Here is a 115,343-nt window from a genome sequence, read left to right on the forward strand (position 1 = left end):
GATGCCCAGCGCGGCTGCAGCAACGGCCGGAACCGCAGGCTGGACCAGGTTGGAGCCCGGAACATAGATCACATCGGCCTTGCCGGCGAGCGAGCTGACCCGGATCGGAATGTCGTTGGTGTTGTCGAGACCGACCTCCACGAGTTCCAAGCCTTCAGCTTTGGCGGCTTCGGTGATGAGCTTCAGCACCGCGACATCATTGTCTTCGCCGGGATTGTAGAGATAGGCGAGACGCTTGGCGTCCGGAAGCAACTTTTTGATGAACTTGACCACCGAGCTGACGTCCTGCAGATCGGAAGCGCCGGTCATGCCGGTATCGCCCGCGTCCCACGAGGGTGTGAGCTTGGCCGCAACCGGATCGGTGACGGCGGCGAAGACCACCGGCGTGCCGGAATTACCGACGATCTGCCGTGCGCCCTGCGCAACCGGCGTCGTGATGGCGAGGATGAGCTTCGGATTGCTGGAAACCAGCTTGGTCACCATTTGCGGGACAAGCGTCGCGTCGAAATTCACCTGCAATTCGTCATAGACGGCATCAGTGACACCAAGCTTGGTCAATTCTGCCTTGAATGCGGTGACTGTTTCGTCGAGCTGCGGATGCTTGCCGAATTGGGCGATGCCGATTTTGGTTTCGGCCGAAGCGGCTCCAAGCCCAAGCCCCAGGCCAAGTGCTGCAGCCAGTGTTGTCCGCACCACATATTTTGCGCCGATCATTTTGTTATTCTCCCTTTTATGCCCCACTATCGAGCAGGGTCTGGTTATATTGACAAGTTCATACCAAAGTAAATTGTAGCCGTTAAGCGACTTGTGCAAAGCCGTGAATTGGCGCCACTACATGCATGATCAAGAAAGAAGAAATGGACGATACCACTATCAAGATCGATGCCCCACAAGCTGACCTGGCCGATCCGCTGCGCGCGTTCCGCGACAGATTCGAACTGCCGGAAGGCGTGATCTATCTCGACGGCAATTCGCTCGGCGCACTGCCGAAGTCGGTCAGACAGCGGGTGGCGAAGACAATCGCCGAGGAATGGGGTGAGCAGCTGATCCGCAGCTGGAACACCGCTGACTGGGTGCACCTGCCGCAGCGCGTCGGCGAGAAGATCGCCCGGCTGATCGGCGCTGGGGAGCGAACGGTCGTCGCAGCTGACAGCACCTCGATCAATCTGTTCAAGGTATTGTCGGCAGCCCTCGAGATCAATCCGGAACGTCGCAAGATCGTTTCGGAGCGCGATAATTTTCCGACCGATCTTTATATCGCAGAAGGCGTGGCCAAGCAGATCGGCAAGGGTCACCGGCTGGTTCTTGCCGATACCCCCCAGGATATCCCGGACATGCTGGACGAAGATGTGGCTGTGCTGATGCTGACCCATGTCAATTACCGCAACGGCTATCGCCACGACATGGCGGCGCTGACCAGGGCGGCGCATGACAAGGGCATCCTCGTCATCTGGGATCTCGCGCATACGGCAGGTGCAATGCCGGTCGACCTGACCGGAGCGCAGGCTGATTTCGCCATCGGTTGTGGCTATAAATACCTGAATGGCGGACCTGGCGCTCCGGCATTTCTTTATGTCAATCCACGCCATCAGGGCGGGTTCCGCCAGCCGCTTTCCGGCTGGTTCGGTCATCGCGCGCCATTTGATTTCGATTCCTTCTATTCGCCATCGGGCAGCATCGAACACTATCTGTGCGGGACACCGCCAGTGCTGGCGATGGTCGCCATGGACGAGGCCATGTCGCTGTGGGACGATGTCGACATGGAGTCTGTGCGCGCGAAATCCATCGGGCTTTGCGATTTCTTCATTCAGGAAGTGGGTGAATTTGCCGAGGGATTTGGGCTGACACTGGTGACGCCGCGAGACTCCGGCCAGCGCGGCAGCCAGGTGTCCTATTCTTGCGACAATGGCTATGCCATCATGCAGGCGTTGATTGCGCGTGGCGTGATCGGCGATTTCCGTGCGCCGGATATCATTCGCTTCGGCATGACGCCGCTTTACCTCAGCTTCGCGGAGGTGGCGCAGGCGGCGTCGATTCTCAAGGAAATCCTTGCGACGCGCGCTTGGGACCAACCTGAATATCAGGTCAGGGGAGCCGTCACGTGACACGTACACCCTACGATCCGGAAACTGACGGCGCGCAGATGGCTTTCGAGGGGCGCATGTCCTATGGCGATTATCTGCGGCTCGACAGGATACTGACGGCGCAGACGCCGCTTTCCGCGGCCCATGACGAGATGTTGTTCATCGTACAGCATCAGGCGTCCGAAATCTGGATGCGTCTCGTTATCCACGAGCTGACCTCGGTTTGCGAGCACATCGCAAGGGATGATCTCGCGCCCTCCTTCAAGATGCTGGCGCGGGTCTCGCGCATTCTCGACCAGTTGAACTCGGCATGGGATGTCTTGAGGACAATGACGCCGAGCGAATATACGACTTTCCGCGAAGCGCTCGGCATGTCTTCGGGGTTCCAGTCATTCCAGTACCGGGCGATCGAGTTCCTCGCCGGCAACAAGAATGCCGCGATGATGCGCACGCACGAGCACAAGCCGGATATCCATGCCTGGCTTGAGCAATTCCTGCATGCACCGAGCATCTACGACCAGTCGATCCGGCTTCTGGCACGCAAGGGCTTTGCTATCGACCGATCAGTGCTGGAGCGCGACTGCTCGCTGCCCTACCAGCCGAACAACAGCGTGCGCGACGCGTGGCTGGTGATCTACCGCGATCCGGAAGGCCACTGGCCGCTCTATGAACTGGCGGAAAAGCTGGTGGATTTCGAGGATTATTTCCGGCGCTGGCGCTTCAATCACGTGACGACAGTCGAGCGCATCATCGGCTTCAAGACCGGCACTGGCGGAACATCCGGCGTCAACTACTTGCGCAAGATGCTGGAAGTGGTGCTATTCCCGGAATTGTGGAGCGTAAGAACGGACCTTTAGGCCGCCCGCTTGTCGATAGCGACACAGTCCATCGCGGATTTGGCATGGATATGATTGCTATGGGCAAAACCGTGCCTGGCGATCGCGGCAAGATCATCATCGGGCTTGATGGGACGGGACCACCAATTGTCGTTGAGCGTCCAGCCTTGCGCCGTGGCGCTTTCCACCTCGGAACTGTCCGGACGCAGCACACATGATTCATGCACGATGCGCGCGTTGGGAGAGCGCTTGTTCATCATCTGGCGGCCGCGTGCCAGTGCGCTTGCCTCGTCATCGGCGATGACGAGCTGGTGAAACAAATGACGTGTCTGTTTATACTTTGTCAGATAAGCGAACTTGACTTGATAGGCTGGCACTAGATGCTCCTAACATCAAAGACTCGGTCGTTAACCATTTATTAATATTGTTGGCCAACCGGTCTTTTTCAAGGAGAGAGAAGTTTTGCACAGATAAATTTGCGGTTTTGCAAAAAAGTGCAATTCAGATATGTACTTGTTTTTACAACAAAATAGATGACTCGTTACGAAGGCGAAATAAAAGCCGTTCGCGCTTGAACCCGAACCGGCACAGTAATCCATAGACGCCTGGCGTCAGCCATAAACCAGCCTGTCCTGGCGGGCCCTGAGTTCAACGATCTTCGAGCCTTGCGCGGGGGCGGCATTGGCGCTGGTGATGAGTTCACCCTTGCTGATGGCTTTCGTGACACTGCCGCCCTGCAGAAGGCCGCAGGGGATGGCACCGGCGCTTCGTGCTTCTTCAGCGGTCATGATCCAGGCGCGGTAGCAATATTCGCCAATCGCATCGAGCCGGTCGCCGGGTTTCAGGTCCTTCTTGGCCACGGCACAGACCTCGGCAACCGGTTTGGCCAGCGACACCATGTCGGCCTTGCCGTAGAGCACGACGCGGGCGCAGGTCAGCGGCACCTCGAGCGAGGTCAGGTGATAGGGCCGATGGAACGTGAAATACGGACCCTTGCCCATCTTCAGGTCCTCCATGCGCTCCGAGATGCGCGGATGCGACATGTCGGCGACGACGAAGACGCCCGGCGCCACGCCCTTGCCGATCGAATAGTCGACGACGCCAACCCTTGAGAGCACGCCGCCGTCTTTTTCCGGCACCAGCACCTTCGACAGCTGGTCGAGCGTTGCCGCCGGACCATGCATGCCCGGCTTGTCGGGGACGAGCCCGGTGGCATTGGCGATCGCCGCCATCTCCACCATGGTCTTCGAGCCGTCGACGAACTCGACCAGCATGCGCACATTCATGTGGCGGCGCCTGGCTTCTTCCTCGTAATCGTCGGGTATGGCATCGATGTTGAGCGGGTTGTTCTTGCCCTTGCCGGCGGCGACGATCGGATGGCCCATGGCCGAGACGAATTCGATCAGTTCCATGCACGAGGACGGCTCATCGCCGGCACCCAGCGAATAGGTGACGCCGAGCCGGTCGGCCTCGCTCTTCAAATAGGCGCCGATGGTCACGTCCGCCTCGACATTCATCATGACGAGATGCTTGCCGTGCTCCATTGCCTTCAGGCCGATCTCGGCCCCGACCGCCGGCACCCCGGTCGCATCGATGACCACATCGATCAGATCGTTCGCAAGGATCAGACCGGCATCATCGGTGACGGCGATCTTGCCGGCCTCCATCGCTTCCGTCAGCGCCGACGCATTCGACACCTCGCGCGAATGGCCCTGTTCCTGGTAGGCGATGTCGACGGCCTTCAGGGCATTGGCCATGTTCAGTTCGGAAATCGCCCCGATCTCGATGCCGGGCATATGCGCCACACGCGTGACGATATCGGTGCCCATCTCGCCCGAACCGATCAGGCCGATGCGGATCGGACGGCCCGTTTCCGCCCGCGCCTGCATATCCCGCGCCAATCCCGTCAATGCAACATTCGTAGCCATCAATGCCTCCACTTTGCTGCAGACCGGCATATGACGGGAATTTGCGATTGGCAAGTTAGAGCGAATGTTCTCCGCTCTAAACGTTATGGAAACGGAATTCCGTGCGCTGGCGATAGATCTCGCCCGGGCGAAGGACGGTGCCAGGAAACTGCGGCTGGTTCGGACTGTCGGGGAAATGCTGTGCTTCCAGGCAGAGGCCGGCATGCGGGCCGTAATGTGTGCCGCCAAGACCGATGACGCTAGGTATCTTCGCTCCATCATAGAATTGTAGACCCGGCTCGCTCGTGTGGACCTGCATGACAAGGCCATTCCCCGCCACAAGCGAAGCTGCAAAACGCATACCATCGCTTATTGGCTCACTGAGGACAAAATTATGATCGTAGAGGGTTGATCCGCTCGTGCCGATGCGGCGCGGCAGGCGAAAATCATAGGCCGTTTCATCAATTCCGGTGATTTCGCCGGTGGGAATAAGGCTCTCGTCAACGGGCGTATAGGCATCGGCGAGGATCCGCAGCCGATGGTCGCGAATATCGCTGGAGCCATCGAGATTGAAATAGGAATGCTGGGCAAAATTGGCAACGGTTGGTGCATCGGTGACCGCTTCAACTTCGACGCAGAGCGTGAGGTCATCGAGGCTATAGGTGCAGCGCACATCCATGTTGCCGGGAAAGCCCTGATCGCCATCGGTCAGATTGATTGAAAGGGTGACCGAAGACTGGCTCCAGCCAGCAATGGTCCACAGGCGCTGCGAAACCCCGCCGCTGCCTCCATGCAATGTCTGGATGCCATGTTCATTGAGGTCGAGCTGAACAATCGTTCCATCGAGCAGGAAACGCCCCCCGGCTATACGGTTGGCGTAACGCCCGACAAGTGCACCGAAATACGGTGAAAGGGCCGGGTAGTCGTCAAAACCATCGAAACCCAGAACCACGCGCTGCAGGATTCCATCGCTCAAGGGGATCTGCAGGTCCCTGATGACGGCACCCCAGTTCAAAATTCTGGCAACGGCCCCGGCAGGCGAGCGTATCGTCACCTGGAATACCGGCTCGCCTTGAAACGTGCCGAACAGTTCTGGTTGCGCATCGTCACGCATCAATATTCCCTGACAGCGACGCTGCCGCGCGAGGAAAGTTTCGCCTGCAAGATCACGACGACCAGCAGGAACAGGCCACGTATGACCGATTGCCAGTAGGCGGAGAGCGATATCCAGCCCTTGCCGTTTTCGAAGTTCAAAACATTGAAGAGGATGCCAAGCAGCAGCACGCCCGCAAGCGTGGCCCCGACAGAACCGACCCCGCCGGTCAGCAGGGTTCCGCCGACGACGACTGCGGCTATGGCGAAGAGTTCCCAGCCGACACCCTCGATCGGCTGCCCCGCTCCAAACTGCGAAGCGAGGATGACACCGGCGAGCCCGGCAAGGCCGCCACTTGCAAGATAGACGAGAAACTTGATGCGGTCGGCGGGGAGGCCCATCAGTCGCGTTGCATCTTCGTTGCCGCCGACGGCGAGCACCCCGCGACCGGTACTGGTGAAATTCAGAACAATCCAGCCGACCACATAGGCCACGATCGCAATCCAGGCGGGGATGGGAAAGCCGAGGAAATTGTCCTGGCCGATCGACGTGAACCCGCTTTCATAGGATACCGACACGGACTGGTTGTCGGCGAGGAGAAGCGCGGTACCGCTTGCCGCCAGCATCATTGCAAGGGTCGCGACGAATGGCATGATTTTCAATCGTGTGACGAGAATTGCATTGATCAGGCCGACGCAGAGCCCGGCGCCGACCCCGGCTCCAAGGCCAGTCAAAGCGCCTTGCGGACTGGCAAGCGCCGCGACTACGCTGCCGAGTGCAGCGGTCGAGCCGACAGACAGATCAATACCGCCGGTCATGATGACGAAGCACATACCAAGAGCCACGAGTGCGAACATCGAATTGTAACGCAGAACGCTGGTGATGTTGAAAAAGCCGAGAAAATAATCGTAGCGCGCCCATCCGAAGAGGACGAGCAGCAGCAGCGCCAGAACGACGCCGTAGCTGCCAAGCATGGATATGAGTCTTTGCCTGGTCATGCGCGCCTGCCGTGTTGCTGTATCCATACGGCGAGCACGATGATGCCCGCCTTGACCACAAGGGCCGCAGCATCAGGAACACCATTGGCAAGGAGCGTATAGCGGACGAGCTGGATTGTCATGGCGCCGAGCAAGGTGCCGATAATGGTTGCCTTGCCGCCGCTCAACAGGGTGCCGCCAACAGCAACCGCCGCGATAGCATCGAGCTCCATGCCCATTCCGACAAGATTGGCGTCGCTGGAAGAATTGATGGCGATCACGACGAGACCGGCGATCCCGGCACAAAAACCGCTGATCGCATAAACGATAAGCTTCACTTTGGCGACTGCTATACCGGAAAGCTCTGCCGCGCGTTCGTTGCCGCCAATGGCGATGATCTGACGGCCGAAAACCGTACGTTTCAGCATCCATGCGGCGGCGATCACCAGGAGCACCATAAGCACGACTTGCACCGGAATGCCGAAGAGGCGGCCGAGACCGATCCACTGGAATTGCGGAATGCGGAACGTCTGGAGATTGCCATTGGTCAGTACCTGGGCAATGCCGCGTCCGGCAATGAACAGAACCAGCGTCGCCACGATCGGCTGGATGCGAAACCTGGCGATGAGCCAGCCATTGAACAGGCCAAACAGGCCGGCAACACCGACCGCGATGATCATGGCCGCAGCGACGGCAAGAGCAACATTGTCGATCGGAACAATCTTGCCAAGGAAAATCATCGGCGCAAGCGCGCCGGAGATCGCCATGAGTGATCCAACGGAAAGATCGATGCCGCCGGTCGCGATGACGAGCGTCATGCCAACGGCAACGATGACGATGGTGCAAACCTGCGTGAGATTGACGTTGAGCGTCTGCATCGTGGCGAAGTTGCGGGTGAAAGCAAAATTGAACAGGATGAGCAGGGCCAGTGCAATCAAGGTGCCATAGCGCGCCATGAAATCGAATGGGTCGAACGGTCGCGATATGCGCTGGTGCCGCGCGGTGTCGGTCATGGCGCGGCCTCCGCGATAGTCGGCGCGCTGCCGTGGGCCATGGCGGACATGACCGCGTCTTCGGTTGCGTCATCGCGATCGAATTCGGCAACGCTGATGCCTTCGCGCAAGACGAACACACGATCGGCGCCCTCGATCACCTCTTCGAGTTCTGAAGAGATCATCAGTACCGCGAGCCCCTGATCGGCCAGCGACTTGATAAGCGCCTGAATCTCCCCCTTGGCTCCGATATCGATGCCGCGCGTCGGCTCGTCGAGAATGAGAAGACGCGGGTTCATGGCCAGCCAGCGGCCGAGGAGGACCTTCTGCTGATTGCCACCGGAAAGCTCGCGCACCTTCTGGTCCGGTCCGGAGCATTTGATGCCGAGTTGCCTGACGAAACGCTCGACGATGTCGCGCTGCGCCTTCTCATCGATGACACCGGATTTGCTGAGTTTCGGCATCAACGCCAGCATCATGTTTTCCGCAACACTCATGTCGGGGACTATGCCTTCGCTCTTTCGATCTTCGGTACAAAATCCCATGCCAGCAGCGATGGCATCGGAGGGCTTGTGCGGATCGAAGTTGTGCCCATTGAATGTCATTGTACCCGCACGCGGCCGGTCTATGCCGAAAACAAGCCGGGCCGTCTCAGTACGTCCCGCACCGAGAAGCCCGGCAAAGCCGGCAATTTCGCCGCTGCGCACGTCAAACGATACGTCCTGAACGATCTGGCCGATCGCGAGACTTTCGGCCGACAGCAGCACTTCACCGATCTTCTTTTCGTCGCGATCACTGAATGCCGTGGCGTGGCCCTCGGCGCGATCAATGGCGCGCCCCAGCATGGATGACACAAGACCGATCTTGTCGATCTCGTTCATGGCCGCGGTCTTTACGGTCCGGCCATCGCGCATGATCGTGACGCGGTCGCAAACCTCATAAAGTTCATCCAGCTTGTGGCTGACGAAAACGACCGAAACGCCTTCCTGCTTCAGTTGCCGGATGACATTGAACAACACAGCGACTTCACGCTCATCGAGCGAGGAGGTGGGTTCGTCCATGATAACGAGCTTTGCCGAAAAACCTATGGCACGCGCAATCGCCACCATCTGCTGCGTGGCGGTATTGAACTCCATCAAAGGGCGACGCACATCGGCGCGCACTTTAAAGCGCCGCAGCAGCGCTTCAGCCTCCTGGTGCATGCGCTTCCAGTCGAGCAGGCCGTAGCGGCGGGCTTCGCGGCCAAGACATATATTCTCGGTGATGGAGCGATAGGGGACGAGGTTGATTTCCTGATAGATGGTGCTGATGCCGCTCGCCTGCGCCTGTTGCGGCGAGGAGACTTCGAATGGCTTGCCATCGAACACGACTTCACCGGCATCGCGCTTGTAATAGCCCGTCAGTACCTTGATCAGGGTCGATTTGCCCGCACCGTTCTGGCCGATCAGCGCATGAACTTCGCCGCGCCCGACAGCAAAGGAAGCGCCGGACAGAGCGGGGATACCGGCAAAGCGCTTGTCAATTCCGGTCATCGATAAAAGACTATCGGTGTTCATTGCAAAGCCAATTCTGAACGCATCGAAGGGCTCCGGCATAGCAAATGCCGAAAAAAAAGCCAGCGCCCTATAAGAGCGCTGGCAGAGCCACAAAATCAATAGGCGGTGCTCAGCAGGTCCTTCGCATTGCTGGCATCATAGAACTGATCGGGATTGATGATCTTGTCCGGAATCTTCTCGCCAGCCGCGTAGGCGACAGCCGTGTCGAATGCCTTGGGTCCAAAACGTGGGTTGCATTCGACAACAGCTGCAATCTTGCCATCGACCACCGCCTGTACGGCTTCCTTGCCACCGTCGATCGACAGGACGAGAATATCCTTGCCCGGCACCTTGCCAGCAGCCTCGATTGCGGAAATTGCACCCATCGCCATCTCGTCATTGTGAGCATAGACGACGTTGGCGTCGGGGTGCGCCTGCAACAGCGTTTCGGCAACCTGGCGTCCCTTGTCGCGGGCGAAATCGCCGGTCTGCGAGGCGACAATCTTGAAGTCCGGATTCTTGGCGATGACCTCGTCGAAGCCCTTCTTGCGATCGTTGGCCGGAGAGGAACCGGTCGTTCCCTCAAGCTCGATGATCGTTGTCTTGCCATTGGCGTTCTTGACCAGCCAATCGGCAACGCGCTGGCCTTCCTCGATGAAATTAGAGCCAATGAATGTTACATAATCCTCGCCAGGCTTGGCCAGCGAAGCGTCAACGTTGCGATCAAGCAGGATCACCGGAATACCGGCGTTCTTGGCCGCCTTGATTGCAGGAATCAGTGGCTTTTCCTCACGTGGTGCGAGGAAAATCAGGTCTACCCCCTGGGCGATCATCGAATTCACGTCGGCGACCTGCTTGGCGGCGGAGCTGGCGGCATCCGTATAGACGAGCTGCCATCCGCGCTTCTTGGCTTCTTCCTGCATGCTTGCAGTCTGGGCCAGGCGCCATGGATTGTTGCTTTCGGTCTGGGCAAAGCCGACCTTGTAAGTGTCTTTCTTCTTGAGCGGCGGCGCATCAGCCAATGCACTGCCAGCGACCATGGAGGCGGCCAGCCCAACGGCTGAAGTAAACAGCAGAGTCCGACGGGTGATATTCATTGAAAATTTCCTCCCAGAAATTACTCGTGGCGATCCCACTGCGGAGATCATCGCTGCTTATAAAAATTAGTCAATAATTATTTATGTTGATTAGTCGCGCAAACTGTTCGTAATATTCTCCGCAACTTCATCGATTCCGGCCAGTCTTCGGGCTGCCGGAAGAATCGTTCCGGGTGGGTGATACGGTGGATAATTCGACCACTGGGAAAGCTAAGAAGCCCTTGGCAGCGCGGCGCAAGCGCGTCAGCAAGCGTGTGACGATGACCGATATCGCCCGGGTTGCGGGGTGCTCGCAGGCCACAGTCTCCTTCGTGCTCAACAAGACGCCGGGCATAAAGCTTGCCGCCGAAACGCGCGAACGGGTGATTGAGGCGGCGCGTGCGCTCGGCTATGCCGCACCGAGCTTCGCCCATCTCGACACTGCGAATATCCTGACGCCGGCGATCGACGGCAAGATCGGCTTTGTCGTCGATCAGCTTGCGACCAGTCCGGAAGCGGTGGTGGCTATCGAAGGTGCGCGCCAGGCGTCGTGGAACGCGGGCAATATCATTCTTGTCGCCCAGACGCTCAACGATCCGGAGATGGAGCCCCGTACGATCCGCGCACTGCGCGAGCAGGGGATTTCGGCACTGATCTATATGGCCATCTTCACACGCGAGGTGGTCTTGCCGGCAGCGATTTACGAACTCGACATTCCAGTCATTCTCATCAACTGCTACACGGCAGACCATGCTTTTCCTGCCGTCGTGCCAAGCGAGATCGCGGGTGGTCAGCATTCGACGCGTCATCTGATCCAGCATGGTCATCGGCGCATCGGCACTATTACCGGCGAACCATGGATGGAGGCAGCGAAGGACCGGCTCAAGGGCTATCGGCGCGCTTTGGCGACAGCCGATATCCCTTTCGATCCGGAGCTGGTCATCGAGGGCGACTGGTCGGCGAGCGCGGGCTATGCGGCAACGAAAGAACTGCTGACGCTGGATGACCGCCCCACTGCCATTTTCTGTCAGAATGACCGTACCGCGATTGGTTGTTACGAAGCGCTGAAGGAGGCGGGGATGCGTATCCCCGAAGATATCTCCGTCATCGGCTATGACGACGAAGAAATCTCGCGCCATCTCCATCCGCAATTGACGACCTCGGTCCTGCCGCACCGGGCAATGGGACGCTGGGCAATCGAGCAACTGGACAGCTTTGCTCAGCCATCGGGCACGCGCTATCCGATCACCAAGCTCGAATGCCCGCTGGTGGAGCGATTATCGGTGGCAGAGTGCACCGCAAAGCTGGCGTACTTCGGCTAGTCCCCTAGCTTCTGTTTCGCATAGACGGCACGATCGATCCCATGCCGCTGCAACTTGTCGTAAAAGGTCTTGCGCGGGATCCCGAGGGTTTCGATAGTCGAACGCACATCGCCATGGTTTGCGCTCAGCGCATCACGGATCAGATTTGCCTCGTGCTGCTCCATCGCCTCGGGCAGGTTTATAATGTTGGTCGTCTGACTGAGCCGCTCGCCTTCCAGCTCGTCCAGTCCGAGTGCAACTCGTTCGGCAAAATGCGAAAGCTCGCGAACATTGCCCGGCCAGTCAAGTTCTATCAGGCGCGATCGCAACGCCCCGGTCATCTCCGGCGGCTCGCTCTTGAAGCGTGCCGCCGCTCGGTGCAGGAAATGCGTGAACAGGAGCGGAATATCCTCCCGGCGCTCGCGCAGGGGCGGGATCGAAATCGTGACGACGTTCAAGCGATAAAAAAGATCTTCGCGGAAATTCGCGCGCTGTTCCGGACTGCCGAGATCTACCTTTGCCGCTGCAACGACACGCAGATCGACGGGACGATGTTCATTGGTGCCGAGCGGCGTGATCTCGCGGGTTTCAAGCACGCGCAGCAATTTGACCTGCGTCGACAGCGGCATGCTTTCGATCTCGTCGAGAAACAGCGTGCCACCACTGGCATGCTCGATACGGCCTACGCGCTTTTTCTGTGCTCCGGTAAACGCACCAGCCTCATGACCGAACAGCTCGCTTTCGATCACGGTCTCCGGCAGTGCACCGCAATTGAGCGCGACGAAATTGCCCTGCTTGCGACGGCTCCATTCATGCAAGAGGCTTGCCGCCACTTCCTTGCCGGTACCGGTTTCGCCGGCAATCAGCACGTCGACATCTGCATTGGCCACGTGGCGCAATGTCTTGCGAAGGTTCTGCATGACAGGGGTCTGGCCAATGAGCGGCAGGTTGTCGTCGGACGTCTCAAGCGCGAGGCGCAGCTGGCGGTTTTCCATGACCAGCCGCCGCTTTTCAGCCGCTCGCAGGATGCTCTGGACAAGGCGATCCGCCGGATAGGGCTTGGCAATGAAATCATAGGCGCCTTCCTGTATCGCCTCGACCGCCATGTCGATGTCGCCGTGGCCGGTGATGAGGATGACGGGCAGATCGGCATCCAAGGCGTGCAGGCGGCGAAACAATTCCAGACCGTCGATATTCGGCATGCGCACATCAGTGACGACAATGCCGGCAAAATCCGGTGTCAAAGAGCGCAAGGCGCTCATTGCATCCGCAAAAGGCACCACCGTAAACCCTGCAAGCTCCAGGGTCTGGCGATTGGCATTGCGCAGATCATCATCATCGTCGACGAAAGCGACACTGGGTTGAAAATCCATAATCAGGCGACCCTTGGAAGATGAACGGTAAACTCTGTTCCCGCGCTGCTGCTTTTGACGTCGATGCGCCCGCCATAATCCGCGACGATGTCATGGCAGATGACGAGACCAAGTCCGAGGCCACGATCCTTGGACGTATTGAACGGCGTGAACAGCGCTTGCATGATTGCTTCGGGAATACCTGGCCCGTTGTCGGAAACGATCAGCTGGACCTCGCCGTCGGTCACCCGGGTTTCCACGCTGATCTTGCTGGCCGGACCACCTTCCGTTGCCTCCACTGCATTCTGCATGAGATTGATCAGCACCTGTTCGAGACGCATACGATTACCGTGCACCTTGATATCCGGCGGTGGTGTCTGTGTGATGATCTGACCGGCTCTCTGCCGGAACCGGGTGCCTAGCAGCAGCAACGCACCCTCGATCACATCGCCGACGCTGATGGGCCCCGCGTCGCCCGTTCCCTTGCGCGCGAAGGTGCGCAGTTCATCAGTGATGCCACCAATGCGCTCCGTCAGTCCGGCAATCGCTTTTAGATTGTCCTTGGCAGAATCGATCTGGTTTCGGCCAAGAAAAGTCTTGGCATTGTCCGCATAGGAGCGAATGGCCGCCACGGGCTGGTTGATCTCATGGGCGACACCGGCCGTGACTTGTCCGAGAATGGCAAGACGGTTCGCTTGTACCAGGTCCTGCTGCACCGTCTGCAGCTTGGCCTCCGTCTTCTGGCGCTCCTCGACCTGCATTACGAGTTCCGAGTGAGCGGTGCTGAGATCCGCCGTGCGCTCGGCGACACGCCGCTCAAGCTCAAGCCGTGCCGCTTCTTGCTCGCGGGCACGCCGCATGGCCAATCCGCGGCGGCGCAGGAAAAAAGCGGTCAACCCGAGTAAGGGGGCAAGAACGATCAGCGCCAGTAACTGTGCTGTCCGCGTTGCCTCGGCTACGGCGGACGCTGCGGGGGTCAGGAGTTGCAGGTTCCAGTTCGTGGTGGGAACCGGCGTCTGTACGCGCACGAATTCTTCCGCCTTCGCCGCGCCTGGCAAGCGTGCACGAACAATATCAGGCTGGCCCTGCGGCAAGGCAGGCGTGATGTCGAGCGGCGCGAGGGGCGCATCACCGAATTGCAGGCTCTCGCGGATCGGCCCCATCTGGTCCGGCACGATTGGCCCCTCGGTCATGAACCGCCATCCGGGCAGGCTTGTGATCAGCACAATACCGCGCTGATCAACAACCAGGGAAGGATCGCTGTTACGGCGCCAATCAGCCTCGAGTTCATCGAACTCGACCTTGACGACGATAACGCCAAGCGTGCCCGAGGGGCCGTCGATGCGTCTTGAAATATAAAGACCCGGACGTTTACTGACGGTACCGAACGCATAGTGTTCGGCGCTGCCAGCGGCGACAGCACGGGTATAGTAGGGTCGAAAGCTGTAATTGGTACCGACGAAGCTCGTAGGGTCACGCCAATTGCTGGAAGCCAGTGCCAGGCCGTCAGCGTTGAGAAGATAAATCACCGACGAGCGGGTACCGCTGATCAGGCTTTCAAGCTTGCGGTTGACCAGTTGCAACAGGCTGTCGCTGCGCGTCGTCAGTGCGCTGATGACATCGCGGTCCTGCGACAGGACGAACGGCAGCGACCGCTGTTTCTCAAGCACCGTCCGCAGCAGGACAGCATTGAGTTCGGCAGCGCTCTCCGCCCGGATGTGCAGCGATTCATAAGCACGCTTCCGGCCATAACCGTTGGCGATCAAAAGTGCGCCTGCAATGAGAAGTGCAGCGAGGAGACCATAAACAATCTTCACGAGCAGGCTTGTCATCCCCGCTTGCAGAATGCTTTCCGAGCGCATCGCCAACCGATTTTCCATTAAATTAGTGTGCAGGTATTCGCACAAATCTCAAGAGGTACGTGCGAATAACCGCACAACTTCAGTGATCAAGAATGCGGCCGTAAAATTTATATTCTTTGTTTTCAATTACTTGGACTTATATCACAAATTGGCACGGTGCTTGCAATGCTTCTCGCGAGGGACGGTCTATCCGCCCTGTAACGAGAGCCCAGGAGGCTGGCAGGCTTTATTGCGCCAGACGCGGCTCGCACCATGGAGGAAGTTATGAGTCCTGTGACGATAACCGCAGCACCGCAGCCACGCGGCAAAACGCCGATTTACGCCCATCTCTATTTTCAGGTGATTGTTGCCATCACCATCGGCATTCTGCTCGGCCACTACTATCCCGACATTGGCACGAGCATGAAGCCGCTCGGCGATGCTTTCATCAAACTGGTGAAGATGATCATTGCCCCGGTCATTTTCCTGACGGTCACCACCGGCATCGCCGGCATGAGTGATCTGAAAAAAGTCGGCCGCGTTGCCGGCAAGGCGATGCTTTATTTCCTGACGTTCTCGACGCTTGCCTTGATCGTCGGTCTGATCGTCGCCAATGTCGTTCAGCCAGGCGCCGGCATGAATATCGATCCCGCCTCGCTCGATCCCGCCGCTGTCGCGACCTATACACAACAGGCACATGAGCAGAGCATCGTCGGCTTCCTGACCAACATCATCCCGACAACAATCGTTGGCGCCTTTGCTTCGGGCGATATCCTGCAGGTCCTGTTTTTCTCGGTACTGTTCGGCCTTTCACTCGCCATGGTCGGCGAGAAGGCCGAACCGGTTACGAATTTCCTGCAGGTGCTTTCAGCGCCGGTTTTCAAGCTCGTCGCGATCCTGATGAAAGCCGCACCGATCGGGGCCTTCGGCGCCATGGCTTTCACTATCGGCAAATACGGCATCGGATCGGTTGCCAATCTGATCTTCCTCATCGGTACATTCTATCTGACGTCGCTGCTGTTCGTACTCGTCGTTCTCGGCGCCGTCGCCTGGTACAATGGCTTTTCCATCCTGGCGCTGATCCGCTACATCAAGGAAGAACTGTTGCTGGTACTTGGAACGAGTTCATCCGAAGCTGCCCTGCCGACATTGATGGCCAAGATGGAGAAGGCAGGCTGCAAGAAGTCCGTGGTCGGCCTCGTTATTCCAACCGGCTATTCGTTCAATCTCGACGGCACCAACATCTACATGACCCTGGCTGCACTGTTCATCGCGCAGGCGACGAATACGCATCTGACACTCACAGATCAGGTATTGCTGCTGCTCGTCGCCATGCTCAGTTCCAAGGGTGCTGCAGGCATCACCGGCGCTGGCTTCATCACGCTTGCTGCGACCCTCTCCGTCGTTCCGGCAGTTCCCGTCGCGGGCATGGCGCTGATCCTCGGCATCGATCGTTTCATGTCTGAATGCCGGGCGCTTACCAATCTCGTCGGCAATGCGGTAGCGACAATTGTTGTTGCCCGCTGGGAAGGCGAGCTTGATACCAGCAAGCTCGCGCAAGCGCTCAGCGGCGATTTCGCCGATGAGGAAGCACTGGCGCTCGCAAGCTAACGAATAAGGTGGTTCAAGTAAAAGGCGGGCCGGCCAGGTCCGCTTTTTTCATTTGCGCCGAAGGTTATCCCGCCAGTTCCGTGCATAAATATCGAAGGCTCCGCTCAACGGCGCGACATCGTCCGAGACTGCTTTCACCGGGCACCTGGCGCCGGCCAGGAGTGCGGCGCCAAGACTGGTACCCGTGGAGCCTGGAGAAGCGATGACTTCGCGTCCGGTCAACGACCGCAATGCAGACCGATAAGTTCGGTTGCGGGAAAACGGTCCTTCGACAATCGTCGGGCCGGCTGCACCAATCAGCTCAAGACAGGTATTGGTCATGAGTGCCGTATATAGCGAGGCAGCGGCGTTCAGCTCGGGCGCCGATCGCCACTCATCATTCAGCCGGACCGGTTCGTGCGCGGGGTAGGGGCCTGAACCCTGGACAATGCTCGGCAGGATCATGAACTGCTCGCTGATAACCTGGTCGAGCGTATCCGCATCGGGTTCGAGGTTACTGCCGCCGGTCAAGAGATCGAATTCGCGTCCGCCCATGAACCGTGCCGACGGCACCGCCTTCCCATAGGCTTCGACATTGGCGAGTGTATCCCGTGCCGGGTCGAGCTGATCCAGCCTTCCGCCGACCGCAAACGACACCACCCAGGTTCCGGTCGACACGACGGAGAAGGGTGAGGTACGGCTGATCAGATGCGGCAGCAGCGAGGCGTTGGAATCGTGGATACCGCAATGAACCGGAATTGTCTTGACCACACCGATCTGTCTGGAAAGCGGCTCACGCAGATCACCAATCCGGTCGAACGCAGTGCGTATCGGCGCCAGCAAAGGACGAAGCTCCAGCGTATCGACAAGACTGGAATATTCGCCCTCTTGCGGGTTCCACAGATCCGTATGGCAGCCAAGCGAGGTGACTTCGTTCACGGCAATGCCAGTCAGGCGCCAGACCCAGTATTGCGCATAGGTGACGATGGTCTTTGCCGTGGAAAACTGAGCTGGAAACTGCGTCTTCTGGTAGTGGATTTGCGCACCGACATTGAGGCCGCCGGAGAGAAGCGGCGAGCGGGTCTCGGCGAAATCCGGCCGCAAGGCAGCATAGGCCGCGCGCACCTCGTCAGGATAGACATGCTCGTAGTCGATGACCGGCATCGCCAGATCATTGCCGCCCAGCAATGCGGCTGCCGCGCCATGTGCGGTGACAGAAATTGCATCGAAGCCCGGCGATTGGGCAAAGATTGTCAGTGTATCGACAAAAAATCCCCACAGCGCCTCCACATCATAATGCGGATAGGGCCCATCCCGGGCGACGCGGTTCTGCGTGCTGCGCGAGGCGATTTCTGTTCCTGTCGCGGCGTCGACGATGACAACCTTGGCATTGGTCTTGCCAACATCCATGACCGCTATGCGGCGGCCGTCGCTCATGGCAGATGGAAAAGGCATACGAGGTCAGTCTGGACCGGCGAGCTGTCCGGATTGGTGACCATGATGTCTGCCATATGCGTCCACCATTTCTTCATCACCGGATGATCGGGCAGGCTTTGCATGGTGTGACCAACGGGGCGGGTCAACACGCCAAAGAGCATGTTTGTCGCGCGGTCGAGATGGATCGAATAGTCGGCAATACCCGCCGCGTGCAGGAGATCCACGAGTTCCGGCCAGATTTCGTCGTGACGGCGCCTGTATTCGGCCTCCATGCCGGGATTGAGCGTCATCGTGAAAGCATATTTTTCCATCGCGCTCATGCGGACTTCCTGTGACGGAACTGACGGATGACGACCGGCAGTGTAATGGTGACGATCAAAAGCAGGCCGATGCAGATCGACATGACAATGCCGGGAACGTTCAGCAGGCCAAGGCCGAAGGTGACCAGCCCCATGACGAAGGCAGCGATGACCACGCCGCCGATCGTTCCGGCACCGCCAAGGATCGAGACGCCGCCAAGGACGACCATGGTGACGATCTCGAGCTCCCAGCCCTGTGCGATCGACGGCCGGGTGGAGCCGAGGCGTGAGGTGAGGCAGACGGCCGCGATGCCGGACATCAGGCCGGTCAGGAGAAACAGCGTGAACTTGATGCGCTCGACACGAATACCGGAGAAGCGTGCGGCAAATTCATTATTGCCGATGGCATAGACCCGGCGGCCGAAATTCGTCGCATGCAACAGGACCGCAAAGAGGATCGCCAGCACGGCGAAAAGCACGAACTCGAAGGAGAACACCCACAAGACATAGCCTTGGCCAAAATAGGCAAAGGAAGCCGGATAGCCGCCATAGGCCTTGTCGCCAAGGACGATATAGGCAATGCCGCGGAACAGGCTCATCGTGCCGATCGTGACGACGATGGAAGGCAGACGAAGTCCTGCAACGAGGATGCCGTTTACCACGCCGCAACCGACACCAACGCCGATCCCGATGGCAACGAGGCCAGGCGTACCGATGCCCATCTGCGCTGCGGCGCCCATGGCGGTGGAAGCCAGCGCTATGATCGCAGCGACCGAGAGATCGATCTCCCCGGAGATGATCAGCAGCGCCATGGCAAACGCTACCATGGCCTTTTCAGTAAAATTGAACGTGGCATCGGAAAGATTCCACGCATTCAGGAAATAGGGCGAGGCGAGGGAATTGGCGATGAAGATCAGCACGGCAACAGCAAAAAGAAGTGCTTCCCAACTCCCAAACAGACGGGTTGCCGATGTGCCAAGCCGGTCCGGGATAAACCGCTTTTCCGGTATCGCGCTCATGCTGCCACCTCGATCTGTTCCGATGCGCCGCGATCACGCAGGATGATACGGCCACGCCGCCGTTCCTGACGGGCATTGAAGATCACCGCAGCAATGATGACTGAGCCGGAAATCGCCATTTGTGCAAAGGGCGAAATGTTGATGACCGGCAACGCGTTCTTGATGGCGCCAAGAAACAGCGCACCGAGGACGGCGCCGGCAACCGAACCAATGCCGCCAAGCGTCGAGATACCGCCAATGACGCAGGCGGCGACGGTATCGAGCTCGAAGCCTGCTGCGATATCAACATAGGCAACCGCGTAGCGCGACACCCAGAGATAGCCGCACAGACCCGCGAGGGTTCCGGAGATGACGAACGCGAAAAAGCGGGTACGTCCGACATCGATACCGGCATAGACCGCCGCTGTCGGGTTGCCGCCGGAGGCATAGATCGCCCGGCCAAGAAACGTGCGCGACATGACGAGATACATGACGGCTACGATCACGATGGCCGTCCAGCCAAGGATGGGCAGGCCAAGGAAGAGCTGGCGCGGCGTCTGCAGGAAGGGCGCTGTCATCTGGTGCGCATTCACCCAGGCTCCGCCGGACAGAACGAACGCCATGCCACGATATATGGTGAGTGTTCCAAGCGTGACGACAATGGAAGGAATGTTGAGCTTCCACACGAACATTCCGTTGATTGCGCCGAGAACGGCACCGATGCCGAGAGCGACAATGAGGATCAGCACGAGGGGCAGTTCCGGGTGGGCGGCATTCAACATACCAACCGCCATGCCGGTAAAGGCCACATTGGCTGCGACGGAAAGATCGATGGATTTCGTCAGGATCACCGTCATCTGGCCAAGTGCAAGAATGATCAGGATCGACGTGTCGTTGAAGATATTCGCAAGGTTGCCCGGCGTGGCAAAGCCCGGCGAACGGGCGGAAAACACGGCAAGCAGAATGGCGATGATGATCACCAGCAGCATTTCGCGAAATTTGAACAATTGCCTGATCATTTACAACCTTTACGCATTGCCTGTCGCGGCGCGGACCAGAGTTTCAGCATTGAGGTGCGAACGCTCGAAGATACCGGCCGACAAGCCTTCACGCATCACCAGCACGCGATCCGACATGCCGAGGATTTCCGGCAATTCCGACGAGACCATGATGATGCTGAGGCCTTCGCCGGCGAGTTCACTGATGAAGGCGTGGACCGCAGCCTTTGACCCGATGTCGATACCCTTGGTCGGTTCATCGAGGATGAGAATCTTCGGCTGCGTCGCCAGCCATTTGCCGATGACGACCTTTTGCTGATTACCCCCGGACAAGGTACCAACCGGGACGGAAAGAGCGGCAGCTCGCAGGTCGAAACGTTCGGCATATTTCCGTGCAAGGGCAAACTCCTCCGCCGCGCGCAAGAAGCCTGAACGAGAAGTTCGTGTCAGTGAGGGCAGCGAAATGTTCTGGTAGATCGGGAGCTGCAATACCGCGCCGTGGCGGCCACGTTCTTCCGGCACGTAGACGATACCCGCCTTGATGGCGTCGCTCGGGGAACTGATGACGATCTCCTTGCCGCCCAGCTTGAGAGTACCACCGGAGGGTTTTGTGACGCCAAAGAGCGACTGGCATATCTCCGAGCGGCCTGCGCCGACAAGACCGTAGATCCCGAAAATCTCGCCCTTCCTGAGGGCGAAGTTGATGTCGCGAAACTCGGTCGGATGCGTGTAGTTCTCGACCGAAAGCACCGTCTCGCCGAGCGGAATGTCGACTTTCGGGAAGGCATGCTCGATCGAACGGCCAACCATGAGCTTGACGATCTCGTCCTGTCCGACACCGGCAAGCGCGCCGCTGCCAACCGCCTTGCCATCGCGAAAGACCGCATAATGATCGGCGATCTCATAGACTTCATCGAATTTGTGGCTGATGAACAGGATGGCCTTGCCCTGGGCTTTCAGGCGCTTGACGATCTGGAACAAATCGTCGACCTCCTTGCGTGAGAGCGCGGCGGTGGGCTCATCCATGATGACAATGCGCGCATCGACGGAGAGCGCGCGGGCAATGGCCACGAGATGGCGCTGGGCAATAGAGAGATCCTTCAGACGCACACGCGGATCGATATTGCTCTCGAGGGAATGGAGCAGGGCCAGCGAGCGCGCATTGACGGCTTTCCAGTCGACCAAGCCGAGCCTGGTTCTCGGCGCATGGCCGAGAAAGATATTCTCGGCGACTGACAATTCGTCGAAAAGCACAGTCTCCTGATGGATTGCGGTGACACCGAAATCGATTGCGTCCTGCGCATTTGCAAAGGCTACCGGCTTGCCATCGACGTGAATTTCGCCCTCGTCGGATTCGTAAATGCCGGTGAGTATCTTGACGAGCGTCGACTTTCCCGCACCATTTTCGCCAATCAGCGCCGTCACCCGGCCCGGGAACAACGCGATGTTGACATCGTTCAACGCCTTCACGCCAGGAAACGACTTGGAGATGCCACGCATCTCCAAGAGAGGCGTTTCGGACACTGGTTCGGGCAGGGTAATCTTGTTCATCAAATATACCGGAAGGGAAAAAATGCCCGGCAGAAAATCTGCCGGGCCGACTACGATACGTGCGGATCAGAATATCTTGGAGAACTGATCGATATTCTTGGCGTCGTAAACGAATGGATCAGCCATGGCTGCTTCGCCATTGTCGCCGACCTTGATCTTGCCCATGCGTCCGGCTGCAATTTCGCTGCCGGGAGCACCGTCCGTCTCACCCTTGACGAGGCGATAGGCGATCTGGGTTGCCGAATAGCCAAGGTCGATCGGGTTCCAGATAGCGAATTCCTTGGTCGCACCGGACTTGATCGCGCCGGCCATTTCAGAAGGAAGGCCAAGACCCGTTACATAGACGTCGCCGATCTTCTTGGCATCGGCCACGGCCTGCGACGCGGCAAGGACGCCGACCGTCGTCGGTGCGACGATGACCTTCACATTCGGCTGCGAGGTCAGCAGGCCCTGTGCTTCACGGTAGCTCTTGTCGGAAAGGTCGTCACCATAGACGGTCGTCACGAGATTGAGGCCCGGGAAATTCGGCAGTTGCTTCTTCATCTCCTCGATCCAGGTATTCTGGTTGGTCGAGGTAGTCGTAGCGGAAAGAATGGCGAAATCACCCTTGCCGTCCTTCAGATGGTCGGCGGCGAGCTGCAGGCACATCTTGCCGATCAATTCGTTCGATGATGGATTGAGGTGCATGATGCGGCCATCCTTGGCGACGGCGGAATCCCACGAAATGACTTTGATCCCGCGCGCCATGGCCTTCTTCAGCGCCGGAATGACAGCGTCGGGGTCATTAGCGGAAATCGCGATTGCATTGACGTTCTGCGCGATCAGAGCGTTGATCACCTCGATCTGGCCTTCCGCCGTCGTCGATGTCGGGCCGGTATAGATGACCTCGACGTCGCCAAGCTCTTTCGCCGCTTCCTGCGCGCCCTTGTTGGCCGCTTCGAAAAAGCCGTTGCCAAGCGATTTGACGACGAGGCCGATCTTGACCGTATCGGCAGCGTGCGCCTGCGATGCGAGCATGGCAAAGGCGAATGCCGATCCCAGCGCGAGTTTCTTCAAAAGTTTCATTGTCTGTCCTCCCAGAGATTGAACCATATTGTTGGTCGACACCGCTTCCATCACGCGACGGAAACGGAATTCCTTGATTGATTGACGTTTGCGATGATCAGCCTGACGCCCGCATTCTCCACCATTTTCCGGTCCGCATCCGAAATGCCATCATCGGTGATAATGGTGGCAACGCGCTGCAACGGACAGAGGATGAGGCTCGAGCGGCGAGCGAACTTGGTCGAGATCAACGAGCAGGACAAGCTCATCGGCCTGATTGATCAGTTTCTGCTCGCCTTGGATAATGAGCGCGTCGGATTCCATGACTCCGAACGGGCCAACGCCCTGCGAGCCCATGAACATGCGCTTTCCATAGAAATTGCGCGTCACATCATTGTCGAAGGGCGAAAGAATGATGCTTTGCTCGCGGTAGATCGCCCCGCCAGGCACAGTGACCGAACTCTTGGAATTCTTCACCAGATGCTCGGCAATGGCGAACGAATTGGTCATCACCTGCAACCGCCGCGACACGAGGAAATGAACCATCTGGAATGTTGTCGTGCCGCCATTGATGATGATAGCATCGCCTTCTTCGCACAGCGCAACGGCCTCGCGGGCGATGGCGCGCTTTTTATCGGCGTTTTCCGATTCCGAAACATGAAAATGCCGGCCGGCAAGGGGCGTCAGTTGCGGTGGATGTACGGCTTCGGCACCCCCACGCACCCGGCGCAGCTTGCCTTTGACATGGAGCGAGGCAATGTCACGACGAATCGTTGCTTCCGACGCTTCCGTCAGTTCGGCAATGTCCTGAATGGTGATGACCGGCTTTTCCTGAACAGCGCTCAGAATGATGCGGTGGCGCTCACGCTCATGCATGCTTGTCCTCCTCTTGTCATAATCTATGGCGCAAAAACGGCGCTAGTGTCAATCAACTTCAGTCAAATAGTTTCATATTGCACTGCACAATCGTAAGTTTATGATTGAAATTGACCGTTTGTGATTGACAACAAAATGCGATCTGCTCCATAGCTAGGTGCAAATAGCAACGGCCGGACGATCTGTCCTGAGCTGGCAATTGACTTTTCGGGAGGCGAATATGGCAGACAAGGTCCAACTTCTGGATAATCGTTGGGACGATCAAAAGGCCTCTGGTCTGGATGAACCGGGCAAGCTGCTTTACCGCTCCAATCTGCTGGGTGCCGACAAGCGCATCACCAATTATGGTGGTGGCAATACTTCCGCGAAAGTAATCGAAACCGACCCTTTGACCGGCAAGCCGGTCGAGGTGCTGTGGGTCAAGGGGTCGGGCGGCGATGTCGGCACGATCAAGCTCGATGGTTTTGCCACGCTTTATATGGAAAAGCTGGAATCGCTGAAGTCCATCTACAAGGGCGTCGAGGACGAGGATCGCATGGTCGGCTTCCTGCCGCACTGCACCTTCAACCTCAATAGCCGCGCTGCCTCCATCGATACGCCGCTGCACGGATTTGTGCCGTTCAGACATGTCGATCACATGCATCCCGATGCGATCATCGCCATTGCCGCGTCGAAAAACTCCCGCGAATTGACGCAGGAAATCTTCGGCGACCAGATCGGCTGGTTGCCGTGGCGTCGTCCCGGTTTCCAGCTCGGTCTCGATCTTGGCGCCTATGTGGCTGACCATCCAAATTCAAAAGGTGTCGTGCTCGAAAGCCATGGTCTCTTCACGTGGGCCAATGATGCCAAGGAATGCTATGAACTGACGCTGGACATCATCAACAAGGCGATCATCTGGTTCGATCAGAAAACCGCCGGGAACGCGGCCTTTGGCGGGGAGGTCACCAAAAGTCTGGATGCCTCCGAACGGCGTGCTGTTGCGGCAAAATTGATGCCGGAAATTCGCGGAAAAATCGGTGTGTCGGAGCGTAAGCTTGGTCATTTCGACGATCAACCGGCCGTGCTCGAATTCGTCAATTCGAACGATCTGCGCCCGCTCGCGGCCTTGGGCACGAGCTGTCCGGACCATTTCCTGCGCACGAAAATTCGGCCGCTCGTACTCGACTTCAATCCGGCGAACCCGGACGTGGATGCGGTAGCCGCATCGCTCGAGGCCGCGCTGGAAGCATACCGCGCCGACTACACCCGCTATTACAATGACTGCAAGCACGACAATTCGCCGGCTATGCGCGATCCCAACCCAGTGATTTTCCTGATCCCCGGGGTTGGCATGCTGTCCTTCGCCAAGGACAAGGCGACCGCGCGCATCGCGGGCGAGTTTTACGTCAACGCGATCAACGTCATGCGCGGCGCTTCATCGGTCTCCGAGTATCAGGGCCTGCCCGAACAGGAAGCCTTCGACATCGAGTACTGGCTGCTCGAAGAAGCCAAGCTCCAGCGCATGCCGAAACCCAAGTCATTGGCAGGCCGGGTAGCTTTCGTCACCGGCGGCGCCGGCGGCATCGGCCGGGCGACGGCGGAACGGCTTTTGGGCGAGGGCGCCTGTGTGGTGCTTGCCGACATTGATGCTGAAGCATTGAAGACGGCGCATGACGATTTCGCCAGACGCTATACGGCGGATGCCGTACGCAGCGTTCAGTTGAACGTGACGGATGAGGCAGGGGTGATCGCCAGCTACGCCGAAGCTTCCGTGGAATTTGGCGGTGTCGATATTCTGGTTTCCAATGCCGGCATCGCATCCTCGGCGCCAATCGAGACGACCGAGCTTTCGATGTGGACGCGCAATATCGATATTCTTGCAACCGGCTATTTCCTCGTCGCGCGCGAGGCGTTCCGGCTGTTCCGCAGGCAGAAGATTGGCGGTAATGTCGTCTTCGTCGCGTCGAAGAACGGCCTTGCCGCGTCGCCAAATGCGAGCGCCTATTGCGCGGCCAAGGCTGCGGAAATCCATCTGGCCCGCTGTCTGGCACTGGAGGGCGCTGAAGGGGGCATTCGCGTCAATACGGTCAATCCCGATGCGGTACTGCGGGGCTCGAAAATCTGGAACGGCGAGTGGCGTGAGCAGCGCGCCGCCTCCTCCAATCTGCAGGTTGACGAGCTTGAGGAACACTATCGCAAGCGTTCACTGCTGAAGCTCAATGTGCTGCCGGAAGACATCGCCGAAGCAATATATTTTCTTGCCTCGGACGCATCCGCCAAATCGACTGGTAATATCATCAATGTCGATGCGGGCAACGCGCAGAGCTTTACGCGTTAGGACTGTCGGTCTTGGGAGGACATCATGGCTGAGCTACATATTTCCGGTGAACTGATAGCGACCGAAAACGACCGGCTGCTCGCTGCACACAAGAGCGACTATGAGGCGCTGGGCGCCCATCTCGCGCGACGCAACATCGATATCGATGCAATCACCAGCAAGGTCGCGGAATTTTTCGTCGCCATACCGTCGTGGGGTGTTGGCACGGGCGGCACGCGGTTTGCGCGCTTTCCCGGCATAGGCGAGCCGCGCGGCATTTTCGACAAGCTCGACGATTGTGCGGTGATCCAGCAATTGACACGCACAACGCCGAATGTGTCGTTGCATATCCCTTGGGACAAGGCGGATCCAAAACATCTGAAGGCTCATGCCGATGCACACGGCCTTGGTTTCGATGCAATGAATTCCAACACGTTCTCCGATGCACCCGATCAGGCGCATTCCTACAAATATGGATCACTCAGCCATGTGAATGCTTCGACGCGGACACAGGCGATCGAGCACAATATCGAATGTATCGAGATCGGTGCAGCGATTGGCTCGAAAGCCCTGACCGTGTGGGTTGGCGATGGCTCCAATTTTCCGGGGCAGAGCAATTTTGCCAAGGCCTTCGAGCGTTATCTCGGATCCATGTCGGAAATATATAAAGCGCTGCCGGATGATTGGCGCATCTTCTCCGAACACAAGATGTATGAGCCGGCTTTCTATTCGACCGTGGTACAGGATTGGGGGACAAACTATCTGATCGCGCGGACATTGGGGCCGAAAGCCTATTGCCTTGTCGATCTCGGCCACCATGCGCCGAATACCAATATCGAGATGATCGTTTCGCGGCTGATCCAGTTCAAGAAACTAGGCGGCTTCCATTTCAATGATTCCAAATATGGCGATGACGATCTCGATGCGGGTTCGATCGATCCCTATCGCCTGTTTCTCGTCTTCAATGAACTCGTCGACGCGGAAGATCGCGGCGTAGAGAACTTCCATCCCGCCCACATGATCGATCAGTCGCACAATGTCACTGATCCGATCGAAAGCCTGATCTCAAGCGCCAATGAAATTCGCCGGGCTTACGCTCAGGCTTTGCTGGTGGATCGAAAGGCATTGAGCGCTTACCAGGATGAGAACGATGCGCTGATGGCTTCCAATGCATTGAAGCGAGCCTACCGCACCGATGTCGAACCAATCCTCGCCGAGGCGCGCCGGCGATCAGCTGGAGCGATCGATCCTGTCGCCACCTATCGCAAGAGTGGTTACCGCGAATTGGTCGGCAGGGAACGACCAGTAAGCGTCGCTGGCGGCGGCGGAATAATTTAACCCATCTACTCCTATCAAAACATAAGGGCTGCGCTTCATCGCGCGGCCCTTTTGTTTTTTGAATTGACAGTCCCGTCAGCATTTGTTCTTATTCTACTATAAAACACTATAATCCATTATTGTGGAATAACTAAGGGAACCGTCATGAAATCACTGAAGCTCGCACTCCTTCTTGGTTCAGCGCTGATTGCTGTTAGCCCCTCCGCTTTCGCTCAGACAAAAGGCGGGGTCATCAACGTCGCCACGATCGGCGAGCCGCCGACACTCGATGCCATGGCCTCGACGGCGGATCTCGTCGGCATCGTCTCGCAGCACATTTTCGAAACCCTCTACACGTTCGACAAAAGCTGGAACGTCACACCACTTCTCGCTGCCAGTCTTCCCGAAGTTTCGCCTGACGGCAAAGTCTACACGATAAAGCTTCGCACCGGCGTCAAGTTCCATGACGGCACGGATATGGATTCCACCGACGTCGTCGCCTCGTTAAAACGCTGGACAGAAGTTGCCTCGCGCGGCAAGCAGACAGCCTCGATGATCGCTTCGATCGAAGCTGCCGATCCTGCGACTGTGAAAATCACTCTTAACGCACCTTATGCCCCGCTCGTTTCGCTGCTGGCTTTCAACAATGCCGCCGCGATCATCCTCCCGAGCGAGAAGCAGCAAAACCCGATGACCGATCCGGTTGGTACGGGCCCATATATGCTGAAGGAACGCAAGGCTGACCAATATATCCAGCTCGCGCGTTTCGACGGCTACAAATCACCCGAAGGCGACGAAAATGGCTATGGTGGTGCGCGGCATCAGTATCTCGATGAAATCCGCTTTGTTCCTGTGCCGGATGCCAATACGCGTGTCGAAGGTGCGGTTTCCGGCCAGTTCGACTACGTCGACAGCCTTCCGGTTGAAGCCTATGACCGGCTGAAGGACCAGAAAACGACTGAAGCCGTTTTGCTCAAGCCATTCGGCTGGCCGGTCTTCGTCATGAACACCAGTACTGGCATCACCAAGAACCAGGATATCAGATTGGCAATTCGCGATTCTGCTCAGCATGGAAGACATGATGGCCGCGGCCTTCGGCAGTACCGATTTCTATTCGCTCAATGCGTCGATGTACCCCGATGGATATAGCTGGAAGACCGATGCGGGCACCGAAGGCGCCTATAATGTCGCTGATCCGGAAAAGGCTGCCGAGCTGATGAAGAAGGCCGGCTACAATGGCGAACCGATCCGCATCCTGACCAGCCGTCAATATGAATTCCACTACAAGATGGCGCAGGTTGCCGCCGAGTATCTGAAGGCTGCGGGCTTCACGGTGGATATGCAGGTCGTGGACTGGGCAACGCTGACCCAGCGCCGCGCCGACCCGAAACTCTGGGACATTTATATCAGCCACAGTCCCTTCCTGCCGGAGCCCGCTTTGATTGGCGCCATGTCGACCAGCGCGCCCGGTAATTGGGATACGCCCGCCCGCAAGGCGGCCGTCGATGCCTTCAATTCTGAGGTCGATCCAAAGAAGCGCGTTGAACTTTGGGCCGAAGTACAGAAAGTGATCTATGCCGAAGTCCCGATCATCAAGATCGGCGATTTCAACGCGCTCTCGGCCAAGTCACCAAAGCTGGAAGGTTTCACGCCAGCGCCATGGCCCTATTTCTGGAACGTGTCGCTGAAGCAATAGCGCAAGTGCAACGGTCGCGGGCTGGGGCCTCCCAGCCTGCGACCATTCTTCAGTAAAACCGCAAGAGAGAACGATCCGGCCAGATGCTCCGCTACATACTCCAACGCTTTATCGGCATGATCATCGTTATGTTTCTGGTGGTGACGATAGTTTTCATCATCGTGCGCGTTACGCCGGGTGATCCCGCTGCCGTGATGCTTGGGCCGGAGGCGACTGCGGCGGATATTGCAGCGCTGCGTCAGCAACTCGGGCTCGATCAATCCATTCTGCTGCAATATATCTATTTCATCGGCAATCTGTTCAAGGGCGATCTCGGGCAGTCCATCTTTCTCAACCAGCCCGTACTGCAGGCGCTGGCCCAGCGCGCCGAACCGACCTTCTTTCTCACAATCTTCTCGCTGTTGATTGCCAGCGTCATCGCCATTCCGATCGGCATTTATGCTGCATACCGGCGCGGGTCATTCTTCGATCAGGCAGCAACGGCAGTAGCGATGCTGGCCGCAAGTATCCCAAGCTTCTGGCTGGGACTCATCCTGATGCAGATATTCGCCGTACGATTTGGCCTGTTTCCCGTATCCGGCTATGGCGGGCCGGGAACATCGCTGATGGAACGGCTTGGATATCTGGTGCTGCCGGCGTTCGCGCTCGGCATCGTCTCTTCCGCACTCATCATGCGTTTCACCCGCGCCTCAATGCTCGATGTACTTGGCGACGACTATATTCGCACGGCGCGTGCCAAGGGCGTGGATGAGCGGCGGGTCGTCCTAAAACATGCCTTCAAGAACGCGCTGATTCCGATCCTCACCGTCCTCGGTCTGACAGCTGCCGTGCTGATCTCGGGTGCTGTCGTCACAGAGACCGTGTTTGGTCTTCCCGGTGTCGGCAGTCTTGTGGTGTCAGCGGTATTGCGGCGGGACTACCCTGTCATCCAGGGCGCGCTGCTGATCATCGCAGCGCTCTACGTCCTCATCAACTTTGCCATCGATATGCTCTACCTCGTCGTCGATCCAAGGGTGCGCTACTGATGGCCGATATTGCAACCAACGTCCCTACAAGCGAGCGCTCGAAATTTTTCCGGATATTGATCCGGCGCAAGACCGTGCTGTTCGGGCTGATCGTTCTCGCCATCTTCGTGCTTCTTGCGGTCTTCGCACCTCTGATCACACCCTATTCGCCGAGCAAATTGTCCATCGTCAACCGCCTGAAGCCACCGGACATGAAGTGGCTCTTTGGCACGGACGAATTCGGCCGCGACGTATTCTCGCGGACGATCTTTTCGGCGCGGTTGTCGCTATTGGTCGGTTTCGCCGTGGTGGTGCTTGCATCATTGATCGGCGTGACCCTTGGCATCCTCGCTGGATTTTTCCAGAAGCTCGACGCGCCGATTACCCGCCTTATCGACGCGATGATGGCCTTTCCGGATATTCTGTTGGCGATTGCGCTCGTTGCAGCACTCGGGCCATCGCTGACCACAGTCATCGTCGCACTCAGTATCGTCTATGCACCGCGCCTTGCTCGTATCGTTCGCGCCTCGACATTGGTCATTCGCGAACTGCCCTATGTGGAGGCTGCGACCTCGCTTGGAATCTCGACGCCGCATATCATGACGCGGCATATCCTGCGCAATCTGCTATCGCCCATTCTCGTGCAAGGGACATTCCTCTTCGCCAATGCCATGCTCGCGGAAGCGGGACTCTCGTTCCTCGGGCTTGGCGTCAGCCCCGAAGTGCCAACCTGGGGCACGATGATCGCGTCCGGCCGTCAATATATCGGCAAGGCGGACTGGATGACGCTATTCCCCGGCATCGCCATCGTGCTTGCCGTTCTTTCCCTGCAGATGGTTGGCGACGGTTTCCGCGACCTTCTCGATCCCCGCCTCAGAAAGGATCTCTGATCATGCCTGCCTCTTCTGCAACCGCCAATTCTCCAATCGAAGGGCGCTTGCTGCTGACCAATGTCAAACCGGTTTCGTTCGGACCCAATACGCCTTCGTCCACCATGGACATCCTGATCGATGCTGACGGCAGGATTGCCGAGTTTGGGCCTTCGCTGAATGTCCATGGCGATGTGCGCCGTGTCGACGGCAAGGGCGCATGGATTTCTCCAGGCTGGGTCGATCTGCACACGCATATCTGGCACGGCGGCACGGATATTTCGGTGCGCCCGCAACTGTGCGGCGCCGAGCGGGGCGTCACCACTATCGTTGACGCGGGTTCGGCGGGTGAAGCCAATTTCCACGGATTTCGTGAATACATCATTGATCCGGCGCGTGAACGTATCAAGGCGTTTCTGAACCTGGGCTCCATCGGGCTCGTAGCCTGCAACCGGGTGAGCGAACTCAGCGACATCAAGTCGATCGATATCGATCGTACCGTTGCCTGCGTCAATGAAAACCGCGATCACATCGTCGGATTAAAGGTGCGTGCCAGCCATGTGATCACAGGCTCCTGGGGTGTTACTCCGGTTAAAGTCGGCAAGAAGCTGGCCAAGATACTGAAAATCCCGATGATGGTGCATGTTGGTGAACCGCCAGCGCTTTACGACGAAGTGCTGGAGATCCTCGGCCCGGGAGATATCATCACACACTGCTTCAACGGCAAGGTCGGTAGCAGCATCATCGAAGACGATGATCTTTTCGAACTGGCGGCACGTTGCGCGGGTGAGGGGATACGTCTCGACATCGGTCACGGCGGCGCATCGTTCTCGTTCCGCGTGGCGGAAGTCGCGATCCAGCGCGGACTTCTACCGTTTTCGATCTCGACCGATATTCATCTGCGCAGTTTGAACTTTGCAGTGTGGGACCTCGGCACCACGATGTCCAAACTCCTGAGCGTCGGCATGCCGTTCGACAAGGTGGTGGAGGCGGTGACGCTCTCCCCGGCATCGGCGATCAATCTGCCGACGGAGAACCTCTTGTCGGTCGGAACGCGTGCGGACTTCACCATATTCGAGCTCGCCGATTCCGATCTCACGGTCATCGACTCGATGGGGTACGAAGCAAGGCTCGACAAATTGTTCGAGCCACACTGGGCAGTGCTCGGCAATGAACCGATCGCCGCCAGCCGCTACCAACCTGTAAAGCCTGAAACATCCGGCGCCATTGCGCCCTATTCATACCGTTGAGGAATTCGCCTTGAGTGACCTGTCAAGTCCGGCAATCAATGCCGACGTTTCCCCCTACGATCGTCTCAAGGCGCTGGGCATAGTTCTTCCCCCGGCGCCGAGCCCGATCGCGAACTTCGTTACCCACATCCAGGAAGGCAATATGCTTTACCTGTCGGGGCAAGGACCGCGGGAAGAGGACGGGTACATGCACACCGGCAAGGTCGGAGGTTATGTGAGCGTCGAAGAAGCTTACAAGCATGCGCGTCTGACCGGCATCAACCTGCTGGCGGTCATGCATTCGGCGCTCGGAGATTTGCGGCGGGTGAAACGAGTAGTGAAGCTTCTCGGCATGGTCAACGCAGTACCGGACTTTGCCGATCATCCCTCGGTCATCAATGGGTGCTCTGACTTGCTGATCAACGTTTTTGGTGAAGCCGGCAACCATGCGCGTTCAGCCGTTGGCTTCAGCTCGTTGCCCGGCAATATCACCGTGGAAATCGAGGCAATTATTTCGTTGAAGGATTGAGATCAGGAATGACTGCGCCAGCCCATCACCGTTTCGATCCGCTCCGCCGAGGCCTTGACCTCGGCTGTGTAGCGATCGGGATTGTCGGTGATCTTCTGTTCGGGCAGAACGATGGAAATGGTGGCAATACAGGCGCCATTGTCATCGCAGATCGGCGAGGCGATACAGGCAACCGCATAGTCGGATTCGCCCGCCTGTATGGAGATGCGTGCCTGCAGGGCTTGTTTGGCCGACTCGGACAAAACGGACGGATCGATCACGGCGCGCCCAGTCGGAGAGGATTTTGCGCAATGCTCGAACAAGTCCAGCCGTTCCTGTTCCGGCAGATGACCAACCAGCAGGCGGCCGGATGCAGTCCAGTTGAGCGGCACGCGGGTGCCGACACGCGACGTCACCTGAAAATGCCCCGGGCCGTCAGCCATCGCCAGCACCATCATATGATCGCCATCGCGACCGCAGACCTGTACCGTTTCGCCCGAAACGCGACTGAGATTGTGCATCTCGTGATTGGCGACATTGAGAAAATCCAGCGAGCGCGCATAGGCAAGACCATAGTGGTAGAGCCGCGCGCCCAGCCAGACGGTGTTATCGCCATTGCGCGACAGGAGGTTCTTTTCAACGAGATCGTCGATGATCACGTAGACGGTGGAAAGGGGAGCGCCAATGGCCTTGGCGATCGCGTAGACGCCCGCCGGACTTCCCGTTTCGTACAGATAATCAAGAACCTGCAGGGCACGATCGATACCGCTGACACGCGAGCGGCGGGCAGTCGTTTCTTCACTGGAAACAGGTGCGTCCATGTCTGATGTCTTCGCGTCCACTCTTAGGCTCCTGGCACTATCGCTAAAGTTCTTCGGTCCGTTATTACATTATAACGGCATATATGCCAAGCAAACGGAATACGCTTCGAGGAGAATACCATGACCGACTCTCATATGCAGCCCGATATACGCCAGTCGCTGGGACTAAGACCCGTGATCAACGTTTCCGGGACGATGACATCGCTGGGGGCGTCAATCGTGGTGCCGGAGGCGGTCGCGGCAATGAGTGCCATACTCCCGCAATTCGTGGAAATCAACGACCTGCATAAGCGAGCGAGCCCGGTGATCGCACGTTTGACGGGCGGCGATGCGGGCTTTGTCACCGCATCCTGTTCGGCCGCAATCAGTCTCGCCGTGGCGGCGACAATGACCGGAAGCGATCTTGCTGCAATAGAGCGACTGCCGGACACCACCGGTCTGAAGGATGAAGTAATCATACAGACTGGCCATGTCGTCAGCTATGGCGCGCCGGTTGACCAAGGCATCAGGCTTGCGGGCGCGAAGGCGGTGCTTATCGGCCAGGCCACGTCCTGCTATCCGTACCATCTCGAGGGTGCCATCAACGAGCGTACGGCTGCCGCGGTCTTCGTGGTCTCGCATCACACAGTCCAGTATGGCCTGATCGCCCTGAAGAAGTTTGCCGAGCTTTGCCATGCGCGCGGTGTTCCGGTCATCGTCGACGCCGCTTCCGAATACGATCTGAAAATCTTCCTAGCGGAAGGTGCCGACATCGCGCTCTATTCGTCGCACAAGTTTCTCGGCGGACCAACGGGTGGTATTGTTGCCGGGCGCAAGGATCTGGTTCGCAATGCGTTCCTACAGAATATGGGCATTGGCCGCGGCATGAAGCTGGGCAAGGAAAGCATCCTTGGCACTGTCGCAGCACTCGAAGCATGGGAGAAGCGCGACCATGCCGGTATCCGCGAAAAGGAAACCGGCTATCTCAACTTGTGGAAGCAGACGCTAGCGGGAAGGCCCGGTGTCACCGCCGAGATCGAACCGGATCCAACCCACAATCCGCTCGACCGCTTGCGGGTGACCGTCAACCCGCAAGAAGCGCATATCACAGCGTGGGACCTTGCCGATACGCTGGCGCGAGGGGCGCACCCGGTCATCGTTCGCGATCATGAAGCAGAGCACGGATTTTTCTATATGGATCCATGCAACCTGCATCCTGGCGAGGAGAAAATCGTGGCGAGCCGTCTCGACGAGGAGCTCAGCAAGGCACGAGCCTCGAATGAAATCATCTCAACCCCGTTTGAAGAACGTTACGCCCGTCGTATCGCTGGCCTGATGCGCTGGCCAGATTGACCGGAGGATAGCTCATGGAAACGCCCACCGCCCCCGTTCTGTCGGTTTCGAACCTGACCACATCCTTCTTGGCCGATGGTCAGTGGCGACCGGTGGTGCGCAACGTCTCCTTCGATGTTGCGCCCGGCGAGACCGTGGCGATTGTGGGCGAATCCGGGTCCGGCAAGAGCGTCACGTCGCTTTCTGTCATGCGGCTTCTGCAAAAGGACAAGAGCCGTATCGAGGGGAAAATTATGCTGGGAGGAAAGGACATTCTTGCCCTGCCGGAGAGCCAGATGCGCGGCATCCGCGGCAATGACGTCGCGATGATTTTCCAGGAACCAATGACCAGCCTCAATCCGCTGTTCACGGTGGGCCAACAGATCAGCGAGGCACTACTTTGCCATCACAACATCTCGCGTGCCGAGGCCAAGGCAGAAACCATCCGGCTTCTCGAAAAGGTGCGGATACCTGCCGCGAAATCGCGATTCAATGAATATCCACATCGCTTCTCGGGCGGGATGCGCCAGCGCGTGATGATCGCGATGGCTCTGGCGAGCAAACCAAAACTGCTTATCGCCGATGAACCAACCACAGCTCTGGACGTGACCATTCAGGGCCAGATCCTCGATCTTATAAAATTGTTGCAGGACGAGGAGGGTGCCTCTGTTCTCTTTATCACCCACGATATGGGCGTAGTGGCGGAGATCGCCGACCGGACCGTGGTCATGTATAATGGCGAGGCGGTCGAAACCGGCAAGACCGAGGATATCTTCGCGCGGCCGCAGCATCCGTACACGCGTTCACTGCTGTCGGCAGTTCCGGTTCTGGGCTCGATGAAAGGCCGCGAGCGGCCTTTGCGATTTCCGGTGGTCGATCGCGCTACCGGCACATCCGATACGCCGGTCGAAGCGGCCGATACGGTGCAGGCGGGCGTCCGGCCGCTTCTGGATGTGCGCAATCTTACGACGCGTTTCAACATCCATTCCGGCATGTTTGGCCAGCTTGAGGGACGGGTGCATGCCGTTGAAAATCTTTCCTTCACATTGCAGCCCGGCGAAACCCTTTCGCTCGTTGGCGAATCCGGCTGCGGAAAATCAACCACGGGACGCTCGATCATGCGCCTCGTTCCAGCGCAGGCCGGCGAAGTCCTGCTCAATGGCCAGGATGTGCTGACCATGGATCCGAAGCAGCTGCGGGATATGCGCCGGACCATGCAGATGATATTCCAGGACCCGTTCGCCAGTTTAAATCCGCGCATGACCGTGGGGGCGGCTATTGCAGAGCCCTATCTCGAACACAAGCTTGGAACCCGTGCCGAAGCACGTGAGCGTGTGGCCGATCTGCTGGAGCGCGTGGGCCTAACCCCGGCAATGGCAAGTCGCTATCCGCATGAATTCTCCGGCGGCCAGCGTCAGCGTGTCTGCATTGCCCGCGCATTGGCGCTCGATCCGAAGATCATCGTTGCTGACGAATCCGTCTCTGCACTCGACGTTTCGATAAAGGCGCAGGTCATCAACCTTCTGCTCGACCTGCAGGCTAGCCTGAACCTCGCCTATCTGTTCATCTCGCACGATATCGCCGTGGTTGAACGGGTCAGCCACCGCATCGCGGTCATGTATCTTGGCGAAATCGTCGAAATCGGGCCCCGTGCGGCGATCTTCGAAAATCCGCAGCATCCCTATACGAGAAAGCTGATTTCTGCAGTACCCGTTCCAGATCCTTCACGGCGCGGTGTAAAGCGGCCTGTGTCCAATGACGAGATCAAAAGCCCCGTTCGGGCGCCGGATTTCGCAGTTCCGATCCGTCAATATGCCGAGGTTTCGTCGGGACATCTGGTTCAGCTCTAAAGCCGGGGCTTGAGACATTGGCCTGATCGTGAGATGACACTGCGAGAGTTGCCCCATCATCAGGCGCAGAGCAGGAAAAGCCATGTCCAAGCCTTTTATCGATCACCTGTCTTCCGAGCTCGAGGGGCTGAAACAGTCCGGGCTTTATAAGACCGAGCGCGTCATCACCTCCAAACAAGCCGGACAGATCGTTGTGGATTCGGGTGCAAAGGTGCTCAACTTCTGTGCCAACAATTACCTCGGGCTTGCTGACAACGAAGAACTTGCAGCAGCCGGCAAGGCAGCACTCGACCGCTACGGCTATGGCATGGCATCGGTACGCTTCATCTGCGGCACGCAGGAGGAACACAAGCAGCTTGAAGCCCGCATCTCCAGCTTCCTCGGTCTGGAAGACACGATCCTTTATTCCAGCTGTTTCGATGCCAATGGCGGTCTGTTCGAAACTCTGCTCGGCGAGGAAGACGCCATCATTTCCGATGCGCTCAACCACGCCTCGATCATCGACGGCGTACGCCTCTCCAAAGCCAAGCGCTTCCGTTACGCCAACAATGACATGGCGGCGCTGGAAGAAGAATTGAAGAAAGCTGAAGGCAGTCGCTTCAAGATGATTGCGACCGACGGCGTGTTTTCGATGGATGGCATCATCGCCAATCTGCAGGGTGTTTGCGACCTTGCCGAAAAATACGGTGCCATGGTCATGGTGGACGACAGCCATGCCGTGGGCTTTGTCGGAAAAAATGGTCGCGGCTCCGCCGAGCATTGCGGCGTCGAAGGCCGTGTCGATATCATTACCGGTACGCTGGGTAAGGCGCTGGGCGGGGCTTCGGGCGGCTATACATCCGGCAAGCGCGAAGTGGTCGACTGGCTGCGTCAGCGCTCCCGGCCCTATCTTTTTTCAAACACGCTGGCGCCTGTCATTGCGGCAGCATCGCTGAAAGTGTTCGATCTGATCGACCGGGGCGCGGACCTGCGCGCGCGCCTCAACGCCAATGCCGCGCATTTTCGCCGCGATATGACAAAGCTTGGCTTTAATCTGGCCGGCGCCGATCATCCCATCATTCCGGTGATGCTCGGCGACGCGACACTGGCGCAGGAAATGGCCTCGCGCATGCTGGACAAAGGCGTTTATGTCATCGGTTTCGCCTTTCCGGTGGTGCCGAAAGGCCAAGCTCGCATCCGCACGCAAATGTCGGCCGCCCACACCACGGAAGATGTCACTCGCGTGATCGAGATTTTTGCTGAAGTCGGGCGTGATCTCGGCATCATCGGAGCTAAATAGTATGTCGAACATGATGAAGGCACTGGTCAAGGCGAAGGCGGAACCCGGGATCTGGATGGAGCGCGTTCCGGTCCCGGAGCCTGGTGCTAACGACGTGCTGATCCGGGTCAAAAAGTCTGCCATTTGCGGCACTGACGTGCATATCTACAACTGGGACAAGTGGGCTGAAGCCACGATCCCGGTGCCGATGGTCGTGGGTCATGAGTTCAGTGGAGAGATTGCTGAAATCGGTTCGGCCGTGACCAAATACAAGGTCGGGCAGCGTGTCTCCGGCGAGGGCCATATCGTCTGTGGCATTTGCCGCAATTGCCGCGCAGGCAGGGGCCATCTTTGCCGTAACACGCTCGGCGTCGGCGTACACCGGCCGGGTTCCTTCGGCGAATATGTCTGCATTCCGGAAGACAATGTCGTGCCGATCCCCGACGATATTTCCGATGAAATCGCTGCGATCTTCGATCCCTTTGGCAACGCCGTGCATACGGCTTTGAGCTTCGATCTGGTTGGTGAAGATGTGCTGGTTACCGGCGCAGGCCCCATCGGCATCATGGGCGCCCTGGTTGCCAAGCGGTCAGGAGCCCGCAAGGTCGTCATCACCGATATCAATCCTGCGCGCCTGGCGCTCGCCCGCAAACTCGGGATAGATCATGTGGTCGATGCATCGACGCAAAATCTCGCCGACGTGATGAAGGACATCGGCATGACCGAGGGCTTTGATGTCGGGCTGGAAATGTCCGGCGCGGCACCGGCTTTTCGCGACATGATCGACAAGATGAACAATGGTGGCAAGATCGCCATTCTCGGCATTGCGCCGACAGGTTTCGAGATCGACTGGAACAAGGTGATCTTCAAGATGCTCAATCTCAAAGGTATCTATGGCCGCGAAATGTTCGAGACCTGGTACAAGATGATTGCCTTCGTGCAAGGAGGTCTCGATCTGTCGCCCATTATCACGCACAGGCTGCCGATCGATGATTTCCAGTCTGGCTTCGATGCGATGCGGTCTGGCAGTTCAGGCAAGGTGGTTTTGAGCTGGTAAGTAAGCGCGTCGTTCCGACAGGACGATGTTTCGGTGAAGTAGCCAACCCTGACCGAAAGGATCTTGAAGAGCCAACAATTCGGGTTTAACAAGCGGGGGCGGCGTGACGATACCCGGCGGCGAGGCGAGGGGCAGGTTGTTTTGGTCCTGGCAGCCCCCGGACAGCGCCGTCCCTCGTCAAATACACTGGCCCGGACAATGATCCGACCCACGCGCATCTTCAGCAACTGAAAGATAACGTCGAAAATTTACGTCATAGACGGGATTTCGTGCGCGCTTCGCGCCGCGGGGCCAGCGATGATGCTTGCTTTCTCCGGGAAAAAAGGGCGCTCCCCTCGAACGGGTCGAGCGTCCTTTTTGTAGCCCTATTCATTCGGGTCCTCAATTTCTTTGAACGCGCAGACGGTTTTCTAAAATGCAGGCGACCCAGGCGCTCTGCACTGGGGTGAGGTTGATATTACTGTTTTTAAGAAAGAGTAACATCAACTCATCTGATAGGAATTATCGGAATCGACACCGGAATGCCGCCACGTTGACAATTAAAAAAAACGTGTTGTTACTTTTTTTATAAAATAGGTACAACCTCCTCTGAGGACACCCGTGAGGCAGTTTAGTTCCATCGAGCAGCTAATGTTTTCTGATCTCCTGCAGAAATGCCTGGACGCAGAATTCGACGATACGTATCCCGAAAATGGATCGTTCTTGCTCCAAACTTCGGCGCGGCCGACAATATTGGTATTACAAGGGATTTTCCGCAGACCCTCAGGGAGGAGCAGGAAAGCAATATCTCAAATATGTGGGTCCAAAAGGCAATGAGGAGTTGGACAAACGTGTTCAACGTTTTGAGCGGGTAAAATCGGGATACCGGGAACGCAGGCAGCTCGCTACAAAACTCAGGCAAGCAGGGATGCCATCGCCCATCGCAATTGAAGGCCAAGTTGTTCAAGCGTTGTCGAAGGCGGGAATGTTTAGGCTTCGTTCGGTGTTGGTTGGTTCCGTGGCGTTCCAAACTTATGGAGGCCTTCTCGGAATCCGGTTGCCCGACCTTTCAATGCGCACAGATGACATTGATGTTGCCCAGTATTTCAGCATCTCCCAGCAAATCGACGACAAAATCGAAGACCTGCAGCAAGCGCTGAACTCGGTCGATGAAAGTTTCTCGCCCGTTTGCCATCCTAATGAACCCAAACTGGTTGCAAGTTTTAGAAACAAGACAGGCTTTAAGGTAGAGGTTTTGACGCCTAATCGAGGGGCCGAGGAATATGAGTATCAATGTGCTGAAATGCCCGCGTTAGGCCCCAACATTGGAGCCCAAGTTCTACGATTTCTCGATTATCTGATCCACGAACCGGTGTCATCGCTCATCCTGTACGACGCCGGGATTGTCGTGACCGTCCCAGCTCCTGAACGGTATGCCATTCACAAGCTTCTGGTCGCAATCTCGCGGCCTAATACAGAAACGACGAAGATAGCCAAGGATCGCAGGCAAGCCTCCGATCTAATCGAGGCTTTCCAGGAAATAGGCCGATTACATGATGTTGGGTTGGCCTGGATGGATGCTTGGCAACGCGGCAATGCCTGGAAAAGACGTCTTCGAGACTCGGCCCTGCGTTTAGAACAAGCCAGTAGGGAAATGCTGAAATCAGCAATCATCGAGGCCTGTCGAGTGGATCAAAAATCTCCGGATAACTACCTATTCGACAAAACAGCTTAGACTCCTAGCACCAGCACGGCCATGCGTGCTTCCCTTCTCCCAAAATATGCCATGTTCCATAATAGTTATTATGCGATCTTCTCATGTAGCCGCAAAGTTAAAATGTCCTGTTTCTGCAAAGTAGAAATGTCCGTGTGTCACCTTCTCGTTCATCGCAACGAGATATGGGATTCAGATTTTGGGATGGATTTTAATGAGCGAACGCGAACTGCATCGTATCGAGGTTTTATCGGAGGTTGTTGAAGGGCGCCGCGCGCTCGCGTCGGCCGCAATTGTGCTGTCGCTGAGTGTTCGCCAAGTGCAAAGGATCGTGCGGACATTCTGTCTCGAAGGCGCGCCGGCACTGCGTCATCAGAGCCGCGGCCGCCGGTCGAACAACCGGATCAACGATGGTGTGCGGGATCTGGCGCTGCAGCTGATCCGCGAGCGCTACGCTGACTTTGGTCCGACGCTGGCGGCCGAGAAGCTGGCCGAGCACGGCTTTTCGGTTTCGCGCGAGACGTTGCGCAAATGGATGGCTGATGCCGGCATCTGGCTGTCGCGCAAACAGCGCCGGACGTTTCGTCAGCCGCGGTTGAGGCGTGAGTGTTATGGCGAGCTGATCCAGATCGACGGCAGCGATCATCACTGGTTTGAAGATCGTGGCGATCGGTGCACGCTGCTGGTGTTCATCGATGATGCGACCGGCAAGCTGATGCAGCTTTTGTTTGTGCGCTCGGAAAGCGCCTTCACCTATTTCGACGCTTTGGAGCTCTACCTTAAGGTCCATGGCCGTCCAGTTGCGTTCTACTCCGACAAGCATTCGGTGTTCCGTGTGGCGAAGAAGGATGCCATGAACGGCCAGGGCATGACGCAGTTCGGCCGGGCGCTGGCGGAGCTGAGCATCGAGATTCTGTGCGCAAATTCGAGCCAGGCGAAAGGTCGTGTCGAGCGGGTCAACCGCACCTTGCAGGACCGTTTGGTCAAGGAACTGCGGCTGGCCGGGATCGACGATATGGCGGCTGGCAACGCCTTCCTGCCCAGCTTTATGGAGCGGTTCAACGAACAATTCGCTGTTACTGCGATCCGCCCGGAGAATTTGCACCGGCCGCTCAATGTCGTCCCGGACCGTTTGCGGGAGATTCTGTGCAAGCGGGAACAACGCTACGTTGGTGAGCAACTGACGTTTTCCTATGAGCGCAAGCGCATCATGCTGGAGGAGAATGAGATTACCCGTGGTCTGGTTGGCAAATATATCGACACCTATGCCTTTGCGGACGGGCGCCTGGAGATGCGCTGGAAAGGGATCGCCCTTCCCTACAAAATGTTCGATATGGACCAACGTGTGACCCACGCAGCTGTGACCGAGAACAAAAGACTGGGCGATGTGCTGTCGATGATCAAGGCGCAGCAGGATCCGTTGCCTGCGCCGAAGGTGAAGACCAACAGCGAGGTCATCGCCTATCAAAAACGTGAGCGCAAACCCTCACGGAAGAACGACTGGGTCGAGGAACGAAGGACACGCAGACTACTGGACAAGGCCGCTGGGGCCCCGCTGGATGTCACCGGTCCGGGCTGCGATATTGAGGTCTCCGCCCTGCCCGGCGACGCGCCTCGGCGTCTGTCGGGATGACATTTCTACTTTGCAGAATCGGCGACATTTCTAATTGGCTGCCACATCTGATGTAGCCGCAAAGTTAAAATGTCCTGTTTCTGCAAAGTAGAAATGTCCGTGTGTCACCTTCTCGTTCATCGCAACGTTTGTGCGCTCGGAAAGCGCCTTCACCTATTTCGACGCTTTGGAGCTCTACCTTAAGGTCCATGGCCGTCCAGTTGCGTTCTACTCCGACAAGCATTCGGTGTTCCGTGTGGCGAAGAAGGATGCCATGAACGGCCAGGGCATGACGCAGTTCGGCCGGGCGCTGGCGGAGCTGAGCATCGAGATTCTGTGCGCAAATTCGAGCCAGGCGAAAGGTCGTGTCGAGCGGGTCAACCGCACCTTGCAGGACCGTTTGGTCAAGGAACTGCGGCTGGCCGGGATCGACGATATGGCGGCTGGCAACGCCTTCCTGCCCAGCTTTATGGAGCGGTTCAACGAACAATTCGCTGTTACTGCGATCCGCCCGGAGAATTTGCACCGGCCGCTCAATGTCGTCCCGGACCGTTTGCGGGAGATTCTGTGCAAGCGGGAACAACGCTACGTTGGTGAGCAACTGACGTTTTCCTATGAGCGCAAGCGCATCATGCTGGAGGAGAATGAGATTACCCGTGGTCTGGTTGGCAAATATATCGACACCTATGCCTTTGCGGACGGGCGCCTGGAGATGCGCTGGAAAGGGATCGCCCTTCCCTACAAAATGTTCGATATGGACCAACGTGTGACCCACGCAGCTGTGACCGAGAACAAAAGACTGGGCGATGTGCTGTCGATGATCAAGGCGCAGCAGGATCCGTTGCCTGCGCCGAAGGTGAAGACCAACAGCGAGGTCATCGCCTATCAAAAACGTGAGCGCAAACCCTCACGGAAGAACGACTGGGTCGAGGAACGAAGGACACGCAGACTACTGGACAAGGCCGCTGGGGCCCCGCTGGATGTCACCGGTCCGGGCTGCGATATTGAGGTCTCCGCCCTGCCCGGCGACGCGCCTCGGCGTCTGTCGGGATGACATTTCTACTTTGTAGAATCGGCGACATTTCTAATTGGCTGCCACATTGGATTGTAGCCGGGCACATTCTATTTTCAATTGCGACACGTACAAAACCCTCTTTATTTTCAGGAGGATGGAATGCCCCGCAGTTTCACGCAATTGACGATGGATGAACGGCGTATCGTTTCGCAGATGCTGCAGGCCAAGGCACGCTTGGCCCAGTGTTCAGAGAGCAGCTTGTTGAAATTGTATCGCTGCCGGAATAGCCTGCCCCACTCCGCCGTTGCATTTGAAATAGAACCCACAAACGGGAGGGTTCAAGGATGAAGCGCGACTTGCAATAGATAACAATGGCTTATCACATGCAAGGACTCGTGTTTCTTTCGTCCCATTACTTGCCGACAGGCGCTCCACCCACCGTCCAGTAAAGGCCTAGGATTGTGCTTCGGCGTCCGAGCGACGGCCAACGGTTTGTCCTCATTCGCTTCACATAGAGAAAACGGCTCCATAATCCGACGTGGTATACACACGTATACCACTAATATACCTTGTGCTGATTTATTATTAATATTGCAGTATATTATAACATAGGAGGATTATCCGTGTACAATGCGGCGATCTATTCTACAAACCCATAACGTTGCCTGGGAGCAGCCTGCATTTTCGCTACCTTGGACGGAAAGAGCGACCGAAAGGACCAATATGTCGAGAAATATAATGACTTCCATGCTCGCCCTCAGCCTCGCCTTAAGTGCGTCTTCAATGGCGTATGCAGATATGGCGGCACCTGCCAGGGTAATAATGCACGGACAGACAAAGATCCTAACCGACGCCCGTGGTTGGTCGCTCTACACTTTCGACGAAGACCAGCCTGGGAAGTCTGAGTGCACTCTCCTTTGTGCTACCGCGTGGCCGCCATTTGAGGCCCCTGCGAGCGCACGGGCCTCTGGACATTGGAGCCTGATCCGGCGCTCAAGCGGTGTTCTTCAGTGGGCTTACAAGGGTTCTCCGCTTTACACATACCGCTTGGACTTTAAGCCCGGCGAAATTCGGGGGGATGGAGCTGAGGGTATCTGGCATCTTGCCAAGCCATAAAACCAGCGTAGAGCGGCAGTTACCGGCTGCCATGCCTTTCACATTCAACGCATCCAGATCATTGCTGCGGCGAGGTGCGTGAAGCTTAGAAAGTAGATGGCGCGTCTGTCGTCGTGTTGCGATGCGACGGGAGTCGCTTGAGCTTAATGAAGGCAACAGTCCATCCGATTTCTGGCTCTATAGGCTTTACCCAACTGCAGGATTGGCGGGTGCCCTCGACAGGAAAGCCAATTTGGCCCATCCGTCTGCGTACTGCGTTGCTTGCCGTGGCTACATTGGAACAGGAAGGGCAATATGTTGGAAACGCTTCAAGATCTCACCCTAGGGTAGATCGGAACCGATTTGGAGAACTCGCCGCTAGGATCCTCGGTCAATATCGAGCTGCGAAACGAATCTCACCGTGCAGGAAATTTGAGAATTATGGTGTCTCAGATACACTGACGAGGAGTGAACGTTCCACCCGGATACTGCCTCGCCTCGGTCGATCCCCCCAGTCACGCTCGCTGAAAGTCTCCTAATTCGGCGTTGTACAGATTTGGCAGACAGCTACAACTGCTCGTTTGAAAATGCCGGCAAGGGCAGGTTTTCGTCGACTTCGATTGCTGCCTTAGGGTCTACAATTCGTCTGCGACTCAGGAAAAACGGCGTCAACGATCGCCTTGAACGGAGCCGAACTCAGACCCACTCATTAAATCACCGCATTTACTGACGTGAGGATGCTTCCGAGCATCAGGAAGCGCGAATAGCATTGTAGAACCAAGACAGCTCATACTCCTGAGCGTCAACATCGCCAGAGCTGTTACTCAGTCCGGTGTCGCAAGCCTGATGCGGATGGGAATCGACTTGAACCCAGGGGTTCCCGAGCGGCGGTCGTAGTGCGACAATGCAATCAAGCCGTTCATTTCCGGGTAGTATCCGGCAGCGGACCCGCTTGGGATATCGTACTCGATCGCAGTGAGGCGGCGAACCAGCCGTGGGCGGTCATCAATCTCGGCAGAATTTCTGGCTGCTTCGACGTCAAGGATATCGCCGTCAGCCAACCCTCTGCTGGCGAGATCATCCCCGTTGAGAAAGATGACATCGCGTCTCCCGAACACGCCTCTGTAGCGATCATCCATGCCGTAGATCGTAGTGTTATACTGATCATGACTGCGAATAGTCGTCAATGTGAGAAGATCAGAATCCGAAAGCTCCGGATCTTCATCAAGGCTTTCGGCGACCAAAAACTGGGCTTTTTTAGCCGGGGTGTGCCAATCACGGTTAGAAGCTGGCACGCTCAGGCGAAACCCGCCGGGCTGCCTTATCCTCTCGTTGAAGTCATGGAAGTCGGGAAAGACGACCTCAATCTTGTCGCGTATCCTGTCGTAGTTTTCGATCATTGCATCCCACTCTATCCCGTGCCGGTTGCCAAGGGTGGCCTTGGCCATGCCGGCAATTACAGCCGGTTCCGAGCGCACCAGGTCGCTGGGCGGTTTCAAAAAACCTCGCGATGCATGGACCATCGACATTGAGTCTTCGACAGTGACTGATTGTGGACCCGTCGCTTGAATATCCACATCGGTGCGGCCCAGAACCGGTAGTATGATCAACGTTTTCGCCGTCAGCAGATGTGACCGGTTGAGCTTGGTCGTAAGGTGAACCGCCAGATCCAGCTTTCGCATGCCAGCGAAAGTGGCGTCAGGATCCGACATCGCCACTGCGAGATTTCCGCCGAGGCAGATGAGTGCTTTTGATCGCCCATCCTGGATAGCTTCGATCGCCTCCACAGCGCTGTGACCTTTTTCCGCGACCGGACGAAAGCCGAAGGCGCGTTCCATACCATCCAGCAACGCAGCGTTGGGCGCTTCGGTGATACCTACGGTGCGATCACCTTGAACATTCGAATGACCTCGTAACGGGCATATGCCGGCACCCTGACGCCCGATGTTCCCGCGCAACATTAGAAGATTGGCGATTTGCTGCACATTGGAGGTGCCATTCCTGTGCTGCGTGATCCCCATTCCGTAGCAGAGAATGACATTCCCAGCTTTTAAATAAACGTCGCCCGCACTTTCAATTGCTGTTTGTGTGAGACCGGAGATCGCCTCGATCTGATCCCAGGGTGTGCCATCGATGTCTGTTCGCAAGGCATCGATGCCATCCGTGTGCTCGGCGATAAAGCTGCGATCGAGCATACCGCTTCCGCCGTTCTCTATCTCCTCTCTGTCGCGCTGGAAAATTCGCTTCATCATTCCCTTCAGTACTGCAACATCGCCTCCCGGGCGCACCTGGTGATAGGCCGAGGCAATCTCCGTCGATGACAGAGTTGCCATCTCGACGGCACTTTGGGGAGAAGCAAATCGCTCAAGCGCCCGCTCCTTGAGGGGATTGAAGACGACTATCGGAACGCCGCGCTTTGCGGCTTCACGCAATGTCGTCATCATGCGTGGATGATTCGTACCGGGATTGTGCCCGAAACTGAAGATCGCATCGGCATGATCGAAGTCTTCGAGGGTGACCGTGCCTTTGCCGACGCCGATCGACAGAGGGAGCCCGACGCTGGTCGCTTCGTGGCACATATTGGAACAATCGGGAAAATTGTTTGTCCCGTAAGCACGTACGAAAAGTTGAAAAAGGAAAGCGGCTTCATTTGAGGCCCTGCCCGAGGTGTAAAATTCGGCCATGCTTGGCTCGGGAAGTGCATTCAGCGCCTCGGCGATCGTTTGGAAGGCGACGTCCCATTCGATTTCCACATACGTGTCCAAGGACGCGTCATAGATCAGCGGATGGGTTAGCCGCCCCTGATTTTCGAGGTCATGATCATGCCAATCCCACAATTCTGAAACAGTGTGAGATGCAAAGAACGAAGGCATCAAACGTTTGGCAGTTGATTCCCACGTTACGGCCTTGGCACCATTTTCACAAAACTCAAACGACGATGTGTGCCGCGGATCAGGCCAGGCGCAGCCGGGACAGTCAAACCCATCGGGTTGATTAACCTTCAAGAGAGTCGCTGCGCCTTGAGCGACGATCTGCTGCCGCGATAGGCTTTCCGCCACCGCCTTCAACGCACCCCAGCCTCCGGCAGGTGCATCATATCTTTCAATTCCCTCGGGTCGTTTGCTGGCCATGTCAAATTCGCTTTCAAACTATGTTGATAAGGTATGTTCAGCCGATCCTGCTGACCGGGGGAAGCGTCCGGCTCTTGGCCAGCGGAGACGCCGCCTGCGCAGCGCCTGCGAGTTGCACCCAATATCCGAAGGCCACCATGATCCCGCCGCCGACGATGTTGCCCAGAGTGACGAATACCAGATTGTGTAAAGCGCCATATACACTAATGCTTGCCGGATGAGGGCCGAGGAGCGCTAACGAAAAAGCGAACATGTTTGCCACGCAGTGCTCGAAACCGGCAGCAACGAAAATCATGATTGGCCAAAAGATCAAAAAGACTTTCGCAGCATCGTTTTCGGTTCGATAAGACATCCAGATCGCGAGGCAAACGAGCCAGTTGCATATGATGCCCCGGGCAAAAAGCTCGTGAGCCGGGGCACTGATTTTCGCCGCAACCGCTGCAAAGAATGCCGGACTGCCGTCGCCGAGCAGGACACCTCCGCCGCCAAGTTTAAAAAGCACGGCAAGCAAGAAAGCTCCTGCGAAATTGCCCAGCCAGCAAAGTATCCAAACACGCAGGAGATCGATCAAACCAGCTTTGCCGCTCAGAAGCGCAAGCGGCATATACATGGCCATACCGGTGAAAAGTTCAGATCCGGCAAAGACGACGATCGTGAGTGCCGAGGCGAAAACAGCACCCATTACAAGATGGCTCCACGAAGGGTCCGCATGAGCGCCCACGGTGAACATGATGATATCGCCAAAGCCAATATATGCACCCGCCATCGCCGAACCGACCACGAATGCAAACGGATTACCCGTTAGTGCGACGGACTTGGACCTGCCCGCATCCGAAAGTTTTTTGATTGCTTCTTCGTACATGGCAGTTTTCCTATGGAATAGCATCAGTTTGGATGTATTTCGGCGCTGCCGTTGCGTAACGCCAGCCGATGGCGAAGAACAGCTTAGCTAAACGGAACTCACGACTGGCTGCTTGTTTGGTTTCAAAGCCTTCATAGTCGCAGTATCGAAACCCAGGTGCCCGGAAACGAGTTCTGGCGGAGTTAATGCCAACCATTGATTGAGAGACACGTCCGCATAGTGATCGCTTTTGAACATTTCGAGGAACACGAGCGGTTCATCACCGGTGTTTTCGACGTAATGTCCCATGGCGAATGGCACATATCCGACGTCGCCAGCTGCGAAATCAAAGGTGCGGGAGGCGCCGTTGGCTGCAAACACACCCATTCGTCCAACTCCTTGAATGTAGTATTGCCATTCATCGGTGTTTGGGTGCCAGTGCAACTCTCGCATGCCCCCCGGCTCGATTTCCACAAGCGCTGCGGCAATCGTTTTGGACGCGGGGAAATTCCGGGAGTCGGTTATGCGAACGGTGCCGCCCGCAGAGCTTATCGGAGTTTGTGAAGTCATTCGGTGGACGAACCCGTTTGGAACCGTTGTCGCACCCGCGATCCTGTCGCTGTCAAGATTGCCTGGGACAGGGAGATTGAAGATATAGCGGTCACTTGGAGAGGGGAGATTATCGAAGCTTGCTGCAGGCACGCCGAAATTCTTTGCAAGAATAGTTTTGGGGACGTGCTTGAACCAGTCGCTCAGCAGGAACGTGCTGTCCTCATCAAATCCGCCATCGTCGAAAACCAGCAGAAACTCACACCCGTCGGGTCCAAGCCCCTGGATGGAGTGCGGTGTACCGGATGGAAAGTACCAGATATCACCAGGACCAAGATCGCCGACGAAATTCCTGCCATCGGGATCGACAGCCGTAACTCTGGCATTTCCATAAAGTATGTACGCCCATTCACCTTCTTTGTGCCAGTGCAACTCACGAACGCCGCCGGCGTTCAGCCGCATATCAACACCGGCTATGCTCTTGGATATTCCAAGTTCCCGCTTGGTGATTTGACGGGTCCAGCCTGCAGGGTATTGTTTCGTCGGCGCATCGGCGAACGAGAAGCGAAGGTTGGGCAAGGTTCCAGCGTCGGTAGCCGGTGGATTGAGAATATCTGGATTCTGGATGTCCCGATCAAGGTTGCGCGGCCCAGGATCGTCGCCGCCAACGCGGGAACTTTGCGGTTGGGGCAGGCCTGCGGCATAACTCGTGGAACCTGCGGCTACCAAGCTTCCTGCAGACAACGCCAGGAGCGCCTCACGACGGCTAAAAGCATTCATTTCATCAGCCTTTCTGATACTGTCATTGACATCTGCAATGCCGCAGCTGGTGTCGGGATTGACCTGAGATGCGCACGCCATGCTTCAACGAGGAACCAGGTTCGGCCATCGGCCTCGTCGATCCAGGTCTCGAAATAGTCAGCCGTCTCAAAATCCCGGTGCACGTCACAGACATCGCGAGTAGAGCGCAGGAATGAAGAGAGCTGTCTGTTGTCGCTGGCGAGTTCGGTCAACATCTCTGCGGGAGTAAGGCAATCGGCGTCGTTGTCGGCAAGTCTTTGAAGTCGCCCGATACGGCCAATCGAATGGAGCGTCGTGCCTCCGAGCTCGCGTATGCGTTGCGCGATAACATCTGTGATGGAAAGTATCTGCTCGGCTTGCTCGTCTAGCAGTGGCTGGAAAATACCAAAACCCGTTGGAGCCATGTGCCAATGGAAACTTTTCGTCTTTAGGTACAACGCGAACGTATCCGCGAGCAGGATCATCAGGGCTTGCGAAACCTCGGCCGCAGTGTCGCCTGAATAGAACGGCTTCACACGGTTACCAGTATAAATTGACAGGCTCATTCAACGACCCTTTCCTGTTCCACGTAGTGTCATGGCTGATTGTTGTATCGAGCCTAGGCCAAGCCTTCCTGTCGTGACAGTGGATACTCGTTTCGATTAAGTTATACTTGAGTATAGGGGGTGAATTTTACCGCCGGTGGGGTGTTAGCGTGCGCGAGGCGAGCAGCAACACCGTTGCCATTCACGGAAATTAGCGACATTGCGCCACTTAAGATTGTGCAGCCTTGCAGCCGATCTGTTATAGCCCGATCGGGTTGGCTATTTGGGATAGTTCGCATGGCGAGATTTTCACCGCTGGCTGCAGCAATCATTGCTGTGGCGGTTTTCCTTCTGGACACTCTGACGACGTTTGACATCGCCATTGCCGTTCTCTACGTCGTCGTCGTGTTGCTTTCGCTCAATTTCGCCAGGAAATTCCAGCTTCTGGCGATTGGGGCCGGCTGCATGGGGCTGACGCTCCTCAGCTTCTTGCTGTCGCATGGACAGGAACTCCCGGCTGACTCCATTGGACGTTGCTTTGTCAGCCTTGCTGCAATCGGGATAACAACCTTTCTTGCTTTCAGGGTAAAAGCAGCGATCGGAGTTTTAGCCGATAGCGAGCAGCGTTACAGGTCCATATTTCTGGCTACAGGCGTTGGAATTCTCCAGATGGACTTCACGGGGTTAAAAAATGCGTTCGACAGGTTTAAGTCCGATAATGTGCAACGCATCGAGGATATTGAACGCCTGGATCCCGGATTCGCCCGCAGCGCACTAAGACTGATCAAGCTGACCAATGCCAACAACACTGCCCTGAACATGTTCAACGCTCCAGATGTAGGCGCTCTAGATCAGCTGCTGCCGACACTCGTTAGCGAGGACATGGAGGGGAAAGTATGGAAGTTGCTTGCTTCAATATGGGCTGGAAATCAGAGTTATGAAGCCGAAGCTATTTTAAAGACATCGGACGGGCGCCAGCTGATTTTTCTTTATAATGTAGCAGTACCGCTCGATCGCCCTGCTCTCGACATGGTCTTGATCAGCATAATGGACGTTACAGCACGAAGAGAAGCCGAGAATGAACTGGATGTGGCGCGAAGTCAGTTGGCGCATGTAGCCCGCATAGCGACCCTTGGAGAACTGACGGTATCGATCGCACATGAACTCAACCAGCCTTTGGCAGCCGTGGTCACCAACGGAGGAGCTGGCCTGCGTTGGCTCAAGAGGGATGTGCCGGATTTGACGAAAGTGCAGTCGTCGATGGAATCTATGATCGCCGACGCTACCCGCGCCAGCGACGTCATCAAGCATTTGCGCGGGTTGTCGGTAAAGGCGTCACCAAACCCGATGAATGTTGATTTGAATGAGATTATCGAGGAAACAGTCACGCTGCTGCAGCGCGAAATCGATATCAACCAGGTGACTTTAAGGGTGGATCTTGCAGCCGGTCTACCGAAGGTCATCGGCGATCGTGTGCAACTGCAGCAAGTTGTCCTAAATCTTCTGTTGAACGCTATCCAGGCGATGGCGCATGTCGCGCAAGGACAACGAGAACTCCTGGTGAAGTCCTCGGAAGAGGAAAGTGCCATCATGTTCAGCGTCCATGATACCGGTCCCGGCATTCCTCTTGAGGTCCGCGACAACCTCTTCAACCCGTTTTACACAACGAAGCAGGACGGTATGGGCATGGGTTTGTCAATATGTCGTTCGATTTTGACCGCGCACGGCGGGAGCATAAGTGCCAGTTCCGAACCGGGAGCAGGCACCACGTTCGAATTCACCATTCCATTCAACAGGGAGGTCGGATGATGGCCGGACTCACAACGCCAATTGTCTTTATAGTTGATGATGACCAGCATTTGCGAGAAGCGCTGGGCAATCTTTTCGCATCTGTCGGCATGCGCGTGGAACTGTTTGGCTCCACGTCGGAACTCCTTGCCCGCCCTGCCAAGATTTCCGCCGAAAGCTGCCTTGTTCTCGATATTCGGCTGCCAGGCGTCAGCGGCCTTGATTTCCAGAATCAACTCGCGAAACTAGGGAACAATATTCCCATCATCTTCATGACGGGCCACGGTGACGTTCCGATGTCGGTACGCGCGATGAAGGCAGGTGCGATTGACTTTCTAACCAAGCCGTTCCGGGACCAGGATATGCTTGATGCGGTCGCCAATGCGTTGACCCTGGATCGAGCTCGCCGGGCCAGCGATGACGCGCTGTCTGCACTGATGGCGCGGTATGAAAGTCTGACGGCTCGCGAGCGTGAGGTGATTGCCCTGGTAACCAGCGGCCTGATGAACAAGCAAATTGCGGGTAAGCTTGGTGTGAGCGAGATAACAGTTAAAATCCACCGCGGTCATCTGATGGAAAAAATGGCTGTTCGAACCCTTGCGGAACTGGTCAAGGCTTATGAGGCGCTTCGGCCAGTTTTGAACAAGTGATGCCGGAACCTAAACATGAGTATGATATCTTCTGGTCTCTGGGTGGTGCATTTGATCTAGAAACAGTCACATATTTTAGAAGGTTGCTGGTGTACCGTTCGAAATCCATAGCCGTCGTCGAGGACGACGCGTCGCTGCGCGACGCCATGGAGAATCTCATAAGCTCACATGGGCTCAATGTTTATACGTTTGTTTCCGCGGAATCATTTCTGGCCCAGAGGGATCATATAGAGATCGACTGCCTTATAACCGACGTGCAAATGGACGGAATGGGCGGGGTGGAGCTATTCCATATCCTCCTCAAAATTGGTGTCGTTACTCCAGTCATTTTCATTACGGCGTTCGAGGATGAACGAATTCACAAGAGGGTGATGGCCTCAGGCGCCAAGGGCTACTTCCGGAAACCTTTCGAAAGTCAGGCCATGATTGATTGCATAGATCAGGCACTGGCTATGTAGCCGTCGATCACGGAACGTTCGTGATAAGTTGCTCGGCCGGTTTATCAATCCGGGTATCAAATGCGAAATCGCCCCCGGACGCACCTGGAGCGATTTTGTACCTGACGGGTACCATGCCTCATGATCGCGAGGCACAGCTTGTTCGACGCATGGACTATCGTGTCTCGTGCATTCCGAAGAGATAGGTCGGGTTGGTGCTACCCTCATCCGACTCGCTATTGCGTTCAATACGGTCGAAATTCCGAGCAGTGTTACTAACGGTTTGCCCCCCGCGGGACGCGCGTGATCCGCCTGACTCGTGCGAAGCGTGTGATCCACCTCCATCGTGGGAGCCATGTGAACCACCCGAGGCTGCATAAGCGGTAGCGAATGGAGTAGAGATGAAAAGGGCGGCGATTGCCGTTCTGAAGATCAAAGAACGCATTTTTGGCGTCTCCAAAAGTATCGAGGACAGGGTTGGCGTCCTCTTTCTATAAGACCGTCCAGTTCCGTCGCGTCACGCTGGATATTCTCCATCGTCGGCGGTTCCCGGTCTGTTAATAAGTATATTACAGTAATTTTTCATTGCAAATTAATAAAAAGTAATATTTGTGATATTTATTGTGACACAATTCAGGTTATTCCGACAAAAACGTGAACAACCACCTTTCTTAGATCAAATTAATATTCATCCATATTTGATACTTGGTGAATGCTTTGATGTATTATCTGTATGTAACTCAAAATTACTACTTTTCTGACCGTCAGATGGCACGAATGCCTGAGACCCATAGCCCAATTGGTATCAATACAGGAAGAGAATGTATTGGCAGCAATGATGAAGACATTTTCGATCGGAATGGGCGATCGTATCCGTTCGCCTGGAGCTTCAGCAATTGATCCTCTGATCAAACGCCAGCAACGGTTCCGGCATTGACGCGGACTTTACTGCCTTCCTCCAGTTGCACTGGGGGATTTCGAATTACTACGTCGCCTTCCTTGAGGCCGTCCGTGATTTCGATGGTTGTTCCCATATCTCTCACCACAGATATTTTTTTTATGTGAACAATGCCATTCTCAACGACGGCCACCTGCAATCCATCTGCATTGAAGATGAGGGCGTCAGAGGGTACCGAAAGGCTTGGCGACTTCAGCGGAATTTGAAGCTGCACAGTGCAATAGATGCCGGGCGTCAGCAGGCCGTCAGGATTGGGCACGTCGATCTCGGTTAGCAAAGTGCGGGTGCCAGGCTGCAACGAATCGGCAATTCGGGTTACCGTTCCAGAAAAAATGCGGCCCGGGATCTCGGGAACCTCAACGCTGGCCTTGTCGCCGGGACTAACGCCGAACGCTGCATCCTGTGGCACGAACACTTGCGTGCGGATCACGTCTCCCTGCATGATGGCGAACATGAAAGTGCCAGTGGTCGTATCCGCCTGTACAAGGCTGCCTTTATCAATATTGCGCTGGGTGATGATACCATCGAAGGGTGCGATGACCCGCTGATAAAGCTTTTGTTGATTAAGCACCTCAAGTTGATCTTGCTGTGCCTTCACATTGGCTTGTGCGACACCCACCGTTGCCTGTTGGGCCTTCAGGGTCTGGACGTCGATGGTACCCTGCTGCTGCGTTATCCAGCCCTTGGCGACCAGCGGCTTGTCGCGATCCCATGTGACCTGTGCGAGGTCTGAATTGGCCTGTGCCTGTTTCAAAGCTGCCTGGAGCTGGCCCAAAGTGGCTTCAGCTTCGAGAATTTGATCATCGAGTTCCGGCACGGCGATCGTGGCGAGGAGTTGGCCCTTCTTTACGTGATCGCCTATATCTGCTTCGCGTTCTTCGATATAGCCACTGGCTCGGGCAAAAATTTCGACGTCGTCGAAAGCCGAGGTGGTCGCGGGAAGACTGACGTTGATCGTGTCGGCGCTGGGCTTTATCTCGATAACGTGCACGGATGGCACGAAATTGCGGAGTTGATCGGCTGTGGCGTTAACTTCCTCGGCCCGCGAGTGATATCCCCACGCACCGAAACAGAGCAAGGCGACAAGCCCAAGCAGCGTGCCAAGCCCTACGAGCCACCCTCCCCGCCCGGACGAAATTTGGAGTTGTGGCTTATAGGTCTGGTCAATCCGTTGATCCGACGGTTCTTAAGGGTTTCATGCTGGTTCCTCGTTGAATACGCCGTGGGCCGCCTTGCCGTCCTGTCCTCCGCGAAGCATCGCAAACAGGTACGGGACGAAGAGGAGTGTCGTAGGAGTTGCGAACAGCAGACCGCCGATGACAGCGCGCGCCAAAGCGGCATTCTGTTCCTCGCCGGCGCCACCTATGGCCATCGGAATCATGCCGACAATCATGGCTGCTGCAGTCATCAGGACCGGCCTGATACGGGTATGGCCTGCGTCAATAGCCGACTGAACCGCCGATCTGCCCGTCAGTTGCTGCTCTCTCGCGAACGTGACCAGCAGGATCGAATTCGCGGAAGCGACGCCGACGGCCATGATAGCCCCCATAAGCGAGGGCACGTTAAGGGTGGTTCCGGTCACGAAGAGCATCATCAGGATGCCGCAAAGCGTCGCCGGCAAGGCCAGGATCACGACAAACGGATCTCCGAAGTTCTGGTAGTTTACGACCATCAGCATATAAACAAACACGGCGGCGAACAGAAGACCGATGCCAAGATCCCGGAAAGCATCGTTCATGCTCTGGATCTGGCCAGCGACCTGAATGTAGTTTCCAGGAGAAAGCTGCTTTTGCATATCCGTGACGATGGCGTTGATCTGATTGGAAACGCTGCCGAGATCGCGACCCTGGACACTGGCGAAGACCTCGTAGAGAGGCTGAATGTTTGCCTGGTTACTGTTGGTCGGTATGCCGCTTCGCTTGAACGTTGCGACATTGCTAAGAAGTCCTGGCACCTGAGCGCCGGCTGTGGATATGGTTGAGGACACAGGCGTGTTACCGAGGTCGTTGATCGAACTGATCTTCGATTCGGGCGTTTGAACCGCAAGATAGTACGGGATGCCGGTCGTCGGGTCGGTCCAGAAATTGGGCGATACCTGCTCGGAAGAACTTAGGCTGACATTGATGTTCGTTGCGATGGTGTTTGCATTCAAACCTAGTTGCGCTGCGCGCGTGCGATCTATGGTGGTGTCGAATGCGGGCGCGTTAACTTCCTGTTGGAGGTGGGCATCCGCGATGCCCGGAATGGCTGCAATGCGTCGCTGAAGCTCCGTTGCCACCCGCAGGTTTGTGGCCCGGTCATATCCGACGGTGCGGACATCGATTTGCGCCGGGAGACCGAAGTTGAGGATTTGCGTGACGATGTCCGCAGACTGGAAGTAGAACAGCACGTCCGGAAAGGCTTCCGGTAGTGCTGAGCGCAACTTGCGCACATAGTCTGCAGTAGGTGCGTGGCCAGGCTTAAGGGCAACGAGGATAACGCCGTCATTTACGCCGATCGTCGAGCCGTCGGTGAATGCAAGATTGTACGCACGGGCCGGGAGCCCGATATTGTCGACGACAAGCTGGCGGTCGCTGTCGGGAACGATCTCGCGAATTTTGTCCTCGACTTGCTGGAAAATACGTTCCGTCGTCTCAATCCGCGTTCCAGCGGGCGCACGGACATGAAGTTGAATCTGGCCACCATCGATCGCAGGATAAAAGTCGCGCCCGACGAAGATCAGCAAAGTGACTCCAAGGGCCAGGACCAGGACGGCGACGACCGGCATGATCAACCGTCGTGTGAGCAGCAACGTAAGCAGCCCGACATAACGGACGCGCATCGTCTCGAAACCATGCTCGAACCTGGCATGAAATCGGGAGAACCAGTTTTTCGACGTCCCATGGCGCTCGCTCTTGAGCAACAAGCCGATCGAAATGGGAGTGAGTGTCCGAGAAAGGCCATAGGACGCCAGCATGGCGAAAACGACGGCGAGCCCGAGCGGTGTGAAAAGATATTTGGCCGGTCCCTCAAGGAAAACCACTGACGTGAACACGCAACTGATCGCGAGGGTAGATACCAATGTCGGCACAGCGATACCTGCCGCTCCATGTAGCGTCGCCTGCGGCAGCGACTGACCTTCCGTGAGCAATCGATGGGTGTTCTCGATCGTCACCGTCGAATCGTCGACAAGAATACCCACGGCCAGCGCGAGGCCACCGAGCGTCATGGTGTTGAGCGTTTCCCCGAGGAAATACAGGGCAATGACCGATGACAGGATCGCAAGGGGTATTGTTATCATGACAACCAATGTTGATCGCCACGATCCCAGAAACAGCAGGATCATCAGAGCAGTAAGGGCGGCCGCGATGGCGCCTTCGCGCAGCACACCTGCAATGGACTGCTTGACGAACACCGACTGATCAAAGATCTCCTTGATCTCCATACCGGGAGGCGCCGACGCACGTGCCGTAACCAATGCTCGCCGGACGGCATTGACCACTTCCAGCGTGGAAGCGTTACCATTCTTGATGACACTCAGAAGCACGGAACGCCGCCCGTCCTGACGAACGACGTTCTGCTGAACGAGCCAGCCATCATGAACCTGGCCGACGTCTTTCACGAAAACCGTAGCTCCGTTGACCACCTTGACCGGAATGTCGTTGAGTTCATCGATCGTCGCCGGCGTCGCGTTCGTACGCACAACGTATTGGGTATCCCCGATCTTGGCTGTGCCGGAAGGTAGGGTCAGATTCTGCGTGTTGACTGCGTTGACGACGTCGAGTGGGGTGAGACCCTTGGCAAGCAGCTTCGACGGATCGAGGTCGACCATGATTTGCCGGTATTTTCCCCCGGCAGGGGTTGGCAGTGTGATGCCCGGGATCGGCGCCAGTTGCTGGCGAATCCGATAGATACCGTAATCGTAGAGCTGCTGCTCGTTGAGTGTATCGGAACTCAGGCTGATTTGCAGGACTGGCACGCTGGAGGCATTGAACTGCACCACAAGCGGCGCCTGGATTCCTGCTGGCAAAAGCGCGCGGATGGCGTTTGTCGCCGACACAATCTGCGCGATCGCCAGGTCCAGATTGACGTCTTGCTGGAAGTAGATTTTCTGAATCGACAATCCACCCAGCGTCTGCGCTTCGATATTCTTGATGCCATTGACGTTGGAGCTGATTGCATACTGGCTGTAAGTGGTAACGCGCTGCTCCATCTCAGGGGTGCTGAGACCACCATAGCTCCAGATCACCGATACAACCGGAATGTTGATTTCCGGAAAGATATCCGTTCGCATCTCGTAACTTGCGACGCCGCCAAGAAAAAGTATTAAGGCGGCTAACACGTAGAATGTGTGCGGGAACCGCAGCGCGAACCTGACAATACCCATATCTACTGGAAACCCCAATTGTGTACGAAAGGCGAAAGGTGGAAGGGAAGATTTCCTTCGGCCGGAGCATCTGTCACTGACGGGTGACGGTGTTAGACTACTTAGTTCGCAATGCATGCTCCATCATACGAACGTGGACGGGTATTATTCGCTCGTCTGATCGTTTCATACTTTGGTTTTGGTTGTGTCAGCTGCCAACCAACCCATTTAAACAATGGGGAATGAGCGCGCCTTGATGCGTATCCGCATTCTGTCCTGTGCACGAGTTCCCGCGAAGTATCATCTGAACCTGACGGCTTGCGAAAGGGCGTCGCCAAAAATGGAGCAAGAAATGCGCTCTTTGGTCCTCACAACTACGTTCGCGGCAGTATGTCTGTCCGTTCAACCTCCCCTAGCCTTGCCTGGTCCGCAAGACAGCCATCCGTTAAAGAACGAGAGGGCTCTGCGACACATCGAGCCGCAAGTCGTCGGTCATACCAAGCCCGCTTTGTCCATCGACGCGAACTCACTCCCCGCATATTTGGCAACACTGCATAGACTTCACTTCACTGACGGGCATATCGAACCTCAGGATTGAGTCGGGATCTCTTCGCCTCTAGCGCGAAGGATTGCTGCAATGGCCTCCTCGAGTTGGAGCACAAGATGCACTTTTCAGTTCGAAATAGAGCCAGCATCGCAATAGGTTTAGCGGTGCTTGGCGCAGCTGGAGCTTTTTGGCTCCAAAGCAATGAAAAGACGGTCGCCATAGGTCAGCCGGCTCCTGTACTCATACCAGTCGAGGCCGCAGCAGCGGTCCAGGCTGATGTGCCTGTCTATCTGAATGGTCTCGGCACAGTTCAGGCGTTCAATACCGTCACCGTGAAAGCCAAGGTCGATGGCGAACTTCAGCAAGTGCTTTTCACCGAGGGGCAGAGGGTCAAGAAAGGCGATCTACTGGCTGTCATCGACCCTCGCCCCTTCCAGGCCGCGTTCGATCAGGCCTCGGCCAAACTGGTCCAGGATCAAGCGAACCTGGATAATGACAAGGTCATTCTGCAGAGGGACAAGAAGCTTACCGCCCAGGAATTTACGACCGTAGAAACCACGCAGACACAACAAAGCACCGTTGCGCAGCTGCAAGCGCAAATAGCACAAGACGCTGCCGCGAAAGATTCCGCTGCTGTTTCGCTGTCCTATACGCAGATGATCGCGCCCGTTGATGGACGCACGGGCATCAGGCTGGTTGATCAGGGTAATTATGTCCATGCGGCTGACACAACCGGGATTGTTGTCATAACGCAAACGCAACCGATCTCTGTCGTATCGACACTACCGGAAGATGATCTGGCGGCAGTGCGCGCTGCCCAGGACGCCGGTCCTGTCAGTGTGACAGCTTACTCCCGTGATGGTAGCACAAATCTGGGTACGGGAACGCTCTCGGTCATTGACAATGAGATAGACCAGACGAGTGGCACCATGCGGCTGAAGTCGACGTTTCCCAACGTAGACGAGAAACTTTGGCCCGGACAATTCGTCGATATCCGCCTGCAGCAAAGGGTGGTTCATCAAGCCGTTACGGTGCCTTCTGCAGCGCTTGAGAGGGGTCAGGATGGCTTCTTCGTCTACGTGATCAAACCGGATGATACCGTGGAAGTTCGCGCGATCCACCCTGGCCAGATTTCCGCCGGCCGCGCGGTAATCGAAAGCGGACTGACCGCCGGGGAGCGCGTTGTTACTTCTGGGCAATATCGTCTTGAGGCAGGTGCAAAAATTTCAATTCAGGAGACACCTGACAAGACCACAACTTCGAGTGATGCCGAGACGGAGCGGGATTGATGTCGATCTCGCACTGGTTTATCCAACGACCCATCGCAACGTCGCTGCTCATGCTGGGCATCCTCGCAATCGGCTTGGCGACCTATCCTTTGCTGCCCGTAGCGCCGCTGCCGCAGGTCGATTTTCCAACCATCCAGGTCTCCACGCAGCTGCCAGGAGCAAGCCCGCAAACGATGGCATCTTCGGTTACGCAACCGTTGGAACGGCAGTTCGGCGAAATCTCGGGTGTTACGCAGATGACGTCGGTGAGCACCCTCGGCAGCAGCTCGATCACGCTGCAATTTCAGCTGGACCGCAATATTGACGGCGCGGCGCAGGATGTACAGACCGCGATCAACGCCGCCGGTGGTCAGCTGCCGAGCAATCTTCCAGCTCCGCCGACCTACCGGAAGGTCAACCCTGCAGACCCACCCATACTGGTGCTTGCACTTACGTCAGACACTCTGCCATTGACACAGATCGATGACTTTGCCGAGAATGTCCTGGTACAGCATATCAGCCAGGTCTCGGGTGTCGCGCAGGTTTCGGTCTTTGGTCAACAGAAGCCAGCAGTTCGAGTGCAAGTCGACCCACGCAAAATAGCTGATCTCGGGCTGTCACTGGAAGATATCCGCTCCGCAATCATCGCCACCACGACCGATGCGCCAAAGGGTAGCATCCAGGGAGCTTTGCGAACCTATACACTTTACGACAATGATCAGCTTCTGGCCGCGGGCCCTTGGAACGACGCGATCATTGCTTACCGGAACGGCGCTCCGATAAGAATAAGCGACATTGGCCAAGCGATCGATGCGCCGGAAAACACGCAAATAGCGGCATGGGCCGATGGCAAGCCGGCCATCTTGCTGCCAATCTCCAAACTCCCCGGCGCAAATGTCATTGAGACGGTAGATCAGATAAAAGCATTGTTGCCGGAGTTGAAGGCAATAGCGCCGCATGCGCTGCACATATCGAGTTTAAGTGATCGTACGACGACGATCCGGGCGTCCGTCCTGGATGTAAAATTTACCCTGTTGCTCACGATCGCACTGGTTATCACGGTAATATTCGTTTTTCTGCGGAACGTCTGGGCGACGTCGATACCGGCCGTCACTGTCCCGCTCGCGCTCATCGGCACTTTCGCACTCATGTACGTGCTGGGGTTCAGTCTTGATAACCTGTCCCTGATGGGACTGAGCATTGCGGTCGGCTTCGTCGTCGACGATGCTATCGTCATGCTGGAGAACATCCAGCGCCATATGGAAGACGGTAAATCGGCGCTGGAGGCTGCTATCGATGGCTCAAAGGAGATCGGCTTCACAATCATCTCGATCAGCCTCTCTCTCGTTGCCGTTTTTATACCTATTCTGTTCCTGGGCGGCATTGTGGGCAGGCTCTTTCACGAATTCGCTATCACCGTAACCGTCACCATCGCGGTGTCGGCACTTGTATCGCTAACTCTGACGCCAGTGATGTGTGCTCGTTTTCTGAAAAACGAACACAGTATAAAACACGGCAGACTCTTTCTGATTTCCGAACGAGCGTTCGACGCCCTCCTCAGCGGTTATCGCACTACGCTTGATATTGCCTTGCACCATCATCGCGTCACATTTGGCATCTTCCTGCTGACGCTCGTTGCCACCGGCTATCTTTTTGTCAGTATTCCCAAGGGTTTTTTTCCGATTCAGGATACTGGCTTGATCACGGGCCTTCTGCAGGGTGCACAAGACACCTCTTTCGCTGATATGGCGCGACATCAGGTAGAAATAGGCAAGGTGGTCGCCAGTGATCCGGGAGTTGCTTCGGTCGGCATGGCAGTCGGCGGTGGCTCGGGCAATACGCTGAACACGGGCCGTATGTTCATCACGCTCAAGCCTCAGGACCAGCGAGACGCTACGGCAAGCCAGATCATTCAACGCTTGCGCCCCAAGGTTGCACAGATCGAAGGCGTAAAGCTTTTCCTGCAACCGGCGCAGGATATCAATGTCGGTGGCCGAAGCACTGCCACTCAGTTTCAATACACACTCCAGGATGGCGACGCCAACGAACTCAACGATTGGGCTCCGAAGCTCTTGGCAAAATTAAGCACGTTACCAGAACTTACGGATGTTGCGACGGATCAGCAGTCCAACGGAGCAACCGTTACACTCGACATTGACCGCGATCAGGCAGCGCGTTTTGGCATCTCACCTCAGACAATCGACGACACGCTCGACGATGCCTTTGGCCAGCGCCAAGTCACCCAGTATTTTACGGACCTCAACAGTTATCACGTCATTCTGGAACTGCCGCCAAAGGCCCAAAGCTCCCCCCAGGCAATCGATGGGCTCTATATCAAATCGCCGTTGACCGGCGCGCAAGTGCCGCTCAACGTACTCGTTAAACAGTCAACGCAGCCAACGACGGTCCTGGCGATCAATCACCAAAGCCAGTTTCCTTCGGTGACTTTGTCCTTCAACCTCGCGCCTGGAGTTGCTCTCAGCCAAGCTGTTTCGGCCATTCACGGGTCCGAAGCCGACTTGGGAGTGCCACCTACGCTCATTGCAACATTCCAGGGCAATGCGCAGGCGTATCAGACGTCCTTATCAAGCGAGCCCTTGCTCGTTTTAGCTGCGCTGGCGGTGATTTATATTATTCTTGGCGTCCTCTACGAGAGCTACGTTCATCCGTTAACCATATTGTCTACTTTGCCATCTGCAGGTCTCGGAGCTCTCATCATGCTGTGGAGCTTCGGCTTCGACTTCACTGTGATTGCCCTCATCGGCGTCATACTTCTCATCGGCATCGTCAAGAAAAACGGCATTATGATCGTTGACTTCGCAATTGCTGCGGAGCGGGAACATGGCTTGCGACCCGAGGAAGCAATCCGACAGGCGTGCCTGCTGCGCTTCCGGCCGATCATGATGACGACCATGGCGGCCATCCTTAGCGGCGTTCCGCTGATGTTGGGGCATGGTACTGGCTCTGAACTGCGACAGCCACTGGGATATGCAATGGTTGGAGGCCTCATATTGAGTCAGGCAATGACACTCTATACTACGCCGGTTGTCTACCTTTACCTCGACAGATTGAGCCTCTGGATATCTGGGCGGCGCAACAGGGCGCGGGCGATCGATGTCCAGGATTGATTTCTGCCTGGGCTGGCATGTTTTGGCAGGTGCAGAATCGTTGGATCCGATACGGAGAGCCCCTAACTTTCATCGCGGCCATTAAGCGAGCGAAGGAACCAAGGATGATCGTTGTAAAAGGGGATGAATTGCTTACCGTTCACCTGGCATAGCTTCCCATCAACAGGGAGCTTGTTCAAAGGTCGCCATTTCGACCGAACGTGATTCCGTTACGCTGGTACCTGGCTTACAACCTCAGACTGCGCGATCTCGAAGAAACGACTGCTTGAGCGTTGACCATTTCCCTTGTCCATTGCTGGCTTATCCATTTCGCGCCAAAGTTGCTCGAGCGCTTCAATCGGCGCAAACGCGCCGTTACCGGCAAAGGGCACGTCGATGAGACCTATGTCAAGGTTCGCAGTCAATGGATGTACTTGTATCGTGCAATCGACAGCGTTGCGGGACACTGTTGAGTTCTTCCGGCGCTGCTAGAAAGAAGACCAACCCGTCGCGGGCGCGCCCAGTGTCTTGCGCGGGAAGGCTCCTCCCTCGCGGAAAATGACGATATAGAAGGCAAACACCGTCGCTGCTCCAAAGAATAGGCTGACCGTGAGGCTCACCGTTTCCACACCAACGCCTGCTGAGAACGCATAGAGCGGATTGCGTGCGATCATTTTCCATCCGCGGTGCCAGACTTCAGAACGGTTGCCTGATCTTTGTTTCGTGCGAGTTCTGGCTGTCGGGCACGGGAGAATGCGAGTAGGCGTCCCCGATCCACTCACACTCTGCGACGCTAGGTGCGTCCAGTTGCTTCAAGGATAAGTTTCGTGATCTCGTCGGGTTTTGAGATCAACGACAAATGGCTCGCCTTCACTTCAATCGTCTTGGCTCCCATGCGTTTAGCCATGAAACGCTCTAAATCCGGATTTATCGTACGATCTTCTGTTGAGACAGCGTAGAAGCTCGGCTTGGAACGCCACGCCGCTTGGGAAGTCCGGCCAGTCAGGAGAGCTTTCTGGAATGGCTGCTGCACTGCATAAAGCACCCGCGATCTTGCTTCAGGCAGGTCGCCGGCAAAATCACGCAGGAACGCAGCTTCACTCAAGCGCCCCTCGTCACCATTGAAAACTATGCCGGCTGTAGCCGGGGGCGTTGCGAAAGTCTTGGCGAGCGCGGAATAGTCCTCGCCAGCGTCTGGCCCCCTCGCCGCAACATACACGAGCGCCGAAACGTTAGGATGCACGCCGGCCTCTGTCACGATCATTCCCGCAAACGAGTGTCCCACAAGGACCGTCGGGCCGTCCTGCAGTGCCAGCACCCGCTGGGTGGATGCCACGGCTTCTGGTAACGTCGTCAAGGGGTTTTGAACGGCCGTGGCGTTGAGTCCGGCCGCTTGGAGGCGAGCAATCACCTCCGACCAGCACGATCCATCTGCGAACAAACCATGGACGAGAACGACGTTGCGAGCCGGAATGGGGGATGGCTTCGCTGCCATGCCGCGGGAGGAAATCAACGATGCAGCACCGGCAACCAGGGTAGCCGAGAACATCCGTCTGTTCATCATCATCATATATTCCTCTCTATTGTGTTTGATATGAGTATTCTTGGTAATTACCGTTTGAGCAGATCATTTTCGATTATACATGAGTATAGCCGTGACAAGGTTGGCGGGAGCTGGCCCCAGATGGTCATGCCCTTCGCGCTCTACGCGATGCGACATGCGGCGCGCTGGTAAATCCGGATCAAGGACGAAGTTGGTTCACCCTCACATCGAATGTGGCGGGAGCTTCCTCAACAAATTATGAGAAGGCTTTCGGCGGGAGCGGCGGATAGGCAAATATGATGATTATAAAAAGCCCAGCCAAGTTGAAAGACTTGGTAACCGCGCTTCGCTTGCATCAGTGCCTTGCATCATGGCGCAACTCCGAAAGCGCGGCATTCTCTTCGCGAACCCTTACCGCCAGAACGAAGGCATTCAGCGCGGAGAATGCGAGAGCATACCATATCAGCCCAAAGCACAAGGGCAGCACGGCGATCTCTCCGATCACGACGACATAGTTGGGATGCGAAAGAAAGCGGTAGGGGCCCGTTCTGACGAGCGGGCTTCCCGGCAGAACGATAATGCGCGTGGTCCAGCGCTTGCCCAAGGTCCCGAGCACCCAGAACCGCAAGCCTTGAAGCAATATGAAAACGGCAAGCCATCCGGGTTCAATCGGCTTGTCCCAGGCAAGAACCCACAAGCCGGCAAGCCAGGCGGCATGCAACGCCACGATGAACACATAATGACCCGGCGCCGCCTCATAGGCTCCCTTCGCCAGCAGGGCTTTGGTGTTATGTCTGGCGAGCAGGAGTTCGCCAAGACGCTCGATAGTGACGAAAGCGAGAAGCGTGGAAGCCGCGATCATGCGGCTCTCGTGAGTGAAACACAGCTGACGCTGAAGCCCGGGCCCATCGCTGTCAGCAATGTGCGGGATGGCAAACCCGGCTCGGCGACGCGGTCGAGAACGAACAGCGCCGTGGGGGCCGACATATTTCCATATTCGGATAACACATCCCGTTCATGGTCCAGGCTGCCTTGACCAAGGGAAAGCGCAGTCTCCAAGGCAGTCACGACTTTGGCGCCGCCGGGATGACAGGCAAATCTATCGATATCCGCAAGTTCCAAATCCGCGCGTCCGAGGATTCCGGAAATCGCCGGGGCGATGCGCTCTTCGGCAAAAGGTGGAATATCGCGATCGAAAATGACGCCGAAACCTTGTCTGTCAACACTCCAGCCCATTATGTCCAGCGTGCCGGGCCAGGTGTGCTGGCCCGACATCTCGACAGCGGCAAGTCCCTCATTTGCAACCTTCAGGACGCATGCCGCCGCGCCGTCCCCGAAAAGCGCGCTGGCAACGATATTGGCTTTTGTCAGTTGATCCAACCGGAACGCCAATGTGCACAGTTCAACAGCGACCAGCAGGACGACGGTTCCAGGTCTTGACTGCGCAAGCCGGGAGGCAATGGAAAAACCGGATACACCGCCCGCACAGCCCAGACCGAAAACAGGCACGCGTTCAATATCATCGCGAAATCCCATTTGCTGGGCGACACGGGCTTCCAGACTTGGCGTGGCAATACCCGTTGACGACACCGTCACGACCGTATCGACGTCCTTGCCCCTGATGCCTGCCTTCTCCAGGGCAGCATTGGCAGCGGAGGCGAACAAACTGCACGCTCCTTCAATATAAGCGGCATTTCTTTCCGGCCACCCCAAAGGCTCCAGATACCATTCGAGCGGCTGGACAGCGTAGCGCGTGCGAATGCCGGAACTCTCGAAGACTTTCGCCAAACGGTCAAAGTCTCTGAACCGGGCCGAAAAAGCCTGATGTGCCGCAGCGGCGGCGTCACGTTGTTGAATGATGTGGGCAGGCACTGCTGTGCCTATTGATATCAGTTTCACGGATTGAGACATCGACACTCCTTGGTGACCTTTCTGCAATCGACGCGGGCACAAGTGCTGCCACGAGGACCCAGCAGGACACATCTCTTCAACAACACTTGACCGGTACGGTTATTCGGCATGTCTACTTAAAAGTGGGAAGCATCCGGTCTGGCGAAGTATCTTCAACATAGGATCAGTATGATGATCTTCGTATTATACGTTGGTTTAGCGCGCATAACTGTATTTGATCCCAGGCATTGGACGGTATTCGAAAATCAAGCAAACGCGCTTCGCAGACCGGTGGCCACCACGGACGGGGTATTGACGTCGATTGGAGGTGGCTGCCGGAGCTCTCAGCCCCTGTGGCAACCGAAGCATCCGTCACCCGGATTGAACGGATAGATAGTTTGAGCTGCACATTCACGATCGCGAGGTTCAAATGCGCTGCATTTCCGGCCAGCAAATGTAAAATCGATTTTTCGTTTATGCCGAGTATACCAACGTATACTTATGCATCGGGCAGTTTGGATGTATTTCTCAAATTGCGCCCGTCATAAAGCTCGACGGGACTGGTAGTTCCCCCGGCTACCATACTTCGACGTTTCCGCCCGTTGAAGTGCGGCCATCCAGGCCCGCAAAAGACCGTCCGAGCCCCCTCCGGACGGTCTTTTGTCTTCTAGCTCTCAGCTTTACCGTTCACCTTCCCACATCGTTCGAGGCGTCCAATACCGGTCATGGCACTACTATACAAATGTATAACCGCATATATCCGAAGCATAATTTCATTTCGACAAAGCCAATGTAACATGGCATCCATGAGAAACCTTGTAATCCATAGTGCAGCTGCCGTTGTTGTCGCCATCATGAGTTCTGCGGGTTTCGTGCCCGGCCATAGGACCTCTGTCCCGTTCGCCGCTGATCAAACGCGGCTCATGGACAAGATGTCTGGACACGACAGCAAGTACCATCAAGGCGACACTCGTAAACTCTTCCCGGAATGGGAGAACAATATTTGGGAGGATCAGGTCTGGAACGGGCTTGGTTAATTCGAGCCTGCGCGTCCGCCAGCCGTAAACCCGCCGCTGAGCGGCCAACAGATGGAATGACAATGACAAATAGTCCAAAAGACAGAAAGGCATTGGCGACTGCGAGCCGGATGAAGGACCTTGAGCATAAAATCCACGCTCTGGAAGTTGATCTCGGCAGTGCGGTCGAAATCGCATACCTGCGCGGCGCTACCGAATGGGTCCGTATCAATTACCCATCCCACTACAAGCGGCTGCACATGCGATTTGACAGCTGCGCGGCTTGAAGCAAGGCTGTCGAAATATACGTTTCAGGTCGGCTTCGACGGACCGCCGGCCTCATGCTGCTCCCAACACTCGCTGCAGTGCTGCGGCAATCGTCAAATCAGGCACTACTTGTTCAACACAGGCCGAAGCGCCTCATAGGCCTTGACGAGTTCAGCCAGGGTTCGCACACCCATCTTTTCCATCAGGTGGCCGCGATGAATTTTGACCGTTATCTCACTCAGGCCAAGTTCGCCGGCAATCTGCTTGTTCATCAGGCCGCTTGTCACCAGGGCGATTACCTCACGCTCCCGGCTCGTCAGACTCTCGTACCGCTTCACCAGCGCGGACAGTTCGCCATCGCTCGTCCGACGAGCCCGATCAAGCACGAGCGCATTCGAGACCGCATCGAGCATATCCTGGTCGCGGAACGGCTTGGTAAGGAAATCAATGGCGCCAGCCTTCATCGCCCGTACAGACATGGGAACGTCACCGTGGCCGGTCATGAAGATGATGGGAATATTGTTGCCAAGGTTAGCGAGCTGGTTCTGGAAGTCGAGGCCGCTGACGCCTGGAAGGCGGATATCGAGAACAAGGCAGCTTGCGGCGGTAACCGTCGCAGGGCGGTCAAGCAGTGCCGACGTAGAGCCGAACAATTCCACACGCATGCCGACCGAGCGGAAAAGATTGCCCAGCGCTTCTCGCAGGTGCGCATCATCGTCAACGACAATGACGAGTGATGTAAGTTCGGCCATCACGCGGCTTCCTTTTCCAAAGGAATGGTGAATTCGAACGTGGTGCCTGCTCCCGGTTTGGAACTTGCACGGATGCTTCCACCATGGGCAGTCACGATCGACCGGCAAATCGACAACCCCATGCCCATGCCGTCTGGCTTGGTCGTATAAAACGGGTCAAAGAGGTTGGCGCGGACTTCAGGCGTCAGGCCCGGGCCATTGTCGTGGATTTTCACAAGAGCGGACCGTTCCTCGGCAAAGGTTTCTATAAGCAGCTTGCGGGTGTTGCCAGCGGCATGTGCCATTGCCTGGATGGCGTTTAACAGCAAATTCAGGATGACTTGTTGCAGTTGTACGCGATCACCGTTGACCTCTGGCAGATCGGCTGCAAGATCGAACCGCAAGCTTACCTGATTGATGTCAATTTCGCGCCGGACAAGCGCCACCGTCTCATCGAGAACCGCATTCAGGTTGATCTGTATCGGCTTTGGAGGCGACTTTACTGACAGCGCCCGCAAGTTCTTGATGATGTCGCTGGCACGTTGTGCATCGGCAATCATACCCTCCATGGAAGACCGGACTTTCTCAAGGTCCGGTACGTCCCGTCGAAGCCAGCGCAAGCCGGCTCCTCCGTTGGTGACCACGGCGGCCAAAGGCTGATTGAGTTCATGCGCGATCGATACCGTCAGCTCGCCAAGCGTTGCCACGCGGGTGACATGCGCCAATTCTGTTCGCGCTGCATGAAGCTGGTTCTCGGCTTCCCGTCTCGCCGTGACATCCATGATGCTGATCAGGACCATGTCGAGAGCCGGGCGATTGGCCGGAAAAGCGACATTGTATAAAACGGTCAGCTGGCGGCCGTCGGCGTTGTTGATCACCGTTTCGGCCTCATAGCTCGACTGGCCGGACCAGATTGCCGCCAGGAATGTCCAGGCTTTGTCGGTGTCCGCGGTGATAAGTCCAGGCAGCACAGCTTCAAGCGCGTTGCTGTCTGCGACATTGAACATTGTCAGCGCCGTATCATTCGCGTTGATCAGCTTTATGATTTTTGCAACCTTGTAAGGAAACCCCGGATCAAGCCTCCGGGCATGATCGATGTCCCGCACGCCGTCAACCTTGAGCCGATCGACAGCCGCCTTGAGACGTGTGAAATCCATCTGCAGGATGCCGACACCCGTCGCCAGGAAAATCGTGCGGTAACGCTGTTCACTTTCAGCCAGAACACTGATTGCAGCTTTCACCCTGAAGGCAAGGAATGTTGTGATCCCGATGGCCGCAAGGCTGACCAAGCCACGCCCCATCGACTCTTCAAGTGCGGGCAGTCCTTCGCCATGCGAAATCAAAAAGCCTAGAACCGTCAGTCCCATGCAGCCAGCACCGATCAGAACGAGCCCTGCCTGGGTCGCAAAATTGAGCGATAGCAAGACCACGAGCACGTAGAGCACTGCAATGGCGATGTCCAAGGATGTCAACGCGTCCAGCAGGAAAACGACTGCCGCAATGAGTGCTGCAGCGGGTCGCGAAAATTTTGATTGGCACGCAGAATTGATGATGACGTTGAAACGGTCAGCTGCCAGCCGCTGAACGATGGCTGCTCCGAGACCCTGTGTCACAACCGCTGTTCTTGTCTCGTTCGTGGACATCATCAACCCCTTCGACCGTTTCGTTGCAAGGAAATGCCCGTTGACAAAGAAAGGAAAGTTTCGAGATGTTAATAATTGTTAAGGCGATGTTGGCGTCACCAGCGGTACCCTCGCATCGGCGCCAGAGCAGTAAAACCGGGTGAGCTCTTCGGAATATGCGATCAAACGGTTATTCTGGGATGAACGAATTTCGGCGCGGATGGCTGTCGACGCCAGATCATAACCGAATGCGATCGAATTTGCGTCTCCAGCCATCGGCGACGGTCAACATCGCAACTCTGGCTGTCGTTTGCCCTTGCAGTGTGCTTGAAATAGCAGCGCGCAGATCAAGTTCAAGTGAGCCCCAATGTGCGTCATTCGGGTTGGCCTCAGCCGTCTTCATCTGCTCGGCGGCTGCCGCGGTCCAGCCGTAGGCTTCGACAATTTCCGGATCGGTCAAAACGGACAGCCGAGCGGAGGCGTTCCCCTTTTCCATTGATCGACGGGCCCATTGCTTGCTTGTGACGTGCTGAACGAATTCGAAAGCCCATCCCTTATTTTTTGACGCTGATGGAACAGCGAACGACCATATGAAAAATGGACTCTTGCTCTCTTCAGCTCTCCGGGCGCCTGGCACGACAGCCCAAGCCCATCGTCCGGCTGTTTTGGAGGCCTTTGACTTGTTGAGTGGAGTGCCTGAGGCATTCAGCGTGATAGCCATGGCGTATCGGTCATTCTGCCCGTTCGCGATAATCTCGTCCCATTCCCACGTCACCGCCTCTGGATGCATGACCCTGCGCTTTGTCATCAACTTCCCATAATACTCCAATGCACCGATGGATTCTTCGGTGTCGATCATGATCTTCCTCGTTTTCAGATCGTAGAACGAACCGCCAGAGGATAACAGGAACGGACAAAAGTGATTGCTGATCGCCGGCCCTTGCCGTGCACATGTTCCAACGCCGTACCGCAAAGGTGCACCTGTCCTTGTCAGAGCATCGGCAGCGGACTGAAATTCGGCGAATGTAGAAGGCGCACTCGAAAAGCCTGCCGCCTCGAGCAATTCCTTTTGATAGTGGAGTATGTATACAGTTGCTCGATAGGGTATACCGCATAGTTTACCATCGACGGACACTGCATCGAGTGTTCGCGGGGCAAAATCATCCATGTCGAAATCAGATGCGTATTTTCCGCCAGCGGATGCCAGCAAATGATTATGATCATCAACATAGGGGTGCATCCATCCAACCATCGAGGAACCCATCTGCACGATGTCGAAGCTCGTGGGTCCTTGACCCGACATTTCAGCTCGACATCGTATGACAAGCGCATCCAACGGTAACTGCACATACTCGACATCGATACCCGTATCTTTTTTAAAGGCGGGGATTGCGTCCTGCAGGATTGTGCCTTTCCAGGGCGCGCTATCACCTAGGACAACGAGCTTGGCTGGCTTGTCGCCCAGCGCGGCGCGGGCCGTCCTTGGAGAGCCGAGCGCGGCAAGATTGATGCCGGCCAAAGTCGATCCGAGCAGCGTGCGTCGACTGATCAGGCCTGCCTTCCTCGACCGGGACATGGTTTCCTCCATCACCGTTACGCGACCCTAGCATCATTTATCGAACCTGACGACAGGCCAGAAACAAGGTGTCTTTGGGCAATGAGCGAGAATACAATCACCGGCAGAAGCACCAAAATACCAGACGCTGCGATAGCGCCCCAATCTGTCCCCGTCTCGCTACCTGCATAAGTGCTCAGGAGAACGGGGGCTGTTCGCGTTGCATTGTTGGTAAGAATCGCTGCGAAAATGAAGTCATTCCACGCGAGAAGCATCGACAAGATGGCCGCGGTCGTGATTCCGGGTTTCGCCAAAGGCAGGGCAACCCTGAGGAAAGCGCCAGCGCGAGAAGCACCGTCCATATAGGCAGCTTCCTCGAGATCCCGGGGAACAGTTTTGAAGAAGTCACGCGTAACCCAAACGATGATAGGAAGACTGAACGTCGTATAGGCCAGGACGAGGCTTATCCTCGTGTTGATCAATCCCCCGAAACTGAACATCACATATAGTGGCAAAAGCGCCGCGATCGGCGGCAGCATCCGCATGACCAGAAGCGAGAAGAAGATGAGTTTGCGCCCGGGAAAGCGGTACCGGGCAATGGTGTAGGCCGCAGGTATGCCAGCAAACAAAGATACGAGGACTGTCGAAGTTGTTACTAAAAAGCTGTTCCAGAAGGAAATCAGAAAATTCTTCTCAGACAGGACCGTGAAGTAGTTCTCCAGAGTCGGCTGCCAAAGGAAAAGTGGCGGTGTCGTGAAGATTTGCTCCCTCGTTTTCAGCGATAGTCCTAGGACCCATAGCAGTGGCAGCATGAAGATCACAAGAAAGCAGATCAGCGAGCCGTACAAAAAGACGTAATAAAATCCGGTCCTCCAGGACAGGCGCGGCGAGAAACTCATTGGTCGTGTTCCTTTCGACGCATAGTTGCGATCAGAATCAGGCAGACCGTGAGTACGATCAGGAGCATGACCCATGACGCGGCTGAAGCCAGCGTGAGATCGAAGCTGAAGAAGGAGGTTTGGTACACATAAATAGAAAGCACCAACGTCGCGTTGGCTGGCCCGCCTGCCGTCATTACGTAGACGTTATCAAAGGCCCTGAACTCAAAGATCGTTCGTAGGAGCAACGCCACGAGCAAGTAGGGCGATAAGAGCGGCAAAGTTACATGGCGGAACAGTGCGATCTTTGTTGCGCCATCAATCGTTGCCGCTTCCACGACCTCTTTCGGCAAGGACTGCAGGCCTGCCAAAAGAAGAAGGGCTACGAACGGCGCATTCTGCCACACGCTCACGCCGCCCACTGTGATGAGCGCGAGCGTCGGGTCTCCGAGCCAGATAATTGGCGAGCCCACGAGATAGTCGACAAGGCCATAGGTAGGATCGAGAAGGAGCTTCCAGCAAAGCGCAGCGACGATAGGAGTAACCATCATCGGGACGATCAACGCTATTCGAAAGAAGCGGATGTATGGAAGATCTTGATTGAGAAGCATAGCGATTGCTAGACCAACCAGAATTTCGAGGCAGACCGTTGCAGCAGTATAGCCAAGCGTCAGGCAAAGGCTTGCGACGAAGACCGGATCTGCAAACAGGTCACGATAGTTGCGCAGGCCCACAAAGTCAGCTGCCAAAACGGGTTCGTCGATTGACCAGGCAGCGAAGCTCATGATCAATGACAGCAATAGCGGAAAACCAAATACTGCGGAGCTAAGGGCTACGGTTGGAAATATAGTTAACGGAATGAACCAAAAGTCAGCTAATTTAGCAATTTGCGCCAGGTAATTCCGTCCCCGAAAACCCGCATTGGAAGCCGAAATGGCGCTCCCGTGGTGTCGATCATGGTGCCTCATACCCGCCCCCTCACGCCCTTGGCTGCCACGCGGCCGCTCGCAGTCGGGCTTCTTCCCCGCCATAAGTGAGACATAGTTTCGCCGATTAATTTTGGAGTGTCTTCTTATTAATTGTGATCAGGTGGAATCACTCTGGCAGAGACTGGAGCCACCTTTTATTTTCGCTGCCACGGCAGCAGCGAAGCCGGACCTGTCGACTCACGTATGATCAGTTCCGGCACAAGATTTATGCGTAAAGGAGGGACGGCTCGAAAGCGGGGATTCGATACCCTGTCAACAATGCAACGGGTCATTGCTGCTCCCCATTCGACATGAGGTGTTCGTATTGTCGTCAAGCGGGGCGCAACTTGCGAGGCCGATATGAAATCGTTGAAGCCAACCACCGAAACATCTTCAGGTACACGAATTCCAAGCAGGGCCAGTTCCGATATGACACTCACGGCTATGCCGTCATGAGCACAAAATAGTGCGGACGGTTTGCCACCCGCATCCATATAGTCAAGTAGCGGCTTGCGCAGCCCCGCTTGTTCATCAAAGACAAGATCATCTACAGTTCCGTCAAATTCCTTTGCTCCGTCGCACAATCCCCGAAATCTTTCGGCCCGTCCTAACAACCTTGCGTCTCCATGGACGAATGCGAACTTGCGATGCCCTAGCGTCGCCAGGTAGCGCGCTATCGTAATACCAGCTTCCCAGTCTGTACCCGAGACTTGATCTATATGCTCCAGCGGAGCGGCGTATCCTGAGCAAACCACCGGAAGGTTGGATTGACTCGCGATTCCGGAGAGCTCGTCGGGGTAGGGTACGGCAAGGATGAGCCCTACTACGGCCTCATCTATCGGCCCGTCGAAGAGGCTATGGGCCTGCTTTGGAATGACGGTAAAGCCATAAGCCTCGGCTTCCTGTTCCGCCCCAAGGAGGATGTTTGACCACAGCTCCGTGCTCACACGATCAATCTCCTGGCGCAGAAACCAAATCTGTCCTCGGTTTTGCGCCTGCTCGGTCACAAGGGGATAACCCATCTCCCTGGCGGCGTCTTCCACTCTTCGCCGTGTGCCTTCCCCGACGCCTGGTTTGCCGGACAGGGCTCTCGAAACCGAAAATTTCGAAATGCCGAGTGCGTCGGCAAGGTCCTGTAACGTAACGCGTTTTCTCGCCATTTACCTTGCGCCTGCCTAGCAACATTGCTGGAATCTACCTATCAAACTTGCGTATTTAGCGCAATAGATTGCGCAACCTGTTTTGTTATGTTAGGGTTGTTTCTGCAAGTTCGAAGTCGTTCGTATCATTATGCAGATTGAGCAATCTATTAGCGCCACCTGAGACGTCGCACTCTGTTGCAAGAGACGCGACAGAAAAGGTAGCACCTCGAAGCAAAATCCCTGCGGGACAGTCTCGACTGCAATCCTGGCAGCTCGCCCAAAGGCGACCTGTTGATGCCCTGCCGTGAATGCGAACCGCTTTTGCGAAGAAAAAGGAGACCGGAGCAATGACGCACAATTCTGCCATCAATTCGTCTAAAAGCGGTTCGGCAGATAACGTTTTCGTTTTTGGTCCATTCCAACTTTCCGCGCACCAGAGGCTTCTTCAGCAAAACGGGACGCCGATTTCCATCAGTAGCCGCGCGCTCGAAATATTGATGGCCCTCCTCGAGCGACCGGGCGAAGTCGTTTCCCACAAACAATTAATCAATCGCGCATGGCCCAACGTTGTGGTGGAGGACACGAATTTGCGCGTGCACATCGCAAGTCTGAGAAAAGCGTTGGGGGACTCGAAGACAGGACCCCGTTACATAATGAGTGTTCCTGGACGGGGGTATTGTTTTGTTGCGAAGGTTAGCCTGATGAATTCACTTGGCTCCGTCGACTGGCCAGATTTACGCCTGCCGCGCCTATCCGATGCGCAGCCAGCGGATGCGCTGATCTTTGCAGAAGGACAGGTGCAATTAGGTGTTCAACTGTTGCGTAGCGCTCTGGCGACGCTGCAGGGCCAGCGGCCTGATATAATGGCCGGCGAACTATCTGCGCATTGGCTGACGGTTCAATCGGGTGCGGGCAAAACGAACTAGCCCTCAGCGCCGGAATTTCGCTGCCACGCCTCATGTCTGAATGAGCTTGCCGACAATTCCCCCGGCGATCGTTGCCCTCCCTCGCGGTCGCCTTCTTGGGCAGCAGTGCTGAAACCGGCCTGCTGCCCCTTTCTTATCAACCTGCCTCTCTCCTATCCCGAATGTCTTCTCGGCCAGCATGATCCGGGCGCACGTAAGGCGACTGGTTACGGTGCTCACCGGTACCGCAAAGACGGCTGAGACACGGGGATAAATCCGCCCTGATTTGGCCTTCGTCCGTCATAGGTTCCTTAAAGAGGAGGCGGCCGTTCTCAAGTCGGAGTGGTTACCCGTCTCTTTGACACGATATGCGTTCTCAATTCTCCGGAATTTCAGCTAGACGCAGGCACTCCATCGCCCGCGGTTCCCGCGTCTATATCAGAGAGCAATCTACGATCAGCTTAGTACAGGGCGAATATATCACCGGTCGCAAATGTCAGCGTCACGATGGCGGCCGAACCGACTAGGAACAGCATGAGCCAAATTGCATCCAGCTTCTCCATAGCATCAAATCCTTGTCCCGGGGAATCGGATGGTCGAGTAGTCAGGACATCATTCCCGTGCAGCTTCTATTCTGCCTGCAGTATTACAGAGCGCTCTTGAATACTCCATGATATTAAGGTGCAGGCGACTAACGCGTTGGTTTGGCCGATTCATACTTAGGTTTATGAAGCTCAAAACTGACCGGAGCCGCTGACAGTCGAGAAGCCTTCAATTCCTGGTACGGCGAGATCGCACCGCATCAGAAATGAAAGATTCGAAAGACCGACGCGAGAAGAATAAAGCTACGTTCGAGGACCGGCAGTAAAGTGGTGTAATGCTTTCCTCGGGGAACGCAAATCGATAACGTTTATGTGAAAGTACCGTGACATAATATACTGCCGTATGATCAGAAAAACCCGGCCCTCAAGGACTCGCAACCACAGGTCATAAACGAATAAACCAAGGTATAATACTCCGAACGACTTGCTGCATCTATATTAGGTTAGCTTCAACCTGGAAGCTTTCAAGGAGTGAATTATGAGAAGATCAGCAACAATTCTAATAATAACCGCTCTTGGTGCAATGGTAGCGGTCGGCTCAGCAACTGAATCGATGGCTCATGGCGGCGGTGGTCATGGCTTTGCCGGTGGTCATGGCTTTGCCGGTGATCGCGGCGACATCGGCGGTGTCCGCGGTGGTGGCGTTTTTGGTCGTGGTGGCATTGTCAACAGCGCTCATGGGCTGGCCATGGACCACAGCCGTTTTGCCGACCGCAGGGATCACTTCAGGCGCTTTCGTCATGACGACTATTACTGGGGTCCATACTATTCCTGCGAGTATCCGTTCCGCTGGAACGCCCCATTCTATTACGAATATTGCCAGTAAACCATTGCAGGCTCTTCGGTTCCGTGCGCCCGGAGCGACTGGGATCACGGAGCCGAACGCCAAGAGTGGATAGGTCCGGATGACACGGCCACCATCCTTTCTGCTGGCGACTCTGTATGAGCTTTTTTGTTCAGGCCGATATGCCTAAATGCACTTTCAATGGAGGCTCAAATGCCTAAATTCATCAATCGCCCTCTTCACGACCATATGCCACACATCGATTTGGCCGAGATCATTCTTGCTGCGGCCGTTATTGGTTCGATCGCTCTCGCAGTTGGCTTCGACTGGATATACAGAGCCTTGCCCAGTTGAATTCATTCTCGCCTGCGCCAGCCTTTCCTTGGCCCAAGCGCCAGGGCTCGATGCGAAGCAATAATGGCAATCCCTTTTGTACATGATGAATGCCAGCTCGATTCCAGATAGGAGCGAACTGGCGTTGTAGCAATTCGCGCGGAATGGTCCACCAATGATCCGGTTGCAGCGAAGCTGGACAGCTGCCTTCCAAATCCTGAGTATTAGATCAGATCGCGACGCATGCGAAGAAAAACAATCCGGCAGCGCCGTCTTCACTCTTCAGGCAGACATCGCCATCCGATTGGTCCGACTGTCATCAATCGTGATATAATCCGGTCGTCCATGAAGCGCCAAAGCCTTGCGAATAGGTTGCGTGGTCATCGGTTCACCGATGAGAGTGGCAGCTGGCGGTTTTCGACCATCGTTCCATTATCAGGTGAAAGTCCAAAAGCCAGGCGGGAGCGTCTTGACGACCCATCTGCATTTTCCGGGCGAGCCCTTCAACGAACGCGATCGAATCTTTGATGAGCGGTTTTCGCTCCAAATCCGCGACACGGTTGACGGAAAAATTCGGTCGCTTCGACTTCATCGTGTAAGGCGTGTCGTCCCAGCCGGAATGAGCATTTAGCCGACGGATAAGGGAAATCCCGTCGCGACGTTCGGCCGAGTCGTTGAGGTCGCGAAAAAGCTGGTCGAAGGTATTGATGGAGAAGTTTGGTCTTATGTCCGCTCTGACGTCACCCTTCGGTCTTGGTTCACCATCAATGTCAAACCAAAGTATGACTTAGTCAAACCAGCGCATTATTCACCCACGCGTGTGTATGATGGAGCATCCATCGCCGTCTGGCTACTGTCAGATAAAACGGAATCGCGCATGAATGGTGGCCATGCGCATCAGTCCCTTACTCGACCACCCTACTCAGCACGCAATGTCTTCGGTATCCGCTGACGGGATGGGCAAGAGCCGTTCGAGCAACATCATCCTCATAGCCGCTACCGCTCCTACATTTCTTACACACGACAGTTCTCTGCGAGCGTTGCGCTTCAGGGACCTCTGCAGGAGGATCAAAGTTTTGGGCGGTCTCACACAAACGCGAATTGCTGTTGCGGCGTGTGCCTATGAAGCACAACGTCCCGCATCCGAAGCGAAATGCACACTACGATGCCGGGCTTGCGTTTTCGCAATCGTTTTCGGTGTCCAGGCGATGTTCCCATTGGGGCTTGTTACGACCGCACGCGCAGGTCCCTGCACCAAGGAGATCGAGGCCGTCCAGATCCAGGTCGATACCGTACTGGAAGCGACGGCAGGCGCTGGCCCTACACTTCCCGAGAGTCAATCTGCGGGGCTCCATCATGAACCTACGCCCCAGTCGATCGCACGTGCGGAGGCGGAAGCCGGTGAAGGTGCGCAGGGCGAACAAGCCGTGGGGGCACTCGCCCGCGCGCGCTCAGCAGACGAGGCTGGTGACACACACCTTTGCCATGCTGCACTCATCGACGCACAGCGCGCAATTGCGCGCTAGGCTCGATCAATCAATGACGAATATCGCAGACCAGATCGTTGAACCTGACGCGGTCGCACCGACCGCAGCTGAACAAATGCTTATTCAGGCCGCACCCTATATCGCGACAACCGTCTTGCCAATCGATTATCACACCCTTGGAGAAAGACCTGATGTCGCTTATAGACCGGCTGATCAGATGCGATGATTCGACGATCAGAACGAACCGGCTTTGAACGCGCAAGGGGCTGCGATGCTTATTCTGTTTATCACTCTTGCTGTTATATTTCGGGTGGCGACGCTGCTCATTTCAATCAGCAATGAGCGGAAACTGAAAGCTGGCGGCGGCACGGAAATTGGCAAGACCAACTCAAACATTCTGGCTGTCGCGCATGTTGCATTTTATCTGTGTGCGATCACCGAATACGCGGTCTCTGACCACACCATAGACGCCGTCACTTTGCTCGGGCTGGTCATCTATCTTGCTGGTGCAATATTCCTGATAGTGGTGATTGTAAGCCTTGGTCCACAGTGGACAGTCAAACTCATCATCGCTCGAAACCACATACTGGTTACGTCCTGGCTGTTTCGTCTTGTCAGGCATCCGAATTATTACCTGAACATCATTCCGGAGCTCATCGGATTTGCGCTCACGCTGCATGCGTTTTGGACGCTCGTTGTAGGCCTGCCGCTCTATCTGATCCCGCTTTTCATTCGAATTGGGCAGGAGGAAAAAGCCATGCGTGCTCACTTCCCCCAGTACTGATCGTACGATAGTGTCCCCAAGACTTTTTCCGCGAGCCAGTTCCCGGACCGCTTAGGTTTCCCAACTGTATACAGACCGGGCCCGTATTGATAAACGTTCGTTTGAAATGCCGATAATAAGCAAATTTCGGACATTTCGATTGTTGCGTAAATGTCTACAAACCAGATCAAAGTGTTGGATTAAAATAGTTATTTCAATGACTGCGCTGAATCGAGCGGTGGAGCGCACAAGTTTGGCGCAATTCGCATGGTATCTCGCATCTTTGTACAAACTGTCGCATGTTCAACTTAGCTGTACGTTAAAGATCCGAGTGAGCTACTTGCGCAGCGCTGTGAACCCCACCCCCATACGTCCGACGTAATTGTCTACAAGCGAGTAGACCGCCAAGCGGCAAAGTTGCATAGATGTGAAGCTGCAATATGTGGCGAATTCGCAGGATGGCTGTGAAAAAGTTTGAGTTGACGCCTTTCAATGGTGAGGCGACACTTGCAAGCCATAGTGATGCAAGAGGAAAACGATGGACGACCCAAACCGCTGGCGCCAAATGGCGCGCGCGCCAAAAGACGGCAGTCGAATCCTTGTAACGATCCGCTCATCCGAACAGGGGCCGGCAGAAGTTGATCTTGCTTATTGGTCTAATGGCGACCAGTTCGGTGCCGAAGGTTGGCGCGCCTCTGATTCGTCACCCGGCCGCATCGTCGAATATGCCGAGCCGGAATTAAAATGCTGGATGCCGATGCCCTCAGCCAATCTGGATCGTACTTCCATGCCGCCACCTTGGGAAGGCGACGACACCAAGCACCTCGACGGTTCCGGAATTTAAGCGTCGCGTCGATGCGATGGCTGCTTTGCGCCCTATTTCGGTCGTGAGGTCAGTGTTGCCACCGCCTGAAAGCAGACATTGCCGACGACCACGCTGAGGTCGGCCAATTGCAGTCATTCATTGATGTCCGCCTTTGCGCTAAAAGCGGACTCTATCTGGTATAGTCCCTCCCATATCGAACCGCTGCACTTTCGAGATTTTATGATCCATCGGACATTCGCCAGAATGGGCGTTTGATTTCGATGGGTTGGCGAAGAGGATCGCGAGCCTTTACTCTGTCGCGGACGAGCGCAACAAGTCCACCTTGACAGCCGGACGTGCGGTGCAGATGGCCATCGCCGTCAAAATCGACAAAGTACGACGATGTCGACACGGTATCGACATCTAAACGGTTGCCACACCGATCGAGCAGAACCGGTGCAGATCTAATTCCCTTTGCGCCCATTCCGCTCGTACGGTCTGCATCGGGTAACCACCGCTGTTGTAACCTCCCTTGGTAGCGGCAATCGTAGCCCCACCGTAACTTCCTCGCCCCCCGAAGCAGCATGGTCGTTACCAATACCGCTAGCGCGTCCATTCTGGCCAGTGCGTGGCCCACTCGGGCTTCTGCCTGGACCGGCGCCAGCACAAGGGACGGTCGCCGGAATGCTCGACTGCACAGAAATTGGGCAAAATCGAATATGCTCAAAAAACACCTTGACGAAGTTCTAAAAATGACTTCGACTGAACCAATATCACAATTGGTTCGAACCATTACCCGCATGGCAACTAATCAGTCCCAGGAAAATTCAAACTATGCGCTCGAGCGCCTGCGCGGTCTCTTGGCGTCTGATCAACTCGATAGTGATGGAAAATTACCCACCGAACGGGCGCTGGCGCTCATGTTCAGAGTGAGCCGCCGTTCTATACGGCGTGCGCTGGAAGTATTGGCAGCCGAGGGTCAGATCTGGCGTCGCCAAGGCTCAGGCACCTATGCCGGCCGCCAGCAGGATGACTGGGCCGATCACGTCGAAACGATCGTTGCTGGTACGAATTTCATGGAGATCATGGAGGTCCGCCTCAGGATAGAGCCGCAGCTGGCACAACTTGCAGCAATGCGTGCCAAGAAGGATGAGATAACCCGCATGCGGGAACTCGCGCTGAAGATACGCGAAAGCGACGACTCCGATTCGCGTGAGCTGTGGGACGGCGCCCTGCATCGGCAAATCGCCCAGAGTGCCGGTAACCAGTTTTTTCTGACGATCTTCGATGTGATCAACAGAGTTCGCCAGGACGAGGCCTGGCGACTTATTCGCGAAAAAGCGCGCAGCGCCAACGACACCCTGTCGGTCTCTCACGCTCAACACGCAACACTCATCGATGCAATCGCTGCACATGATCCAGCAAAAGCGGGCGAAGCCATGCGTCAGCATCTTCTGATGCTGCAAGAACGGTTGATCCGCCAGACGTCAATGGACACCGCGGGAAAGGGTGTTCTGAGCGACGCATCATAGGAACGCGCTTTAAAGGCGCCGTCAGCAAAAGACCGAGAAAACAATCGGCATTTAATGTGGAACAAACGAGCGCATGCAACCGCTCACAATGAGGAGTTTAACGTATGAAAACGGCAAGATTTATTGCGACGCTTGTGGTGGGAGCGATTTTGGCGTGTCCAGCCTTTGCTACCGAGTTGAAAATCGGTCTCCAGGATGATGCTGATGTCCTTGACCCGGCTCAGTCACGAACCTTCGTTGGTCGCATCGTATACACGGCGCTGTGCGACAAGCTCGTCGATGTCAACCAGAAGCTCGACATCGTGCCGCAGCTTGCGACTGACTGGAAATGGTCGGAAGACGGTACGGAACTTGTCATGAACCTCCGCCAGGGCGTGACGTTCCACGACGGCACACCGTTCAACGCGGCAGCTGTCGTTGCCAATATCGAACGCTCGAAAACACTGCCGGAATCCCGCCGCAAGAGCGAACTCACCTCCGTCAAGACCGTCGAGGCGATCGGTGATTATCAGGTCAGGTTCACGCTGAACAGTCCGGACGTGACGCTTCTCGCCCAGCTTTCCGATCGCGCCGGCATGATGGTTTCGCCAAAAGCCGCCGCGGAAATGGGTGCGAATTTCGGCAACAAGCCGATATGTTCCGGGCCGTTCAAGTTTGTCGAACGCGTCCAGCAGGACCGCATCGTCCTTGAGAAGTTCCCGCAATACTGGAATGCCGCCAACGTCTTCATCGACAAGGTGACCTTCCTGCCAATTCCCGATACGACTGTTCGCCTCGCCAACCTCCAGTCGGGTGATCTGGACATGCTGGAACGGCTGGCCGCGAGTGATCTGGATGCGGTCAAGAGCGATTCCAGCCTGAATTATGCCGATACGATCAACATCGGCTACATGGCTCTTTACGCCAATATTGCCAATGGTCCGCGTGCCGATAATCCCTTCGGCAAGGACAAGAGGCTGCGGCAAGCATTTTCGCTCGCCATCGACCGTGAGGCCGTCAACCAGGTCGTCTATGAAGGGACGTCTGTCGCCGGTAACCAGCCCTATGCTCCGAACAGTCCCTGGTTCGACAAGGATATACCTGTGCCGGCTCGCGATGTCGAAAAGGCCAAGGCCTTGATGAAGGAAGCCGGGCACGAGAAACTCGACATCGAACTTCAGGTACCGAACAACCCGGTTGCAATGCAGATGATGCAGATTATCCAGTCGATGGTCGCGGAAGCCGGTTTCAATGTCACGCTGAAGGCAACGGAATTCGCAACGCTATTGTCGGAGCAGACCGCAGGCAACTACCAGCTCAGCCGTTCCGACTGGTCCGGCCGTGTCGATCCGGACGGCAACCTGCATCAGTTCGTCACCTGCAAGGGCGGCATCAACGATGTGAAATATTGCAATCCGGAAGTAGACACTCTTCTCAACGATGCCCGCAAATCGACTGACAATGCGGTGCGCAAGCAAAAGTACGACGCCGCTGCCAAGATCCTGAACGACGATATGCCGGTCATCTATCTCGGCCATCAGTCCTACATCTGGGCGTTCAAGAAGGGCGTAACAGGCTTTGTGCCCTATCCGGACGGAATGATCCGTCTGCAGGGCGTGAAGAAGAGCGGCTAGTCAAATCGGTACCGCGAGGCTGCAGTGTCTCTTGCAGCCTCGCTTGAATGCCGATCAACACGTCAGGATTGCAGGCCATGTACACTTACATCGGAAAGCGGCTGTTGCTCGCCATACCGACTTTGATCATCATATCGATCTTTGCGTTCTCCCTGCAAAAGCTTCTGCCAGGCGATCCAATCCTGGCGATGGCGGGTGAGGAGCGGGACCCGCAGGTGATCGAATTCCTGCGTGACAAGTATCGTCTGAACGATCCCGTGGTCTATCAGTATTTCTATTGGGTTGGCGCAGTGGTCCAGGGTGATTTCGGCATTTCCCTGCGGACCAACCAGCCGGTGCTTTCATTGATTGCGGAAAAGCTTCCGGTCACGATCCAGCTTGCGATCATGGCAATGATATTCGCGCTCGCCATCGGCGTTCCTATCGGCATCCTGGCGGCCGTCAAGAAGAACACATGGATCGACTACATCGCCAATATCGTTGCGCTATCAGGTCTATCGGTGCCGAATTTCTGGATGGGGATCATGCTCATCCTTCTTGTCTCCGTCAAACTGGGCTGGCTTCCCGCCTCGGGTTATGAGCCGTTTTTCGACAATCCGGTACGGTCCCTGCAAACAATGATCATGCCGGCCTTCGTTCTAGGGTTGGCGCTTGCGGCAACCCTGATGCGGCATACGCGGTCATCCATGCTCAGCGTATTACGTTCCGACTACATTCGAACGGCGAGAGCCAAAGGCGTTTCGGAAAAGGCGGTCATCCTGCAGCATAGTTTTCGCAATGCGCTTCTGCCGATCGTCACGCTCACCGCCCTTCTCTTCGGAGAGCTGCTTGCAGGCGCGGTCCTTACGGAGCAAATTTTCACCATTCCCGGCTTTGGCAAGCTCATCGTCGATGCTGTTTTCAACCGCGATTATGCGGTGGTCCAGGGCGTTGTTCTGTGTACGGCGATCGGCTTCATCCTGATGAATCTCGTCGCTGATGTGCTCTACGTCCTGCTCAATCCCAGAATGAGGGCGGCGCTATGACGATGCTGCAACAAACCCTGCAGATAGCCCCCCAGAACGTGCGTTCCGGCAACCGTGCCTGGAGAAAGCTCAAGGCCAACAAAAGCGCCGTCGTGGGGCTGGTCATCATTATTTTTTTCGTGACTCTTGCCGTCATTGCGCCGCTGCTGCCTATCGCCGATCCCATGGCCACAAGCTGGTCGGCAATCCGCAAGGCGCCATCGGCGGCACATTGGCTGGGGACGGATGACATCGGCCGCGACATTCTCTCCCGCATGATCTGGGGTGCCCGGGCATCGCTGATGGCGGGCGTCTTCTCGGTCGGCATCGCAGTGGCCATTGGCGTTCCTCTCGGCCTGATATCCGGCTATTTCGGTGGGTGGGTCGATATGATCATTTCCCGCGTCACCGAGGCCTTCCTCGCTATGCCATTTCTCATTATGGCGATCGCGCTCGCTGCCTTTCTCGGGCCAAGCCTGTTCAATGCGATGATTGCAATCGGTCTGTCGGCGATGCCGCTTTTCGTGCGTTTGACCCGCGGTCAGGTCCTCAGCGTGAAGACAGAAGATTATGTGGAGGGCGCCCGGTCCATCGGTCTTAGTCACTACCAGATCATTACACGTTACATCCTGCCGAATGTCTTCTCGCCGCTTCTGGTTCAGGCAAGTCTGACAATCGCGACCGCAATCATCGCCGAAGCCAGCCTGTCGTTTCTGGGCCTGGGGCAGCAGCCCCCTGCTCCGAGCTGGGGCTCGATGCTCAACGTGGCAAAAAACTTCCTGTCGCAAGCCCCATGGATGGCAATGTGGCCAGGTGCTGCAATCTTCCTGGTCGTTATCGGCTTCAATCTTCTTGGTGACGGTTTGCGCGACGCCCTCGATCCGCGCGAAGCATGAATATTCAAAAAGGAAACTTCTATGACTGCATTTACGACTCGGCCCGAAATCCTGGGGACATTCGGCGTCGTCACCTCAACGCACTGGATCGCTTCCGCCGTCGGGATGAGTATCCTGGAAAAGGGCGGCAACGCATTCGATGCTGCCGTTGCAACAGGTTTCACGCTCCAGATCGTCGAACCACATTTGAATGGTCCCGGTGGCGACATGCCGGCCATCATCTATTCGAAGAGAAAGGACAAGGTCGAGGTCCTTTGCGCGCAGGGACCGGCCCCCGCGGGTGCTACGATCGGCCACTACAAGGGTGAAGGACTTGACCTCATCCCCGGTGATGGATTGTTGGCCACTGTTATTCCCGGATCATTCGACGGCTGGATGCTCATGCTTCGCGACTATGGCACGCTTTCCGTTCGCGATGTTCTTGAGCCGGCTATCTATTATGCTGCAAGCGGTCACCCCGTTCTTCCGCGTGTGGCGGCCACCATCGATGGATTGAGCCGGTTCTTTCGCAAGGAGTGGCCGACATCCTTTGAAACCTGGTTGCCTGGCGGCAGTGCACCCGAGCCTTATTCCAATTTCAGGAATCCGGTCCTTGCCGAAACCTGGAAGCGCATCATTGCCGAAGCCGAAACCAGGAAAAATCGCGAAGACCAGATCGACGCGGCGCGCAATGCCTTCTATCGCGGTTTCGTTGCCGAAAAGATCGCCGATTACCTGAAAAACGCCGAGGTCATGGATGCAAGCGGCAATCGGCACAAGGCCGTGCTCACGGCCGATGACATGGCGAAGTGGAAGGCGAGCGTCGAAATACCCCAAACTTACGACTATCACGGCTGGACCATCGCCAAGACAGGCCTCTGGGGCCAGGGGCCGGTACTCCTGCAATCGCTCGCCCTTCTGAAGGATTTCGATCTCGCGTCCATGGATCCGAACGGCGCCGACTTCATCCATACGGTGATAGAAGCCATGAAGCTCGGATATGCCGACCGGGAAGTCTACTACGGCGACCCGGCATTCTGTGATGTTCCGATGCAGCATCTCCTGTCCGACACTTACAACGATGAGCGTCGAAAGCTGATATCCGCTGAGACTTCAATGGAGCTTCGGCCTGGCACAATCGCGGGCTTCGAACCGCAATATGATCTGACGATAGCCATGCTGGCTGGCATGAGTTCGACGAAAGGTCCCGTCTACGAGCCGACGATGGCGCATCTATCGGAAAAGCGCGGCGATACGGTCCATATCGATGTCATCGACCGCGAGGGGAACATGGTGTCCGTCACGCCGTCCGGCGGCTGGTTGCAATCGTCGCCCACCATTCCCGGCCTCGGCTTCTGCCTGAACTCCCGCGCCCAGATGTTTTGGCTGAGCGAGGGTCTGCCGACGTCGCTTACTCCGGGCAAGCGACCGCGCACCACCCTCACCCCGACGATTGCGCTCTTTGAGGGCCGACCAGCCATGGCATTTGGCACGCCCGGCGGCGACCAGCAGGATCAATGGCAGCTTCCGTTTTTCCTGCGCCACGTCCACCACGGAATGAATCTTCAGGCGGCGATCGACCAGCCGCTGTTCCATACGACACATTTTCCCAGCAGCTTCTATCCCCGCACCAGTCAGCCGGGCAACATCACCGTTGAGGCCGGTGTGGGAGCGGAGGTACTCGACGCACTGCGCCGGAAGGGTCACGAAATCACTGTGGCCGATCCCTGGACGGTGGGGCGTATGACCGCCGCCAAGCGCGATGCAGACGGTTTATTACGCGCTGCAGCTACACCCAGATTGATGCAAGCCTATGCAGTAGGACGGTAGCCGACGATGACGAACACCCTAGCAGCCACTGTTCCGGAAAATACTACCAACACTGCCAGGCCCAAGCCTGTCCTGTCGGTTGAAGGACTGTCCACGTCGTTCAGCGTTGATGGTGATTGGAAAAACGTGGTGCGCGACGTGTCGTTTGACGTCATGCCCGGCGAGACTGTTGCCATCGTTGGCGAGTCCGGTTCGGGCAAGAGCGTCACCTCACTCTCCATCATGCGGCTCCTCGCCAAGGGTACGAGCCGCATCAATGGCAAGATCATGCTGAACGGCAAGGATCTTCTGTCGCTTACGGACAGGCAGATGCGCGATGTACGCGGCAATGACGCGTCGATGATCTTTCAGGAACCGATGACCAGCCTCAACCCGATTTTCACGATCGGCCGGCAAATATCGGAAGCTTTGACTTGCCACAGCAATCTGTCGCAGGCCGACGCGCGTGCCGAAACGATACGGCTCCTGGAAAAAGTGCGCATCCCCAACGCCTCATCACGGTTCGACGAATATCCGCACCAGTTTTCCGGCGGTATGCGCCAGCGTGTGATGATCGCCATGGCCCTCGCCAGCCGGCCAAAACTTCTCATTGCCGATGAGCCTACAACGGCGCTGGATGTAACAATTCAGGGCCAGATTCTCGATCTGATCAAGGTTTTGCAGGAAGAGGAAGGTATGGCCGTTCTCTTCATCACCCATGATATGGGCGTGGTCGCGGAGATTTCCGACCGCACAATTGTTATGTATCGCGGTGAGGCGGTCGAGAGCGGCCCGACCGACGATATCTTCCATCGCGGCAAACACCCGTATACGCGCGCCCTGCTTTCCGCCGTACCGCGATTGGGTTCGATGAAGGACAGCCGTTGGCCGCTGCGGTTTCCGATCGTCGATATTGCCACAGGCGTTTCCACCGTCCCGACCGAAGTCGCAGATACAGTCGACAAGCGCAAGACACCCATCCTTGAAGTCAAGAACCTCACGACCCGCTTCGATATCCGCTCCGGTCTGTTCGGGCGCAAGTCGGGTGCCATCCACGCAGTGGAAAACGTCTCCTTCGATCTGTTCCAGGGCGAAACGCTCGCCCTCGTCGGCGAGTCCGGCTGCGGAAAATCCACAACCGGCCGCTCGATCACCCGGCTGGTGCAACCCGACAGTGGCGAGGTTTACCTCGACGGCTACAATGTACTCACTCTGGACCAGGCGAGCCTGCGCAATATGCGCAAGAGCATCCAGATGATCTTCCAGGACCCTTTCGCCAGCCTCAATCCACGCATGAGTGTCGGCGCAACGATCGCCGAACCCTTCATTGCCCACAGGCTTGGAACCAAGAAACAAGCGCAGGACAAAACCGTCGACCTGCTCGAACGTGTCGGTTTGACCGCGGATATGATGAAACGCTATCCGCATGAGTTCTCCGGTGGCCAACGTCAACGTATCGCCATCGCGCGTGCGCTCGCTCTTGATCCAAAGGTCATCGTTGCCGACGAGTCCGTCTCTGCACTCGACGTTTCCATCAAGGCGCAGGTGGTCAATCTGCTGCTTGATCTGCAACAGAGCTTCAATCTGGCATTCCTGTTCATTTCCCACGATATGGCCGTGGTCGAGCGCGTTAGCCACCGGGTCGCCGTCATGTACCTTGGTGAAATCGTTGAAATTGGCCCGCGCGCCGCGGTGTTCGAAAATCCCCAGCACGACTATACGAAAAAACTGATAGCTGCGGTGCCCGTGCCCGATCCCGCGCGCCGCGCGATCAAGCGCGACGTTGCGACCGATGAACTGAAAAACCCTGTGCGGTCCGTCGACTATTTGCCGCCGGTCCGCAAATATTGTGAGGTGTCGAATGGACACCTCGTTCAAGTCGGGTGACGAAATCGATAGCCAACTAATCGGAATACCGCGCAAGCAGCATCGTTCAATTCAGATTATCTGGCGGGCACGCGGGTCGGGAATGGGAACGGCAGCCATCAGCGCGCGGGTGTATTCGTCCTTTGGCGATTCGAAAACCTCGCGCCGCGTGCCCATCTCGACTATCCGGCCTGCTCTCATGACGGCGACATTATGCGACATACGCTCAATCACGGCCATGTCATGCGAGATGAAGAGGTAGGCCAACCCCATCGTTTCCTGCAATTCGAGCATCAGATCGAGAACGCGAGCCCGCACCGAAACATCGAGCGCAGCCACGCTCTCGTCTGCAACGATGAGCTTTGGCTCCAAGGCAAGAGCGCGCGCAATGCAGATGCGCTGGCGCTGACCGCCGGAAAACTCGTGTGGATAGCGGCTGGCGGCGTCAGCCTGCAGGCCGACACGGCGGAGCAGTTCGGCGATACGATCGTCTCGCTCGCCCTTGTCGGCGAGACCGTGAATGATCAGTGGTTCTGCTATCGCAGCGCCCACAGCCATACGCGGGTCCAGCGAAGCATAAGGGTCCTGAAAGATCATCTGCGCCGAGCGTCGGATGGGCTGCATCTGGCGTGCGCTCAGCCCGCCAATATTCTTTCCATCGATCACCACATCACCCGTGAATGGGATCAGGCCGAGCACGGCCTTGCCGGTCGTCGATTTGCCCGAGCCGCTTTCACCAACAAGGCCGAGCGTTTCGCCCGGACGAAGCTCGAATGATACATCTGTAACAGCGGAAACAGGTGGCTTGCCCTTGAACAGCCAACGCGTCGGACTTCCATAAGTAACGTTGAGATTGCGCGCAAGGAGGACTGGCGAACGGTCTGGCACCTTCCCGCGCGCAATTTCAGAACCGACGCGCGGTGGTCCGTCCGTCCCCGCATGGGCACCAAGGCGAGGGACGGCGGCAAGCAACTGTCGCGTGTAGAGCTTCGTCGGACGGTCGAAGACCGTCATGGCACTGCCTTGTTCAATGATCCGCCCGTTCTGCATGATCGCAACACGGTCGGCCATCTCGGCGACCACGCCCATATCATGGGTGATCAGGATGATCGACGCCCCGAATTCCTGCTTCATTTCCCGCATCAGTTTGAGGATCTGCGCCTGTACGGTGACATCGAGCGCTGTCGTCGGCTCGTCGGCAATCAGGACCTTCGGTCTGCACGAAAGAGCCATCGCTATCATGACCCGTTGGCGCATGCCACCGGAGAGTTCGTGCGGATATTGCGTCAGGCGGCGGCCGGGCTCGGTGATGTGGACTGCGTCGAGCATTTGCCGGGCTATCGCTTCAGCCTTGCCGCTTTCGGCCGCCTGATGCTCGCGGATCGCTTCGATGAGTTGTGTTCCGATTGAAAGCACAGGATTGAGCGACGTCATCGGTTCCTGAAAAACCATGGCTATATCGCCGCCGCGTACGCTCCGCATTGCACGATCGGATAGCTTGGTCAGCTCGCGATCGCCGAGCTTGATGCTGCCTGATGCAATCTGCAGCGATGCCTTGGGTAATAGTTGCATGATTGACAGCGACGTTACGGATTTACCAGATCCCGACTCCCCGGCGATACACAAGGTCTCGCCGGGATTGAGATTAAAGCTAACGTCCTGAAGAACACGCCGCCTGCCTTCCGGCGTGCGGGCGTCCACACACAGATCTCGTACTGACAGGACTGGCACGGATGCTGGTGTAACCAATTTCACGCGAACACGATCCTCGGGAAGTAGAACGAAACCACCCAGTTGGGCGCGTCAACGATCTCGCTGATCCGCAGATCGCCACAAACCGAGCAGAGCAGGTAGGCATCGATCGGGCTCATACCGTGCTCAACCCCGAGCAGATCGATCATACGCATAAGGCTTTCGCGTGCGCCCGTCATAAGATCAGGCCCAACACCTGTCGTCACCTCATAGCCCGCACCATCGAGATGGCGGGTGACCGGCTGTGTCGTCGTAAACCTTGGACTTTTCAGCCGGGCGTCCTTAACGAGTTCGATAGTGGCTTCGACCTCCATCTGGCTTTCGATGGCCGTGCCGCAAACTTCGCCATCGCCCTGCGCCGCATGTGTGTCGCCAATGGAAAACAGCGCGCCTTCGACTTCCACCGGAAGATAAAGCGTTACGCCCGCCGTCAGATCGCGGATATCCATATTGCCACCGACCTGCCGCGGTGGCACCACCGAGTGCAATCCCGGTTCCGCAGGAGCAACACCGATTGTACCGGCAAAGGGCTTCAGGGGAACGCGTCCGCCCGGACCATAAAGCGAAGGTGTCATGGCGACGGGGTCATAAGTCCACATATGCAAAGCCGGTTCTGCAAACTGATCCGCAAGCAGGCCGAATCCCGGAATATTAGCCGTCCAGCCGACGCCTGAAGGCACGAAGCGGCGAAGTGTGACCTTTAGCGCATCACCGGGTTTGGCACCCTCCACGTAGACCGGGCCCGTAACAGGATTGATCTTGCCGAAGTCGAGATTGGAAAGGGTTTCAAGCGTCGCACCCTTGCCGAGTTGCCCACCGGAGGAGTCCAGACATTCGAAATGGATTGTCTCGCCGGCCTTGGCGACAAGAGCAGGCTCGAAGTCGCGGTTCCAGCCGAAATGATGTCTCGCACGATGGATGGTGTGGGTGCAGGCAACGCACATGGCAGCTCTCCAGAAAATTGAATATCATTCCCCGGGACTTTTTACGCCCCGGGGATCACACGAAGGCGATTACTGCTTCACGTAGATGGCGTCGTAGTTGATGACGCGGGTTGGATCGATATAGATATTGTCGGCACCGCCCATGCGCACCGACTTGGCAACGACGCGCCGCTCGTTGATAAGCGGAATCCACGGAGCATCGGCCATGATGTCTGTGAATATCTTGCCCCATGTAGCCGAGCGTTCGGCCACCTTAGCCGGATCAGACATCGAATCCGCAGCAACCGCCCGTTTGTCGATATCCTGATTGCAATACCAGGACCAATTCCAGCCACCGGCTACAGCGCCGGAGCAGCCGAGGATTGGTCCGTAGAAATTCGACGGGTCCGGAAAGTCCGCGATCCAGGCCATGCCGCCAGACCAGATCATGGGTGCTTCACCCTCGGTCCCGCCTGCAGCGATAACGTTCGCTTGCGCCAGCGCGCGAACTTCCGCCTTCACGCCGACAGCCGCCAAATCCTGCTGAATCGCCTGCGCTATACGCGGCTGTGGATCTGTGTTGGTGGAGTAGAGCACGGTTTCGAAACCGGTCGGGAACCCTGCCTCCGCCAGCAGCGCTTTGGCCTTTTCAACGTCATAGGCATAGCCGGTAAAGCTCTTGTCATAGCCCGGCATTAGTGGCGGAAGCGGCTGGTTCGCCGCCGTCGCACGGCCGTTCAGGATACGCGTAATGCGATCCTTGTTGATTGCCATGTTGAGCGCTTGGCGAACCTTAAGATTGTCGAGGGGCTTTACCTTCGTGTTCAACGTAATGTAGCCGGTTTGAAGTTGTTGGCCATCGACGATCATCTTCGGACCATCGGCAGAGTTCTTGATCTCGAGAAACTTTGCCGGAGGTATGCCATCGCCGGCGATGTCGACTTCGCCCTTTTGCAGGCGAAGGAGTGCCACGAGCGGCTCCTGACCGACCTCGACCGTGAATTTGTCGATATGCGGCATATCCTTGACGAAATAATCCGGATTGCGTTCAAAGACGAGGTGCTGACCAATTGTCCAATCCTTGAGAACAAAGGTGCCGGAGCCGACCGGCTTCTTGCCGAAATCGCCGCCCGCTGCCTCGACTGCTTCGTGCGGAACGACGGAAGCAAAATTGATTGCAAGGACGTGGAGGAAGGTCGCGTCAGGACGGGACAGGTGGAAGATGACAGTCGAGTCGTCCGGCGCCGCAATACCTTCCAATGTGGTCGTCTTGCCACCTGTGACGTCTTCATACCCCTTGATCGACCCGAAGAAACCAGCGCCGGGTCCTTGAGTCTTTGGATTTACAGCCCGCTCGATTGAATATTTCACGTCGGAGGCCACGACTTCGCGGCCGTTTGTAAACTTCACACCCTTGCGAAGCTTGAACGTGTAAGTGAGGCCATCATCCGAAACCCCGAACGTCTCGGCGAGCGATGGAATCAGATTGGCCGTTCCTGGTTCATAATCCATCAGCCGGGAATAAAGGCTCTTGATCATCGACCAGTTGACCCAGTCGTAACCGATCGCTGGATCAAGGGTGGCGATGTCATCCTTATAGGTAACGATGATATCGCCGCCTTGTTGGGGCGTATCCTGTGCAAACGAAGGCAGTGGCGTGAGTGCCAGTACCGTCGCAATTGTTGTGTTTCTAAGCCAGCTTTTGAACATTTTGTTCCCCTTTTTGGTTGTTGGAATTCAGCGTGCACGAATGCGCGGATCGATAAGCGGTGCAATAATGTCCGCCACGAGATTGCCGAGAACGATGGCGAGCGCCGAAACGAGCGTCACGCCCATGATGATCGGGATGTCGACCTGCTGTATCGCCTGCCAGGCGAGTTGACCGATACCGGGCCATCCGTAAACGGCCTCGACAACCACAACGCCGCCCATGAACTGGCCGATATCGATTCCGATCATCGCAATGATGGGCAGCATGGCATTGGGAAGGGCGTGCCGGAGGATGATACGGGCCGACGATAGGCCTTTGGCCCGCGCGGTCCTGACGTAATCCTGATTGAGAACGTCGATCATGGCCGAGCGCACCATGCGGGCGTACCATCCCGCGCCAAGAATACCGAGCGTCGCCGCCGGCAAAACCACATGGGCTGGCGTGCCGAAACCGCTCATCGGGAACCAGCCAAGTGTCACTGCGAAAACATAAAGAAGAAGCAGGGCCACGACGAATTGGGGAGCGGAAACACCAACAAACGACGCCATCATGACAACCCTGTCGAACGCCCCGCCACGGCGTAGCGCTGCAATAATGCCGAACATGAGGCCAAGAACGACTTCGACCAGAATGCCCGCCGCCATCAAAACAAGTGTGGCTGGGATACGGGCCGCTATCAAAGATCCGACATCTGTCTTCTGCGCATAGGAGCGGCCAAGATCGCCCTGTACGATGCCCTGCAGATAGGTCCAGAACTGAACGAGGAGCGGTTGGTCAAGACCAAGTTCCCGGCGGATATTGGCAACCGTCTGCGCTGTCGCACTGCGGCCTGCAATCATGCGTGCCGGGTCAGCTGGCAGGGCATAAAGCAGCAGGAAGGTGATTGCCGCCACACCAAGCAAGATCAGAGCGGTTTGCACAAGGCGGCGCAGGACAAGGAGTGCCATATCAGCCACGCCCCCGCTGTGTCGGATCGAGAATGTCGCGCAACGCATCGCCGACGAGATTAAACGACAGCGCCGTTAAAAGAATAATTGCACCGGGGAAGAACACGAGCCAGGGAGCCGCTTGAAAATAGCTCTGGCTTTCGAAAATGATATTGCCCCAGGACGGCTGCGGTGGCTGCACCCCGATGCCCAGAAATGACAACGTCGCTTCCAGAAGCACGGTCGTTGCGATGCCAAGCGTACCCCAGACGATGGCTGTCGGCATCAGATGCGGGAGAATGTGCATGAACACAATGCGGAAATGTCCAGCACCGAGCGAACGCTCCGCGAGTATGAAATCCCGTTCGACCAGGCCTCGTGTCTCCGTATAGACGATGCGCGCCACCTGCACCCAGTTCACCAGCGCGATAACCATCGCGACGATCCACAGGCTGGGTCGAAGCAGTGCCGCGAGTACGATAGCGAGAAGAAGGGCGGGAAACGCCATCATCAAATCTGTGAAGCGCATGAGCAGCCCGCCAACGAAGCCGCGCAAATACCCAGAGAGAATGCCAATGAACAATCCGATCGCAACGGCGATTCCGTTGGCGACGAGACCGATGACCAAGGAAGTGCGAGCACCGAAAAGCAGCCGCGAAAACAGATCGCGCCCCAACGTATCTGTTCCAAGCAGAAACTGGTCGCTTGGCGGCATGGGAGCCCCTTCAAGCGTCAGCCCGTCGAACATCTGATTATCGGGACTATAGGGCGCGATAAGGGGCGCTGCGATTGCCATTGCCACAACCACCACAACGACGATGAGCCCGAAAAGCGCTGACGGCTGGCGCAACATGGCCTTCACTACGCGCATCAACCGGCCTCCGGCAGGGGTTCTGCGCCACCGACAATCGAGGCAGCGACCTGTTCCATCGGAAGCCTTTTCTGCATCGCGCAGTTGCGCAAGATGCTGTAGGCATGCTCTTCGTCAATCTGCCGGGCCACCATGATTTTCTGTACCGCGGCATGAACCAATGGGCGGAGGCGAATACGCTCTTCGAGGTGCAGCAGTCTGTTGCGAACCGCTTCACGCTCCTTGTGGATGCTCACTGCCATAACCAGTGCAGGATAGATCGCAGACGCAGTAATCGGCTTGGATATGATCGTGCAAGAACCGTTTTCCATTAGCCAGGCGATGCGGCCCGGCGCTTCCGATCCGAGAAGTGCGACAACTGGCCGGGGTGCGCTGGCGCCGCTCCAAGGCAGAAGGTCGCTCCATCCCTGATCCGCATCAACCAGAATTACGTCTGGCAGTTCGTCGGCATCGAGTGGAATCCATTGGACTGTCACGTGGAAACCCAACAGCTTCAACTGACGCGTCAGCCGCTCCGTCGTGGCGTCGGAACGGTGCAGGACGGTAACCCGCCAACCGGTGAAGTTCGGCGTCTCCTTCATGACACGATCCGCAATTTCGGTACTGAGCGCCTACGGCGTCCGGTCAGATAGGGGTCAGCTGCGATTGCAGGCTGCGAGGCGATGATATCGAAACCATTATCGGCGGTGATGCGGCCGAGATGAAATGGCAGCGCCGCATGATTGGTTTCGCCATCGATCCGAATAGTGCCATGTACTGTCGACAGGGGTGCTCCCGACAATCTGCGGCGAACGATTTGTGGCTCGTCCGTTCCTGCGGCCAGAATGGTTTCGCCGCACATTTTTACTGCGGAGTAGGCGCTGGCGAAGAAATTGGAAATGCGCCGCTCCGTCCCGAAGCGCTTTGCGAGGCGCGCCTTGAACGCCAGATTTTCGGGCGAATTAAGGCTGTCGAAGTACGAAGCTGCCGACAATTGTCCCGTAGCAACGCCGCGACCGACTTCGCCGAGTTCGCATTCCGTCAGATCGCAACTGACAACGGGGCAGTTCTCGGGCCTGAAGGCCGGGTCGCGATCTCCAAGCTGCTTGAAAGCTTTCAGGAAAGCATAGCTTGCCGGACCAATAAGATTACTGAGGACGAAACTTGGCCTGCGCTGTTCGATGTCATTGACGATGCGTTCAACCGCCGTTTCTTCGAACGGCAAATAGCGCTCGCCAAGAATCTCACCCTCCGACTCGTTGATCAGTTCACGCGAGAGCCTATTCATCTCCCAACCCCATACATAATTGGCGCCGACGAGGTAAGGCCGCTTGCCATAGCGAGGAAGGAGATACTCGAACAGGGGGATAAGATGCTGATTGGGACAAGCGCCGGTATAGATGACGTTCTCATTGGCTTCGAAGCCCTCATAGGGGCACATATACCAAAGCAGACCATCATGTTTTTCGACAAGCGGAATGACTTCCTTGCGCGCCAGAGACGTGATCGTTCCAACGATGTGGCGGCAACCGGAAGCGCGCAGCATTGAACGTGCGCCTTCGAGATATTCCGGGATTATGCCATGCGGATCGATGAAAATTGGCTGGATCAAATCGCCATGCGCAGCGCCCAACTCTTCCATCGCAAATTCGGCGCCCTCGCGGGATTCTCGCCCCATCGCGCCATAGGGTCCCGTAGTCGAATAAAGAATGCCGATTTTTACCGCGTCCATTAACCTGCCAATACGAAAAACCCCACGACGCTTGCTCCCATCTAAGACGGGGCGTCATGGGGCGAAACTGCCCGGCGACCATCGAAAGTCATGTGATTGCATGATTGCAGAAGCTATGCTCAATCTGCAGGCATGATTAAAATACGGGCAAGCAATCCTTGTCAAGTGGGAATCGATCAGTGCCCGGGGCTTGGTGCATCGACACCGAAAATCGCTCACAGAGTTTAGAGCAACAGCTGATATTAGGGCGACTTCAGTCAAACTGGATGCTCACGATACCCTTCAAACATAATTCCGAATCGCACATACCGGATCCCGAAACCGAAACCGAAGTCGAAGTGCGAGGCGACAATACTGGGATGAGTAGTGACGGCTGATTCTCAGAGCTGGCAACATCCTAAGCGGATACGGTTTCATTGGAGGCATTATGCGATCTTCTCAGCAAACTCGGTGGATTCTATTGCGAAGTGCGACACGTTCATAACATCAACGTGTTGGCTTTGGAGAAGAATGCATGCCTCGCCTCCACGTGCAGCTCGATCTGGATGAATGTCGCAAACTGTATCGGTATTGAGAAAACAAACTGCCCGTCGATGAGATAGCCAGACTGCTCGGCAGGCATCGTTCGACGATTTATCGCGAACTGAAACGCAACCATGTCCACGACCCGCAATTCAAACAATATAGCGGCCATTACCCGCTGACGGCCAACGACCTGTGTTTGCGTCGCCGTCATGTCCGGCGCAAGCTTGTCCGTTATCCAGGTTTGCGGCACTGTCGAGAACACCAACCGGCGCATCCTGCCGCGCTACACCGACCTGATGCAGATCGACGGCTTGCACCTCAGCCGGCTCTGTCGCGATCTGAATACCACCCCGCGCAAATGCCTCGGTTACCGAACACCAGAAGAAGTCTTTGACCAGCACTTGCACAGCTATGAAGTCGACTACCCTCACCCCACGCCTGTCGCACTTCAGATGGAATCTACAAAAAGTGCTTCCCCACAGATCTCATTAGCGAAACGGAACCGCGGTTATCGTTCGTTTAAAGCCCTGATGGAAGCACCTGCGCGATCAGTTCCCGTTCGTCGCAGATTATTGCGTCGAACTTCGATCGGACCGCGCCCGACTTATGCCGGACCGTAGTCAGACTTTGGTCTGATTACGGTGCGACCAATGTTTGATATGGAAAGATTTGGGAGGCAGGCAAGCACCTTGCTCTTTCTGCCACGGGCCAAATACGAGCTGCCCCTATTGTTCTGTGCCGAATGAAGCTTTGGTACGTCGTCCGGCGGCTGATTTTTTAGCGGGGTGATCACGCCCCGATCGCTTGTTTGTTGGGTCAACGAGGGAGGCCACTCGGCAAGAACCGTCGCTGGTTGGAGGGGTTGGCGCGGTCCAGGAGCTTGCCGGCATAGCTGAACGCTGAAGGATCCCGATGTCGAATGTGCGTTATCGGCAGTTGGACGGTCTGAGAGCCGTTGCCGTCGCCATGGTATTGTATGCGCATTTTTTTGCTGCCGATGGCTCCTATTGGGGCCACGTCGGAGTGCGCCTGTTCTTCGTGCTGAGCGGTTTCCTGATTACGCGGCTTCTCCTGGAGGCGCGCTCCGCCGCAGAATTCGAACCCGTTGCGGCACTCAAGTCGTTTTACATTCGCCGGGCATTGCGCATTTTCCCCCCATATTTTGGCATGTTGGGCTTCGTCTGGCTGGCGGGCCTGGAGGAATCCAAACGAGTGCTAGCCTGGCACACGTTTTACCTTTCGAATTTCTGGTATGCCCTTCGCGATGAGTGGACGCCGTGGATCTTATGTCACACCTGGAGTCTGAGTATCGAAGAGCAGTTCTACATCATCTGGCCGTTGATTATTCTGTTGGCACCGCGTCGTTCGATCGAACGGATTTGTATTGGCGTCATCCTCTTTTCGTTAGCATTTCGCTTCTGCTGGCCTGTTACGGGAACGCCTTCTCTCGCGCGTGATCTGCTTCCTCCGGCATCAATGGACGCACTGGCATCCGGTGCATTGCTCGCAGCCTGGCGAACGAGGACTTTGCTCACGCCGCGATGGATGTCGATGAGCTGGGTGCCGCTCGCGGCCGCTTTCCTCATTTTGTTGTGGCTCAGACCGATGCAGGTGTCTGTGATGCAGGATTGGGCACGCTGGATCGGGCTCGAGGTTCTTCCCCTCGTCCCGCTCGTGATGATTGTGGGCTACTGTTCCGCAGGATTGGGCGGCTATCTGGGTCGGGTCGCCGAATACCCGCCACTGACTGCCCTTGGTCGCATCAGCTACGGCGTTTACCTTTTTCACGCGATCGTTCTTGCTTTTGTCGTCAAGGCTCAACCCTGGATACCCGTTAATGTCTCGGAGCAAGGACTTGGCCGGCTCCTCATTGCCGGCGCCGGCACTCTGATGCTCGCTTCGATCTCATGGCTGGTCCTGGAAAAGCGGGTCAACGCACTAAAAGATTTTTTCCCTTACGTGGTTCCAAAAGAGCCTAGCACCGCTCTAGGGCTATACGGGACGAAAGACCAAGGGGGGCCCGCTTATCTGTACCATCACTCGATGACCGCGCTCTCCCAAACCCTCAATCGTCAACGAACTGGCCCACGGTGAACCATGGCGCACACTCCACTCGTCTCCGTCCTGTTACCTGTCTACAACGGTGAACCCTACCTCGCCGCGGCGCTCGCCAGCATTCTACGTCAGGATCATGAGCGTCTGGAGGTCATAGCGATCGATGACGGCTCAACGGATAGCTCTTTGCAGATTCTGCAGCGGTACCAGAAGGCCGACGGTCGTATATCCATCGTCTCACGAGAGAACCGTGGCCTCATCGCGACCTTGAACGAGGCCCTGGTTCTGGCCAAGGGTGACCTTGTCGCCCGGATGGATGCCGATGACGTCTGCTACACGACTCGCCTGTCGCGGCAAGTCTCGGTGTTTAAGGAGCAACCGCACCTCGCAATCTGCGGGACGGCTATCGACACGCTCATCGGCGACCGCATCGTGCGGGGCTCGCTTGATCCGCTATACCAGTGGGCAAGTTTAGGGACATTATCCAAGTTCTTTACGATCTTCATGCACTCGACCGTGGTCTACAACAGAAAAGTCATCCCGGCCGAGATGCTCTTTTATGACGCGCGCTATGTGCATGCCGAAGATTTCGATCTTTTCAGACGGATTACGGATCGCTTTTCAGCGGCAATGATCGGTGAAAGTTTGGTCGCCTACCGTATCCACGGCGAAAGCGTCACAAACAAACACAAGCGACAAATGCGCAAGACGCATCTGAAAATCGTCGCTGAGAATCTCGAGCGAGAAGGTTTGGTCGATAGGTCTGATGTTTTCGACGACATCGCCGACGCCGTGACGACGAAAAGTGTTCAGCAGGTTGCGGAATGTATCCTGGGGCTCGAAAAGAAGATCTCGACACAACCCGCGGCGATACGGCCAAGTTATGAAGAAGGCACATTGAACCTCTTCTACTTTCTCTATCAGCTCATCAGCGATGAACAGCGACCGGAGTTCACGCATGAGTTCTTAACCCGCACGCAAAAATGGGGGCTGATCCGGCGCCGCGAACGATATAGTCTCCTCCCCGGTGCCTACATGCCGTGGTTCAGTGGCATTTCAATTGCCGCCAACAAGCGCGTCGACGCGTTATCCCGGTATTTGCAGTCCGTACCCGCTGCGACCGTCCTTCCCCGTTCTGACCTGATCGGCTGAGCTAGAATGGATACCGAACTCCACCAAACCCCTCCGCACAGCTTCAAGATGGTGCATGCCCTGTCAACAACAGCTACGCCGGAATCAGAAAAACCGGTGCATGCGAGTTTCATTGTGTGTACGCGAAACCGTGCCGCGGCACTTGCGGCCTGCATTAGATCAATCGAGGCGGCGTGCCGGTCTCATGCTGCGTTTGCGAGCGAACTCGTCGTTGTCGACAACGGCTCGACGGACAGCACGCGAGAATACGTGGCCGGCGTGGCCGCTACCTCGGACATCGCAATCACCCTGCTAGCGGAAGCCCGTCCGGGCTTAGCCGCCGCGCGCAACGCCGGGCTGCGGCACGCGCGGGGCAACATTGTTATTTTCATCGACGACGATTGCGTAGTTCATCGTGGCTATCTCATTGACCTAGAACGTCACTATGCGACCGGTGAACGTTTGGTCATCCGCGGTGGACGCGTTGAGCTCGGCAACGCCAATGATTTACCGTTCACGATCAAGCGGTCGCCGACGCGCGCGCGGCTTACACGCGACGTCCATCCCGGCGGCTTCGTGGTGGGCTGCAACATGACGATGCATCGCGATGTCGCGGCCCGTATCGGCCGTTTCGACGAGCTGCTCGGCGCGGGTGCTCCGCTGCGAGCCGCAGAGGACACCGACTACCTGATTCGCGCATTTCAGCTCGACGTCCCTGTCGAGTACGTGCCTGACATGACTGTCTACCACCACCACGGACGAAGCTCTCGCCGAGATGTCGAAAGGCTCCACCGAAATTACAGCTTGGGCAACGGGGGGCTTTACGTGAAGCATATCCGATGCGCGCCATGGCTGCTTCGTCATTTCTTCTGGTCCGTGAGGTCGGCTTGCAGGGAGCTTTTCGGCGGCCCTCAATTCGATCGTGAACTGCACCTGTCGCACTGGCCAATTGTATTCATGAATTTGCTGGGCGCTGTCACGTTCGCGGGTCTTCTCTTAACAAAACGGTGGCGTCGCCGAGAGGTGAGTCAAGACAAACAGGCAACTCTTGAGCTAAGGTGACATGATGTTGCAATTCGTATTGCCAGGCACGCGGATGCTCCGAGACGCGCTGGGGCGCCAATTGCCCCTGCTTTCGGCTGTGGTCATCCTTGGTTTGAGCAGTGCTGCGCTCGAAGGCGCCGGTATCGGTCTCGTCATTCCCATGCTGAGCATCATTGCCGGTCATGAGAACGACACGGGAATGGGCGGCCTCTCTGCTGTCTTCCAACAAGTCGGATCGGGGTTGGATGATGGAGAACGGCTCGTTGTAATCGCGGTGATCGTCCTCGCCTTGATCACGCTGAAGAACATTTTGGCATTTTCAAACACGGTGCTCACGACCTACATCTACGGTAAAGCCAGCCATTCCATTCGAAGCGCGCTCTCACAGCAGCTCCTGAGCATAGGATACCCTTTCTTCCTCCAAAAACACCCCCAGCAGCCCTAGCAAGGATACCCTTTCTTCCTGCAACAGAGCCCCGGGCGACTGCTGAATATCATCTCCAACGAGTCTTGGCGGGCTTCGGATGCCATCCAGACCGTACTCGCGTCTATTGTGAGCGCGTCGGCGGCGATCATTCTGCTGGGGTTCCTTCTGCTTCTGTCCTGGCCGATGACAGTGTTCGTGGCGCTGGGTCTGGCGCTGGTCCAACTGGCGCATGCCATTCTTTCGGCCAGTCTGAAAGACCCGAGCCGTAGCGTCACGTCGCTCAATAGCGAACTTGCGTCCAGAATGCTCCACCTCGTGCATGCCGGGCGGCTGATCCGAATCTTTGGGCAGGAGCGGCGTGAAAAGGCGGTGTTCGACAAAGCATCGGACGCCGTTCGCCGAGCCGGCTTTGTCCTCCAAACCCGCCAGGGGGCACTGCCGCCGCTGACCGAGGTCCTGCATGCTATGCTTTTCCTGGCAGTGGTCGTGGTCGCATGGTTCGCGAACGTGAGTTTTCCGGTTATCGTCGCATTCATCGTCCTGCTTTACCGGCTGCAGCCACATATGCGTGCCCTGCAATTATCATGGAGCCAGATCCAGGGTTGGAGCGGGTCACTGGAAGAAGTGAGATGGTTGCTCGATTCATCAGACAAGCCAGAACCTCCATCAGGCACGCTGCCGGCGCAGGGCCTACGTCAACGGATGCAATTCGACGGCGTGACCTTTAAATACCCTGGTTCAGGTTCCCGCGCGGCAGTGTTGCATTCCGCGACCTTCGAAATCCGCAGCGGTTGCTCGACAGCAATCATCGGTCGATCAGGTGCCGGCAAAACTACTGTAGTGAACCTTCTCTGCAGATTTGTGGATCCGGATGAGGGGCATATCATCGTTGATGGCGTGCCCTTGAGCCAGATCGATCCGATCCAATGGCGAAGCCAGATTGCGTTGGCCAGCCAGGACCTGGAACTTGTGGACGGTACGATTTTAGAGAACATCACTTACGGGCAAGACCTGGCGACAGCCGCAGAAGCGGAGGCCGCAGCGAAATTGGCCGAGGCACACGAGTTTATAGAAAACCTGCCTTATGGATACCAAACGATCGTTGGCTACAGAGGTGTCAATCTGTCTGCCGGACAACGGCAGCGCATTGCATTGGCAAGAGCAATGGTGCGCGACCCCGAAATCCTGATTCTGGACGAAGCCACAAACGCTGTGGACGGTCTTTCGGAAGCGGCGATCGTCGAGACACTGAAGTCGAGGGCAGGACGGCGTACGACGATTGTGATCAGTCATCATCGGAGCACCATTGCATTTTGCGATGATGTTGTGGTCCTCAGTGGCGGTCGCGTGAAGACCCAGGCTCCATTCGCCGAAGTAGCCTCACTGAGTATGGACCAACTCTATGAGCACGAGCATCGAAACATCTGACGCGCTCAACTCACCGTCTATTCTCCTGGCGGAACCGTTTCCTTTTGCGGTGCGCGCTGGAACTCGATTCTATCCGGCCCACCAAGCCGTATCAATACGACCCGCGAGAGGCACATACGGCAGGAATGGTCTTGAGAATGATTATGATATCTTTCTGAAAGGACCAGTTTTCAACGTACTGCTTATCGAAAGCAATGCGCTCGTCATAGTTCACGTCATTGCGGCCGCTGATCTGCCACACACCAGTCAGGCCCGGGCGCGATTTGAAATAGTAGGTTGCGGCGGAACCATAGAGTTCGATCTCATCCTTCACTACAGGACGCGGCCCAACCAGGCTCATCTCGCCGCGAAGAATGTTAACCAGCTGGGGTAGTTCGTCGAGGCTCAATTTCCGCAACACGAAGCCGACTGTGGTGATACGTGGATCGACCTGCAGCTTTCGCGCTGCCAACCATTCCGCACGTGCCTCCGGATTTGCAGCGAAATGGGCTTCAAGGATGGCATCACCGTCGGTAACCATGGTGCGGAACTTGAGGCAATAGAACGGATTCCCGCCACGCCCGATGCGGCGATGGCCATAAAAAACAGGTCCACCGTCCGACAATTTAACCAGACAGGAGAGCAGTATGAACAGCGGGCTGAGCAGGATGAGGGCAAGGCTCGCGGCGAGCACATCGAACGATCGTTTCAAGAGCCCTCCAATGGGAAGTTTTTCAAGTTCTTCGGATTGTCGAATTATTTTCGTCGTCACAAGAAGTCCTTTCGAGTGGTTCTCAAGAAGCTGGCTTCGTGTTTTGGGTGGCTAAACCAACCCTTCATATGCGCGGTAATGCCCGACGCCAACCCGGTACTGGCGACTTCGTTCCACGGTTGGGCTTCAGCCCTAGGAGGCGTCGGACCTATGCCAAGTCCAAGATCAGACCAAAGTCCGATTGCCATGCGGCAATGAATAGATTGGTCGCCGTGGGCACTCGATGAACCAGGTCGCAAACACCCAGCACCCTCGCGTCACAAAGCGGTACACTCCAAATGTCCCAAGACAGTCACGTTCCGCCCCGGACTTCAGACCAGCGAAAGATGAGACTTATGATATTCGATGATCAGACCAAAGTCGGAATACCTCGAGGCAATCGTTTGGTATGGAACAGTACGGCGTTGACACGTGCGCAGGGAGCCTTGCGAGCTACAGTTGCTTTTGAGCCGCAACAGAGATCAAACTTTCTCTTTGTCTTGCCTCTGTTATGAGGACAGAATTTTCAGGAGGCACTATGCATACCCGTTTTGGACTGACTCGCGTTCTTTGCAGTGCTTGCGTAGCTGCAGCGTTGGTGGCGACGCCCCTTGAAATCACCCTCGATGGTCAATCCCTGAGTTTGCACGCACAATCGGCATGGGCAAAAGATGGGAATAATGGCGGCGGCAATGGAGGCGGCAATGGAGGTGGTAAGGGCGGAGGCAATGGCAACGGAGGTGACGGTGGAAACAGTGGCGGCGGCAATGGGAAAGGTAACAACGGCAAGAACGGGAAAAACGACAATACGAGCCAGAGCGGCGAGGACAAGGGCACTGCCGTCAATCAATCTACACCCGCAACCCGCGAAAAAGTGGCAGTCGATGGCACTTCGATTGAAGTTCGTCACAGGAATGGAATGAGCGAAAGGATTGAGGCCGGGCGCTACATGATGAAGGATGCAAAGGGCCGCACAATCATAAACCGCACAGCAACAAATTCTGATCAATCGAGATTACAATCGTTCGTCCGCTGATCGTTTGCACCCACGCCGGGTGCGCCCCTGGATTGACCAATCATACCAGGCGGATATCGTGACCGGCGTCACGCAGTGCCATCGCGGCTTCGGTCCTGTTTGTGACATTGAGTTTCGCAAATATGCGCCCCATATGGTGCTTTACAGTTTTTTCGTGAATGTCGAGCTTCAGCGCAATCCGCTTGTTGCTCAATCCGGACGCAGCAAGATCCAAGACCTCATACTCGCGACTTGAGAGTTCGGAGATCGGATCAGTCCTATTGGGCGCATTGGATATGGATGACAGATCCGATAGCATCCGGGCCGATAGAGCCGGAGAAACATAACCTTCACCAGAAGCAACCGCTCGGATTATTTCGGCCAGCGCCCGTGAGCCGACGCCTTTAAGGACATATGCTTTCGCGCCGCTGTTGAGAGCCTTCGTCACGTCGTCACTCCTCTCTGACACAGTCAGCATGATGATCTTTTGCTCGGGGAAATGATCGAGGATCGGCGAGACCGCGTCCAAACCTCCGCCCGGCATGGAGATGTCCAACAAAATAACGTCCGGACTGTGATCCCGGGCAATCCGGATCGCGTCCTCCTTTGTGCAGCCTTCTCCAACGATCTGAAAGCCGTTGATTTCGCTGAGGCTGCGCCTGACCCCCTCCCTGAACAATGGATGGTCGTCAATCACTGCAATACGTAGTCCCGTCATTACGCCTGCTCCAGTCCGTCCAAATTCAGTGACATCCGTACCCGAGTGCCTCGTGCCGAAGACTCTATGGTGAAATGGCCGCCAAGGCTTTCCACCCGGTCCCTCAGCCCGGCAAGTCCAATACCGCTACGACAGACATCGGCAGGATCGAAACCCGGCCCGCTGTCAGAAACATCGACTACAACGCGCTGATCCCGGAAAGTTTCCACAACCCGTTGTTCAATGCCTCCACCATGCTGGAAGCCGTTGTTCAAAGCTTCTTGTATAAACCGATAAATGCAAATTTTTGCCGAAGGTTCAAGCTGCACCGGCGTGCCTGATATCGATATATCAACGCTCGACCCGGTGCGATACTCGTGGGCTTTGACCGCCCGTTGGATGATTTCCGGCAAATCGGCCGCCTCTATATGTGGCAGCACGAGGCCTTCGCAGATGTTCCTGATCTCACGCATCGCCTCGTCCAGGCTTTCCTTTATCGCCATCACTTCGTCCTCACGCGTTTCTTCCGAGACGGCAGGATCGACAAGGACATCGCTGTCCAACCTCAGCGCAGCGAACGCCATGAGTTGCGCGGGGCCGTCATGGATATCCGCCCCTATGCGCCTGAGATAGCTCTCATTTAGTGCCGCAGCACGTTGAGAGGCGCGTTGGACACGCGCATGTAACCTCTTATTTTGCAGCAGCAGATCGGAAAGCTCGCTCACCCGTTGCTTTAGGTCCCTGCGTTGATCGTCGATGGTCTTGCTGCCGCGGAACACGATCACTGACAAGACCAGAAAAAAAGCCAGTGTAAAGAAGGCTACAGCAAGCCAGCTGCGCAGGCGCGCCTGGTCCAAACTGTGTTGAAATTCGTCAGCTATTTCGTAAAATTCCGATACGGCGACCACTTTGCCCGACCACGGTTGGAGGACCGGATTATAAATCTCCAGAAGCGGCTTGCCGCTCGCCCGCTCAGCTTCGCTTTCCACGTCATCAATCTTGTTAAAATTAGCGACCATCTTGCCAGCAAACGCCGTCTTCAGGTCATCGTTGACGGCAAAGCGTTTGCCCATAAGCTTTTTGTCGTTGGAATACAGAACCAGCCCGTCGCTTCGCCAGAGTCTGAAAGACATGAGCCTCGCAGCCAACGCCCCCTGCCCCAACGTCTCATCCAACGCACGCGTAACGGTTTCATCGAGCATCTGATTGGTTTGCATGTCGGGAAGAATGGGCGCGACAACGCTATCCACATACAAGGCGGTTGCCGCCGCCGAATTACGAGTAACGGCAGCTTCAATCAAGCCCGCGACAAAAGCGCCAATCACAATCATCGCACCCACCGAGACTAACCCTCCAATGAGCAGAAACTGCCTTGCAAGAGACTGAGAATTCCAGCGGGTCAGCAGATTCATGGCTGTGTACGTTGGGTTGGCTCAAAGCCCTTTGATCGAGGCGATATTCGAATGTCAGTTAAGCACCGATAACCCGATGCGTTCATTGTCAATCTCCATTCTGGGTACCCATGCGGTCGCAGCACTGGTCTGCCCATAGCGGTCGCGAGCCACCAGTTTTTCGTTCTACCGCGATGTGTCGCGTGATCACCGTTAGCGCAATGTCTGCCATCGTGCAAATTGTGCATGGTTGAGTTTTCGCCGCGTGCCTCGGTCAATATTCCGCGGCATTCTTGTTCGAAAGCTCGCTCCGTTGACGCTACTTTCGATGGCCGCTGCGTTCATAAGATGAAGATTTGGAATTCTTCCCAACTGAACATGACGCCGTGTCAGCTCCCTGTGAAAACAGCGACCCGAAGGCCGCTGTCGAAAGATTACCCAAGTATAGATCCTTTAAGATCCTATTGGCGCGCATCCAGCAATGCATCAATGCGATCGACCTGTGCCGGGGTGAGCGTGCGGCCAAAGGCGGTTTCAAGCTGTGCAACCGCATCGTCAAGCGCCTCCTCCTGCAGTGCAGGGTCAGTCAGCGCCAAGGCCTCTTCCCGGCTGCGCTCATAGGTTGCAATCTTGCCTACGGAAGAGTTCGGTGCGGCCCGCTCTCTTGCCCGTGCAGACGCATGCGCAGCGTTGAGCGGACCCAATCCAGTTTTATCGTCGTCGGTGTCCAGGGATGATTTCTCGACTTTGGCTTTGTCGTGGGCATTTACAGAATTGCCGCGCTCGGACGATTTGCCATGGCTTCCACCGTTGTTTCCTTTTCCGCCGCCATTGCCGTTGCCGCCACCATTGCCACCGCCGTTTTTGGCAAATGCCGAACCTACGGGATTGAAGTGATCGGTGGTTGCACACATTGCGCCGGCAAAAAACAAACCAAGACACGCTGCTGCGACGATACCAACTTTAGATTGAACCATTATCCACCTCCTCAATGAATTGCATGCCGACAGAGCCGGACCGACGATCCAAACATAGGCTTCTTCGGGGAACGAGAAATCGGACTAAAGACCTACCAATAAAAATCAATAGGCCTAACGCGTATAGGCTCGTCGACCTCGCCGTTGGGGGCATAGCGGGTCAAACTGGGGCCTTTTGTTCTTTCAAGATTTACTTTGCGTCGTGTACGTGCCCGAAAAAGTGGGCATCCTGTTGCTGACGCAGACCAAGAAGGTGTGAGGTTTCCAGCTCCACATCCGCGAGCCGGATTGCATCGCCCGCCTTCACCGGGCGGATCAGTCTGCGGTTGGCCACCAGATAGAACGGAGCTGGTTGCTCGGCAGCGAGCCGATCCGCAGGAACGAGGACGGCCGATACCTGTTCAATGGCATGGTGGTGTCCCGTCGCAGCCAGTATTCTGCCGCTGCCAAGATCGGCTTCCGCGATGGCGGCGATATCGAAACGCGGTTGCGGGTGCCGTGACCCACTGGAACGAAGCTTCAGACCTGCTTCGATGATGCTGGTGGCCGCCTCAAGCCCGAGAAGGTGGCGCGGGAGGTAGACCATCGCCGTCGCTCCGTTGCGGCTTAGAACATGGCCTTTTTCAGCGAGAAGGCTCCAACTCGCCGTGTCGCGGCACCGAATCACGACGAAGACTCCGCCGGCAAAGCTGACTTCGCCAGGCAAGCGCAGGCAATGGAAAACATCCATTCGGCGCTCGCCCTTCAAGAGCCCCCCATCCGTCTGCGCGGAGAAGAATGTTGGCACCTCCGAAATCCGGGCTATAGGACAATGAAGGTCTGGGCGGTCGGGGACAAGATCGATCGAATGGGAGACGACCACGAGTTCGCAAAGATCGGGAACCGCGCGTTGAGGCAATGCGGCGGCCGACCGTGACCGGGCGGCGGCAATTTCGGTGACATCACGTTGGCCAAGTTCAATGTGATCGGCAAAGCCGGGAGCATCGATAGTGACGCCATTGCTCGTAAGCGTTTGCGTCAGAGGATCGAAGAGGAAATCATATTCGCTGGCCTTTCCGGCGCAGACAATTTCGAAGCCCAGAACCTCTGCCCATGTAACAAGGCCGATCATGAGGCTGGGCTGATCGCCATCGACCGGCGTGACCACTGTTCCCCTTTGCGATGCCATTCGAGCAAGGCCGGGCCCGATAACGCTGTCAACCTCTTTGGATACAAGCGCGACATGTTTGCCGGCAGCAATTGCCAGCTCGGCATGACGTGCACCTGCTTCCGGGTGCCCCGTCGATTCGACCAGCACATCAAACGGCAAATCGACGATATGTGCGACGTCTCCGGCAGCGATGCACAGGCCATTCTCCCATGCCCGCCTGGCCTCCTCCTTGCTGCAGCATTCAGCGATCGCCTCAAAGCCGGCGGACTTCATGGCCGCGGCGGCCGTAGCGACATCGACATCGACAGCGATGCGCAGATCGAGGAGAGGAACATGCCTGCCCTGGGCCAGGAAACTTCGGCCAAACCCGCCAGTGCCTACAATGCACACGCCGATTGGCCGTGGCGCATCGCCGAAATAATCATGATAATTCACGGTGTTGATCCTTTCGGTGCGGCGCTTAAACCTTCGCCGAATGTCCTGCGGCACGGCGGCGGAGATTGCGGACGCCAACTGCGTTTGCAAGTATCGGCCAGAGAAGCATCAGCAGTCCCAGTGCCATGATTCCTGTGACCAGCGGATTCGACCAGAAGATCGACAGCGAACCATTCGACATCAGCATGGATTGACGGAAAGCATCCTCAGCCTTGTCGCCAAGGACCATGGCGAGAACGAGTGGAGCGATCGGGTAGTCCAGTTTCTTGAACAGATAGCCGAGTATGCCGAAGCCAAGCACCAGCCACATATCAAAGGTTGAATTGGCTATCTGATAGGCCCCTGAAAAGATAATGGCCACGATCACCGGTCCGACGATCGAGAAGGGTACCCGCAGAATTGACGCATAGATCGGAACCGTGGCAAGTACCAGCACAACGGCGACGACATTGCCAAGATACATCGACGCAATGAGACCCCACACGAAATCCGGCCGGTCGATAAAGAGCATGGGGCCGGGCGTCAGCCCCCATATCATCAGCCCTCCCATCATCACAGCCGCCGTTGCCGAACCAGGCACGCCGAGGGCAAGCATCGGGAGCAGTGCCGCTGTACCCGCCGAGTGGTCGGCCGTTTCGGGCGAGACGATGCCGCGTGGGTCACCCTTGCCAAATTCGGACTTGTCCTTGGCAAACCGCCTCGCCAGACCATAGCTCATGAACGAGGCCGCCGTCGGGCCGGCTGGCGTGATCCCCATCCAGATGCCGATCACGGTTGAACGCAGGATTGACCAGCTGTAACGGGGCATCTCCTTTAACGCCTTGAGGACATCCACGATCCTGACCCGTGCCTTGATGCCATCAAACCGCAAGCCTTCTTCGGTGGTCAGCAGCAACTCGCCAATACCGAAAAGTCCCATGACCGCCACGAGGAAGGAAACCCCCTTGATCAGATCCGGAACGCCGAATGTCAGGCGTAAGCCACCGGAAATCGTATCCATGCCGACAGTGGCAAAGGCAAAGCCCAGCATCATGGTGACAAGGGTCTTGGCCGGTGCATTTCCACTCATTCCGATGAAGCTGGCGAATGCCAGAAAATAAACGGCGAAAAATTCCGGTGACGAGAACTGCAACGCAAAGCCGGCAACCCAGGTGGAAAGCAGGGTGATCATGATCACACCGGCCAGGGCCCCGATACCGGCTGACATGAATGCAAGCGTAAGCGCGCGCGTCGCCTGCCCGTTCTTTGCCATAGGATAGCCATCAAAGGTCGTTGCCACAGACGAGGGTTCACCAGGGATATTGAAAAGTATCGAGGTCGTTGAACCACCAAACAACGCGCCCCAATACATGCAGGACAGGAGGATAATGGCCGAGATCGGATCCATCGTGAACGTCAGCGGCAGGAGCAGCGACACGCCGTTCGGCGCACCGAGGCCCGGGAGCACACCAACGAGGATCCCGAGCATGACCCCGATTATCATGATAAGAATGTGGTGACCGGTAATGATGGTCGAAAACCCCTCCATCAGGTAGCTGAAATTTCCCATCGGCATCTCCTCCAAGGCGTCCCGGCAATTGCAGGATCAGTAAATTCCGAGCCAACCTTCGATCGGCCCCTTGAGCAGCGGCACCTGAAAGCCGACCTCAAAAACGAGATAGAACAGTGCGGAAACGGCGAGCCCAGCGCAGCCCGATATCCACCACCGGTAGCCTCCCTGCCATTTCATGGAACCGAGGATATAGAGGGCCGTGCCGACGTAGAGACCAAGGAGCAGCGATATGAGGATGAAGGCAACGACAGGCAGAAAAAAACCGAAGACCGGTTTAGCCCGTTCGATATCAAGAAAAATCTCGCCTTCGTGATTGTAGAAGAAGAGGCTCCGCAAGAAGGTAACCATACTTCCCAGGATTACCAGGCTGCCGACAATGAAGGGGAAATAACCCGCCTCGGGTCCCGTATCACTCCAGCCGACCCCGCTTCGCCACGACGCAGTGCAGATGGCAATTCCGGCTCCTCCGGTCAGGAGCGTTGTTACGACTTCCATCGTCTTGCGGGATACATATCCCTTTTGCAAATCGGCCATGCTCTCCTCCATCCGCCGTCAAACGCGAGGCGCCCAACGCGAGCGCCTCGCGATCAGATCACTCGACCAGCCAGCCTTCACGCTTGAGCACCTTGAGCACATTCTCGCGATCACTGGTCTGATAGCTCGTAAAGTCACCGCCAGCGAGGAACTGCGACGTTTGCGAAGTCTTGGCCACATAGTCGGCCCATTCCGGCGTCTCGGAGACCTTCTTCAGAACATCGCGATAGAATTTCACGGCCTCCTCGTCGACCCCGGCAGGCAACCAGACCGTGCGCGGCATGCGGTAGCTGTCAATTGCGAGCCCGGCCTCGGCGCATGTCGGTATGTCGCTCCAGCCCTTGCCGTCATGCACAGGCTCGCTTTTGGGAAAGCGGTCGGGCCGGAAGACGCAGAGCGGCTTCACCATTCCCGCCTGCCACTGGCCGCGGTTCTCATTGGGATTGTTCACATTGGCATCGATGTGGCCTCCAGCCAGCTGAACGGCTGCCTCGCCGCCGCTCTTGAACGGAATGTACCGGAACTCGGCTCCTGTCGTCTCCGCTATGGTCGAGACGAGAATCTGGTCCGTGTCCTTGGACTGGCTGCCGCCGAACTGAATCGCTTTCGGCTGCGCCTTTGCTGCAGTTACGAAAGTCTTGATGTCATTGACTTCGGATTTGCCGTTCACCCAGACCAGGAATTCGTCAAGCGCGAGCGCGGCGACCGGCGTCAGGTCTTCCGGCTTGTAAGGAACAGCGGCAACACTCGGCAACAGATATTCGTTGTTCGTGCCGAATGTCAGTTTGTAAGGATCGCCCTTGTAGCCGGCGGCGTAGACGAAACCCTCGGCGCCGCTGCCGCCACCCTTGTTGGTCACAACCACTGGTGCATCCATCAACTTGTGCTTGGCGATGATGGATTGAACAGTCCGGGCAAAATTGTCCGTGCCGCCACCTGGCCCGGAGGTGACAACGAACTCGACTGGTTTTGCCGGTTCGAAGGCCATTGCCGGAGCGACGGCCGTCATTGCGAGCAGTGTTAGAGCGATTTGTTTCAGCATATTGATTCCTCCCTGTTGCTATACCGCCCGCCGCATGCTCCTACCCGGCGGCACGGTGCTGTCCTCGTTAACTCCGATTGCGCCCAGCCTCCCTCGAGGCAATGTGCTGCGTGGCCATCTTCGCCGCCAATAGCCCAGCCTCGCGCGAGGCGCCGACGTCGGCGATGCCGCGCCCGGCAATATCGTAGGCTGTGCCGTGTGCCGGCGTGCACAGCGGGAATGGCAGCCCACCCATCATCGTGACCCCCTTGTCGAAGCCCATCATCTTCATCGCGATCTGGCCCTGGTCGTGGTACATGGTCAAAACTGCGTGGAAACCTTCCTTCAATGCCCGCAGGAATACCGTGTCTGCGGGAAACGGCCCATCCACGGCGTAACCGGCAGCCTTCGCACGAGCGACGGCAGGCTCGATGACTTCGATTTCCTCCATCCCGAAACTGCCGCCATCGCCAGCGTGCGGATTGAGCCCCGCGACTGCGATTTTGGGGTTGCCGATACCGGCGAGGCGCAGACAGGCAGTTGTCAGTTCGATCTCCGCCAGAATGGCATCGATGCTGATGTGGGCGGAGACCGCGGAAAGCGGGATATGCGAGGTCACACGCGCATTCCAGATACGTTCGAGCACGTTGAATTCACGCATCTTGCCGTTGAACGACAGGACATCGGAGACAAAGCGAATCTCGTCATCGTAGCCGGGATAGGCATAACGCATCGCCTTCTTGTTGAAGGGTGTGAAGCAGATTCCGTCAACGCGGCCCTTGTCGGCCAGATGGAGAGCAAAGCGAAAATTTTCGGTCGCAAACGTACCACCCGCAAGTGTTGCCTCGCCGCGCACAACATCCTTGGGATCGAGATTGCGAAGGTCCACGAAGACTGGCCGCTCCGAGAGTCCGGTCGAAAAATCGCTCGCCGACCGATAGTCGAGATCGAGATCGACGTTTGCGATCGCAGCCCCCTCCTCCAGTATGCGACGATCGCCGACGGCGATGAAATGCGCGGCATCTTGGAGTTCCGGCAGGGCAAGCATTCGTGCGGTCAGTTCCGGACTAATCCCGGCCGGATCGCCCATGGCAAGCGCCAGAACAGGTCGCACAGCCTCGGCAGCGGCTGCTGGTTTGGCGTTCGCCATAAAAACTCCTCCTCTCCCAGTGATGCATAGAGGACTACAAACAAATCTTTCTGTATGCAAGCATTTTGTATACAGTATAAAAAATAACGTATGAAGGCAGTATCATTCTTGTTCGACCAATGCAAAAATGATGCAAGGAACCGACTCGCCCTCGAGGCGGCGGCATGAAGGGGAGACACACCATGGCAGCGGAAATGATCGAGACCAATGGACGACGGACAGTTGCCACCATCTCGCGTCAATCGCTCCATGGAGAAATCGTCACGCGCTTGCGGGACATGATCATCGAGGGAGACCTCCAGCCGGGCCAGCGCATCTACGAAACCCAGCTTGGGGAGGAATTGGGCGTATCGCGCACGCCGCTACGCGAGGCCCTGAAATTTCTGGCCAGCGAAGGATTGGTGGAACTGGTGCCGAGCCGGGGGGCCGTGGTCAAGCGCTTCTCGTCCAAGGATGTCGAGGATATGCTCATTGTCCTGCGATCATTGGAGATGCTTGCCGGACGTATTGCATGCGCGGTGGCAAGCGACGAAGGCATCACGCGGTTGCGGTCGCTGCATGACGCAATGGTAAAACACTATAAGGCCGCTGAACGGCTCGAATATTACAAGGTAAACCAACAGATCCATACGGGGATTGTAGCCCTGGCGAACAATGCCCCCCTGGCCGAAGTGCACGGATTGCTGCAATCGCGTGTCAAGCGCATCCGCTTCATTGGCCACGAGGGAGCGGAACGATGGGCGGGAGCTGTCGCCGAGCATGAAAGGATTATCGCGGCGCTCGAAGCACGCGACGCGGAGACTTTAGCCCGCGAGCTCGACACTCACCTTGCC

The 115,343-nt window shown here is 56.4% G+C and carries 90 protein-coding genes and 5 pseudogenes (2 of these 95 cut by a window edge); 45 read left to right on the forward strand and 50 right to left on the reverse strand.

Annotated features, from left to right (window positions below):
- Positions 1 to 714, reverse strand: partial view of an ABC transporter substrate-binding protein gene (locus N8E88_RS07760; RefSeq protein ID WP_262292014.1) — the 5' portion only. Its footprint begins 261 nt before the window's first position; 714 of the gene's 975 nt are visible here — the first part of the coding sequence; it begins with the start codon at positions 712 to 714; its stop codon lies beyond the left edge, outside the window.
- A gap of 143 nt (positions 715 to 857) precedes the next feature.
- On the opposite strand from N8E88_RS07760, the gene kynU reads away from it, so the two are divergent.
- A complete protein-coding gene (kynU, locus tag N8E88_RS07765) occupies positions 858 to 2,105 on the forward strand; it encodes a kynureninase (protein WP_262292015.1) in 1,248 nt (415 codons plus the stop codon).
- Positions 2,102 to 2,941 (forward strand): tryptophan 2,3-dioxygenase, encoded by an 840-nt coding sequence (gene kynA / locus N8E88_RS07770; protein WP_262292016.1) that lies wholly within the window; start codon positions 2,102 to 2,104, stop codon positions 2,939 to 2,941. Before kynU ends, kynA begins: the two co-directional genes overlap by 4 nt.
- On the opposite strand, the gene N8E88_RS07775 is transcribed toward kynA, so the two are convergent.
- The 7 genes from N8E88_RS07775 to N8E88_RS07805 form a co-directional block, all read right to left on the reverse strand.
- A complete protein-coding gene (locus N8E88_RS07775) occupies positions 2,938 to 3,297 on the reverse strand; it encodes a hypothetical protein (protein ID WP_262292017.1) in 360 nt (119 codons plus the stop codon). The genes kynA and N8E88_RS07775 overlap by 4 nt on opposite strands.
- Positions 3,298 to 3,531: 234 nt before the next feature.
- Positions 3,532 to 4,848: an NAD(P)H-dependent oxidoreductase gene (locus N8E88_RS07780; RefSeq protein WP_262292018.1), complete on the reverse strand. Its 1,317-nt coding sequence runs from the start codon at positions 4,846 to 4,848 to the stop codon at positions 3,532 to 3,534.
- Positions 4,849 to 4,924: 76 nt separating this feature from the next.
- The gene (locus N8E88_RS07785; protein ID WP_262292019.1) at positions 4,925 to 5,941 is read right to left on the reverse strand and encodes an aldose epimerase family protein; all 1,017 of its coding nucleotides are present in this window, start codon (positions 5,939 to 5,941) and stop codon (positions 4,925 to 4,927) included.
- Entirely contained in the window at positions 5,941 to 6,918 is a 978-nt protein-coding gene (locus tag N8E88_RS07790) for an ABC transporter permease (RefSeq protein ID WP_262292020.1), read from the reverse strand. The genes N8E88_RS07785 and N8E88_RS07790 overlap by 1 nt, the downstream gene beginning before the upstream one ends.
- Positions 6,915 to 7,910: an ABC transporter permease gene (locus tag N8E88_RS07795; protein WP_410010569.1), complete on the reverse strand. Its 996-nt coding sequence runs from the start codon at positions 7,908 to 7,910 to the stop codon at positions 6,915 to 6,917. Before N8E88_RS07795 ends, N8E88_RS07790 begins: the two co-directional genes overlap by 4 nt.
- On the reverse strand, positions 7,907 to 9,445 hold the full coding sequence (locus tag N8E88_RS07800; RefSeq protein ID WP_262292021.1) for a sugar ABC transporter ATP-binding protein: 1,539 nt from the start codon (positions 9,443 to 9,445) through the stop codon (positions 7,907 to 7,909). Before N8E88_RS07800 ends, N8E88_RS07795 begins: the two co-directional genes overlap by 4 nt.
- 95 nt (positions 9,446 to 9,540) lie before the next feature.
- Entirely contained in the window at positions 9,541 to 10,521 is a 981-nt protein-coding gene (locus N8E88_RS07805; RefSeq protein ID WP_114432754.1) for an ABC transporter substrate-binding protein, read from the reverse strand.
- Between the two features lie 260 nt (positions 10,522 to 10,781).
- Between N8E88_RS07805 and N8E88_RS07810 the strand changes: the two genes are divergently transcribed.
- Positions 10,782 to 11,822 (forward strand): LacI family DNA-binding transcriptional regulator, encoded by a 1,041-nt coding sequence (locus N8E88_RS07810; protein ID WP_262292374.1) that lies wholly within the window; start codon positions 10,782 to 10,784, stop codon positions 11,820 to 11,822.
- Here the strand turns inward: N8E88_RS07810 and N8E88_RS07815 are convergent.
- Positions 11,819 to 13,174, reverse strand: a complete 1,356-nt coding sequence (locus N8E88_RS07815; RefSeq protein WP_262292022.1) for a sigma-54-dependent transcriptional regulator — start codon at positions 13,172 to 13,174, stop codon at positions 11,819 to 11,821. The genes N8E88_RS07810 and N8E88_RS07815 overlap by 4 nt on opposite strands.
- Before the next feature lie 2 nt (positions 13,175 to 13,176).
- Positions 13,177 to 14,985, reverse strand: coding sequence for a sensor histidine kinase (locus tag N8E88_RS07820; RefSeq protein WP_262292023.1), 1,809 nt, complete (start codon positions 14,983 to 14,985; stop codon positions 13,177 to 13,179).
- A 294-nt stretch (positions 14,986 to 15,279) separates the two neighbouring features.
- Here N8E88_RS07820 and N8E88_RS07825 point away from each other — a divergent pair, with 294 nt between their 5' ends.
- Positions 15,280 to 16,605, forward strand: coding sequence for a dicarboxylate/amino acid:cation symporter (locus N8E88_RS07825; protein WP_262292024.1), 1,326 nt, complete (start codon positions 15,280 to 15,282; stop codon positions 16,603 to 16,605).
- A 48-nt stretch (positions 16,606 to 16,653) separates the two neighbouring features.
- Here N8E88_RS07825 and N8E88_RS07830 read toward each other — a convergent pair whose 3' ends face one another.
- The 7 genes and pseudogenes from N8E88_RS07830 to N8E88_RS07860 form a co-directional block, all read right to left on the reverse strand.
- Entirely contained in the window at positions 16,654 to 18,039 is a 1,386-nt protein-coding gene (locus N8E88_RS07830) for an FGGY-family carbohydrate kinase (RefSeq protein ID WP_410010570.1), read from the reverse strand.
- The gene (rhaM, locus tag N8E88_RS07835; RefSeq protein ID WP_410010585.1) at positions 18,018 to 18,332 is read right to left on the reverse strand and encodes an L-rhamnose mutarotase; all 315 of its coding nucleotides are present in this window, start codon (positions 18,330 to 18,332) and stop codon (positions 18,018 to 18,020) included. Before rhaM ends, N8E88_RS07830 begins: the two co-directional genes overlap by 22 nt.
- Before the next feature lie 5 nt (positions 18,333 to 18,337).
- On the reverse strand, positions 18,338 to 19,339 hold the full coding sequence (locus tag N8E88_RS07840) for an ABC transporter permease (protein WP_262292026.1): 1,002 nt from the start codon (positions 19,337 to 19,339) through the stop codon (positions 18,338 to 18,340).
- Entirely contained in the window at positions 19,336 to 20,337 is a 1,002-nt protein-coding gene (locus N8E88_RS07845) for an ABC transporter permease (RefSeq protein ID WP_410010571.1), read from the reverse strand. Before N8E88_RS07845 ends, N8E88_RS07840 begins: the two co-directional genes overlap by 4 nt.
- A gap of 9 nt (positions 20,338 to 20,346) precedes the next feature.
- On the reverse strand, positions 20,347 to 21,867 hold the full coding sequence (locus N8E88_RS07850; RefSeq protein WP_262292027.1) for a sugar ABC transporter ATP-binding protein: 1,521 nt from the start codon (positions 21,865 to 21,867) through the stop codon (positions 20,347 to 20,349).
- Between the two features lie 66 nt (positions 21,868 to 21,933).
- Positions 21,934 to 22,932 (reverse strand): rhamnose ABC transporter substrate-binding protein, encoded by a 999-nt coding sequence (gene rhaS / locus N8E88_RS07855; RefSeq protein ID WP_262292028.1) that lies wholly within the window; start codon positions 22,930 to 22,932, stop codon positions 21,934 to 21,936.
- 50 nt (positions 22,933 to 22,982) lie between these two features.
- A pseudogene (locus N8E88_RS07860) lies at positions 22,983 to 23,787 on the reverse strand (DeoR/GlpR family DNA-binding transcription regulator).
- Between the two features lie 220 nt (positions 23,788 to 24,007).
- On the opposite strand from N8E88_RS07860, the gene N8E88_RS07865 reads away from it, so the two are divergent.
- The 7 genes and pseudogenes from N8E88_RS07865 (at position 24,008) to N8E88_RS07895 (ending at position 32,727) form a co-directional block, all read left to right on the forward strand.
- Positions 24,008 to 26,104, forward strand: a complete 2,097-nt coding sequence (locus N8E88_RS07865) for a bifunctional rhamnulose-1-phosphate aldolase/short-chain dehydrogenase (protein WP_262292029.1) — start codon at positions 24,008 to 24,010, stop codon at positions 26,102 to 26,104.
- A gap of 24 nt (positions 26,105 to 26,128) precedes the next feature.
- Positions 26,129 to 27,421 carry an L-rhamnose catabolism isomerase gene (gene rhaI, locus N8E88_RS07870; protein ID WP_262292030.1) on the forward strand — a complete coding sequence of 431 codons (1,293 nt, stop codon included), beginning with the start codon at positions 26,129 to 26,131 and terminating at the stop codon, positions 27,419 to 27,421.
- Between the two features lie 144 nt (positions 27,422 to 27,565).
- Positions 27,566 to 29,096 (forward strand): annotated as a pseudogene (locus N8E88_RS07875) (ABC transporter substrate-binding protein).
- Positions 29,097 to 29,179: 83 nt separating this feature from the next.
- Positions 29,180 to 30,121, forward strand: a complete 942-nt coding sequence (locus N8E88_RS07880; RefSeq protein WP_262292031.1) for an ABC transporter permease — start codon at positions 29,180 to 29,182, stop codon at positions 30,119 to 30,121.
- Complete coding sequence (locus N8E88_RS07885) at positions 30,121 to 30,990, forward strand: ABC transporter permease (RefSeq protein WP_262292032.1); 870 nt, start codon at positions 30,121 to 30,123, stop codon at positions 30,988 to 30,990. The genes N8E88_RS07880 and N8E88_RS07885 overlap by 1 nt, the downstream gene beginning before the upstream one ends.
- A gap of 2 nt (positions 30,991 to 30,992) precedes the next feature.
- On the forward strand, positions 30,993 to 32,219 hold the full coding sequence (locus N8E88_RS07890) for an amidohydrolase/deacetylase family metallohydrolase (protein ID WP_262292033.1): 1,227 nt from the start codon (positions 30,993 to 30,995) through the stop codon (positions 32,217 to 32,219).
- Between the two features lie 10 nt (positions 32,220 to 32,229).
- Entirely contained in the window at positions 32,230 to 32,727 is a 498-nt protein-coding gene (locus tag N8E88_RS07895; RefSeq protein ID WP_410010572.1) for a RidA family protein, read from the forward strand.
- 2 nt (positions 32,728 to 32,729) lie between these two features.
- Here N8E88_RS07895 and N8E88_RS07900 read toward each other — a convergent pair whose 3' ends face one another.
- Positions 32,730 to 33,527 (reverse strand): IclR family transcriptional regulator, encoded by a 798-nt coding sequence (locus tag N8E88_RS07900; protein ID WP_262292378.1) that lies wholly within the window; start codon positions 33,525 to 33,527, stop codon positions 32,730 to 32,732.
- 135 nt (positions 33,528 to 33,662) lie between these two features.
- On the opposite strand from N8E88_RS07900, the gene N8E88_RS07905 reads away from it, so the two are divergent.
- The 8 genes and pseudogenes from N8E88_RS07905 to N8E88_RS07940 all read left to right on the forward strand — a co-directional run bounded on the left by N8E88_RS07905 (position 33,663) and on the right by N8E88_RS07940 (position 44,439).
- Complete coding sequence (locus N8E88_RS07905; protein WP_262292379.1) at positions 33,663 to 34,859, forward strand: aminotransferase class V-fold PLP-dependent enzyme; 1,197 nt, start codon at positions 33,663 to 33,665, stop codon at positions 34,857 to 34,859.
- Between the two features lie 14 nt (positions 34,860 to 34,873).
- Positions 34,874 to 36,688 (forward strand): ABC transporter ATP-binding protein, encoded by a 1,815-nt coding sequence (locus N8E88_RS07910; protein ID WP_262292034.1) that lies wholly within the window; start codon positions 34,874 to 34,876, stop codon positions 36,686 to 36,688.
- Positions 36,689 to 36,770: 82 nt separating this feature from the next.
- A complete protein-coding gene (locus N8E88_RS07915; RefSeq protein ID WP_262292035.1) occupies positions 36,771 to 37,967 on the forward strand; it encodes a glycine C-acetyltransferase in 1,197 nt (398 codons plus the stop codon).
- Between the two features lies 1 nt (position 37,968).
- Positions 37,969 to 39,003 (forward strand): L-threonine 3-dehydrogenase, encoded by a 1,035-nt coding sequence (tdh, locus tag N8E88_RS07920; protein ID WP_262292036.1) that lies wholly within the window; start codon positions 37,969 to 37,971, stop codon positions 39,001 to 39,003.
- A gap of 820 nt (positions 39,004 to 39,823) precedes the next feature.
- On the forward strand, positions 39,824 to 40,717 hold the full coding sequence (locus N8E88_RS07925; RefSeq protein ID WP_262292037.1) for a GSU2403 family nucleotidyltransferase fold protein: 894 nt from the start codon (positions 39,824 to 39,826) through the stop codon (positions 40,715 to 40,717).
- A gap of 178 nt (positions 40,718 to 40,895) precedes the next feature.
- Complete coding sequence (locus N8E88_RS07930) at positions 40,896 to 42,329, forward strand: ISNCY family transposase (RefSeq protein ID WP_262290503.1); 1,434 nt, start codon at positions 40,896 to 40,898, stop codon at positions 42,327 to 42,329.
- Positions 42,330 to 42,456: 127 nt separating this feature from the next.
- Positions 42,457 to 43,362 (forward strand): annotated as a pseudogene (locus N8E88_RS07935) (ISNCY family transposase); the annotation flags it as partial.
- A 783-nt stretch (positions 43,363 to 44,145) separates the two neighbouring features.
- The gene (locus N8E88_RS07940; protein ID WP_262292038.1) at positions 44,146 to 44,439 is read left to right on the forward strand and encodes a COG4315 family predicted lipoprotein; all 294 of its coding nucleotides are present in this window, start codon (positions 44,146 to 44,148) and stop codon (positions 44,437 to 44,439) included.
- A gap of 803 nt (positions 44,440 to 45,242) precedes the next feature.
- On the opposite strand, the gene N8E88_RS07945 is transcribed toward N8E88_RS07940, so the two are convergent.
- The 4 genes from N8E88_RS07945 to N8E88_RS07960 form a co-directional block, all read right to left on the reverse strand.
- Positions 45,243 to 47,549 (reverse strand): FdhF/YdeP family oxidoreductase, encoded by a 2,307-nt coding sequence (locus N8E88_RS07945; RefSeq protein WP_262292039.1) that lies wholly within the window; start codon positions 47,547 to 47,549, stop codon positions 45,243 to 45,245.
- Positions 47,550 to 47,586: 37 nt separating this feature from the next.
- Positions 47,587 to 48,411, reverse strand: coding sequence for a formate/nitrite transporter family protein (locus N8E88_RS07950; protein WP_262292040.1), 825 nt, complete (start codon positions 48,409 to 48,411; stop codon positions 47,587 to 47,589).
- 87 nt (positions 48,412 to 48,498) lie between these two features.
- Positions 48,499 to 49,719, reverse strand: coding sequence for an oxalate decarboxylase family bicupin (locus N8E88_RS07955; protein WP_262292041.1), 1,221 nt, complete (start codon positions 49,717 to 49,719; stop codon positions 48,499 to 48,501).
- Positions 49,716 to 50,285, reverse strand: a complete 570-nt coding sequence (locus N8E88_RS07960) for a Dps family protein (RefSeq protein WP_262292042.1) — start codon at positions 50,283 to 50,285, stop codon at positions 49,716 to 49,718. Before N8E88_RS07960 ends, N8E88_RS07955 begins: the two co-directional genes overlap by 4 nt.
- Positions 50,286 to 50,405: 120 nt before the next feature.
- On the opposite strand from N8E88_RS07960, the gene N8E88_RS07965 reads away from it, so the two are divergent.
- From N8E88_RS07965 to N8E88_RS07975, 3 genes are read left to right on the forward strand one after another with little or no spacing between them, the layout of a single operon-like run.
- On the forward strand, positions 50,406 to 52,073 hold the full coding sequence (locus tag N8E88_RS07965) for a sensor histidine kinase (protein ID WP_262292043.1): 1,668 nt from the start codon (positions 50,406 to 50,408) through the stop codon (positions 52,071 to 52,073).
- Entirely contained in the window at positions 52,070 to 52,702 is a 633-nt protein-coding gene (locus tag N8E88_RS07970; RefSeq protein ID WP_262292044.1) for a response regulator transcription factor, read from the forward strand. The genes N8E88_RS07965 and N8E88_RS07970 overlap by 4 nt, the downstream gene beginning before the upstream one ends.
- Entirely contained in the window at positions 52,702 to 53,160 is a 459-nt protein-coding gene (locus tag N8E88_RS07975) for a response regulator transcription factor (RefSeq protein WP_262292045.1), read from the forward strand. Before N8E88_RS07970 ends, N8E88_RS07975 begins: the two co-directional genes overlap by 1 nt.
- 887 nt (positions 53,161 to 54,047) lie before the next feature.
- Here N8E88_RS07975 and N8E88_RS07980 read toward each other — a convergent pair.
- Together N8E88_RS07980 and N8E88_RS07985 are read right to left on the reverse strand one after the other, a co-directional pair.
- Positions 54,048 to 55,175 (reverse strand): efflux RND transporter periplasmic adaptor subunit, encoded by a 1,128-nt coding sequence (locus N8E88_RS07980; protein ID WP_262292046.1) that lies wholly within the window; start codon positions 55,173 to 55,175, stop codon positions 54,048 to 54,050.
- 117 nt (positions 55,176 to 55,292) lie between these two features.
- Positions 55,293 to 58,463, reverse strand: coding sequence for an efflux RND transporter permease subunit (locus tag N8E88_RS07985; protein ID WP_262292047.1), 3,171 nt, complete (start codon positions 58,461 to 58,463; stop codon positions 55,293 to 55,295).
- Between the two features lie 642 nt (positions 58,464 to 59,105).
- On the opposite strand from N8E88_RS07985, the gene N8E88_RS07990 reads away from it, so the two are divergent.
- From N8E88_RS07990 to N8E88_RS08000, 3 genes and pseudogenes are all read left to right on the forward strand, one after another.
- On the forward strand, positions 59,106 to 60,278 hold the full coding sequence (locus tag N8E88_RS07990) for an efflux RND transporter periplasmic adaptor subunit (RefSeq protein WP_262292048.1): 1,173 nt from the start codon (positions 59,106 to 59,108) through the stop codon (positions 60,276 to 60,278).
- Complete coding sequence (locus tag N8E88_RS07995; RefSeq protein WP_262292049.1) at positions 60,278 to 63,385, forward strand: efflux RND transporter permease subunit; 3,108 nt, start codon at positions 60,278 to 60,280, stop codon at positions 63,383 to 63,385. Before N8E88_RS07990 ends, N8E88_RS07995 begins: the two co-directional genes overlap by 1 nt.
- Before the next feature lie 171 nt (positions 63,386 to 63,556).
- Positions 63,557 to 63,844, forward strand: a pseudogene (locus N8E88_RS08000) (DDE-type integrase/transposase/recombinase); the annotation flags it as partial.
- Between the two features lie 8 nt (positions 63,845 to 63,852).
- On the opposite strand, the gene N8E88_RS08005 reads toward N8E88_RS08000, so the two are convergent.
- The 4 genes from N8E88_RS08005 to N8E88_RS08020 all read right to left on the reverse strand — a co-directional run bounded on the left by N8E88_RS08005 (position 63,853) and on the right by N8E88_RS08020 (position 66,818).
- A complete protein-coding gene (locus N8E88_RS08005) occupies positions 63,853 to 64,038 on the reverse strand; it encodes a hypothetical protein (RefSeq protein ID WP_262292050.1) in 186 nt (61 codons plus the stop codon).
- 119 nt (positions 64,039 to 64,157) lie between these two features.
- Positions 64,158 to 64,931, reverse strand: coding sequence for an alpha/beta fold hydrolase (locus N8E88_RS08010; protein ID WP_262292380.1), 774 nt, complete (start codon positions 64,929 to 64,931; stop codon positions 64,158 to 64,160).
- Positions 64,932 to 65,262: 331 nt separating this feature from the next.
- Positions 65,263 to 65,769: an isoprenylcysteine carboxyl methyltransferase family protein gene (locus tag N8E88_RS08015; RefSeq protein ID WP_262292051.1), complete on the reverse strand. Its 507-nt coding sequence runs from the start codon at positions 65,767 to 65,769 to the stop codon at positions 65,263 to 65,265.
- Positions 65,766 to 66,818 (reverse strand): type III polyketide synthase, encoded by a 1,053-nt coding sequence (locus tag N8E88_RS08020; protein ID WP_262292052.1) that lies wholly within the window; start codon positions 66,816 to 66,818, stop codon positions 65,766 to 65,768. The genes N8E88_RS08015 and N8E88_RS08020 overlap by 4 nt, the downstream gene beginning before the upstream one ends.
- A 1,078-nt stretch (positions 66,819 to 67,896) precedes the next feature.
- Between N8E88_RS08020 and N8E88_RS08025 the strand changes: the two genes are divergently transcribed.
- Positions 67,897 to 68,100 (forward strand): hypothetical protein, encoded by a 204-nt coding sequence (locus N8E88_RS08025; protein WP_262292053.1) that lies wholly within the window; start codon positions 67,897 to 67,899, stop codon positions 68,098 to 68,100.
- A gap of 105 nt (positions 68,101 to 68,205) precedes the next feature.
- On the opposite strand, the gene N8E88_RS08030 is transcribed toward N8E88_RS08025, so the two are convergent.
- The 6 genes from N8E88_RS08030 to N8E88_RS08055 all read right to left on the reverse strand — a co-directional run bounded on the left by N8E88_RS08030 (position 68,206) and on the right by N8E88_RS08055 (position 74,994).
- The gene (locus N8E88_RS08030; RefSeq protein ID WP_262292054.1) at positions 68,206 to 68,832 is read right to left on the reverse strand and encodes a response regulator transcription factor; all 627 of its coding nucleotides are present in this window, start codon (positions 68,830 to 68,832) and stop codon (positions 68,206 to 68,208) included.
- Positions 68,832 to 70,457, reverse strand: a complete 1,626-nt coding sequence (locus N8E88_RS08035) for an ATP-binding protein (RefSeq protein WP_262292055.1) — start codon at positions 70,455 to 70,457, stop codon at positions 68,832 to 68,834. The genes N8E88_RS08030 and N8E88_RS08035 overlap by 1 nt, the downstream gene beginning before the upstream one ends.
- Before the next feature lie 214 nt (positions 70,458 to 70,671).
- Complete coding sequence (locus N8E88_RS08040) at positions 70,672 to 72,009, reverse strand: ABC transporter substrate-binding protein (protein WP_262292056.1); 1,338 nt, start codon at positions 72,007 to 72,009, stop codon at positions 70,672 to 70,674.
- A gap of 17 nt (positions 72,010 to 72,026) precedes the next feature.
- On the reverse strand, positions 72,027 to 72,887 hold the full coding sequence (locus tag N8E88_RS08045; RefSeq protein ID WP_262292057.1) for a carbohydrate ABC transporter permease: 861 nt from the start codon (positions 72,885 to 72,887) through the stop codon (positions 72,027 to 72,029).
- A complete protein-coding gene (locus N8E88_RS08050) occupies positions 72,884 to 73,897 on the reverse strand; it encodes a carbohydrate ABC transporter permease (RefSeq protein ID WP_262292058.1) in 1,014 nt (337 codons plus the stop codon). The genes N8E88_RS08045 and N8E88_RS08050 overlap by 4 nt, the downstream gene beginning before the upstream one ends.
- 92 nt (positions 73,898 to 73,989) lie before the next feature.
- Positions 73,990 to 74,994: a LacI family DNA-binding transcriptional regulator gene (locus N8E88_RS08055; RefSeq protein WP_410010573.1), complete on the reverse strand. Its 1,005-nt coding sequence runs from the start codon at positions 74,992 to 74,994 to the stop codon at positions 73,990 to 73,992.
- A 329-nt stretch (positions 74,995 to 75,323) separates the two neighbouring features.
- On the opposite strand from N8E88_RS08055, the gene N8E88_RS08060 reads away from it, so the two are divergent.
- The 12 genes from N8E88_RS08060 to N8E88_RS08120 all read left to right on the forward strand — a co-directional run bounded on the left by N8E88_RS08060 (position 75,324) and on the right by N8E88_RS08120 (position 89,375).
- On the forward strand, positions 75,324 to 75,902 hold the full coding sequence (locus N8E88_RS08060) for a winged helix-turn-helix domain-containing protein (RefSeq protein ID WP_262292060.1): 579 nt from the start codon (positions 75,324 to 75,326) through the stop codon (positions 75,900 to 75,902).
- Between the two features lie 1,059 nt (positions 75,903 to 76,961).
- Positions 76,962 to 77,309, forward strand: coding sequence for a hypothetical protein (locus tag N8E88_RS08065; RefSeq protein WP_262292061.1), 348 nt, complete (start codon positions 76,962 to 76,964; stop codon positions 77,307 to 77,309).
- 171 nt (positions 77,310 to 77,480) lie between these two features.
- Positions 77,481 to 77,621: a hypothetical protein gene (locus N8E88_RS08070; protein WP_181872633.1), complete on the forward strand. Its 141-nt coding sequence runs from the start codon at positions 77,481 to 77,483 to the stop codon at positions 77,619 to 77,621.
- Positions 77,622 to 78,808: 1,187 nt separating this feature from the next.
- Positions 78,809 to 79,126 (forward strand): hypothetical protein, encoded by a 318-nt coding sequence (locus N8E88_RS08080; RefSeq protein WP_262292062.1) that lies wholly within the window; start codon positions 78,809 to 78,811, stop codon positions 79,124 to 79,126.
- Positions 79,127 to 79,358: 232 nt separating this feature from the next.
- Entirely contained in the window at positions 79,359 to 79,871 is a 513-nt protein-coding gene (locus N8E88_RS08085; protein WP_262292063.1) for an isoprenylcysteine carboxyl methyltransferase family protein, read from the forward strand.
- Positions 79,872 to 80,388: 517 nt separating this feature from the next.
- Positions 80,389 to 80,694 carry a hypothetical protein gene (locus N8E88_RS08090; RefSeq protein WP_262292064.1) on the forward strand — a complete coding sequence of 102 codons (306 nt, stop codon included), beginning with the start codon at positions 80,389 to 80,391 and terminating at the stop codon, positions 80,692 to 80,694.
- A 761-nt stretch (positions 80,695 to 81,455) separates the two neighbouring features.
- Complete coding sequence (locus N8E88_RS08095; RefSeq protein WP_262292065.1) at positions 81,456 to 82,187, forward strand: FadR/GntR family transcriptional regulator; 732 nt, start codon at positions 81,456 to 81,458, stop codon at positions 82,185 to 82,187.
- A gap of 104 nt (positions 82,188 to 82,291) precedes the next feature.
- Positions 82,292 to 83,800, forward strand: coding sequence for an ABC transporter substrate-binding protein (locus N8E88_RS08100; RefSeq protein WP_262292066.1), 1,509 nt, complete (start codon positions 82,292 to 82,294; stop codon positions 83,798 to 83,800).
- Between the two features lie 77 nt (positions 83,801 to 83,877).
- Entirely contained in the window at positions 83,878 to 84,825 is a 948-nt protein-coding gene (locus N8E88_RS08105) for an ABC transporter permease (RefSeq protein ID WP_262292067.1), read from the forward strand.
- Positions 84,822 to 85,700, forward strand: a complete 879-nt coding sequence (locus tag N8E88_RS08110; protein ID WP_262292068.1) for an ABC transporter permease — start codon at positions 84,822 to 84,824, stop codon at positions 85,698 to 85,700. Before N8E88_RS08105 ends, N8E88_RS08110 begins: the two co-directional genes overlap by 4 nt.
- Before the next feature lie 21 nt (positions 85,701 to 85,721).
- Positions 85,722 to 87,509 carry a gamma-glutamyltransferase family protein gene (locus tag N8E88_RS08115; protein ID WP_262292069.1) on the forward strand — a complete coding sequence of 596 codons (1,788 nt, stop codon included), beginning with the start codon at positions 85,722 to 85,724 and terminating at the stop codon, positions 87,507 to 87,509.
- Between the two features lie 6 nt (positions 87,510 to 87,515).
- Positions 87,516 to 89,375 (forward strand): ABC transporter ATP-binding protein, encoded by a 1,860-nt coding sequence (locus N8E88_RS08120; RefSeq protein ID WP_262292070.1) that lies wholly within the window; start codon positions 87,516 to 87,518, stop codon positions 89,373 to 89,375.
- Positions 89,376 to 89,426: 51 nt separating this feature from the next.
- On the opposite strand, the gene N8E88_RS08125 is transcribed toward N8E88_RS08120, so the two are convergent.
- The 7 genes from N8E88_RS08125 to N8E88_RS08155 form a co-directional block, all read right to left on the reverse strand.
- Entirely contained in the window at positions 89,427 to 91,109 is a 1,683-nt protein-coding gene (locus tag N8E88_RS08125) for an ABC transporter ATP-binding protein (protein WP_262292071.1), read from the reverse strand.
- Positions 91,106 to 92,050, reverse strand: coding sequence for an acetamidase/formamidase family protein (locus tag N8E88_RS08130; RefSeq protein ID WP_114430683.1), 945 nt, complete (start codon positions 92,048 to 92,050; stop codon positions 91,106 to 91,108). Before N8E88_RS08130 ends, N8E88_RS08125 begins: the two co-directional genes overlap by 4 nt.
- Before the next feature lie 69 nt (positions 92,051 to 92,119).
- Positions 92,120 to 93,739: an ABC transporter substrate-binding protein gene (locus N8E88_RS08135; RefSeq protein WP_262292072.1), complete on the reverse strand. Its 1,620-nt coding sequence runs from the start codon at positions 93,737 to 93,739 to the stop codon at positions 92,120 to 92,122.
- Positions 93,740 to 93,766: 27 nt separating this feature from the next.
- Positions 93,767 to 94,687, reverse strand: coding sequence for an ABC transporter permease (locus tag N8E88_RS08140; RefSeq protein ID WP_262292073.1), 921 nt, complete (start codon positions 94,685 to 94,687; stop codon positions 93,767 to 93,769).
- A 1-nt stretch (position 94,688) separates the two neighbouring features.
- Complete coding sequence (locus tag N8E88_RS08145) at positions 94,689 to 95,537, reverse strand: ABC transporter permease (RefSeq protein WP_262292074.1); 849 nt, start codon at positions 95,535 to 95,537, stop codon at positions 94,689 to 94,691.
- Positions 95,537 to 96,118 (reverse strand): ANTAR domain-containing response regulator, encoded by a 582-nt coding sequence (locus N8E88_RS08150; RefSeq protein ID WP_262292075.1) that lies wholly within the window; start codon positions 96,116 to 96,118, stop codon positions 95,537 to 95,539. Before N8E88_RS08150 ends, N8E88_RS08145 begins: the two co-directional genes overlap by 1 nt.
- A complete protein-coding gene (locus tag N8E88_RS08155; protein ID WP_262292076.1) occupies positions 96,115 to 97,248 on the reverse strand; it encodes a transporter substrate-binding domain-containing protein in 1,134 nt (377 codons plus the stop codon). The genes N8E88_RS08150 and N8E88_RS08155 overlap by 4 nt, the downstream gene beginning before the upstream one ends.
- Positions 97,249 to 97,855: 607 nt before the next feature.
- Between N8E88_RS08155 and N8E88_RS31745 the strand changes: the two genes are divergently transcribed.
- The 5 genes and pseudogenes from N8E88_RS31745 (at position 97,856) to N8E88_RS08180 (ending at position 103,858) form a co-directional block, all read left to right on the forward strand.
- A complete protein-coding gene (locus N8E88_RS31745) occupies positions 97,856 to 98,167 on the forward strand; it encodes a hypothetical protein (RefSeq protein ID WP_410010586.1) in 312 nt (103 codons plus the stop codon).
- 518 nt (positions 98,168 to 98,685) lie between these two features.
- On the forward strand, positions 98,686 to 99,867 hold the full coding sequence (locus N8E88_RS08165; protein ID WP_262292078.1) for an acyltransferase family protein: 1,182 nt from the start codon (positions 98,686 to 98,688) through the stop codon (positions 99,865 to 99,867).
- A gap of 3 nt (positions 99,868 to 99,870) precedes the next feature.
- The gene (locus N8E88_RS08170; protein ID WP_262292079.1) at positions 99,871 to 100,980 is read left to right on the forward strand and encodes a glycosyltransferase family 2 protein; all 1,110 of its coding nucleotides are present in this window, start codon (positions 99,871 to 99,873) and stop codon (positions 100,978 to 100,980) included.
- Positions 100,981 to 101,028: 48 nt separating this feature from the next.
- The gene (locus tag N8E88_RS08175; RefSeq protein ID WP_262292381.1) at positions 101,029 to 102,021 is read left to right on the forward strand and encodes a glycosyltransferase family 2 protein; all 993 of its coding nucleotides are present in this window, start codon (positions 101,029 to 101,031) and stop codon (positions 102,019 to 102,021) included.
- A gap of 4 nt (positions 102,022 to 102,025) precedes the next feature.
- Positions 102,026 to 103,858 (forward strand): annotated as a pseudogene (locus N8E88_RS08180) (ABC transporter ATP-binding protein).
- 91 nt (positions 103,859 to 103,949) lie between these two features.
- Here N8E88_RS08180 and N8E88_RS08185 read toward each other — a convergent pair.
- Complete coding sequence (locus N8E88_RS08185; protein WP_262292080.1) at positions 103,950 to 104,609, reverse strand: sugar transferase; 660 nt, start codon at positions 104,607 to 104,609, stop codon at positions 103,950 to 103,952.
- 517 nt (positions 104,610 to 105,126) lie between these two features.
- On the opposite strand from N8E88_RS08185, the gene N8E88_RS08190 reads away from it, so the two are divergent.
- Positions 105,127 to 105,624 (forward strand): hypothetical protein, encoded by a 498-nt coding sequence (locus N8E88_RS08190; protein ID WP_262292081.1) that lies wholly within the window; start codon positions 105,127 to 105,129, stop codon positions 105,622 to 105,624.
- Positions 105,625 to 105,664: 40 nt separating this feature from the next.
- Here N8E88_RS08190 and N8E88_RS08195 read toward each other — a convergent pair whose 3' ends face one another.
- The 8 genes from N8E88_RS08195 to N8E88_RS08230 all read right to left on the reverse strand — a co-directional run bounded on the left by N8E88_RS08195 (position 105,665) and on the right by N8E88_RS08230 (position 114,510).
- A complete protein-coding gene (locus N8E88_RS08195; RefSeq protein ID WP_262292082.1) occupies positions 105,665 to 106,321 on the reverse strand; it encodes a response regulator in 657 nt (218 codons plus the stop codon).
- A complete protein-coding gene (locus N8E88_RS08200) occupies positions 106,321 to 107,712 on the reverse strand; it encodes a sensor histidine kinase (protein ID WP_262292083.1) in 1,392 nt (463 codons plus the stop codon). Before N8E88_RS08200 ends, N8E88_RS08195 begins: the two co-directional genes overlap by 1 nt.
- Before the next feature lie 440 nt (positions 107,713 to 108,152).
- Positions 108,153 to 108,668, reverse strand: coding sequence for a Holotricin-3 precursor (locus tag N8E88_RS08205; RefSeq protein ID WP_262292084.1), 516 nt, complete (start codon positions 108,666 to 108,668; stop codon positions 108,153 to 108,155).
- Between the two features lie 190 nt (positions 108,669 to 108,858).
- A complete protein-coding gene (locus tag N8E88_RS08210) occupies positions 108,859 to 110,253 on the reverse strand; it encodes a flagellar biosynthesis protein FlgA (RefSeq protein WP_262292085.1) in 1,395 nt (464 codons plus the stop codon).
- 25 nt (positions 110,254 to 110,278) lie between these two features.
- Complete coding sequence (locus N8E88_RS08215) at positions 110,279 to 111,802, reverse strand: tripartite tricarboxylate transporter permease (RefSeq protein WP_262292086.1); 1,524 nt, start codon at positions 111,800 to 111,802, stop codon at positions 110,279 to 110,281.
- A gap of 36 nt (positions 111,803 to 111,838) precedes the next feature.
- A complete protein-coding gene (locus tag N8E88_RS08220) occupies positions 111,839 to 112,339 on the reverse strand; it encodes a tripartite tricarboxylate transporter TctB family protein (protein WP_262292087.1) in 501 nt (166 codons plus the stop codon).
- A 58-nt stretch (positions 112,340 to 112,397) separates the two neighbouring features.
- Positions 112,398 to 113,381, reverse strand: a complete 984-nt coding sequence (locus N8E88_RS08225) for a Bug family tripartite tricarboxylate transporter substrate binding protein (RefSeq protein ID WP_262292088.1) — start codon at positions 113,379 to 113,381, stop codon at positions 112,398 to 112,400.
- Between the two features lie 67 nt (positions 113,382 to 113,448).
- A complete protein-coding gene (locus N8E88_RS08230; RefSeq protein WP_262292089.1) occupies positions 113,449 to 114,510 on the reverse strand; it encodes a 4-hydroxythreonine-4-phosphate dehydrogenase PdxA in 1,062 nt (353 codons plus the stop codon).
- 182 nt (positions 114,511 to 114,692) lie between these two features.
- Here N8E88_RS08230 and N8E88_RS08235 point away from each other — a divergent pair, with 182 nt between their 5' ends.
- A protein-coding gene (locus N8E88_RS08235; RefSeq protein ID WP_262292090.1) for a GntR family transcriptional regulator crosses the window boundary here: on the forward strand, positions 114,693 to 115,343 show its 5' portion. It continues 33 nt past the right edge of the window; the window shows 651 of its 684 coding nt (coding positions 1-651); its start codon is at positions 114,693 to 114,695; its stop codon lies off the right edge, out of view.

This window comes from Phyllobacterium zundukense, from assembly GCF_025452195.1.
Classification (GTDB): domain Bacteria; phylum Pseudomonadota; class Alphaproteobacteria; order Rhizobiales; family Rhizobiaceae; genus Phyllobacterium; species Phyllobacterium zundukense_A.

Bases quoted from the DNA above. Each gene is read 5' to 3' on its own strand.
- N8E88_RS07795 (WP_410010569.1), bottom strand. From the start codon at position 7,910: ATGACCGACACCGCGCGGCACCAGCGCATATCGCGACCGTTCGACCCA.
- N8E88_RS07940 (WP_262292038.1), top strand. From the start codon at position 44,146: ATGCACGGACAGACAAAGATCCTAACCGACGCCCGTGGTTGGTCGCTC.
- N8E88_RS08005 (WP_262292050.1), bottom strand. From the start codon at position 64,038: ATGATCGCACGCAATCCGCTCTATGCGTTCTCAGCAGGCGTTGGTGTG.
- N8E88_RS07785 (WP_262292019.1), bottom strand. From the start codon at position 5,941: ATGCGTGACGATGCGCAACCAGAACTGTTCGGCACGTTTCAAGGCGAG.
- N8E88_RS08055 (WP_410010573.1), bottom strand. From the start codon at position 74,994: ATGGCGAGAAAACGCGTTACGTTACAGGACCTTGCCGACGCACTCGGC.
- tdh (WP_262292036.1), top strand. From the start codon at position 37,969: ATGTCGAACATGATGAAGGCACTGGTCAAGGCGAAGGCGGAACCCGGG.
- N8E88_RS07990 (WP_262292048.1), top strand. From the start codon at position 59,106: ATGCACTTTTCAGTTCGAAATAGAGCCAGCATCGCAATAGGTTTAGCG.
- N8E88_RS08110 (WP_262292068.1), top strand. From the start codon at position 84,822: ATGACGATGCTGCAACAAACCCTGCAGATAGCCCCCCAGAACGTGCGT.
- N8E88_RS07825 (WP_262292024.1), top strand. From the start codon at position 15,280: ATGAGTCCTGTGACGATAACCGCAGCACCGCAGCCACGCGGCAAAACG.
- N8E88_RS08040 (WP_262292056.1), bottom strand. From the start codon at position 72,009: ATGTCCCGGTCGAGGAAGGCAGGCCTGATCAGTCGACGCACGCTGCTC.
- N8E88_RS08090 (WP_262292064.1), top strand. From the start codon at position 80,389: ATGGACGACCCAAACCGCTGGCGCCAAATGGCGCGCGCGCCAAAAGAC.
- N8E88_RS07910 (WP_262292034.1), top strand. From the start codon at position 34,874: ATGGAAACGCCCACCGCCCCCGTTCTGTCGGTTTCGAACCTGACCACA.
- N8E88_RS08085 (WP_262292063.1), top strand. From the start codon at position 79,359: ATGCTTATTCTGTTTATCACTCTTGCTGTTATATTTCGGGTGGCGACG.
- N8E88_RS07950 (WP_262292040.1), bottom strand. From the start codon at position 48,411: ATGTACGAAGAAGCAATCAAAAAACTTTCGGATGCGGGCAGGTCCAAG.
- N8E88_RS07900 (WP_262292378.1), bottom strand. From the start codon at position 33,527: ATGGACGCACCTGTTTCCAGTGAAGAAACGACTGCCCGCCGCTCGCGT.
- N8E88_RS07995 (WP_262292049.1), top strand. From the start codon at position 60,278: ATGTCGATCTCGCACTGGTTTATCCAACGACCCATCGCAACGTCGCTG.
- N8E88_RS07790 (WP_262292020.1), bottom strand. From the start codon at position 6,918: ATGACCAGGCAAAGACTCATATCCATGCTTGGCAGCTACGGCGTCGTT.
- N8E88_RS08225 (WP_262292088.1), bottom strand. From the start codon at position 113,381: ATGCTGAAACAAATCGCTCTAACACTGCTCGCAATGACGGCCGTCGCT.
- N8E88_RS08030 (WP_262292054.1), bottom strand. From the start codon at position 68,832: ATGGCCGAACTTACATCACTCGTCATTGTCGTTGACGATGATGCGCAC.
- N8E88_RS08120 (WP_262292070.1), top strand. From the start codon at position 87,516: ATGACGAACACCCTAGCAGCCACTGTTCCGGAAAATACTACCAACACT.
- N8E88_RS08130 (WP_114430683.1), bottom strand. From the start codon at position 92,050: ATGTGCGTTGCCTGCACCCACACCATCCATCGTGCGAGACATCATTTC.
- N8E88_RS07905 (WP_262292379.1), top strand. From the start codon at position 33,663: ATGCAGCCCGATATACGCCAGTCGCTGGGACTAAGACCCGTGATCAAC.
- N8E88_RS07840 (WP_262292026.1), bottom strand. From the start codon at position 19,339: ATGAGCGCGATACCGGAAAAGCGGTTTATCCCGGACCGGCTTGGCACA.
- N8E88_RS08215 (WP_262292086.1), bottom strand. From the start codon at position 111,802: ATGGGAAATTTCAGCTACCTGATGGAGGGGTTTTCGACCATCATTACC.
- N8E88_RS07885 (WP_262292032.1), top strand. From the start codon at position 30,121: ATGGCCGATATTGCAACCAACGTCCCTACAAGCGAGCGCTCGAAATTT.
- N8E88_RS08070 (WP_181872633.1), top strand. From the start codon at position 77,481: ATGCCTAAATTCATCAATCGCCCTCTTCACGACCATATGCCACACATC.
- N8E88_RS08170 (WP_262292079.1), top strand. From the start codon at position 99,871: ATGGCGCACACTCCACTCGTCTCCGTCCTGTTACCTGTCTACAACGGT.
- N8E88_RS08200 (WP_262292083.1), bottom strand. From the start codon at position 107,712: ATGAATCTGCTGACCCGCTGGAATTCTCAGTCTCTTGCAAGGCAGTTT.
- N8E88_RS08065 (WP_262292061.1), top strand. From the start codon at position 76,962: ATGAGAAGATCAGCAACAATTCTAATAATAACCGCTCTTGGTGCAATG.
- N8E88_RS08195 (WP_262292082.1), bottom strand. From the start codon at position 106,321: ATGACGGGACTACGTATTGCAGTGATTGACGACCATCCATTGTTCAGG.
- N8E88_RS08135 (WP_262292072.1), bottom strand. From the start codon at position 93,739: ATGTTCAAAAGCTGGCTTAGAAACACAACAATTGCGACGGTACTGGCA.
- N8E88_RS07890 (WP_262292033.1), top strand. From the start codon at position 30,993: ATGCCTGCCTCTTCTGCAACCGCCAATTCTCCAATCGAAGGGCGCTTG.
- N8E88_RS07810 (WP_262292374.1), top strand. From the start codon at position 10,782: ATGACCGATATCGCCCGGGTTGCGGGGTGCTCGCAGGCCACAGTCTCC.
- rhaS (WP_262292028.1), bottom strand. From the start codon at position 22,932: ATGAAACTTTTGAAGAAACTCGCGCTGGGATCGGCATTCGCCTTTGCC.
- N8E88_RS08050 (WP_262292058.1), bottom strand. From the start codon at position 73,897: ATGGCGGGGAAGAAGCCCGACTGCGAGCGGCCGCGTGGCAGCCAAGGG.
- N8E88_RS07800 (WP_262292021.1), bottom strand. From the start codon at position 9,445: ATGAACACCGATAGTCTTTTATCGATGACCGGAATTGACAAGCGCTTT.
- N8E88_RS08025 (WP_262292053.1), top strand. From the start codon at position 67,897: ATGACAAATAGTCCAAAAGACAGAAAGGCATTGGCGACTGCGAGCCGG.
- rhaI (WP_262292030.1), top strand. From the start codon at position 26,129: ATGGCTGAGCTACATATTTCCGGTGAACTGATAGCGACCGAAAACGAC.
- N8E88_RS07955 (WP_262292041.1), bottom strand. From the start codon at position 49,719: ATGAATGCTTTTAGCCGTCGTGAGGCGCTCCTGGCGTTGTCTGCAGGA.
- N8E88_RS07845 (WP_410010571.1), bottom strand. From the start codon at position 20,337: ATGATCAGGCAATTGTTCAAATTTCGCGAAATGCTGCTGGTGATCATC.
- N8E88_RS07945 (WP_262292039.1), bottom strand. From the start codon at position 47,549: ATGGCCAGCAAACGACCCGAGGGAATTGAAAGATATGATGCACCTGCC.
- N8E88_RS08115 (WP_262292069.1), top strand. From the start codon at position 85,722: ATGACTGCATTTACGACTCGGCCCGAAATCCTGGGGACATTCGGCGTC.
- N8E88_RS07880 (WP_262292031.1), top strand. From the start codon at position 29,180: ATGCTCCGCTACATACTCCAACGCTTTATCGGCATGATCATCGTTATG.
- N8E88_RS07805 (WP_114432754.1), bottom strand. From the start codon at position 10,521: ATGAATATCACCCGTCGGACTCTGCTGTTTACTTCAGCCGTTGGGCTG.
- N8E88_RS07815 (WP_262292022.1), bottom strand. From the start codon at position 13,174: ATGGATTTTCAACCCAGTGTCGCTTTCGTCGACGATGATGATGATCTG.
- N8E88_RS07850 (WP_262292027.1), bottom strand. From the start codon at position 21,867: ATGAACAAGATTACCCTGCCCGAACCAGTGTCCGAAACGCCTCTCTTG.
- N8E88_RS07865 (WP_262292029.1), top strand. From the start codon at position 24,008: ATGGCAGACAAGGTCCAACTTCTGGATAATCGTTGGGACGATCAAAAG.
- N8E88_RS08010 (WP_262292380.1), bottom strand. From the start codon at position 64,931: ATGATGATGAACAGACGGATGTTCTCGGCTACCCTGGTTGCCGGTGCT.
- N8E88_RS08145 (WP_262292074.1), bottom strand. From the start codon at position 95,537: ATGCGCGTAGTGAAGGCCATGTTGCGCCAGCCGTCAGCGCTTTTCGGG.
- N8E88_RS08015 (WP_262292051.1), bottom strand. From the start codon at position 65,769: ATGATCGCGGCTTCCACGCTTCTCGCTTTCGTCACTATCGAGCGTCTT.
- N8E88_RS08205 (WP_262292084.1), bottom strand. From the start codon at position 108,668: ATGGTTCAATCTAAAGTTGGTATCGTCGCAGCAGCGTGTCTTGGTTTG.
- N8E88_RS08020 (WP_262292052.1), bottom strand. From the start codon at position 66,818: ATGTCTCAATCCGTGAAACTGATATCAATAGGCACAGCAGTGCCTGCC.
- N8E88_RS08155 (WP_262292076.1), bottom strand. From the start codon at position 97,248: ATGGACGCGGTAAAAATCGGCATTCTTTATTCGACTACGGGACCCTAT.
- N8E88_RS08140 (WP_262292073.1), bottom strand. From the start codon at position 94,687: ATGGCACTCCTTGTCCTGCGCCGCCTTGTGCAAACCGCTCTGATCTTG.
- N8E88_RS08190 (WP_262292081.1), top strand. From the start codon at position 105,127: ATGCATACCCGTTTTGGACTGACTCGCGTTCTTTGCAGTGCTTGCGTA.
- kynU (WP_262292015.1), top strand. From the start codon at position 858: ATGGACGATACCACTATCAAGATCGATGCCCCACAAGCTGACCTGGCC.
- N8E88_RS07915 (WP_262292035.1), top strand. From the start codon at position 36,771: ATGTCCAAGCCTTTTATCGATCACCTGTCTTCCGAGCTCGAGGGGCTG.
- N8E88_RS08080 (WP_262292062.1), top strand. From the start codon at position 78,809: ATGTTCCCATTGGGGCTTGTTACGACCGCACGCGCAGGTCCCTGCACC.
- N8E88_RS08105 (WP_262292067.1), top strand. From the start codon at position 83,878: ATGTACACTTACATCGGAAAGCGGCTGTTGCTCGCCATACCGACTTTG.
- rhaM (WP_410010585.1), bottom strand. From the start codon at position 18,332: ATGGAAAAATATGCTTTCACGATGACGCTCAATCCCGGCATGGAGGCC.
- N8E88_RS08035 (WP_262292055.1), bottom strand. From the start codon at position 70,457: ATGATGTCCACGAACGAGACAAGAACAGCGGTTGTGACACAGGGTCTC.
- N8E88_RS08060 (WP_262292060.1), top strand. From the start codon at position 75,324: ATGACGCACAATTCTGCCATCAATTCGTCTAAAAGCGGTTCGGCAGAT.
- N8E88_RS07830 (WP_410010570.1), bottom strand. From the start codon at position 18,039: ATGCCTTTTCCATCTGCCATGAGCGACGGCCGCCGCATAGCGGTCATG.
- N8E88_RS08150 (WP_262292075.1), bottom strand. From the start codon at position 96,118: ATGAAGGAGACGCCGAACTTCACCGGTTGGCGGGTTACCGTCCTGCAC.
- N8E88_RS08175 (WP_262292381.1), top strand. From the start codon at position 101,029: ATGGTGCATGCCCTGTCAACAACAGCTACGCCGGAATCAGAAAAACCG.
- N8E88_RS08230 (WP_262292089.1), bottom strand. From the start codon at position 114,510: ATGGCGAACGCCAAACCAGCAGCCGCTGCCGAGGCTGTGCGACCTGTT.
- N8E88_RS07985 (WP_262292047.1), bottom strand. From the start codon at position 58,463: ATGGGTATTGTCAGGTTCGCGCTGCGGTTCCCGCACACATTCTACGTG.
- N8E88_RS07975 (WP_262292045.1), top strand. From the start codon at position 52,702: ATGCCGGAACCTAAACATGAGTATGATATCTTCTGGTCTCTGGGTGGT.
- N8E88_RS08100 (WP_262292066.1), top strand. From the start codon at position 82,292: ATGAAAACGGCAAGATTTATTGCGACGCTTGTGGTGGGAGCGATTTTG.
- N8E88_RS07970 (WP_262292044.1), top strand. From the start codon at position 52,070: ATGATGGCCGGACTCACAACGCCAATTGTCTTTATAGTTGATGATGAC.
- N8E88_RS07780 (WP_262292018.1), bottom strand. From the start codon at position 4,848: ATGGCTACGAATGTTGCATTGACGGGATTGGCGCGGGATATGCAGGCG.
- N8E88_RS07820 (WP_262292023.1), bottom strand. From the start codon at position 14,985: ATGACAAGCCTGCTCGTGAAGATTGTTTATGGTCTCCTCGCTGCACTT.
- N8E88_RS08165 (WP_262292078.1), top strand. From the start codon at position 98,686: ATGTCGAATGTGCGTTATCGGCAGTTGGACGGTCTGAGAGCCGTTGCC.
- N8E88_RS08045 (WP_262292057.1), bottom strand. From the start codon at position 72,887: ATGAGTTTCTCGCCGCGCCTGTCCTGGAGGACCGGATTTTATTACGTC.
- N8E88_RS08220 (WP_262292087.1), bottom strand. From the start codon at position 112,339: ATGGCCGATTTGCAAAAGGGATATGTATCCCGCAAGACGATGGAAGTC.
- N8E88_RS07960 (WP_262292042.1), bottom strand. From the start codon at position 50,285: ATGAGCCTGTCAATTTATACTGGTAACCGTGTGAAGCCGTTCTATTCA.
- N8E88_RS08095 (WP_262292065.1), top strand. From the start codon at position 81,456: ATGGCAACTAATCAGTCCCAGGAAAATTCAAACTATGCGCTCGAGCGC.